Below are 110,714 nucleotides of genomic sequence, written 5' to 3' on the forward strand. Positions count from 1 at the left end.
GCCCGTTCCGCCGTGTCGATCATGAAGGGCGGGTTCGACACGATGAGGTCGAACGGGCCCTCGACGTCGCGCAGCAGGTCGCTGCGGCGGACGTCGACCCCGTCGGTCCCGGCGAGCCGGGCGTTGACGCGCGCCGCCCGCATGGCCGCCGGGTTGATGTCGACGAGCACCACCTCGGCGCCCGGCGCCCTCTTGGCGACGCAGATCCCCGCCGCGCCCGAGCCGCAGCCGATATCGACCGCGCGCCGCACCGGCCGCGACCGCGCCTCGAGATGCGCGATCACCGCCGCGGCGAAGCGCGCCGTGTCGGGCCCGAAGAACACCGCGTCGGCCGCGCTCGGGGGATACGCGGAATGGGCGAACAGCTCGCCGTCGAGGCTGGAGACGCGCAGCGTCGGCCGCAGCAGCGGGCCGTCCTCGAGCACGGCGCCGGCCGCCCGCATCAGGCGCAGGATCGGCTCCGGGACCAAGTCGGCGCGGAACGGCCGGCTCCAGCCGAACACGTCGCGCAGGCTGCGCGCCTCGGCGTGCCGCGGCCGGGCGTTGACGTGGGCGTGGGTGGCCGGAGTCACGGTGGTGAAGGTGTAGCCGGTCTCGCGCAGGGCGCGCGCCAGCGCCAGCACCGCCTCCTCGTCCTCGGGAAACGGAGCGGCCATCGGAACGGAACGCGTCATCGGTCGGCCCTCAGCTGTCCATCCGGCGCATCACGAAGGCGCCCGACGCGCGATCGGCGGCGACCTGCCGGACGTCCCCGGTCGAACAGCACCGCGAAGCTCCGGAACAGGCCCGGCTGCGCGCGGTACCCACAGAGGAAGGCGAGCAGGGCCAGGTAGATGCGGGCGTCGTCCAGGCCCGATGAAGTCCCGGAACCGCGCGGCGACGGGATGATGATCGTCATACGTGGGAAGCTGCATCGGAGCGTCGGTTCACACCACCGGTAGCGGGCGCGCGTGCACCCCCGCCCGAACGGCCGCGGTGTCGTCCCGACTCGAATGCCCGGAGAACCGGAAGCCGCAGGCATTGTTCCCTGCGCAATACGCACGGATCGGCCCCTGATCTATGTTAATCCCGGAGTTCAAACATCTTGTTTTGATTGAATACTCTCATGATGCCGATCGACACACGGAATGACCGATGATCGGGCCCACCGACATACGGGCACGGCGGGTCGCCGCGCGGGACCGCGGTGCGGCGGCGCGGCCACGCTCGCCGGGTCGCGATCGTCGCCGGAGGCGGCGTTAACCATCCGATTACCGGGCGATCCTAGCGCGATCGACTGAAACGGCGCCCCCGCGCCGGCCGGTCGCGCACGATGAACGCCGCATCATTCCTGTATTCCTGGTCCGCCGCCGCCGCGGCGCACCTCGATCTGTTCGGGTCGCTGGGCCTGATCCTGGGCTTTACTGCGGGGGTGATGCCGCGGCGCGCCTGGATCCTCGCGGCCTCGGCGGCCTGTGCCGCCTGCTTCGGCGCGCATTACCTGACGCTCGGGGCGCTCACCGGGACGGCGATGTGCGCCATCTCGGTGCTGCAGAGCCTCGTCTCTCTCCGCTGCGTCGGCGCGCCCGGCCGGGGCGGCTGGGTGCCGCCCGTCTTCGCCGCGAGCACCCTCGCGGCGGCGTGCCTGACGGCGGCCACGTGGAACGGCTGGCCGTCGGCCTGCGCGGCCGCGGGCTCGCTGCTCGCCACCGGCGCGCGGCTCCAGGCGGCGCCGCAGGCGATGCGCCAGCTCTTCCTCGGCGCCTCCCTGTGCTGGGCAGGGCACAATCTCCTGGTCGGCTCGGTCTTCGGACTGACCTGCGACGTGCTGACGATCCTCGGTCTCGCGATCGCGCTGCTGCGCGCCGCCCCGGTTCCGCCGATGGAGCCGGTCGCGCCCGACTGCGCGCGGGCGTGAGACGCCCCGGGCCTGCGGCGATGGATCCGGGAAACCCGCCGCGGCCCCGCCGTTGCACGGGAGCGGGCGCGTGACGTCCCGCGGCCGAGGAAGAGAGCGGGATTTGCCGGACGCGACCTATCCACCCCTCGACGTGCTCAAGCCGGTGGCCGAGGGCGTCTGGATCGTCGACAGCGGGCCGCTCCGCGCCCTCGGCATCCCCCTGCCCGTCCGGATGACCGTCGTCCGTCTCGGGGACGGATCGGTCTGGCTGCACTCCCCCACGCGCTACGACGCGGGCCTGCACCGCGCGATCGCCGCGCTCGGACCGATCCGCCACCTGGTCGCGCCCAACATCGCCCACTGGACCTTCCTGAAGGACTGGCAGACCCAGTGTCCGGAGGCCCTGACCTGGGCAGCCCCCAACCTCCGCGAGCGTCGCCAGGTCCGCCGCGCCGGCCTGCGCGTCGACCGGGTTCTGGAGGATGCGCCGCCGCCCGACTGGGCGGCGGACCTGCGTCAGGTCGTCGTGCCGGGCGGGTTCGGCTTCCGGGAAGTCGCGTTCTTCCACGGCGCGAGCCGCACGCTGATCCTGACCGACCTCGTCCTCAACCTGGAGCCCGCGAAGATGCCGGCGCTGCTGCGTCCGCTCCTGCGCCTCGCCCGCATGACGCCGCCGCACGGCGAGCCGCCGCCCTACCTGCGCCTCGTGATCAGGCTCCGGCGGCGCGACGCCGCGCGGGCGGCCGCGGATCTCGTCGGCCTGGCGCCGGAACGGGTCGTGTTCGCGCACGGACTCTGGTTCGCCGCGGACGGTGCGGCCCGGCTGCGACGCTCGCTCCGCTGGCTCGGGACGCCGTCCTGAGGATCACCCCGAGGATCACCCCGAGTTTCGCCGTCGCCGCCGTCAGGCCGCGGCGATCAGCTGCCGCATGATCCAGGCCCGGGCCGCCGGAAGGTCCGCGAACAGCGGCGGCCCGAGGGGATCGATCGGGCCGAACCCGGCTTCGAGGAACCACTTCCCGGCATCGGCCCCGTGCTGCGCCGAGAGACGGACCAGGATCGCGACCAGGAACCCGTCGGCGAAGACGAGCTGACTCTCGGCATCGTCGCTGCCGGTCGCGACCTGCACGGCCTGCAGGCTCAGGATCATGCGGCCATCGCCTTCACGACGCGAGCGGGTTGAGGGCATGCGACCGGAGGCGATCGTCGCACCGCGGCGGCGGCGCGGATCTCCGTGCCGGCACACTGATCAATCAGCCCTTCGCCCCGAAGTTCCGGCCTCGCGGCGGTCCGGAACACGGCCGGAACCGCCCGGTTGGCCAACCATGGACCGTTGGCCGCGCGGAGCAGGATCGCAGATGGATGACAGGCAGATGGCCCGCGGGCTGGCTTGGTTCGGGATCGGGCTCGGCCTCGCCGAGACCTTCGCGCCCCGGCGCGTCGCCGCCGCGACCGGCCTCGACGGCCACGAGGGCCTGATCCAGCTCTACGGCCTGCGCGAGATCGCCTCGGGCGCGGCGATCCTGGCTGCCGCCGAGCCGGAGCGGCATCTCGGCCTACGGGTGGGCGGGGATCTCCTCGATGCCGGCCTGCTGGCGGCCCGCGCCACGCCCTCGAACCCGCGGCGCAACCGCACCCTGGCCGCGGCCCTGGCGGTGGCGCCCGTCGTCATGCTGGATGCCGCCATCTGGCTGAGAGCGCGCGACAGGCGCGGCCCATCTCCGGGCGATCCCGGCCGGAGGTCCGGCGCGATCGCGCGATGACCGTTACAAGGGTGGCGACGGGGGTGGCGACGGAGCTGGCGACGGGGGTTTGGCGACGGGAGCGGTGCGCTCAGGGCTGTCCGGGCGCGTCCTTCGCCGGGTCTCCCCCAGAATCGTCCGCCTCGCCTTCCGCGGCGGGTTCGGTCCCCTCGATCGCGCGGGCGAGCTCGGTCAGCACCTCCTCCACCATCGGCGGCCAGGGGGCCCTCTCCTCATCCATCAGGCGGGCCGCGCCGACCAGCGCGGAGATCTGCGCCTCGTAGACCGGGCGGCCTACCAGCTGCGCGTAGCGCACGCGCGCCGCGAGCGCCGTGGCCAGGCGCTGAACCTCCGCGATCTTCGCGCTCGGCGCGCCGCTGCCGTCGCCGTTGCCCATCCGTCCACCCCCTCGGGATCCTCACCGATCCTCATAGGCCATGGCCGGGACACAGTCAGGACCGGCTACCAGGCTTCGAGAATCCGGCCGCCGACGAGCGCGACGACGACACCGACGAGCAGCGCCATGCCGATGTCCCGGAGCGGCGCGGTGATCAAGCCGGCCTCGGGAGCCGGCGGCGACACGTAGCGGGTCAGGCTCTCGGGCAGCGCCGGCGCCGGCGGCACGGGGGCCCTCCGCCGAAGGGCCAGGCGGATGCGGTGCATGGGCGTGATCCCCGGACGACCTCAGGCGGTCTCGACCTGGCGGGGCCCGGCGGCCGCCTGGGCCTTCCGCGCGGACGTCTTCGGCCGGACGAAATCGCCGAGGGGCTTGCAGGTCGGCAGGCCGATCACCTCGACCGACCGGGTCGCGGCCTGGGGCGCCGCATGGCGCGGAACGAGAACCTCCGTCCCGTCCGCACTCTCCGTCTGCCCTTCGCCGAGATCCGGCAGCTCGACGCGATGCCCGACCAGGTACGCCTCGATATCGATGAGGCGGTGGCGCAGCCGCCAGATATCGTTCTCGACGCCGTTGATCTGCACGAGGAGGTCGGAGACGGTGCCCTGACGCGCCGCGATCGCCGAGAGCACAGAGGCCCGCTCGTTCAGCAGCACGGCCTTGACGGTCGGGTTCATGACGTACGCCTCCGAATGTTACAGCACCACGATTCCCCAATTCGGAAGCGAAGACAGTTCTCAAAATGGCTTAGCCGTTACGCCCGAAGGTGAACGGCCGCATTCAGCCGCCGAACGACTCGCGCCGGGGTGCCGATCGCGCGCGGAGGCGGGAACTTCTCGCGCGCGCGTGCGTCAGTTTCGCACAGACCGACGCACGCAGTGCTGGGAGCTTCACATGCGCAGATCCGCGACTCTCGCCATGGCCGCCGCCCTGACCCTGGCCTCCGTCACCGCCTGGGCCGACCCGGTGAGCCAGACGGGCACCGGCGGCGGGCCCGCCACCACCGCCAAGGCGCCCCATACCGCCGCGACCGGCCAGACGGTGCCCAATCCCGGCGCCCTCGGCCCGAACGAGACCGGCAGCATCGAGCGCCGCGACGCCGTCGAGGAGCGCAACGACGCGATTACCCGCGGCATCTGCATCGGCTGCAACCGCTGATAGCGGCGGACCGACGGCTGCAGGGCGTCGGCAAGACCGCGCGCCTACGGCGTCCCGGCCATGACCGCGATTCATGGCCGGGGTGCGGTGGCCGCGGCCGGGGGTTGAAGCCCCGGCCGCCCTGGCCCAAATCAGCGCGCCTCACCGACCATGAACAGGAGTGAACACGTGGCAAACGAGTCTGTCGAACAGGCGGCAGAGAAGACCTATTTCGGCCTGACCCTCTCGCAGCACGCGGACCGGATCCGGAAGCTCGCGACGGAGCGGGGCCTGACCGGGGAGACGTTCGACCGCGTGACCGCGCAGGCCGTGGCGATGATCCCGACCATCAAGGTGACCGACGCCGCCCAGCGGTGAGCCGGGCCGGGCCGATCATCGCTCGGCCCGCAGTCCCTTGAGCATGCGCCGGGCGATGGTCCGCACGGCCTCATCGTCCCGCGCCTCGCCCTCGACCGTATCCCACAGGTGGACGAGGCTGCCCTCGAGTTCGTCCAGCAGCTCCGGGTTCTGCCGCGCCAGGAACCGCATCGTCCCGAACAGGAGATGCTCGGTCGCCATCTCGCGCCGGCGCGCCTCGGTGACGGGATCCGGGTGCGGCTTGGATGTCTGATCGCTCATGGCCGGCCAACGGCTCGCGCGGGCCGCGGTTCGCCGGGCCGTGCGCGGTGCGACGCCGCGGACGGCCCCGAGCCTCGACGACGCACGCGACCGGGAACAGCGCCGGACCGACACGGTTTTCCGGTCAGGAACGGGCGTCCGGAGAGGGCTGACGATGGCCGAGGCGGATCCGCGCAAACCCGGGGACGAGGCCCCGCCCGGCACGCCGGGCACCGGCGAGAACCTGTGCCGGACCTGCGGCGGCACCGGCAAGGTCGCCGACGCGCAGTGCTCCGATTGCCGGGGCAGCGGCACGGTGACGACCGGCATCGGCGGCGCCTGACGCCGTATCACCCGGCACGATCGGCGCGGAGACCGCGACGCGCTCAGCGCCGCAGCGCGCCGAGCCACGCGGTGAGCGGCTCCACGAACGCCGCCCAGGTCCGTGACCACACCGTGCCGGTGCGGGCGTCCGCCGGGCGCGCGCCGGACATCAGGGCCGCCACCAGGGCATCCTCGCGGGCCTTGCACTCGTCGAGGGCGTTGCGCTCGTCGCCGGCGCGGCTCTGCCCCGTCGGCTGATGCCCCGTGGCGTCCCGCAGGCAGCGGTGCCACGCGCGCTCCAGCTCGGCCGGATCGGTGGCTCCGGCGGCCGGCCCCGCAACCGCAGGTCCGGTGGTCAGGAGGAGCATCGCGGACAAGCTGAGCACCGGCATGCGCATGCTCGCTCTATGCCCGATTCGTGCCCCCGAGGGATAGAACGTAGCAGCAACAGTGGCCGCGGCTCGGCACGGCTGGGCTCGGCCGCCGGTCAGCCGGCCCGGCCGTGCCTGGCCACCCGGCAGCCGTGATCCATCAGGTACTCGGCACTGGCCTCAGGCTCCCGATAGGCGAGCAGGATCATCCCGCCCCGCGGATCCCCGGGATCAGCCTCCACCGCCGCGAAGCTCGCGTCGTGCAGGTGGCCCTGCCAGCCCGGCACGCGGGCCAGAGCGGCGAACGGGTTGAACGCCGCGACCGCGTCCGCCGGGACCCGCATGGCGAGGTAGGACACCTTCGCCAGCGGCACCGGGAACGGGGCCCAGCTGTCGCCGACGGCGTCGCCGTGGGCCTTCAGGGCCGCCGTGACGCTCCGGCGCATGCAGTCGAGGTGGATGTGCAGCTGATCCTGGCTGCGGCCGCCCACGGAATTCACCTCCAGGCCCACCGCGGAGGGCGGCAGGCGACCCTGCAGCGCGTCCGACACGTAGTGCCGGGCCGCGAGCGCCGCCCGCCAGTAGGCCGCTCCCCGCGGGCCCTGGAGCACGGGGGCCTCGATGCCCGAGACGCTGTCGGTTGGCATCACCACCGTGTGGGTGGGCTGGCCCGGCGCCCGCAGCACCGCCGTTCCCGGGCGCGCCGCGTCGCCGAGATCGACCGCGAGGCAGCGAAAGCTCCGGCCCGCGGCCTTCTTGGCGAGCACGCAGCCCTGCAGCGCCACCCAGAGCACGTCCCGCACCGGATTGGCCGCGATGGCGGCCGGCATCACCGAGAAGGCGAGAAGGGTCGCGACGACCAGAGTACCACGCATGATCAGATGTTCCGGTCCCCGGCCGTCGTTATGATACGTCGGGCGGCGCGCCATCGTTGTACGCGGCCGCCATCGCCGCGAGGTTACGTTTCCGCGATGCTGAGATCGAACGCGCAGTGGCACGGCCTGATACGGGTCGCGGCCTGGATCCTGGTGGCGCTGATCGCCGCGATCACGCTGGTGCCGATCGGATTCCGCCCGGTGGTCACGGCCAATCCCAGCTACGAGCGCGTCGCGGCCTATGCTCTGGCCGGGCTGCTCATGACGGTGGCCTACCCGCGGCACTGGCTCTGGATCCTGGCGGGCAGCGTCGTCCTGGCCGGCGGCCTGGAAGCCGGCCAGACCCTCACCGGGACCCGCCACGGCCGGTTCGACGACTTCCTGATCAAGGCCGCCGCCGGGCTCGTCGGCGCCCTGGCCGGCCGCCCGCTCGCGATCCTGGCCGACCGCGCCCTCGCCGGCGGCACCACGGCCGGCACCACCCTGGCCGGCCGCGATCTGAGCGACCGCACCTGCGGCTGAGCCGTGTCCGCCGTCGCGCCCATGCCGCCGGCGCATGGCCGCGGCGCCGGTCCGGTGCCGGACGACGGGCCGCGCGCGGAAACCGCCGAGCTTGACCCGCGTTGCTTTCAAGGGGCTCTCACGCGAGGTGCTGCATGTTCGGCGCGGCCAAGCTCACGGGACGGTTCTGGTTCCGCAAGACGTGGACGGGCAAGCTGGTCCTGCTCGTCGAGGAAGAGAGGCCGCGGTGGTTCAGCCGCACCGGCCTCACCAAGCTCCGCTGGCGCGACGCCCGCCTGCTCGATCTGGCCGAGGCGCCGATGCGCACCCTGATGACCCTTGAGCGCAGCTACCGCGCCGACTACGCGGCCGGGCCCGCGCGGGTCCTGCAGGCCGTCATCCCGCCCGGGACGCGGGGCGCGATCGCCACGCCGATCGGGACCGCGGCCAACGCCTGAGCGTCGCCGCGGCGCGAGGGCGCGGGCCGAGCATGGAGGGGCAGGGCTCGGCCCGCCTGTCGTTCGGCTTCTTACCCCCAAAGCCGGAGCGACCCTGTCAGTGACCACGGTCAGGGTTAACGCTTTGTGAAGAGCCCCGCCCGGTCCGGCCGGTCGGCTGCGGCCGAAGGCGCCCGAGGATCCGGCAGTCGGGGTGCCGGCGGGCGAAAGATCCGGCGCGAAATGCGCCACTGATCTATGTTGGTATTCGCCACTCCATTCGGTAGATAACAGGCATAATGGGTTATCTTCGTGCAGATAAGGACTTGACTGTCGAGAAGCGAATGCACGTTCATGGATCACTCACACGTGAGAGGCGCCCATGGAAGATAGCAATCCTGCACCGCATCAGGACCCGATCGATTTCGTCGAGCTGACCGCCGATATTGTTTCGGCTTATGTCGCCAACAACTCCGTTCCGGTTCCCGACCTCCCGTCGCTGCTGTCCGGCGTCCACGCCGCGCTGGCCGGTCTCGGGCACACGACGGTCACGTCGGAGCCCGAATTCAAGAAGGCGACGCCCGCGCAGATCAAGAAGTCGATCACGCCCGACGCCCTGATCAGCTTCATCGACGGCAAGCCGTACAAGACGCTCAAGCGGCATCTCACCGGCAACGGCATGACGATCGAGCAGTACCGGCAGCGCTACGGGCTGCCGCCGGACTACCCGACGACCGCGTCCAACTACTCGGCGATGCGCGCCGAGTTCGCCCGCAACGCCGGCCTCGGCCACAAGCGCCGCGGCCCGGCCGCCAAGCGGAGCGAGCCCGCGGAGACCGTCGCGGCGGAGGCCGGTGCCGGCACGAAGGCTCCCAAGGGCCGCAAGACCCGGAAGGCCGCCGCGGAGGCGTGAGGGCCCCGGCCGCGCGCACCGGCGCGCACTGCCGGCGCCCCGCGCGCCAGGACCTGAGATGACGGGACCGGGTACGGCCTCGCCGGACCCACCCGTCACCTCCCGGCCGGTCCCGGACCGGCGCGCGTCGGAACGACCCCTGCGGCCAGCCGTTGGGCCGGTTGAACGCCCGACCGCGCGACGGAGCCACGCTTGACCCGATCGATCCCCGCCCTCGTCCTCGCCGCCGCCACGCTGGCCGCCCTTCCGGCCGCGGCCCGGGCGCAGGATCGGCCCGGCCCCGGGGCGGCGCCACCGGCCGAGACCGCGCCGAAGCCGGCAGCCGACACGAAGGACCCGGGCAAGACCGCGACGGAGGCCGTCACGCATCCCTCCGCCGTGCCGCCGACGGAGGGCGCGGTCGGCACCGGCAAGCCCCCGGCCACGGGCGACGCCCCGACGACCGGCCGGTAGAGTCCGCCCCCCCCACCCCCAACCCTGTCCGCCCGCCGCCACCCCCGGCCGGCGGCCACATCCCCGTCGCGGCCGAGCCTCGTCCCGGCCGCGCATCGGCCCTGTCGGGCGAGGTGAGCCGGATCATGCGTCCAGACCGGGCCGTTCACGCCGGCCGCGCGCCCATCGTCCGCGCTCGAAACCCGGCACGTCCCTGGTGGCGCCTGCTGCGCCGGCACAGCACCGGCATCGCCGCGCCGGACCCGCGTCTCTGGGCCCTGACCCTGGCGATCGTCGTGGTCGACGCCGTCTGGATGGCGGCGTCCGGGATCGCCGCCGAGCCCCTCGGCTTCACCCTCGCCGGCCTCGCCGTCCTCGTCCTGCTGAGCGCCGCCGCCTGCCTGAGCACGGTGAAGTCCGACCCGCCCCTGCGCGGCATGGCCCTGGCGAGCGCGTTCCTCATCGCCTTCACGGTGCCAGTGGCGGTCCTGCACTTCCTCGCCGCCGGGATCGGGCTGCCCTTCGTCGATCCCGCGCTGGCCCGCATCGAGGCCGCCCTCGGCTTCGACTGGACCGGTCACGTGGCGTTCCTGGCGCGGCACCCGACGCTGTCGTGGTGGCTGGCGCTCGCCTACCATTCGAGCGGCCCGCAGGTCGGGCTCGTGGTGATCGCGCTGAGCGCGACCCGCCGCCTCGGCCGGCTCTGGACCTACATCCGGCTGTTTTCCGCGACGCTGCTGTGCGTGATCGTCCTCGCCGCCCTGCTGCCGGCCCTCGGCCCCTACGCCCACTACGCCCCGCGGGTCGTCCCGTCCGAGCCCCTGGAGACGGTCGGCGCGCTCTGGCACCTGGAGCCGGTGGCGCGGCTTCGGGCCGGCATCCTGCACACGCTGGCCCTCGGTGACCTGCGCGGCCTCGCGACCTTCCCGTCCTTCCACGTGTGCCTCGCGATCCTCACGGCCTGGGCGCTGGCGCCGATGCGGCTCCTCGGCCCCCTGGCCGTCCTGCTGAACGCCGCCGTGATCGTCGCGACCGTCGGGTCGGGCGGTCATTACCTTCCGGACGTGCTGGCGGGCGGTCTCCTGGCCCTCGCGGCCCTGGCCTGCCGCGCCCGGCGGCGCGGGTCGGCGGCCGATCCCGCCGCGCGCGATCCCACCACCCGGAGGATCGAGGCGCTCGAAGCGATCCGGCCCGCCGACGCCTGAGAACGGGTCGGGCCGCGAACATCCCCCCGCCCGGTGGATGGGCCAGGGAGCGGGGAAGGCGCGACGATGACCCGGACCCGGTGGACGATCCGCGGTTCCGTCGCCGCCGCGCGGCTCCGGTCGATGTCCGAGAGGCCCACGGGCGCCGACGGCACCGCCCGGATCCCGCGGCCCCGACGGCCCCGCTTGCCCCCCGACCCCGCGCTCCATAGATCCCGACGATGACGGCACTCCCCTTCGACAACAGCTACGCCCGCCTGCCGGAGCGCTTCTACGCCCGCCGGCCGCCGACGCCCGTGGCGGCGCCGCGCCTCGTCCGGCTGAACCGCGCGCTCGCCGAGGAGCTCGGCCTCGATCCGGACTGGCTCGCCGGCCCGGACGGCGTCGCGGCGCTCGCGGGGAACGCCGTCCCGGACGGCGCCGACCCGATCGCCGCGGCCTATGCCGGGCACCAGTTCGGCCAGTTCGTGCCCCAGCTCGGCGACGGCCGCGCGGTCCTGCTCGGCGAGGTCGTCGACCGGAACGGGCGCCGCCGCGACATCCAGCTGAAGGGCGCAGGCCCGACGCCGTTCTCCCGGCGGGGCGACGGGCGGGCGGCGCTCGGCCCGGTCCTGCGCGAGTACCTCGTCAGCGAGGCCATGGCGGCGCTCGGCATCCCGACCACCCGGGCCCTCGCCGCCGTGACGACCGGCGAGCCGGTGGTGCGCGAGACGCTCCTGCCGGGCGCGGTCCTCACGCGCGTGGCGGCGAGCCACATCCGGGTCGGCACCTTCCAGTTCTTCGCGGCGCGGGGCGACGTCGAGGGGCTGCGGGCGCTCGCCGACCACGTCGTCGCCCGGCACCATCCGGACGCGGCCGGGGCCGGCAATCCCTACCGGGCGCTGCTGGAGGGCGTCGTCGCGGCCCAGGCGGCCCTCGTCGCCCGCTGGTTGCACGTCGGCTTCGTCCACGGCGTGATGAACACCGACAACATGTCGGTCGCGGGCGAGACGATCGATTACGGGCCCTGCGCGTTCCTCGACGCCTACGATCCCCGGACGGTCTACAGCTCCATCGACCGCAACGGCCGCTACGCCTACGGCCAGCAGCCGCGGATCGCGCTCTGGAACCTGACCCGCCTCGCCGAGACCCTGCTGCCGCTCCTCGCCGAGGGCGAGGACGCCGCCGTCGCCGAGGCCGAGGCGGCGCTGGCCACCTTCGCGCCGCGCTTCGAGGCGGCCTATCACGGCGGCCTCGCCCGCAAGCTCGGCCTCGCCGAGACCCGCGACGGCGACGCCGAGCTGGCGGGCGACCTCCTCAAGGGCATGGCCGAGAACCAGGCCGACTTCACCCTGACGTTCCGCCGGCTCTGCGACGCGGCGGCGCGGCCTGAGGCCGACGCGGCCGTGCGCGACCTGTTCGTCGACCCGACGCGCTACGATGCCTGGGCGGCCGCGTGGCGCGCGCGGCTGGCGCAGGAGGCGCGCGACCCGGTCGAGACCGCCGCCGCGATGCGCCGGGAGAACCCGGCCTTCATCCCGCGCAACCACCGGGTCGAGGCGATGATCGAGGCCGCCGTGGAGCGGGACGACTTCGCGCCGTTCGCGACGCTCCTCGCCGTCCTGGCCCGCCCCTACGACGACCAGCCGGACCACGCCGCCTTCGCGGAGGCGCCCGCGGGCGGCGGCGTCGGCTACCGGACCTTCTGCGGCACCTGAGCCCGCGCGCCGCCGGTCAGGACCGCGGCCACGTGAAGATCTCGCGCAGCCCGCCCGCGTGGCGAAACCAGTGGACGCGGGTCGCTGGATTGAAACCGTGATCCTGGTACGAAGTGGCGATCACCGACACGAGAGTCTCGGCCGCCGAGCGGTCGTGAATGTCGTAGGCCAGAAGTTTGGGAGTACCGTCGGTCTCGCGGGTGAGATCGCGAACCAGAATCGAATACGACATATCCCCCCTCCTTTCGACACAAAGCATGTACTCAAGATTATATCGCCAAAGCCAGGATCGTTCGCGGAAGGATCGTGTAAAGGTTAAACAACGTTAACGGGAATGTGTTGATTTGATACGGCCCCGGTTGGACTCGCCGGGCGCGCAGGTCTTCGCGGGGGTCGCGCGGCCCGCGACGCCGAAGCGGTCCGGTGCGGGAGACGCGGCTGTCGACCGGGTTCGGGCACCGAATCACGCCGCGGCGCCGGCCCGAGAGCTGCTCCCGATCGTGTCGCAGCGGTCTGGACGGACGACGATTCCGGCGGAGTCAGTCGCGCCATGCCCCCTCTCCCGTGCGGCACAGGCTCGGCGCGCCTCCGCCTCAACTTGACCGGGACCGGCCCTAGATGTCGGAAGGCGGGCGCCCGACCGGACCGACGGGGCGCAGGGCAGAGCCGGAGGCCATGGTGAAGCGGATCCGGGCGGGGCTCGTCGCGGCAGGGCTCGCGCTGCTGACAGCCCAGTGCGCGCCCACGCCCGGCGCGCCGGCGGCCGGGATCGTCGTCGCCTCCAAGCTCGACACGGAGGGCGGGGTGCTCGGGAACATCATCCTGCAGGCGCTCCAGGCCCGGGGCCTGCCGACCGTCGACAAGATCCAGCTCGGCGCCACCGCGATCGTCCGCCAGGCCCTGATCGAGGGGCAGATCGACATCTATCCCGAATACACCGGCAACGCGGCGTTCTTCTTCGGGAAGGCCGATCTCCCGGTCTGGAAGGACCCGGAGGCGGCCTACCGCACGGCCCGGGACCTGGATCGCGCGGCCAACGACCTCGTCTGGCTGACGCCCGCCTCGGCCAACAACACCTGGGCGATCGCGGTGCGCAAGGAGATCGCGCGGGCCGCGGGCCTGAGGACCATGAGCGACTTCGGCCGCTACGTGGCGGGCGGCGGCGCGATCAAGCTCGCCGCCTCGTCGGAATTCGTGACCAGCCCGGGGGCGCTGCCGGCCTTCGGCCGGGCCTACGGCTTCAGCCTCCGGCCGGACCAGCTCGTCATCCTGGCCGGCGGCGACACGGCCGCGACGATCGCGGCGGCGGCGCGGGGCACCTCCGGCACGAACGCCGCCATGGTGTTCGGCACCGACGGCAGCATGGCGGTCGCGCGCCTCGTCATGCTGGACGACGACCAGGGCGTCCAGCCGGTCTACCAGCCGGCGCCGGTGGTCCGCGGCGCGGTCCTCAAGGCCCATCCGGAGATCGCCGCGGTGCTGGACCCGATCTTCCGCAAGCTCGATCTGGCCACGCTCCGGGATCTCAACGGCCGGGTCCAGATCGGCGGCGAGCCGGCCTCCGCGGTCGCGGCGGACTTCCTCCGGCGGAACGGGTTCGTGCGGTGAGCCGGCCGCGCGGACAGCGCGGCGCGACGCGCCCTCACCGGCGGAGCCGTCCGCCGCCCGCGGGATCCCGCGTCGACAAGCCGGGGCTCCGCCGGCAAGGATGCGCGGCGGGGCGCCCGAGAGCGTCGCGACGCCGGTGACCCGCCTCATGAGACCCGCCGCATTTCCGTCCAGCGTCGCGCCCCCGGGCGCCGCCGCAGCGTGAGGATGGGGGAATCCCTCGCGACCGGGCGGTTTCGCCCGGGCGTCGATCCGCTGGGCGCGGCCTTCGCGGCCGTCCTGGCACTGAGCCTGCTCGCCCTGCCGCTGATGACGACCCGGCCGAACCGGATCGCGGCCGGCACCGCGCTGACGGCGTGGTCGGCGCTCCCCCCCGGCGCGGCGCTCCTCCTCGGGGGCGTCGTCGCCCTCGCGCTGCCGCCGCTGGTCCTGCGGTCGGCGCCGATCCTGCGGCTGGCCGCCGCCGCCGCGGTCCTGCTGCTGCTCGGCCTCGCGGCCGGCTGGGCGGCCGATCACCTGACCGCGCCGGGCGACCGGTACGGCCGGGTCTCGCCAGACGCGGGCTGGTGGCTCGCCTTCGTCACGGCGGCCCTCGCGGCCGGCGACGGGCTGGCGCGGCTGCGGCCGGGACCGGTCCTGCGGATCGCCGCGCTCGCCCTGCTGGTCGCCGCGACGGGGCTCGCCCTGCGCACCGGCTTCTGGGACAACCTCTCGGTCCTGCGGGAATATGCCAGTCGCTCCGACACGTTCGGCCGGGAGCTGCGGACCCACGCCGCCCTCGCCCTCGCCTCGGTGGCGGCCGCCGCCCTGGTCGGGATCCCGGCGGCCGTGCTGGCCCGACCGGTCGCGCCCGCGCGGACGGGCCTGCTCACGGGCCTCAACGTCGTGCAGACCGTCCCGTCCATGGCGCTGTTCGGCATGCTGATCGCGCCCCTGGCCTGGATCGGCCGGGAGGTTCCGGGCGCGGCCGCCCTCGGCATCGCGGGGATCGGCGCCGCGCCGGCCTTCGTGGCGCTGTTCGCCTACGCGCTCCTGCCCATGGCCGCCGCGACCGTCGCGGGCCTCGACGCGGTGCCCCGGCCGGTGCGCGACGCCGCCCGGGGCGTCGGCATGACCGCGCGCCAGCGGCTGGTCCAGGTCGACCTGCCCCTCGCCCTGCCGGCGATCCTGACCGGGATCCGGATCGTCCTCGTCCAGAATATCGGCCTCGCGGTGATCGCGGGACTCGTGGGCGGCGGCGGCCTCGGCGTGTTCGTCTTCCAGGGCATCAGCCAGAACGCGGGCGACCTCGTCCTGCTCGGCGCGCTGCCGACCGTCGCCATGGCGACCGGCGCCGCGGTGCTGCTCGACGCCGTCATCGACCTGAGCCGCGGCCGCGCGGCGGAGCGGATCCCATGATCGACCTCGCCGGGGTGAGCCGCGTCTTCGAGGGGCGCACGGTGGTGGCGGACGTCACCCTGCGGGTCGAGGCCGGGGCGATCCTGACGGTGGTCGGCACCTCGGGATCGGGCAAGACCACCCTGCTGCGGATGATCAACCGCCTGATCGAGCCGAGCGCCGGGACGATCCGGATCGCGGGCCGGGACGTCCGGGAGGTGCCGCCGCACCTGCTGCGGCGCGGGATCGGCTACGCCATCCAGGGCCACGGGCTGTTCCCCCACCGCACGGTCGCGGAGAACATCGCGGTGGTGCCGAGGCTCGTCGGCTGGGACCGCCGGCGGATCGCCGCGCGGGTCGACGAGCTCCTCGGCCTGTTCAACCTCGATCCGGCGATCTACCGGGACCGCCTGCCGGCGGCGCTCTCCGGCGGCGAGCAGCAGCGGATCGGCGTCGCCCGCGCGCTCGCGGCCGAGCCGCCGATCCTGCTCATGGACGAGCCCTTCGGCGCCCTCGATCCGATCATCCGCGGGCGGGCGCAGGCGGATCTGCTGGCGATCCAGGCGCGCTACGGCACCACGATCGTGCTGGTGACCCACGACATGACCGAGGCCCTGCATCTCGGCGACCGGGTCGCCGTGATGGATGGCGGGCGCCTCGTGCAGGAGGCCGCGCCGGCGGACCTCGTCGGCGCGCCCGCCACCGCCTTCGTCGGCGCCCTCCTCGGCAGCGGCGACCGGGCCTTCCAGCTCATGGCCCTGCGCGCCGTGGACGATCTGATCGAGCCCGGCCCGGCGCCGGGCGCGCCCATCCCGGCCGGGACCACGGTGCGGGCCGCCCTCGCCGAGAGCCTGTGGTCCCGGCGCCCGGCGCTGCCGGTCAGCCGCGACGGCGTCGTCCTGGGCCGGGTGACGCGGGAGGCCCTCGAGGCGCAGGGCGCCCGGCCGTGATCCGCGCCCGGCAGATCGCCCGGGCCGGGCTCCTCGCCCTGCTCGGGGCGTTCCTGGTCGCTCCGGGGTGGTTCGCGCCCCTGTTCCGGCCCTTCGCCCCCGGCGACACGCCGCCGATCTACGCCCAGACGCCGCTGCTGACGCTCGCCGTCAACCACCTCCTGCTCGTCGCCACCGCGACCGTGACCGCGGCCGCGATCGCCCTCGGCCTCGCGGTCGCGGCCACGCGGCCGGCCGGCCGCGACGTGCTGCCCTTCGCCCGGTCGGTGGCCCGAATCGGGCAGACCTTCCCGCCCGTCGCGGTCCTGGCCCTTGCCGTGCCGATCCTCGGGTTCGGCGCGGTCCCGACCCTGATCGCCCTCGTCCTCTACGGGCTCCTGCCGATCTTCGAGACCGCGCTCACCGGGCTCGAGGATCTCGACCCGGCGCTGATGGAGGCCGCCCGCGGCATGGGCCTGACCGACCGGCAGCGACTCGTCCGCGTCGAGCTGCCCCTGGCGCTGCCCATGATCCTGTCGGGGATCCGCCTCGCCGCGATCATCGGGCTGGCGACGGCGACCATCGGCTCCACGGTCGCCGCCAGCACCCTCGGCGAGGTGATCATCTCAGGCCTGCTGACCGGCAACACCGCCTACGTCCTGCAGGGCGGCCTCGTCGTGTCCGCGCTGGCGCTCCTGATCGACGGCGGTTTCCGCCGACTCGAGCGCGGCGCGGCACGCCGGGCTGGATTTCCTTCCTAGAGGCGACTAGAAGGCCAGCGGGGCCGTACGCGCGGCCCTGGGGCGTGGAACCCCCTGTCTGATGGTCGGTGCCGACCACAACGGCACCCGTATCCTTGGCCACACGGTCGGGGAGCCTGCGGCGTATGTCCAGGCGTTCCGGCGCTAAAGGTCGTAGGGACCGTTCAGACACGGTTTTCCAACTCCCCGACTCGGGATGGTCGAAGGCTCGCTCGCGGGGGCGCACCGCGAGCCAGGGCCCGCCGGGAGGATGGGCCATGGGTTCCAGCGATCCCGAGACGCGCAGGCGGCAGCTCGACCGGCTGCGCGCGGCCTACGAGGCCCGCGCGGGCCGGCCGGACCTCACGGCCATCGGCAGCGGTGCGCGGCACTCGCGGGTGCTCCTGGGACGGATCCTCGTGGTGCTCGGCGGCCTGCCGGACGGGGCCGGACTGCCGGCGATCGGTCCGGGCGGGAACGGACGCGCCCAGACGTAGCCGCGCGGGTCGCGGCGCCGGACGGCCGGCGAGACGCGCGGCCGCGGCGGCCTGACCGGCACGGAGGCTGGCGCGAAACCGGATCGACGGATCCGGTGCGACGGGACAGGCGGGTCGACCGGCGATAAGACGCTGCCCATGACGTCGCCCATGACGCCCGCCGACCGGGACCGGTTCGAGAAGTGCCTCGCGCTCGCCGATCAGGGGGCCACGGCGGGCGAGCGCGCGGCCGCCCGGGCGGCCGCCGAGCGCATCGCCCGGGGTGCCGGGCTGACCCTCGCGGCGGCGGCCGAGGCGCTCCGGCGGAGCGGGCAGGCCTCCGCCGATCGGGCGGCCCGCCCGCCCCCGCCCCGGCGGTCCTATCCCTGGGCGCAACCCAAGGAACCGGTGACACCCGTCACGGTCGAGGAATTGCTGCGCCAGAAGGCCGAGACGGAGGCGTGGCGCAAGCGCAGCGCGGCCGCCGCCGACCGCCGCCGGAAGCGGGAGCGCGCCGACCAGGAGGCCTACGTGGCGGAGCAGCGCGCCCGGCAGGCGGAGCGCGACCGGGACTGGGCGCGCACTCGCGCGGATCCCCCGGGGGCGCCGGAGGACGGGACCTGAGCGCCGGTCGGCCGGCTCAGCGCTGATGCCGCGGCCGCGCGCTCCGGTGCGCCCGCGCCCTGCGGTGCCGCGGCGCGACCCGCGGCGCCGCCGGCGGCTCCGCGGCGGCGACCGGGGGCCCGGGCGCGACGCCGTCACGGGCGGCGACGATCCGGCGGGCTTCCTCGACGCTCATGTCGCAGGCGCTCGTCATGCCCTGCAGGGCGCCCAGGGCGCGGTTGTACTCGGGAAGGTTGATGCATCCGGGGACGCCCCACGCCCAGGCGGGGACCGGCGCGGAGCCCGCCACCGCCAGTGCGAGGGCGGCAAGAGCGTTCCTGAGCGACACGGATCCCTCTCCTCTTCACCGAGGCCCGGATCCCACCCCCTGAGGCAGCACGCCCCTCCGGGGGGCGGGTTCACGGACGCCCGATCAGGCCCCGCCGCACATGTGCTGAGAGTCGGGCAAAGTCCAGGAATCCAGCGTGCGCAGGTTGGTCGTCGTGTACATCTTGCCGCGATCGTCGCCCTTGGGGCAGCCCGTCGGCAGGAGTACGAGGCAGGTCATGACCCGGTCGCCGACCCGCGACCGCGCGACCGCTTCGACATACGCGTAGGAGACGCCGTAGACGCCGTTCTTGAGATCGACGCTCGTCCCGTCGCCGATCCCGTCGCCCTTCGGCTTCACGAGCGTGTCGCTGAACCGGGTCCCGATTCGCGCGATGGTGGTCGCCGCGCAGGTGCCGACCCGCGTCGGCACCTGCGCCTCGGCGGCGGACGCGAACCCGAGACCGGCGACCACGAGGGCGCCGGCCAGGATCGGTCCGGGGGCAGCCACCATCAGGCGGCTTCGAGGAGGAAGTTGGCCCGGCGGAACATCAATTCGCGCCGGTAGAAGTAGACGCCGCGGTGCCGCATCGCCGCGTGCGCCGCGTCCACGTCGAATCCGTACGGCCTGTCCCGGGTCGTATCGATGCAGCCGACATACATCCATCGGACGCCGTCGATGAGCGACGGGATGGGCTGGTCCTGTCGGACGGCGCAGAACTGCTCCCCGTCCGAGGCCGAGACGAAAATGTAGAAGGTCTTCCGCGCGCACATCCGAACCTCCATGGGACTCGGGGGTGTAACCGCAACGCCACGGTCAAGCTATAAACCGCCCCTGGAAGAATAGTCAAGCTTCTGCCACATTTTCGTCACGTGTGGGACAGACCGCCCCGGCCGCACGCCTCACAGGCAGCCGACCCGCCGCAGGGCGCCGATCAGCTTCCGGCCGACGCGGTAGCCGTTGAGGGATTCCGATCCGAGGATGCGGACGGTCTCGGCCGACGCGGTGCGATCGTACAGGAACACCTGGAAATCCGACCGTCCCTGCCCGACGGGGCCGCTGCTGACCTGGCCGCAGAACGCCACGGCGGACTCCGCCTCGGCGGGGATCGGTCGGATCTTGCGGAATCTCACGAGGCCCGCATCCGGGAAGGCCGCGGCGACCCGCGCCCGCATCTCGGCCTCCAGATCGTCGGCGCCCTGCCCGTGGGCGAACGGCGCCGCGAGCAGGCCTCCGAGGAGCGCCGCCAGCATCGCGCGTCCCCATCCCGTCCCAGGCACGGTGCGGGACTTCCGGACCCTCGACCTCGGAACGGACGGGCGGCGTGTGGCGGCCATGAAGGGACTTCGCGATGCGCTCGAAGCGTATTGGATCACGAAGATCTGCGAAGTGGAAGCGTCGGAACCGCGCCGGCGAATTGTCCGGCAGGCGCGACCCGAAAAATCCGACGGCGCTCTCCCAATCTCGGACAGGACCATGGCCATATCAGTGACCAACCGGACGGCGCGCGTCGCATCGAAATTCTGCATTCAAAATTCGTTACTTGCCAAGCATGTCATTCTGCATTGACAGACGATAATGTCCGAGTATTCCTGGTCTATAATAGGTGTCGGCAGGGTCGAAGAAGGGGTCGATCGCTTTGCGCAAGAACCAGGACCAGCTCGAGCCGACCATCAGCGACGTGGCCCTGCGCGTCGTGACCGCCTATCTGTCGAACAACGCGCTGCCGCACACCAGCATACCGCCGCTCCTGCTCACCGTGCACGGCGCGCTCTCCGCGCTCACCGACCGGCCCGCGGTCGTCGAGGCGCCGCCCGAGCAGCCCGACGCCGCTCAGATCCGCGGCTCGGTCCGCCAGGACGGCATCGTCAGCTTCATCGACGGCCGGTCGTACAAGACCATGAAGCGGCATCTCACGGCGCACGGGCTGACGCCGGAACTCTACCGCGCGCGCTACGGGCTGCCGGACGATTACCCGATGACCGCGCCGGGCTACGCCGAGCGCCGGTCAGAGATCGCCAAGGCGATCCGGCTCGGCAGCAAGGCCGCCTGATCGACGCAGCCCGTCCGCCGAGCCCCCGTGAACCGATGGCCCGCACGGACGTAGATGCGCGGGGCGGGGCGGCGCGCGCGTGCCGGCACTGCGGGTTGGCCCGTCCGGCAACGCGATCGGGTGAGAGGGATCTGGCCATGAAGGGTCTGTCTGGCTGCGTCGCCCTCCTTCTCCTCGGCATCGGACCGGCCTCGGCGCAGACCGTCCTGGCCCCGTCCGGAGACTCGGCCGTGACGCAGCCCGGTGGGACGGCGGGGCGGGCCGCGCGACGCAACATCCAGGAGGCCTACCGCAACGGCGACGTGGTCGGCCATCGACATGCGCCAGCCGCCCCCGCGCCCCGGCCGGACCGGCCCCGCCGCACGAGCCCGCGCTTCTAGAGACCCCGCTCCTCGCGCGAGCGCCGTGCTGCGCGCCGGCCTTCGGCGCCCGGGCGCCGGCGGAGACGGCGCTCGCCGCCCGCGGGCCACGGCCTGAAATCGTTCTGTAATCCGAGCCGGTCACGGTCCGCGCGCAGGTCGACCGCAGATCGCGGTCGCGGCGGGTCGCGCTGGACCGGATCGCCCCGGCGGCCCGGCCCCGGCAACGACGACAGGTGCTCGATGCTTCGGACTGCGATCGCCTTGACGCTTCTGCTGGCCGGAGCCCCGGCCTGGGCCGGACCGCGCTGGCAGGACCTGCCGCCGACCCCCGCGCCGGTCGCCGGCACGGTCTCCGGTCGCGCCGCTGTCAACGGCATTCGGCTGTATTACGCCACGATCGGCAACGGTCCGCCGGTCGTCCTGCTGCACGGCGGCCTGTCGAACTCCGATTACTGGGGCCACCAGGTCGCGGCGCTCGCCGCCCGCCGCACGGTCATCCTCGTGGACAGCCGCGGGCACGGCCGCAGCACCCGGGACGATCGGCCATTCGGCTACGACCTGATGACCGACGACGTGGTCGGGCTGCTCGACGTGCTGAAGATCCCGCGCGCCGACATCGTCGGGTGGAGCGACGGCGCGATCCTCGGTCTCGACATGGCGATGCGCCATCCCGACCGCGTCGGCAAGGTGTTCGCGTTCGGCGCCAACGCCGACCCGTCGGGCCTGATCGAGGGTGTGGAGACGAACCCGACCTTCGCCGCCTTCATCGACCGGGCCGGCAAGGAGTACGAGGCCCTCTCGCCGACCCCGAAGGACTACGCCGCCTTCGTCGACGCGGTCGGCCGGATGTGGGGCGGGCAGCCGCGCTGGACCGAAGCCGATCTGAAGCGGATCCGCGCGCCGGTCCTCATCGCGGACGGCGACCACGACGAGGGTATCAAGCGCGCGCACACCGAGTACCTCGCTGCCACGATTCCCGGGGCTGGGCTGCTGATCCTGCCCAATGCCAGCCACTTCGCGTTCCTCCAGGATCCGGCGCTCTTCAACGCGGCGCTCCTCGGCTTCCTGGACGGGCCTTGAGGGTCCTGGGCGGCCCCCTGACGCGCGCGACTCACCGGGCCGACAGCCAGCCTTGCTGACCCTAACCCAGTCGGCCTCTGCGCCTGGACGTACGGATCGCGGACGCGCGGCGCGGGCCGCTTCGGGAACGGCGGCGCGACGAGGACGCCGACCCGACCCGTCAGGCGATCGCGAGATGGAGGAACTGGTTGAAGTCGCTCGGCACGTAGGTCCCGAACGCGGGGCCGTTCACGAAGCCCCGACGCCGATAGAGTTCGAGCGCGGGCGCGAATGCGGGTCCGCATCCGGTCTCGAGGCTGAGGCGTCGCGCGCCGCGGGCGGCGGCGGCCGCGATGATGGTGTCGAGGATCGCCGCGCCGGCTCCCAGGCGGAGGAAGTCGGGGTGCGTCCGCATGGACTTCACCTCCGCGGTGCCGTCCGTCGCCATCCTGAGCGCCCCGACGCTCGCCACCCGCCCGCCGCGGCGCGCCGTCCAGACGGTCACGTCCGGTGCTTGCAGGCCTGACAGGTCGAGAGCGAACACGCTGCCCGGCGGCGAGGATGCGTGCATGCCGGCAAGATGGAGCGCCAGCAGCGCCCGTGTCTGCGTATCGGACAGGTCGTCTCGCGCGATCTCGAACATCGTGCCCCGGCCATCCGCCCCGACATCCCCCGCGCAGGATGTCCTCCCGATCGACGATCAGCAAGGCGCGGAACGGCGGTGCGGCCCCCGCGCCGAGGCTCCCGGCGGAGGGCGGATCGACAGCTCCGCAAGACCCGCGGACCGCCGACCTCCCTGCGACCCGCAACCATGGCGCGCATGGTGCATTTGTGAACGCCGTCACGTTCCCCGGTGGGGAACACGCTGCCGTGGCGGTGCGTCACCGGTTGCGGGCACGCTCCGGCCGGAGAGGACTCACACGCTTGATCGACGCCGGAAGCCAGACCGCGAGTGCCTCCGATGCCGCCGCATCGGTCGCCGGGTCGATCGCGGCCGTCACGCGGCGGCTCGATTCCCTTCCGATGACGCGGCTTCACGCGGCGGCGCTCGCCGTCTGCACGCTGGGCCTGTTCACCGACATCGCCGAGGTCGCCCTGAGCAACGCCCTGGCGGCCATCTTCCTCGCGCCGCCCCACAACATGCCGCGGGGCAGCCTCTCGCTGCTCCTCGCCTCCGTGTTCGCCGGCGGGGCGGTGGGCGCACCCGTCTTCGGGATGCTGGGGGATCGCCTCGGCCGCAGGCGCGCGCTCCAGGCCTCCCTCGCGCTGATGGCCGCCGGATCGCTGGCGGCCGCCGCGAGCCAGGGGCTCACGGCGCTGACGATCGCCCGGACGGCCTCGGGGTTCGCGATCGGCGGGTTCCCGCCCCTGGTCGCCACCTACCTCGCCGAGGTGACGCCCGCGCGCCGACGCGGCGCGACGCTGCTGGTCTGCGCCGGACTCGGGCTCCTCGGAGGCCTGGCCGCGATCGGCCTGGTCCAGATGATGGCACCGGCCGCGCCGCTCGGGATCGAGCCGTGGCGCTGGGCGCTGATCCTCGGGGGCGCCCTGGCGGCGCTCGGCGGCGTCCTGTTCGCGCGGCTGCCGGAATCACCGCGGTGGCTCGCCTCGGTCGGGCGCTCCGCCGAGGCCGACGCCGCCTGCCGCCGGTTCGAGCGCGCGGCCGGCCGGAGCCGGGTCGCCGCCCCCGCCGACCCGGACACGGACCCGCCCGCGACCGGGCCCGCGGGGTTCCGGGGCCTGTTCGCCGAGACGCGCCAGCTGCGCCGGACGGCCCTGTTCGTCGGCCTCTACACCCTCGCCCCCCTGGCGACGATCGCCTTCCCGCTGCTCAGCGCCGTCGTGATGGTGGAGAAGGGCTTCAAGGTCGATCAATCCCTCGTCTTCGCCGCACTGTCGATGCTCGGCCCGCCCCTGGGTACCCTGCTGACCGCGCTGGCGATCGACCGGCTCGAGCGGCGCGCCGTCCTGACGGCCCTGGCGGCGGCGATGGCGGCCCTCGGCACGGCCTTCGCCGCGAGCGGCACGTTCCTGACCCTGGTCTTGGTCGGCATCGCCTTCAACACCGCGGCGGCGACCTACGGCAGCATCCTCGCCGTCTACGCGACGGAGCTGCTCCCGACGCCGCTGCGGGCCTCGGCCATGACCTGCGCCTGGGCCGGCGGCCGGGTCGCGGCCGCGCTGGCGCCGATCATCCTCCTGCCGATCCTCTCGGCCTACGGGCCGCACGCGATGTTCGCGGTGATCACGCTCGTCCTCGCGGCGAGCGCGGCCCTGCTCCTCGCCGGACCGCGCGGCCTGTCCGGGCAGGCCCTTGCTTAGGGAAACCCGGAGACGCGGGTCTCCGACCCGCGGCGCCGCGCCGGATGGCGTCGGTTGCCAATCCGGCAAGATTCACACGATAAAGTTGCGCAGGCAGCCGGACGGAACCGCCGGGCACGCCGGGGGTGTCACACGTGTCTAGCCCGGTGCTCGTCCCGAGCCTCGTCGAGACGACCAGCCACGTCGACCCCAAGCAGGCCTTCGAGTTCTGGCGCTGCACGGCCCTGGCCGGATTCGGCGACATCGGCCGGCGGCACCCCCGGGAGCGGTTCGCGGCCAAGCGCCTGAGCGTGGCCTCGGCCGGCTGGGCGCTGACCCACACGGTGAGCAGCCCGGTCGCGGTGGAGTTCCGCTCCCGCCACGTCGACCGGAACGCCCGCAGGATGGTGGTGATCGGCCTCGCGCTCGACGGCGTCGGCTACCAGGAGCAGAACGGCCGCGGGGCCCAGCTGACCCCCGGCGACATCAGCTTCCTGACGCGGAACCGGCCCTTCGTGGCCGGCACTCAGAGCGCCTACGGCGAGATCCGCCTCGCCGTCCCGCGCAAGATGTTCGAGGCTTTCGTCGGCGACGCCGACGCCTTCGCGGGCCGCAGCCTCGGCCCGCTCCCGGCCGGGGCGGAGGTCCGGGCGCGGCTGCGCGGGGTGGCCGGCTCGGTCGCCTGGATGTCCGCCGACGAGGCGCAGGCGGCCGTCGAGGGCGTGCTCCACCTCCTCGGCCACCTCGTCGACGGCGCGGCCCGGCGCGGCGATCCGGAGGCGGTCTCGCAGGCGGCCGTCGTCTCGCTCGCCCGCGCCCACATCGCGCGGCGGATGCACGATCCCGACCTGAACCCGCAGGACATCCAGCGCGCGCTCGGTCTCTCCCGGACCAGTCTGTACCGCGCCTTCGCGGAGACCGGCGGCATCGCGGCGGCGATCCGCGACGCGCGCCTCGACCTCGCGCGCCGGCGCCTCGAGGCCCGCCGCGACGACAAGATGCGGATCGCCTCGATCGCCTACGCGTGCGGCTTCACCGACGTGCCGACCTTCAACCGCGGCTTCCGCAAGCGCTTCGGCCTGGCCCCGGGCGACCTCCGGCCCGCGCTCCCCTAGGCGAAGCGCGTCGGGCGCGTCAGCCCGCGGCGGCGAGATCCGCCCGGTCGCGGACCTGGGCGGGGAAATCGAACACCGCGTCCGCGTGGGCGATCGTCGCCGGGCGATGGGCGACGATGACCCGCGTCATCCGCAGGTCGCGCAGGGCCTGGGCGATCACCGCCTCGGTGGCCTCGTCGAGGTGGCTCGTGGCCTCGTCGAGGAACAGGATCTCGGGCCGCCGGTAGAGGGCGCGCGCCAGCACGATGCGCTGCTTCTGGCCGCCCGACAGGGTCGAGCCCATGTCGCCGACGAGGCTCTCGAAGCCCATGGGCATGCGGCGGATGTCGTCCAGGATCGCCGCCCGGGCGGCGCACTCGGCGATCCAGCCCGCGTCCGGATGCTCGTCGAAGGCCGCGATGTTCTCGGCGATCGAGCCGGCGAACAGGCCGTCGCTCTGCATCACGCCGGCGATCCGGCGCCGGTAGGACCCGGCGGCGGTGCGGATGTCCTGGCCGTCGGCGGTGACGATCCCCTCGCTGGGCGGCGTCAGCCCCATCATCACCTTCATGAGCGAGGTCTTGCCGCATCCCGAGGGACCGGTGATCGCGAAGCACGCGCCGGCCCGGACGGACAGCGAGACGCCGCGGAAGATCCAGGGCTCGTCGGCCCCGTAGCGCAGCGCCAGGCCCGCGCCGGCGAGCGTTCCGGCCTTCAGGGCGACGACCGGGGGCGCCCCCGGCTGCGCCCCGGCGGCGAGATCCTGCTCCTCCGGCTCGCACAGCACGATGTCGGCGAGCCGGTCGGTCTGCACGTCGAGCATGCGCAGCTTGAACCACGCGTCGATCAGGCTGCCGATCCGGGTGGCGAACTGGTCGCGATAGGCCAGGAACGCCACCAGCATGCCGAGCGACAGGGACCCGCCGATGACCGCGCGGGCGCCGAGCACCAGCAGGATCAGCCGGTCGAGGCCGAACAGGAACTCGTTCGCGCGGCCGAACACGAGGTCGAGGCGCTGCAGCCGCAGCCGGGCGTTCAGGGCCGTGACGAAGTGGTTCATCCAGGCGCCGCCGCGCCGCTCGCGCAGGTCGAGGAGCTTGACGCTCGCCATGCCGCGGACCGTCTCGATGAAGTGCGTCTGCTGGCGGGCCTCGGCCACGAGGGCCTCCTCGCTCCCCTCCCGGTACGCGCCGTAGGCGAAGACCCGCAGGACCGCGTTGAGCGCCGTCGAGGCCAGCACCACGGCGACCAGCCAGCCGCCGTAGACCGTCAGCATCACCAGCATGCCGACCGCCATGAGCCCGTCGAGCATGGCCTGGACGAGATCGGTCGTCAGGCCCTTCTGGATGGTGGCGAGGGAGCCGAACCGCGAGATCACGTCGCCGACATGGCGCTTCTCGAAGTAGTCGAGGGGCAGCCGCGACAGGTGGTCGAACAGGCCGGCCGACCACTGGTAGTTCAGCCGGGTTCCGGCCAGCATGATCGCCCAGGTGCGGGCGATGCTGAGGCCGAGCTGGAGCAGCAGCAGCAGCGCGAGGCCGATCGCCACCACGAGGAGCAGGTCGTGGTCGGCGTTCACGATCACCTCGTCGATGACGACCTGCGAGGCGATGGGCATCAGGAGGGCGACGAGCTCGATCCCGAGGGAGAGGGCCAGGACCTGGGCCAGGGCGGCGCGGATGCCGGCCATGTTGCGGAACAGGTCGCGCAGCCGCAGGCCCGGGGCGGCCCGCTCCCGCCGGAAGCCCGGATTGGGCACCGCCTCCAGGGCGACGCCGGTGAATTCCCGCGAGGCCTCCGCGAGGCTGATCCGCCGCCGGCCGCGGCCCGGATCGTTGATGACGAGGCCGCCGCGCTCGACCCGGGTCAGCACCACGAAGTGGTTGAGGCCCCAGTGCAGGATGCAGGGCAGCCGGAGCCGGGGCAGATCCGTCAGCTCGACCCGCAGGGCGCGGGCGGTCAGGCCCTGCGCGCCGCAGAGGTCGATCAGGTTGCGCAGGGTCATGCCCTTGAGGGACAGGGGATGGCGCCGCCGCAGCGTCGCGAGGTCGATCTGGCGCCCGTGATAGGCCAGGACCATGGCGAGGCAGGCCATGCCGCACTCCGCGGCCTCGGCCTGAAGGACGACCGGCACCCGGCGGCGGAGCCCGAAATCCAGCCGGGCGGCGAGGGACGGCGCCGTCACGGGGCGGCCTTCCGGACCGGCAGGGCGTCGAGGCCGCCGCGCGTGACGAGGGCGAGGCTCTCCCGGACATGCGTCACGGGATCGAGCAGCCAGCGGTAGAGCGACCGCTTCTCCAGGGCGATGTCGGCCTCGACGCGCATGCCCGCCTCGAGGCTGCGCCGCTCGCCGTAGGCCAGCACGGTGTCGGAATCGGGCCGGACCACGATGCGGTAGAGGTCGGTCCCCTCCCCCCGGGCGGCGGCGCGCCGCGCGAAGTCGGGCGCGTCGTCGCTGCCCAGCGGCGCCCGCGTGACCTCGGTGACGACGCCGCGGTGCAGGCCGAAGCGCTGGAACGGGAAGGCGGCGTAGCGCAGCATCACGGGCGCGCCGGCCTCGGCGAAGCCGATGGCCGACGAATCGACGAACAGGTTGGCCTGGAGGCGCCCGGCGCTCGGCAGCAGGGTCAGGAGCGTCGCCCCGGCCGCCACGGTCTGGCCGACCTGCGCGCGGATCGACGTCAGGGTCCCGGCCTCCGGCGCCCGGACCTCGATGGCGCGGCGCGCCTCGCTCTCGGCCTTCTGCTGCGCCAGCTGGGCGGCGGTCCGGTCGAGGTCGGCGAGGTCGCGGGCCAACCGGTCGTCGTAGGCGGCGAGCTGGGACTTCGTGTCGGCGAGCTTGCCGTCGATCTGGAGGCGGCTCTGCTGGAACTGGGCGAGCTGCGCGCTCGCCTGCATGTAGAGGTAGTTCTGGCTCTGGAAGTCGGCGGCGCGGGCGTAGCCGCGCGCCACGGCGTCCGCGAGTTCCTCGACCCGCGCCCGGAGCGGCGGAACCAGCTTGTCCTGCAGGTCGATCTGCTTGGCGAGCTGGGCCGACTGCTCGCTCAGATTCGCCACCTGCTCGCGCAGCGCCTGCCGCTCCGTGCCGGCCAGATCGGCCCGGGCGGTCCGCTGCCGCTCCACGCTCTGGCGCTGCCGTTCCAGCTCGGCGATCACGCGCTCCTGCGTCGGGCCGCTCGCCGACACGGCGTCGAGGTCGATCGTGTACAGGAGTTGCCCGCGCGCGACCTTGTCGCCCTCACGGACGCCGGTCGAGCCGACGCGCCCCGCCACCGGGCTGGCGAGGCTGATCAGCCCGATATCGGGCGCGAGCAGGCCGACGGCGTGGATGCGGCGCGTGTAGGTGCCCTGCCAGGCATACAGGCCGACCGCCGCCACCATGATCACGCAGGCCACGGCCACGATGCGGACTGGCAGAGGCTGGATGATCTGCGCCTCGCCCAGCCACGCGTTGCGTCGCGCCTCGATAACCTCAAGTCGAAAGAGCGGACTTGGCACCCGGAGAAAGCAACCTTCCTGAAGGAGACAGCCGTATTCGAGGGCAATGCTCAGCGCATCTGCCACCTTACTCGGTCGCATCACGGGAGTTTCATGTCAACACTTGCCGACACGGCGAATTTTGAATAATCCTGCCCGCGTCAGAACGTCGCGCCTGCGTTTAAAAGCGCCTGTTTTTCAATGGTTTATTCCAATTCGCCGTCGAGCTTACTTTGCAGCGCAACAGGACGTCAGTTTTTGCATCATCGCGTGCTGCGTTGCGAAAACTCGACGGCGTGAGACGCGGTGAGACGCGCCGCTTCGCAGCGCAGGCGGCCGCAGTGCCGACAGCGTCTGGAGCACGGCCCGGGAAAGACAAGGCCTGTCAGTTTTTGCGCATTGGCCGGGCTCGATCGTCCGCGAGCATTATCGGCTGGCCATGACCGATTGACACGAAGCACATCTCTGTAATCCTAAAGGCAGGCGCCGACGTCCAAGGCGCCTAGACGCTACGATCAGGCAATAGATCGAAGCAAATAACCTTCTACCTGAATCTCAATCTGGAGAACGATCATGCAGGACAGCATCGATACCGTCCGCGAGCTGAGCGCCGCCGAGCTGGACCAGGTCGGCGGTGGCCTCGGGGTCGGCCTCACTGTCGGCCTTGGGGTCGACGCGAGCCAGGAGCTCGGTGCGGTCTCGGGGGTCGTGGGCCAGGTCGGCGGTCTGGTGAGCGGCCTGGTGGGCAGCGTGCTCGGCGCGGTCGGCGGTGTCGTCGGCGGCGTGACCGGCTCCCTGCGCTGACGGTCTGACACCGGGAGGGCGGCCGCGGGGCCGCCCTCCTCCGTCGCGGGGCGTGACCGCGACGACACCAGAATCACGGGCCCGCATGGACAGAACAGCCGAGAGTTCAGGCGAGAGTTCGGCCGAGACGTTCGCCTACGCCACCAGCGGCAGCGCCGGGCATCTCTCCGGCCGCCCCGAGCTGACCTGCTACGCGCCGAGCGACCGCGGCCTCCCGGAGGTCACCTTCATCGATTTCCGCTTCCCCACCGGCGGGTGGAGCACGCACGCGGTCACGGGCCTCGAGGTCGCCGCCAGCACGCAGCCCGCGGGGGCGCACCACGCGGTCGATTACGAGATCGCGGCCCGGCTGACCGAGCGCGAAGGCCTGCTGGTCCGGCGTCCCGGCCTGAACGGCACGACCCGTTGGGCGGGCCCGTATGCCGGCCGTGTCCTCTCCTTCTCGGCAGCCGCCGTCGAGCGGCTGGCCGAGGCGCCGATCGGCAAGATCGCCTTCGCGGCGGACGGGCGCGATCTCCGCGCCTGCCGCAGCACCTGGCACATCCTCGACGCGCTGGCTTGCGCGCACCGGGACGACCCGTCGCCCGACGCGCTGCTGATCGAGAGCCTCCACCTGGCGATCCTGCGCTCGGTCGTCGCCGCGCGCGCTCCGGGCCGGTCGGCGGCGCCCGACCTCTCGGCGTCGCAGGCCGGGCGGGCCTGCGCGTATATCCGGGAGCACCTGGACCGGGAGATCACCGTCTCCGCCCTGGCCGGCGTCGTCGGACTCAGCGAGGGCTACTTCATCCGGGCCTTCCGCCGGACCACCGGGGTCACGCCCTACCAGTACATCATGCGCGAGCGCGTCGGCCGGGCCGAGGCCCTGATCCGCTCCGGCGCGGGATCGATGGCGGAGGTCGCCGCGCGATCGGGCTTCACGAGCGCGAGCGCCATGAGCCGCACGTTCCGGAAGCTCGTCGGGCGCTCGCCGACCGGGCGCACGGCCGGCCGGCGCGCCTGAGGCGCTACCCGGCGGCCCGCCCCGCTCCCCCGCGGAACAGGTCCTCCATCTCGCGCCGGACGCGGATCGCCTCCTGATCTGCGTCGAAGGCGACGTCGCTCCAGCGCACGGCCCGGCCCGCGGGCACGTCGTTCTTCAGGACCATGTTGTGGGCGAGGCCGATCGGCAGGGCGTCCTGCGCCAGGGAATCCGCCGCCGGCATCAGCTTGCCGTAGACGGTGAACCCGCCCTCGCCGTCGAGCCGCTCCCCGGCCCGCAGCACGCGCTTGGCCGTCGCGGCGACGTCGCCGCGCCAGTCGCCCGTCGCCCCCGTGGCCTCGCCGCGGACCGCGATGGAGGCGACCGAGATGCCGAGCTCGAGCCCGATCAGGTGATAGGGCTTGTAGGTCGCGGCGAACCGGCCGCTCGAATCGGTCTTGAGGCCATATTGCGCGAAGCAGTCGCGCACGTAGGCGCTCGGCGCCTCGAACACCGCGTAGACGCCCCAGCGCAGGTCCCGGAAGACCGGCCGCCCGTCCCGCTCCACCGACGAGACCACCTCGACGGTGCCGCGCTCGGTGAGGAGGCCGCCATCCGCCGCGGGCTTCAGGATGCCCGGCAGGTCGTCGACGCCGCAGGGCGGGAAGGCGAGGCCGTCGCGCGGCGGGGTGAGCCCGCAGGCATTGGCCACCGCGGCCATCTCCAGCGCCGACTTGGTGCCGTCGAGGAAGGAGTTGAACATCTGCGGGTTGAAGTCGCCGCCCGCGACCTGGCTCTCGCTGAAGCCGTAATGGCCCCAGACCGTGTCGGGCGTGGAGGCGTGGTAGGCCGGGAGGTACTTGGTGCCCTTGCCGGCGCAGATCACCTCCAGCCCGATGGTGCGGGCCCAGTCGACCAGCTCCGCGATGAGCGCCGGCTGGTCGCCCGAGGCCATGGAGTAGATCACCCCGGCCTCGGCCGCCCGGCGCGCCAGCAGCGGCCCGGCCAGCACGTCGGCCTCGACGTTGACCATGACGATGTGCTTGCCGTGCGCGAAGGCCTTCAGCGCGTGGCGGATGCCGGCGGCCGGGCTGCCGGTGGCGTCGATGACGATGTCCACGAACGGGCTCGCGATCATCGCGTCGGCATCCTCGGTCACGAGGGTCGTGCCGCCGCGCGCGGCCTCCTCCAGCCCCCGCGCGGCGAACCGCGAATCGTCCCAGCCGACCCGGCGCAGCGATTCGCGCGCCCGGTCGGGCGACAGGTCGGCCACCGCGACGAGGTGGATGCCGGGCGTGCGCGGCGCCTGCGACAGGTACATCGATCCGAACTTGCCGGCCCCGATCAGCCCGACCCGGACGGGCCGGCCCTCGTCGGCGCGCCGCTGCAGCTTGGCGGAAAGGGACATGGGGCGTTCTCTCCCTGGGTGGCGCGCGGTCGGGACCGGACCCCGCCGCGCTCGCCGCGTCGTTGGACGGGGACCTAGCGCGGTTCCCGATGCCGTTGAGGCCCACCGAATAAAAAGACGGGGGGTCTGTTCGGGCGACGCGCCGCCCCCTTCTCCCGTGCGGGAGCGGGGCGGGGTGAGGGATCGGGTCTCTCCGCCTCGGGCCGCCTCGGGCCGCCTCAGGCCGCCTCGGCCCGGCTCTGCGCCTCCACGTCGAGGAGCCAGTGCCGGAAGGCCCGGATCTTCTCCAGGGCCCCGTCGCGCTCGCGGTAGCAGATGAAGTGGAGGTCGCGGGTCAGGCTCGCGACCCGATCGCCGCCGAGGCGCACCAGCTGCCCGGCGGCGAGCTCGTCCCGGGCGAACCGCAGGGTCTCCAGCGCCACGCCGAGCCCCTGAACGGCCGCCGAGATCACCAGCGAGCCCCGGTCGAAAGCCGCTCCGGCTGCCCCGGTCGGCAAGGGCAGGCCGTTATGGGCGAACCAGTCCGGCCAGCGGACGGGGCTGAAGGACGAGTCGAGCCGGGTGAAGGGCCCGATCGATCCGGCCGCGTCCGGCTGCGCGGCCCGGGCGACCTCCGGCGCGCAGAGGGCGGCGATCTCCTCCGGGCCGAGGGATTCGACGGTCAGGCCGGGCCCGTGCGGCGGCCGGCCGTAGGCAATCAGGATGTCGATCTCCTCGTGCCGCCCGAGATCCACCGGGTCGGCGCTGGTGGAGAGGCGGATGGCGATGCCGGGATGCGCCTCCACGAAGGCGGGGAGCCGCGGCCCGAGCCACTTCGCCGCGAAGCTCGGCGTGCAGTGCACGGCCAGCGACGCGGGCGACGGCGGGCTGAGGTCGGCGCAGACCGCCTCGATCGCGTCGAAGGCGCTCGAGAGCCCGGCCAGCAGGCGCTGGCCGTCGGCGGTGAGGAGCGCCTGGCGGTTCGCCCTCCGGAACAGGGCGCGCCCGAACCAGCGCTCCAGCGCCCGGATCTGGTGACTCACCGCCGAGGGCGTGAGGTGCAGCTCCGCGCTGGCGCGGGCGAAGCTGCCGAGGCGCGCGGCCGCCTCGAAGGCCCGCAGGGCGGAGAAGCTCGGGATCCGGCGCATACGCAATCCGTGAATTTAATTCATGGAAAGCGTGAAAAATCGTCGTTTGTCAACGCGCGGATCCGGCAGGATAGTGCCGGCCACGACGCGATCGGCGGGCCGGTCCGTACCCCGACGAAAGGAGACGCCATGCTCGACGATCACGCCCACGAGGCGGCCGTCGCCCTCGACCTGCCGAACGACGATGCCGGCCGCAAGCGGACCTCGATCTACCAGCCCGAGCAGGCCGGCCTGATCTTCCCGGAGATCCCGGACTTCGCCAACCACGCCGAGGAGCGGGACTACCGCAAGAAGCACCTCGTGGCCGCCTGCCGCGCCTTCGCGATGCACGGCTTCGACTACGGCTTCGCCGGCCACCTGACGATCCGCGACCCGGAGCGTCCGGAGCTGTACTGGACCAACCCGATGTGCGTGCACTTCTCGCAGGTGCGGATGTCGAACCTGATCCTGGCCGACCACAAGGGCCGGGTGGTCGAGGGGCGCCACGCCATCAACCGCGCGGGCTTCGTCCTCCACGCCGCCGTGCACGAGGAGTACCCGGAGGTCATGGCGATGTGCCACGCGCACACCACCTACGGCACCGCGTGGTGCGCCACCGGCCGACCGCTGGAGATGATCAGCCAGGACGCGGCGGCCTTCTACAACAGCCACGCCGTGATCGGCGCCTCGGCAGGCGCCGTGGCGGTGGAGAAGGAGAGCGGCCTGTCGGTCGCCCAGCAGATCGGCCGCAACCGCGGCGTGCTGCACCAGAACCACGGCCTGCTGACCTGCTCGCAGCACAGCATCGACGACGCGGCCTTCTGGTTCATCGCCCTGGAGCGGGCCTGCCAGCAACAGCTCCTGGTCGAGGCCTCCGGCATCAAGCCGCAGCTCCTCTCGGAGAAGACCGCCCGCTACAGCCGCGAGCACGTCGGCAGCGACTACATCGGCTGGCTGCACTTCCAGACGCTGTACAACCACATCGCCGAGACCCAGCCCGACATGTTCGCCTGAGGCCGGCGGCCGCGCCGCGCGGGGGGCCGCGACAGATCGAGGGCCGGCCGCGAAGCCGGCCCTCCCGCTATGGGCGGTCCGCCGGGCGCCGCTGCCCCTCGTACCGGGCCCGCGGCCGGATCAGCGTCCCCTGGCGGCCCTGCTCCATGGCGTGCGCCGCCCAGCCCAGGCTCCGGCCGAGCAGGAAGATCGTGAACGGCGCGCTCCGCGGCAGGCCCGCCGTCCGGACGAGCGCCGTCAGCGCGAAGTCGATGTTCGGCCGCGCCCCCGTCGCCTCCGCGGCGCAGTCCCGGACGGCGTCCAGCAGGGGGTCGGCGGGCAGGACCGCGCCCAGGGCCGCGGCGCGGACGTCGCCGTCCGGGTAGAGCGGGTGGCCGAAGCCCGGCAGCGCGCCGCTCCGATCCAGGCAGGCGCGCACGGCCTCCCGGGGGTTCGTCGCGGCGGCCTCGTCGACGAGCCGCAGCACCGCGGCGGAAGCGCCGCCGTGGCGCGGTCCCGACAGGGCGCTCAACCCGGCCATGAGGCAGGCCGCGATCGGCGCGCCGGTGGAGGCGGCGACGCGGGTCGCGAAGGTCGAGGCGTTCAGCTCGTGATCGGCCAGCAGCACCAGCGCCTGACGGACCCGGTCGGCGGTCGCGGCGTCGAGGGACCAGAGCCGCGCCAAGCCCTGATGCAGGGGCGCCCAGCCTTCGGGGATGCCGCAGGACGCGGCGAGATGCGCGACGGCGCGGCGCGCGTCGCGGCACAGGCGGTGGTGGCCGCGGCCCAGCGCGGCTTCGGCCTCCTGCAGAAGCCCGGCCAGCGCCAGGAACGGCGTCGCGGCCGCGTCGGCCGGAACCTCGAACAGCGTCGCCTCCGGGCTGTCCCACAGGAGGTCGGCGGTCGCCTCCAGGCTCGCGTCGCGGGCGAACGCCACGGCGTCGCGGCCGCGGTAGATCAGGCTGCCCCGGTGGACGGTGCTGATCGCGGTGACGACCGACGGCTCGCCCCAGGCCATGGCCCCCGCGGCGATCGCCGCGCTGGTGCGGCTCCGGCCGCGCCGGTCGGCGAGCGTCGCGACGTCGGCGGCCCGGTACTGGCTGTGGCGCCGGCCCGGCGCCCGCCGCGCCTCGATCAGCCCGCGGCTGACGTAGGCGTAGAGCGTCTGGGCCCGGATCCCGAGGGCGTCGAGGGCTTCGGCGCGGTCCAGCCATTCCGTCATGTTGATCAGATGTATCAAGATTGATCGATCCGTCGATGGCCGGCAGCCTGCGCGAACCGATCGAGGGCCGCGACCATGCGCGAACGACACGCCGACCACGACGCCCTGGCGCCGATCCTCGCGGAGGCGCTGGCCGCCCTGGCGCTGCCGCCCGAGGCCCGGGACCGGCTGGCGGTGACCGGCACCGGGAGCCTGCCCTCCTGCTTCCCGGTCACCGCGCTGGCGACGGCGTCGATCGGCGCCGCCGGCCTCGCCGTCTCCGAACTCCTCGGCCTGTCCGGCCCCGCGCCCGCCGTCACGGTCGACCGGCACCTGGCCTCAGCGTGGTTCGGCACCTCCGTGCGGCCGCAGGGCTGGACGCTGCCGGCCGCCTGGGACCCGATCGCCGGCGACTACCGGGCGGCGGATGGCTGGATCCGGCTGCACACCAACGCGCCCCATCACCGCGCCGCCGCCCTCGCAATCCTCGACTGCCCGGGCGAGCGGGAGGCGGTCACGGCCGCCGTGGCCCGCACGGCGGCCGAGGACCTGGAAGGGGCGATCCTGCGCGCCGGCGGCTGCGCCGCGGCGATGCGCGGTCCGGACGATTGGGAAGGCCTGGACCAGGGCCGGGCGGTCCGGGCCGAGCCCCTCGTGGCGGTCGCGGAACGGCCCGTCCAGCACCGGTCGCCGTGGCGCCCGGACCCGGCCCGTCCCCTCGCGGGGATCCGGGTCCTCGACCTGACCCGCATCCTGGCCGGGCCGGTGGCCACGCGCGTCCTGGCCGGCCTCGGGGCCGACGTCCTGCGGATCGACCCGCCCGGCTGGGACGAACCGTCCCTGGCGCCCGACGTCACCCTGGGCAAGGTCTGCACGCGCCTCGACCTCCGGCAGGTCGACGACCGCCGGCACTTCGAGACCCTGCTCGCCGAGGCCGACATCCTCGTGCACGGGTACCGCCCGGACGCCCTGGAGCGGCTCGGCTACGGCGCGGCGCGGCGCCGGGCACTCAACCCGGACCTGATCGACGTCGCGCTCTGCGCCTACGGCTGGACCGGACCCTGGGCCGGACGGCGCGGCTTCGACAGCCTCGTCCAGATGGCGACGGGCATCGCGGCGGCCGGGCAGCGGTGGAAACAGGCCGACCGGCCGGTGCCGCTGCCCGTCCAGGCGCTCGACCACGCCACCGGCTACCTGATGGCGGCGGCGGCCGTGCGAGGCCTGATCGCCCGGCAGCGTGACGGGCACGCCGTCACCGCGCGGCTCTCTCTGGCCCGGACCGCGCGCCTGCTCACGGACCATCCCGGCAGCGCGCCGGGGCCCGCCTTCGGCGGATATCGGGACGCGGATTACGCCCCGGAGATCGAGGACACGGCGTGGGGACCTGCCCTCCGGCTGCACGCGCCCGTGCGGATCGAGGGCGCGCCGCTGCGGTGGGATCGCCCGGCCTGCGATCTCGGCACGACGGAGGCCGCACAAGTCAGACATTTCGGCAGCGCGCGCTTGTCCGGCTCGAAAGACGCTCCGGGGAGCAGAAGCGCTATAAATTGACCAATCGCGGGAATGTTTTTGCAGCCTCCGCGCGGCGGAACGCTTGACACCGATCTATGTTATCTGGCAATTCGCATTCATGATCTGTAATGCGTTTTGTCGGCGTTTTTAATACTAGGCTTAAGTGAAGATTTAATAGTCAGCTTTCTTAAAATCTGCACATATCGACCCAAGACCGAAAATAATACCACCGTTTACGTCAAAGCGCACCCGGTTCGCCGAACCCGTCTCGCACTGTGCCAGACGGTCCGACACCGAGAAGGATGACGATGAACGAGTCTGCCCCGGGCCACCCCATCCTGCGCGACGTTCCGATCGGCATCGCCGCCACCGGGATGCGGCACGAGACGGACTCGATGGGCGGGATCGACGTGCCGGCGGACCGCTACTGGGGCGCGCAGACGCAGCGCTCGCTCCAGCACTTCTCGATCGGCGATGATCGCATGCCCAAGCGGGTCTACCACGCCTACGGCTACGTCAAGAAGGCCGCCGCCCTGGTCAACGCCGCCGCCGGCCGCCTGGAGGACTGGCGCGCGCAGGCCATCGTCCAGGCCGCCGACGAGACGATCGCGGGCAAGCTCGACGCGCACTATCCGCTCTACGTCTGGCAGACCGGCTCCGGCACCCAGTCCAACATGAACGTCAACGAGGTGCTGTCGAACCGCGCGATCCAGCTCCTCGGCGGTGTGCTCGGCTCCAAGAGCCCGGTCCACCCGAACGACCACGTCAACATGGGCCAGTCGTCGAACGACACCTTCCCGACCGCGATGCACGTCGCCACGGTGCTCGAACTCGACGAGGTCCTGCTCCCCAAGGCGCGGGCGCTGGCCGACGCGATCGACGCCAAGGCGCGGGCCTGGATGGACGTGGTCAAGACCGGCCGGACCCACCTGCAGGACGCGACGCCGCTCACGGTCGGCCAGGAATGGTCGGGCTACGTGGCGCAGATGCGCGACGCGCTGGCGCTCGTCGAGGCGTCGCGCGCCGGGCTGTACAAGCTGGCGGCCGGCGGCACCGCGGTCGGCACCGGCCTCAACGCCCCGGAAGGGTTCAGCGCGGAGATCGCCGCCAAGATCGCCGATCTCACCGGCAAGCCGTTCGTCACGGCGCCCAACAAGTTCGCCGCGCAGGGGTCGCTGGACGCCATGGTCGCCGCCATGGCGGCGGTGCGCGGGCTCGCAGTCGCACTGATGAAAATCGCCAACGACATGCGCTGGCTCGCCTCGGGGCCCCGCTGCGGCCTCGGCGAACTGCTGCTGCCCGCCAACGAGCCGGGCTCCTCGATCATGCCCGGCAAGGTCAACCCGACCCAGTGCGAGGCCCTGGTGATGGTCTGCATCCAGGTGATCGGCGAGGACAACGCGGTCGCCTTCGCGGGCTCGCAGGGCAACTTCGAGCTCAACGCGATGCGCCCGATCATCATCAACAACACGCTGCATTCGATCCGCGTGCTGGGCGACGCCTGCGAGAAGTTCCGGACCTACTCGGTCGCGGGCACCGAACTCAACCGGACGCGGATCGACGAGACCGTGAACCAGTCGCTGATGCTGGTCACGGCCCTGTCGCCGGTGATCGGCTACGACCTCGCCTCGAAGATCGCCCACCGCGCCAACGACGAGGGCACGACCCTGCGCGCGGCCGCCCTGGCCGAGGGCGTCCCGGCCGAGCGCTTCGACGCGGTGTGCGATCCCAGGACGATGATCGGCCACGGGCTGGCCGGCGCCTGAAGCGCGCCGGGACCGTCCGTCCGCCCCCCTTCAGCTGAGCGAGACACCATGAGCACGAAGGTCGCCGATCTGTTCGTCCGGGCGCTGGCGCAGGCCGGCGTGAAGCGCATCTACGGCGTGGTCGGTGACAGCCTCAACGGCCTGACCGAGGCCCTGCGCCAGGACGGCTCGATCGCCTGGATCCACACGCGCCACGAGGAGAGCGCCGCATTCGCAGCCGGCGCCGAGGCGCACCTGACCGGCGAGCTCGCGGTCTGCGCCGGATCCTGCGGGCCGGGCAACCTGCACCTGATCAACGGCCTGTTCGACGCGCACCGCTCCCGCGTGCCCGTGCTGGCCATCGCGGCCCAGATCCCCTCGGCGGAGATCGGCCGGGGCTACTTCCAGGAGACGCACCCGCAGAACCTGTTCCAGGAATGCAGCCACTACTGCGAGCTGGTCTCCTCGCCGGCCCAGCTGCCCGGCGTGATCGAGACCGCGATGCGCGTCGCCATCGCCGAGCGCGGGGTCGCCGTCGTGGTGATCCCCGGCGATGTCGGCCTCATGGCCATGCCGGGGAACGCGCCCGAACTCTCCGCCGCCCTGGTGCCGCCCCCGCCCGTGGTGCGCCCGCGCGAGGCGGACCTCGACGCGCTCGCCGGGATGCTCAACGCGGCCGGGCGCGTGACCCTGTTCTGCGGCCGCGGCTGCGCCGGCGCCCACGCGGAGCTGCTGCAACTCGCCGAGGCGCTGAAGGCGCCTGTCGTCCACGCGCTCGGCGGCAAGGAGCACGTCGAGTGGGACAATCCCTACGACGTCGGCATGACCGGCCTGATCGGTTTCTCGTCGGGCTACCGGGCGATGCTCGACTGCGACACCCTGCTGCTGCTCGGCACCGGCTTCCCCTACCGCCAGTTCTACCCGGACGACGCCAAGGTCGCGCAAGTCGACCTGCGGGCCGGGAGCCTCGGGCGCCACTGCCGGATCGATCTCGGCCTGATCGGCGACGTCGGGGAGACGATCGCGGCGCTGCTCCCGAAGCTGCAGGCCAAGACCGACCGGGCGCATCTCGACGACAGCCTCGCCCATTACCGCAAGGCCCGCGCCGGGCTCGACGCGCTGGCGGTCGGCAAGCCCGGCGGCAAGATCCACCCGCAATACGTCGCCCGGACGCTCAGCGAGGCGGCCTCCGAGGACGCGGTCTTCACCTTCGACGTCGGCACGCCGACGATCTGGGCGGCGCGCTACCTCGCCATGAACGGCAAGCGCCGGCTGATCGGCTCGCTGAACCACGGCTCGATGGCCAACGCCCTGCCGCAGGCGATCGGCGCGCAGGCGGCCTATCCCGGGCGGCAGATCATCTCGTTCTCCGGCGACGGCGGCTTCGCCATGCTGATGGGCGACCTGCTGACCCTCAACCAGCACAAGCTGCCGGTGAAGATCGTGGTGCTGAACAACGGCACGCTGGGCTTCGTCGAGATGGAGATGAAGGCGGCGGGCTTCCTCGAGACCGGCGTCGAGCTGGTGAACCCGGACTTCGCCGCGATGGCGAGCGGGGCCGGCATCTTCGCCCGGCGCGTCGAGGATCCGGCCGCGCTGCCGGACGCGATGGCCGCGATGCTCGCCCATGACGGCCCGGCGCTGCTCGACGTCGTGTCGGCCCGCCAGGAGCTGTCGATGCCGCCGAAGGTCGGCCTCGAGCAGGTGACGGGCTTCGGGATGTGGCTCGCCCGAGCCGTCATCGACGGGCGCGGCACCGAGATCATCGACCTCGCCAAGACCAACCTCTGGCGCTGAGGCGCCCTTCCGAAGCCGGAGCTCTGCCCGATGATCCGCTGCGTACGCATCTGGACCGGTGACGACGACAATTCCTACTTCGAGGAAGGCGTCATCGACCTGCCCCACGGCGAGCGCGGCGACATCCTCAGCGGCACGACCGACGTGGTCTCGATCTCCTTCCGCGAGACCCAGGCCGGCGGGACCTACGCGTGGCACGCGGCGCCGACCCGGCAGTTCGTCATCACCCTGCGCGGCACCCTCGACTTCCAGACGAGGGCCGGCGCGCACTTCACGATCCGCCCCGGCGACATCCTCATCGCCGAGGACACGGCCGGCTCCGGCCATTCCTGGCGCCTCGTCGACGACGAGCCCTGGTGCCGGGCCTACGTGATCCTCGCCCCCGGCGCCGAGGCCCGGCTCCCCTTCGTCCCGAACAAGACCGCCTGAGGAGGGGCCCGATGGCCGCCATGAGCTTCGACGACGCTCCCGACGTGGTGCTGATCGGCGCCGGGATCATGAGCGCGACCTTCGGCACGATGCTGAAGGAGCTGGAGCCGTCGCTCAGGATCGCGATGTTCGAGACGCTGCACGACTGCGCGCAGGAGAGTTCGGAGGGCTGGAACAACGCCGGCACCGGCCACGCGGCCAATTGCGAGCTGAACTACACCCCCCAGCGCCCCGACGGCAGCGTCGACATCGCCAAGGCCCTGGAGGTGAACACCGAGTTCGACATCTCGCGCCAGCTCTGGGCGCATCTGGTGAGGAAGGGCGCGATCCCGGACCCCCGCGCCTTCATCCATCCCTGCCCGCACATGAGCTTCGTCTGGGGGGCCGAGAACGTCGCCTTCCTCAAGGCGCGCTACGCCGCGATGTCGGCCCACCACTGCTACCACGGCATGGAGTACAGCGAGGACCCGCAGGTCATCGCCGGCTGGGCGCCGCTGATCATCGAGGGCCGCGATCCCGGCGAGCCGATCGCCGCCACCCGGATCGTCACCGGGACGGACGTCGATTACGGCGCCCTGACGCACCTGCTGGTGAAGCAGCTCGCGGCGCAGCCCGGCTTCGCCGTCCACTACAACCGCAAGGTCGTCGCCCTCGACCGGGTCGACGATGGCCGCTGGGCCGTGACCGTCGAGGACACCTACGACGCCACGCGCCGGACCGTGACGGCCAAGTTCGTGTTCATCGGCGCGGGCGGCGGCTCGCTGCCGCTGCTGCAGGCCTCGAAGATCCCGGAGGGGCGCGGCTACGGCGGCTTCCCGGTCTCGGGCATCTGGCTGCGCTGCGACGTCGACGCGGTCAGCGTGCGCCACCACGCCAAGGTCTACGGCAAGGCCGCCTCCGGCTCGCCGCCGATGTCGGTGCCCCACCTCGACACCCGCATCATCGGCGGCAAGCGCTCGCTGCTGTTCGGGCCCTACGCGGGCTTCTCGTCGCGCTTCCTGAAGCACGGGTCGCTCACCGACCTGTTCACCGCGCTGACACCGCACAACATCGTGCCGCTGCTGGACGTCGCCAAGGACAACGTCGCGCTCACCGAGTACCTCGTGGGCCAGGTGCTCCAGAGCTCCGACCACCAGTTCGCGACCCTCAAGGACTTCTTCCCCAAGGCGCTGAAGCAGGACTGGACCTCGGCGGTGGCCGGCCAGCGGGTGCAGACGATCAAGCCGACCGGCAAGGCGAACCCGCTGGAGGAAGGCTACCTCGAATTCGGCACGGAGCTGGTGGCCGCGGCCGACAACTCGATCTGCGCGCTGCTCGGCGCCTCGCCCGGCGCCTCGACGGCGGCCTTCATCGCGGTCGAGGTCCTGGAGAAGTGCTTCGCCGACCGGCTGACGCCGGAGGGCTGGCTGCCCCGCCTCAAGGCCGTGATCCCGACCTACGGCATCGACCTCAAGCGGGACGCCGAGGCCTGCCGGCGCAGCCGGGCCGAGACGGCGCCGGTCCTGAGGATCGACGACGTCTGACAGTTCCGCGAGGCGCGGTTCCCCGCGCCCCGCCGGCGGACATCTGAGGGTGCGGCGCGCCCGGCCCGCGGCGGCGGACCGGCGAGCTTCGGCCGGAGAGAGGAACGATGGACATCTCCGCCCTGATGCTCTCGCGCATCCAGTTCGCCTTCACGGTGTCGTTCCACATCATCTTCCCGGCCTTCACGGTCGGGCTGGCGGCCTGGCTCGCCTTCCTGCAGGCGCGGGCGATGATCTCGCGCGAGCCGGTCTACGACCGCCTGTTCGCCTTCTGGCTCAAGATCTTCGCCGTCGCCTTCGGGCTCGGCGTCGTCTCCGGCATCGTCATGGCGTTCCAGTTCGGCACCAACTGGAGCGAGCTCGCCCGCCGCACCGGCCCGATCCAGGGGCCGCTCCTCGGCTACGAGAGCTTCACGGCCTTCGCGCTCGAGGCCTCGTTCTTCGGGGTGCTGATGTTCGGCCGCAGGCGGGTGCCGCGCTGGTTCTACCTGTTCGCCTGCCTGATGGTCTGCCTCGGCACCAGCCTGTCGTCGTTCTGGATCCTCGTGAACAATTCGTGGATGCAGTACCCGACCGGCTTCGCCCAGCGCCCGGACGGCGTGTTCGTGCCGACGGACTGGTGGGCGATCATCTTCAACGGGGTCGTCTGGGTCCGCTTCCCCCACATGGTCCTGGCCGCCTACGTCACCACCAGCTTCTGCGTGGCCGCGACGGGGGCGTGGTACATGCTGCGCGGCAGCGACCGGATCGAGGCCCGCGCCATGATCCGGATGGGGCTCGGCCTCGCCGCGATCCTGGTGCCGCTGCAGCTGTTCTTCGGCCACCTCACCGGCGACTACGTCGTCAAGCACCAGCCCTCGAAGATCGCCGCGATCGAGGGCCACTGGGAGAGCCAGGCACCGGCCGGCGAGATCCTGTTCGCGTGGCCCGACGAGGCGCAGGAGAAGAACCACTTCGTCATCGCGCTGCCCGCCCCGATCGGCAGCCTGATCGACGACGGCACCCTCACCGGCAAGGTGATCGGCATCAAGGACATCCCCAAGGCCGACCGGCCGCCGGTGCTGATCCCGTTCTTCGCCTTCCGCATCATGGTCGGCTGCGGGCTGCTGATGCTGGCGCTGGCCTGGGGCGGGATGGCCTTCTACGCCACCGGGCGGCTGGAGCGGGCGCGCTGGCTGCAATGGGCGATCTTCCTGTCGTTCCCGCTGGGCTTCGTGGCGACGCTGACCGGATGGTTCACCGCCGAGGTCGGGCGCCAGCCCTGGACGGTCTACGGCCAGCTGCGCACCGCCGACGCGGCGACGCCGTTCCTGGCCGCGCCGCAGGTTGCGACCTCGCTCGCCGTGTTCGGCGCGGTCTACGCGCTGATCTTCGCGGCCGGCACCGTCTACATCTACCGCATGCTCAAGGCCGGCATCCTGCCGACCCCGGCCGGTTCGGGAAGCGCCGCCAACCCCAAGCGGCCGCTCGCCGTGCCGGGCGACAGTCCCGGCACCCCCAGCAGCAATCCTGCGGAGTGAGCGGCCGTGATCGAATTCTGGGCCGCCGCCCTCGCCCTCACCTTGATGCTCTACGTGCTGCTCGACGGGTTCGACCTCGGCGTCGGCATGCTGTTCGGGATCGCCCCGGACGAGACGGCGCGCCGGCACATGATGCAGGCGATCGCCCCGGTCTGGGACGGCAACGAGACCTGGCTGGTGCTCGCCGCCACGATCCTGTTCGGCGCCTTCCCGACGGTCTACGCGCTGCTGCTCTCGGCCTTCTACCTGCCGCTCCTCCTGATGCTCGCGGCCCTGATCCTGCGCGGCGTCGCCTTCGAGTTCCGCTACAAGTCCCGGCGGCTGCGGCGGGTCTGGGACGCGGGCTTCGTCGGCGGCTCCTACTGCGCGGCCTTCGTGCAGGGCGTGACGGTCGGGGCGCTCGTGCAGGAGCTGCCGGTGCAGGGCGGGCTCTACGCCGGCGGGGCGTTCACGTGGCTCACGCCGTTCTCGCTGCTCTGCGGGCTCGGCCTGTGCCTCGGCTACGCGCTGCTCGGCGCCGCGTGGCTGTGCGGCAAGACCGAGTCCGACGTGCGCGACCTCGGCTTCCGGCTGCTGCCGCGGCTCCTGCTGGGCGTCCTGGTCTTCCTCGGCGCGGCCTTCGCGTACGCGCTGGCGATGAACCTGCGGGTGCTGCACCGCTGGGTCGAGCGGCCCGAGATGCTGGTCCTGCCGCTCGTGGGGGCCGCGGCCTGCGCCGGGCTCCTCTACGCGGCGCGGCGCCGGATCGATGCCCTGCCCTTCCCGCTAGTGGCGCTGATCTTCGCCGCCGCCTTCGCGACGCTCGCCGCCTCGTTCCTGCCCTACATGGTGCCGTTCAGCGTGACGGTGACCGAGGCGGCGGCGCCGGAGGCGAGCCTGTCCTTCATGTTCTGGGGCGCAGGCATCGTGGTCCTGCCGATCACCCTGATCTACACCCTGGTGGTCTACCGGGTGTTCAAGGGGAAGGTCGACATCGCCGAGCACTATGACTGAGCCTGCAGCCGGGTTCCCGGACCCGCCCCGGCCGGCGAGGCCGCGCGATGGTCGGTGAGGTCGCGCTCTCCGAGGACGCGCCGGGCCTCCTGCAGCGCCTCGCGGCGTGGTGGCCGCGCGAGGCGGCCGAGGCCGTGCGCATCGCGCTCACCGCCATCGCGGCGATCTGGCTCGCCATGTGGCTCGAGCTGGCGCTGCCGCACTGGGCCGGCTGGACGGTCATCTCGGTGACGCTCGCCACCCGGGCGGCCTCCCTGCGCAAGAGCCTGTGGCGCGCCGGCAGCACGCTGGTGGGCGTCACCGTCGCGATGGTGCTGGTGGCCAATTTCGCCCAGGCGACCCTGGCCTTCGACCTCGCGCTGGCCCTGTGGATGGGCCTGCTCACCGCGGCCTCCAGCGTCGAGAGCGGCCAGCGCGCCTACGGCTTCGCCTCGATGGGCTTCACCGTGCCGATCATCGCGCTGGCCGACGTGCAGAACCCGGAGGCCGTGTTCCAGATCGGCGTCGACCGCTGCTCGACGATCCTGCTCGGGATCGGCTGCGCCTACGCGTCGAACGTGTTCGTGGCGCCGGGCGTCCCCGCCGTCAGCCGCGCCCTGGCGGGGCGGCTCGAGGCGGCCGCGGAGGCCTGCGACGCCTGGATGGCCGCCCTGCGGCGGGGCGAGCGGCCCGGCCCGATGCCGATCGCCGCGGTCATGACCCTGGGCGAGGAGGTCACCGACACCTTCACCGAGCAGCCCTCCCTGCGCTCCGGCGGCCGCGGCATCCGCAACGCCGCCCCCCGGTTGCGGCGGGTGCTCGCCGCGGGCCTGCTGCGGGCGCTGCTGCCGGACCGGCCGGGATCGCGCTCGACCGACCTGATCGGGGCCGGCGGGGCGATCGCCGTCCGGCAGGTCGGGCGCGTCCGGGTCTCGGCGCGGCTCCTGCGGGCCGGCGGGCGCGTGGGCCGGCGGCGCGTCCCGTTCCGCCCGCACCTGCTCCTGTGGAACGACCTGGACTGGGACGGCTGGCACGCCTTCGACAACGCCCTGCGCACCGCCGCCGCCGTCCTGCTCGTCAACGGCTTCTGGTACGTCACCGGCTGGTCGCACGGGGCCGGCGCCGCGACCTGGGCGAGCCTCGTCTGCGTCCTGCTCGCCGCCCATGCCGACCCGCGGGCGGAATCCCGCGCCTTCCTGGTCGGCGCGCTGCTGGCCGGCGTGGTCGGGCTCACCGTCCGCTACACGCTGCTGACGACCACCGGGAGCTTCGCGCTGCTGGCGGCGGTGCTGCTGCCAGTGGCGATGCTGGCGGTGGTCGGCCGCGCCGACAAGCGCGCGATCTACGGGATCGGCTTCGGGTTCTTCGTCTTCGGCGTGCTCGATCCCAAGAACCCGATGACCTACGACCTCGCCGACTCGCTCAACACCGTGCTGGCCGAGCTGCTCGGCATGGCGGTGGCGGCGATCGCGTTCGCCGCCCTGCCGCCGCCGGTGAGCGCCGCGACCCTGCGCCTGCGGGCCCGACGCCGGCTGGTCCGGTCGGTGCGGGGCGCGGCCCTCGACCCGGCGCTCCTGCTGCCGCCGCTCGACCGCTACCTCGCCCGGGGCTTCGGCCGGCTCGCCCTCATCGGCGCGGACGACGCGGCGGCCCGGAGCGGCGAGCGCCTGCTCGTCATCGGGCTCCTGCTGCTCGCCCTGCGGGAGACGGACGATCGGGAGGGCCGCCGCGTCGGCCGGGCGGTCTGGGCGCGGCTCGCCGCGTCCCGTCCGGCGGGGCCGGAGACGGCGCCGGATCCCTTGCGCGCGCTCGCCGACCGGGCGACCCTGCCCCTCCAGGCGGAGCGCATCGGGGCGCTGGCCGCCCTCGTGTCGGATCTCGACCGCGCGGGCTGGCCGAACCTCGATCCGGGAGGGCGGGCGTGATCGGCGTGGTCGGATTGCGGGCGGTCGACGTGCTGGGGCTCTTCGTCGAGCCCGCGGTGATCTGCCTGCTCGCCGCCCTGGTAATCACCTGGGCCCTGCGCTGGATCCTGGACTGGATCGGCATCAACCACCTTGTCTGGAACCGCGCCCTGTTCGACTTCAGCCTCCTGACCGCCGTGACGGCGCTGCTGATCCTGTCCCTGCGCGTCCAGGGCCCGTGAGATGGCCCTGAAACCGCGACCGTCGCTGCGCGACTGGCAGCCGCCGCCCGCCTACAACGTCGCTGCCACCCTGCTGGCGCTGGCGGCGGCCGTGGGCCTCGCCTACCTCGCCTTCCTCTACTACGCCTACACGCCCTGGACCCGGGACGGGCGCGTGCGCGTCTACACCGTGCAGGTGGCGCCCGAGGTCTCCGGCACGGTGGTGGCGGTCCGGGTCCGCGACAACCAGTTCGTCCGCAAGGGCGACGTGCTGTTCACGATCGATCCCGGCACGTTCAGGAACGCCGTGACCCAGGCCGAGGGCGCCCTCGCCAGTGCCCGGGCGCGGGCCGGGTACCTCGCGGGGATCGCGCAGCGCACCGCCGACCTCGACGACCTCGCCACCACGCCGCAGCAGAAGCAGACGACCAGCGGCCAGGCGCAGGCCGCCCAGGCCGACGTGGTCCAGGCGGAGGGCGCGCTGGCGCAGGCGCGGCTCAACCTGGAGCGCACAACCCTGCGGGCGACCGTGAACGGCTGGGTCACCAACCTGCTGCTGCAGGAGGGCGGGTTCGCCGCCACGGGACAGCCGGCGCTGACGCTGGTCAACGGCGACAGCTTCTGGATCGAGGGCTATTTCGAGGAGACGCAGCTCCCGCGCATCGGCGCGGGCGACGCCGCGCGCGTGTCGCTGATGGCGTGGCCGGACCGTCCGATCCGGGGGCGCGTCACCGGCCTCGGCCGCGGGATCAGCGTCGCCGACGCCGCCCCGGGCGTCCAGGGGCTGCCGACGGTCAACCCGATCTTCACCTGGGTCCGGCTGGCGCAGCGGGTGCCGATCCGGATCGACCTCGACGACGTGCCCTGCCCGATCGTGCTGGCGGCCGGGATGACGGCGAACGTCGCGATCCTGGCGGAGAAGGCCGGGTCGCCGGACGCCCTGCCGCCCGACCGGCGCACGGGCGCGGCCGCCGGCCAGCGCTGCGACGGGGCGCCGGTCGTCGAGTCGCGGCGCTGACGGCCCGCGCCGGCCGGGAAAACCGGGCGGCGCGGCGCGTTGATCCGGCAGGCGCGCCGCCGCGCGGCGGCCGCGATCGCGACGAGGACCCGATGGACTACAGGCAGTTCGGACGCTCCGGCCTCACCGTGCCGGTGCTCAGCTTCGGCACCGGCACCTTCGGCGGTACGAACGAATTCTTCCAGCGCTGGGGGCAGACGGACGTCGCCGAGGCGACCCGCATGGTCGATCTCTGCCTCGACTCCGGTGTCAACTTCTTCGACACGGCCGACATCTACTCGGGCGGCGCCTCGGAGGAGATCCTGGGCCAGGCCCTGAAGGGCAAGCGCGACCGGGCGCTGATCTCCACCAAGGCGACCTTCCGGTTCAACGACGAGCTGAACCAGGTCGGCTCCTCGCGCTACCACCTGGTCCGCGCCTGCGAGGCCAGCCTGAAGCGGCTCGGCACCGACCATATCGACGTCTACTTCATGCACGGCTTCGACGCCCTCACCCCCGTGGACGAGACGCTGCGGGCGCTCGACGACCTCACCCGCGCGGGCAAGATCGGCTATATCGGCGCCTCCAACTTCTCGGGCTGGCAGCTGATGAAGGCGCTCGCGACCTCCGAGCGCCACGGGCTCGCCCGCTACGTCGCCTACCAGGGCTACTACGCGCTGATCGGCCGGCACTACGAGTGGGAGCTGATGCCGCTCGGCCTCGACCAGGGCGTCGGCCTGATGGTCTGGAGCCCGCTGGGCTGGGGCCGTCTCACCGGCAAGATCCGCCGCGGACAGGCCAACCAGAGCGGCCGCATCGCCGCCGGCGGCGCCGAGGGCGGGCCGCCGGTCTCCGACGACTACCTGTTCGGCGTGGTCGACGCCCTCGACGCCGTGGCGGCCGAGACCGGCAAGACGGTGGCGCAGGTGGCGCTCAACTGGCTGCTGACCCGGCCGACCGTCTGCAACATCGTGGTCGGCGCCCGCAACGAGGAGCAGTTGAAGCAGAACCTCGGCGCCCTCGGCTGGACCCTGACGGCCGAGCAGGTCGCCCGGCTCGACGCGGCGAGCCAGGAGACCCCGATCTACCCGTACTGGCACCAGCGCGGCTTCGACGAGCGCAACCCCAAGCCGACACCCTGGTAGGCCGTCGCCCCGGCCGGGACGATCGGGCGATTTTTCGGAAACGATGCGTTTCGATCGTTTCTGTTCCAACCCGGCCGCTCCCGGTCCAGGATGCCTGCAGATGGGGGGCCGATCCCCGCGCGGAGGAGCAAGGCGATGAGCTGGCACAGTGCCGATGACCCGATCCCGGGCGACCATTTCAGCTGCGACGCGATCCAGACCCTGATCGTGCCCCGCTCGCGCGATCTCGGCTCCTTCGCGGTGCGCCGGGCGCTGCCCTCGACCGAGTGCCGGATGGTCGGCCCCTTCATCTTCTTCGACCAGATGGGCCCCTCGGAATTCCTCCTCGGGCAGGGCATGGACGTGCGGCCGCACCCGCATATCGGCCTCTCCACCGTCACCTACCTGTTCGACGGCGAGATCATGCACCGCGACAGCCTCGGCACGGAGCTGCCGATCCGGCCGGGCGAGCTGAACTGGATGACCGCCGGCCGCGGCATCACGCACTCGGAACGCACCGCCCCGACGCTGCGTCAGACCGGCTCCCGCCTGTTCGGCATCCAGAGCTGGGTCGCGCTGACGGACCGGGACGAGGAGAACGCCCCCGCCTTCGAGCATTACGACGCCGCCGCGCTGCCGGTCCTCACCGGCGAGGGCAAGACCGTCCGGCTGATCGCCGGCGAGGCCTTCGGCGCGCGCTCGCCGGTCCGGACCTCGAGCCCGATGGTCTACGCCGACGTGGCCCTCGAGGCCGGCGCCGTCCTGCCCCTCGATCCGACCTACGACGAGCGGGCAATCTACACTGTCGCGGGCGCCATCGAGATCGCCGGCGACGGCTTCGGCCCCGGCCAGCTGCTGGTGTTCCGCCCCGGCGACCGCATCAGCGTGCGCGCCACGGAATCGGCCCGGTTCATGGTGCTGGGCGGCGAGCCAATGGACGGCCCGCGCCACCTGTGGTGGAACTTCGTCTCGTCCCGGCCCGAGCGGATCGCGCAGGCCAAGGAGGATTGGCGCCAGGGTCGGTTCGACACCGTGCCGAACGACGCCGAGTTCATCCCGCTGCCGGAGGACCCGCAGCCCGTCCGCTACCCGTGAGACGGCCCGCGATCCGGCGGTCCCGCGCGCGACGTCGCGCGGGTATCGCCGCGGCAGCGCAACCCTAGCGCGAACATTAAGGAGTTGTTAACCATTTTCCGTCGGTGTGAGGCAGACGCCGATGCCTCACCGAAGGCTTGCGCTGCACCCTGTCGGCAGGACGCGTGATGGAACAGACGAAGCACCCCAAGGCCGAGGCGCTGGACCAGATCGATGCCGTCGCGCGCGACGCCCGCGAGCCGACGACCCGGATCCGCACCGGCAACCTCGTCCTGCTCGCCGCGGACGAGCGCGTCTCGGCGCAGGGGCGCAACCAGAACCCGTCGCCGGTCGAGCGGTGGCCCGACCTGCTGGAGCGGGTGCAGGGCGCGGCGCGCTACATCCGGGACGTCGAGGATCGGGCACAGGAGCAGGAGACGCACGTCCAGGACCTGCTGCGGCAGGTGCGCGCCGACATGGACGCGGCCCGCGCCCAGGTGCTTGCGGCCGAGCGGGAGACCCACGAGGTCCACGCGCAGGCGATCAAGCTGATCCAGGCCGCCGAGGACCGGGCCGCGGCCGCCGAGGAGCGGGCCGCGGCGGCGGAGCAGATGCTCCAGCGCATCGCCGAGACGATCGACGCGGAATTCGTGATGCAGCCGGGCGGACAGGTGACCGGCCAGGCGGGCAGCACACAGGACGCCCGCGCCCGGACCTCCGCGACGCGGGCGGCTTCGTGACCGGCGCGGGCCCGGCGGGATCGCCACGGCGATGAACGCGACGTTCTGGGCCCAGCTCGACGCCCGCATCGCGCGCGAGCGCGGAGAACCGACGGAGCCGGCTCCGGGGATCGCCGACGGCCCGCGCACAGCCGACGCGCCGAGCCCGGCGGCGCGTTCCGAAGCGTCCCCCGAACCCGATCCGGAGACGCCGTCGCGGCCGGTGGCGGACTGGAGCCAGATCCTCGACACCCTGTCGGCTGCGACCGTCGCGAAGCAGGCGCAGGATCAGCGCCTGCACCAGCAATCGACCGCCTGCGAGACGCTGGCCGCGGATCTGGAGGCCGCCCAGCAGGAGATCCGGACCCTGCGGGCGCTCCTGGAGGAAGCGCGGGCGCAGGCGGCGCGGCAGGTCCTCGAACGCGAGGCGGAAGCCGACCGGCGCGTCCGGGAGGCCCAGGCGCGGGCCGAGGCCGCGACCCTGCGGGCGGCGGCGGCCGAGGACTGGCTCAAACGGATCGAGCAGGCGAGCCGGGATCTGCTGCCCGACGGACGGCACGCGGCCGCCTGAGGCCGGGAGCGCCAGCCACGAATCAGCCACGGCCTGCCGAGGCGGGTCGGCTCAGGCGGCGCGCTCGCCCGGCACGCCGAGGCCGATGGAGCGCGCCAGCGCGGACCGGCGCTCGGCATATTCCTGCGCGACCATCGGATAGTCGGCCGGCAGACCGTAGCGCTCGCGGTAGCTCTGCGGGTGCAGGCCGTGGGCCGTGAGATGGCGCTTGAGCGTCTTGTAGCGGCGCCCGTCGATGAAGCTCACGATGCCGTCGGGCCGGATCGAGCTGCGGATCTGCGCGGCGGTAGGCCGGTCGCGCAGCGCGTCCGTGTCCCCCGCCGCCTCGATCGACGCCGCCCCGTTGGTGGCCAGCGCGGTGATGGCGTCGTGACACTGCGCGATCAGGGTCGGGAGGTCGGCGGTCGGAACCCGATTGTTCGATACGTAGGCAGCGACGAGCCCTGCCGTCAGCACGATATTGGATTGGGGGCTGACGAGGGTCGAATCGGACACGTTATGGGCTCCTGACAAGGTCGAGAACCCTCATAAGTTGGTCCGCGCCGTTGCGCTTGCCTGAAAGCGTGCTACCGTTTTCCCGAGCGCGCGCGGCGAAGCATGAATACAAGAATTTACGATGAGGACTTTGTTCTCGACGGCGGATTTCAAGCCGAAAGACAGTTTCCGCCTCTGGCGTGAGACGATCTTCGAGCGGATCGTGCCGGTCGAACTTACGCCTGCCGTGGCGCACGCTTTCACCGGCACGCTGGAGGCCGCGGAGGTCGGGCCGCTGCTGATCACGCGCGTGACGCAGAGCGCCGTCACCACCGTCGCGACCCCGGACACGATCCGCCGGCACGGCAAGTACGAGACCCTGAACGTCGCCATCACGCTCAAGGGCCGCGTGTTCAGCGCGCAGGACGACCGCACCGCGATCCAGAATCCCGGCGACATCGTCGTGATGGACCGTCGGCCGGCGACGATGGCCTCCGACGTCGACACGCAGACGCTGTTCGTCGAGCTGCCGCGCGCGGCCCTGGAGCGCGCCCTCGGCTCGACGCGCCGGTTCACGTGCCTCACGATCGGCGCGGATCAAGTCGGCACGTCGATGGTGACGGCCTTTTTCCAGGAACTGGTCCGCAACGCGGAGCGCCTGACGCCGGACATGTCGAACCGCATGGCGTCGGTCGGCGTCGATCTCATCGTCGCGAGCATCGCGGAACGCCTCGCGCACGAGACCCCCAAGAACATCCAGGGCGTCCTGATCTTCCAGCGCGCGCTGGCCCACATCGAGGCCCATCTCGGCGACCTGAACCTCGACCCCGCCCGGCTCGCGGCGGCCGTCGGCGTGTCGCTGCGCCACCTCCAGGCCCTGTTCCGCGAGCAGGACCGCAACATCGCCGACTGGATCTGGCGGCGGCGGCTGGAGACCGCCGCGCAGCGTCTCGCCGATCCCGGCTTCGCCCATCTGGCCGTCGGTGAGCTGGCCTACAGCTGTGGCTTCTGCACCCAGAGCCATTTCAGCCGCCGCTTCAAGGACAGCTACGGGATCTCGCCGAGCGAGTACCGGTGGCGCAACCGCGGCGCGGACCAGCTCGCCGGCTGACGTCCGGCTACTGCAGGACGGCGCCCGCGGTGTTCGCGCGGATCCATCCCGGAGCGAGGATGTCGCCGCCCTCGGTGATGATCCAGGGATTGGCATCCTCGGCATCGATCGCCGCGACCGCGGCGGCGAGGGCGGCCCGCAGCGTCGGGAAACTGTGCGACACGGCCACCCGGGCCGGCGCGTAGCCCGGCCAGAGGGTCAGTTCGGCGGGTCGGTCGAGATCGGTCGGCAGCATGGGTCGTGCGGGGCTGGAAGGACACGCCGCCTGGGCCGCGGGCGTGCGGGGAAGCGGACGGAGAGCTGGCGCGCTCAGGCGGCCTTCGGCTTCGGCCGGGGCACGCGCACCTCGACCATCTGGCCGGTCATCGGGTTGAGGATCAGCATGTCAGCACGTCTCCGGTGGACCTGCCCGTAGAACGCCCGCCGATCGCGCCCGGATCGGGGCGGTCGGCGCAATTGTGCGGTTTGGGTAAACCGATCGTTCACCGTGAGGGCGCCGTTCATCCGCGCCGTCTCCGCCTCAGATTACAACCGGGCGTCGTGTGGTCGGAGGCCGGCACACCTACCGTTTTAGGCGTAGGATCCGACGCGCGTCGTCGCGATGGCCGAGCCGCGGGCATACAAAAGCCCGCCACGGCAGGACCGGGCGGGCGGAGTGGCGGCATAGGGTCGGGAGGTTCGCCGTGGCGGCGACCTGCCATCCCGCCCATGACGGCCGCATGACAGCGGTATGCCAGCGCGATGAAAGCGGCAGGCCAGCCCCACGAATACCGCGCGACCGTCGCGCGACAGGCGGCCGATCCGGTCAGACCCGCTCCGGCTCCGCCAGCAGGATGGCGGCGCGGATGGCGGCCCGGCGCAGCCCGGCATCGGCCCAGGGCTGATCGATCAGCGTCCGGGCGAAGGGATGCGAGGCCACCGCGGCCGCGGGGTCGATGCGGAAGCCGTCCCCGAACGCCACCGAACCGGGCGTGGGATCGGCCAGATAGGCGTCGACGACGGCCGAGACGTCGTCATCGACGATATCCAGGGTCATGAACAGGTCGAGAGTCATGGGGCGCTTCGCCATGGCGGCGCTATAGCCGCGCCACCGCGACAGGATCACGACTCCCGCGCCGTCTCCGCGCCGCGATCAGAACGCGGCCGGAACGATCATCGCGGCGGGGACCGGGCCGCGCACGTAGTCCGCGTGCCGCAGGCGCTCGGGCAAGTGGACCGCCGGGTGCTCCACGCTGCCATAGGGGATCTGGTCGAGCAGGTGGCTGATACAGTTCAGGCGGGCCCGTCGCTTGTCGACCGCCTCGACCACCCACCAGGGCGCCTCGGGGATATGGGTCCGCGCCAGCATGTCCTCCTTGGCCCGGGTGTAGTCCTCCCAGCGGCGCCGCGACTCGACGTCCATTGGCGACAGCTTCCACTGCTTGAGCGGATCGTGGATCCGCATCCGGAAGCGGAATTCCTGCTCGGCATCGGTGATCGAGAACCAGTATTTTACCAGGACGATGCCGGAGCGCACCAGCATGCGCTCGAATTCGGGGACCGACCGGAAGAACTCCTCGACCTCCGCCTCGGTGCAGAAGCCCATGACCCGCTCGACGCCGGCGCGGTTGTACCAGGAGCGGTCGAACAGCACGATCTCGCCGCCGGCGGGCAGATGGGAGACGTAGCGCTGGAAATACCATTGCGTCCGCTCGCGCTCGCTCGGGGCAGGCAAGGCGGCGACGCGGCAGACGCGGGGATTGAGGCGCTGGGTGATCCGCTTGATCACGCCGCCCTTGCCGGCCGAGTCGCGGCCCTCGAACAGCACGACCACGCGCAGTTTCCGGTCCTGCACCCAGTCCTGGAGCCGGACCAGCTCGTGCTGCAGCCGGAGCAGCGCGCGGAAATAGACCTTGCGGTCGAGATGATCGGGCGGCGCGCCGCCGAGCTCGGCCGCGAGCCGGTCGAGGCGATCCTCCTCGAGCCCGAGTTCCAGCTCCTCGTCGTAGCTGTCGGCGAGGTCACGCCGGATCGCCTCCAGGGTGGCATCCGAGGTGGCATCCGAGGTGGCATTCAAGGTGGCATCCGGGGCAGAGCTGTCGTCGGGCCGCATCGCCGGTTCTCCTGCGCGTCGCGGGGCCGACCTAGAGCAGCGTTCCGTGACACGCCTGAGAAAGCGCCGCGCCCGCGGCGGCCGATCCCATGTCGCGCCCGTGATCGTTCCGTCATACGGTTCCGCCACCGATCGGGGCGACCGGAGATGCGTCATGGCTGGAGAAGCGAAGAGGGCCGGGCCGAAGCGCCGGCAGGACGACCCCGATCCGGCGCGCGCCGAGGGCGAGAAGGTCGGCGCGCGCATCGATGCCGCCTTCGAGAAGCTCGCCGGGAAGCTGCGCGCCCGCGCCGACAGGGCCCGCGCCAAGCTCGACGCGGCGACGAAGGCCGAGAAGCGGGCGGTGCTGCTGCGCCGCTACGAACTCTACGCGGACGCGGCGGCCTATCTCGAGGAGCGGCTCGTCGATCGCGGGGGGCGATCCGCGTGATCTCCATCGACCCGGCCGGGCGCGGCGCCGCCCGACGCAGCTGACGGCGAGGATCCCATGTTCGACGCGACCAAGATGCTCGCCGACGCCCTCGGCGAGCACCTGGCCCTGACCTACCAGCGGACCTTCGGCAGCCGGGAGCCGCGCTACGCCGAGATCATCGAGGCCGCGGCGCGCCTGACGATCGAGCGGATCGTCGGGAGCGACGCCCTCTACCACGACGGCGACCACACGGCCCTCGTCACCCTGGTCGCCCAGGACATCCTCCGCGGCCGCTTCCTGCAGCAGGGCATCACGCCCGAGGACTGGCTGCACATGATCCTGGCCGCCCTCTACCACGACATCGGCTACGTGCGCGGCGTCTGCGCCGGAGACCGGCTGCAGGCCTTCGTCATCGACGCGCAGGGCACGACCGTCAGCCTGCCCCGGGGCGCCTCTGACGCGGCGCTGGCACCCTACCACGTGGAGCGCTCGAAGCTGGCCGTGCAGGAGCGCTTCGGCACGCACGATCTCGTCGACGCGTCCCGGGTCATCCGGGCGATCGAGCTGACCCGCTTCCCGGTCCCCGAGGACGATTCCCATCGCGAGACCGGGACCGAGGCCGGCCTGCTGCGGGCGGCCGACCTGATCGGTCAGCTCGGCGACCCGCTCTACCCGCGCAAATTGAACGCCCTGTTCCACGAATTCGCCGAGATCGGCGTCAACGCGGAACTCGGCTACGACAGCCCGGCCGACCTCGCGGAGCGCTACCCGTCGTTCTTCTGGGGCAAGATCGAGCCCGTGATCGGAGACGCGATCCGGTTCCTCGACCTCACGGTCGAGGGGCGGGGCTGGGTCGCGAACCTCTACGCCCACGTCTTCGCCATCGAGCACGACCGCCGGCGCATGGGCCCGCATCCCGGGCCGGGCCCTCTCTGAGGCGGCGCGGCGGCCTCAGGCGGCCGCGACGAGCCTGGTCACGGCCCGGACCAGCTCCGCCGCCACGAAGGGCTTCTCCAGGATGGGCCGGCTCGCCTCGGCCGGGGCGCCGGTGACCCGCACGTCGCCGGTGGCGAACAGGTACGGCACGCCGAGGACGCCGAGACGCTCGGCGACCGGATAGACGCTGTTCCCGTCGCCCAGATTCACGTCGAGCACCGCGGCGTCGGGCGTCTGCTCGGCGATCAGGTCCAGGGCGAGATCCGCGCGCGGGACCGGGCCGATCACCTCGGCCCCGGCGCTGTGCAACCAGCGCTTGACCTCGCTGGCGATGAAATACTCGTCCTCGACGACGAGGACGCGGCACCCGGACAGGGGCGGAACAGCCTCGGGCACGATCCCCTCCCATCGGCGCACGACGATCTGAGAATAACCGCGCGACACGACCGGAGGTTCGCGCCGTTCGCATGATCCGCCACGCACCCCGACGGCGCGGGACCGCGCCGGCCCGCGCGGCGGGTCGATCAGCCCCCTGGCCGAGCCGGGGCGTCGGGCGGGGCGTCGGGCGGGAAGAAGCGGTTGGCCGGCCGCGCGAGGCCGAGATGGTCGCGCAGCGTCGTCCCGGCGTAGTCCCGGCGGAACAGCCCGCGCCGCTGCAGCTCCGGCACCAGCCGGTCGACCACGTCGTCGAGACCCTCGGGCACGAACGGGAACATCACGTTGAAGCCGTCGCAGGCGCGGGTCTCCAGCCACTCCTCCATCCGGTCGGCCACCTGCGCGGGCGTGCCGACCATCTGCAGGCCGCCGTAGCCGCCGACCTTGCGGGCGAGTTCCCGCACGGTCGCGCCGGTGCGCCGGGCGTAGTCGACGATCTGGGCCTGCCCGCTCTTGCTGGCGTTGCTCTCGGGGAGTTCCGGGAGCGGCGCGTCGAGGGCGAAGCCCGTCGCGTCGACGCCGAGGCGGACCGAGAGGTTGGCGAGGCCGCTGTCGGGATGGACGAGGTCGTCGAGACGCGCCTTCTTGGCCTGCGCATCGTCCTCCGTCTCGCCCAGGACGATGAAGCAGCCGGGCAGGATCTTGAGCTGGTCCGGGTCGCGCCCCGCCGCCGGCATCCGGCCCTTCACGTCGGCGTAGAAGGCCCGCGCCGCCTCCACGGTCGAGGCCGCGCCGAACACCATCTCGGCGGTCTCGGCGGCGATCTGCTTGCCGGCCTCGGAGGCGCCGGCCTGGACGATCACCGGCCAGCCCTGCACCGGCCGGGCGACGTTGAGCGGGCCCTTCACCTTCAGGAAGTCGCCGCGGTGGTCGAGGACGCGCATCTTCGCCGGGTCGACGAACAGGCCGCTCGCCGGATCCATCGTGAAGGCGTCGTCGGCGAAGGAATCCCACAGGCCGGTCACCACGTCGAAGAACTCGCGCGCCCGGGCGTAGCGGGTGGCGTGCTCCAGATGCGCGTCGCGGCCGAAGTTCAGGGCCTCGTCCGGGTTGCCGGAGGTGACGAGGTTCCAGCCGGCCCGCCCCTTCGAGATGTGGTCGAGCGAGGCGAACTTGCGGGCGACGTGGTAGGGCTCGTTGTAGGTTGTCGACGCGGTGGCGATCAGGCCGATCCGATCGGTGAGCACGGCGAGCGCCGGCAGCAGGGTCAGCGGGTCGAACGACGTCACGGTGGCCGAGCGGCGGAGCGCCGCCACCGGCATGTTCATCACCGCGAGGTGGTCGGCCATGAAGAACGCGTCGAACTTCGCGGCCTCCAGCCGCCGGGCGAAGTGCGCCAGGTGCTCGAAGTTGAAGTTCGCGTCCGGATAGCCGCCCGGATAGCGCCACCACGCGGTGTGGATGCCGACCGGGCGCATGAAGGCGCCGAGATGCAGCTGGCGGTCCCGGCTCATCGCTGCCGTCTCCGGTCTCTCACGGATGCTTGTGGATCGGGTCGACCCAGTACACTGTCTCGGGCGCCTCGGCGGCCTCGACGTCGGGCAGGTTGACCACCACCGCCTCGTTGTCGGAGCGCACCAGCACGCAGTGCAGCGGCTCGTCGGTCGAGGCGTTGATCTCTTGGTGCGGCACGAAGGGCGGCACGAAGATGAAGTCGCCCGGCCCGGCCTCGGCGACGTATTCGAGCCTGTCGCCCCAGCGCATCCGGGCGCGGCCCGAGACCACGTAGATCACGCTCTCCAGTTCGCCGTGGTGGTGCACGCCGGTCTTGGCGTCGGGCTGGATCGCCACCGTGCCGGCCCAGATCTTCTGGGCGCCGACCCGGGCGGCGTTGATCGCGGCCTGCCGGTACATGCCGGGCGTCTGCGCGGTGTTGGCGTCGAGCCGGTCGCCGGGGATTACCCGCACGCCGTCGTGCTTCCAGCGCTCGGACGCCCCGTGGTCGTGGGCGTGATCGTGGGCGTGGCTGTGGCCGTGGTCGTCGCCGTGGTCGTGCATGTCGGGTCCTCCCGCGCCATCATTGCACGGCGGCGTCGGTTTGGGAGACGCTCGTGTCGAGGATCGCCTCGGCCCGCGGCGCGCGGGCCTTCGGGATCAGCCCGGCGCGGACGTAGAGATCGATGTTGCGCTGCTCGTCGGCGATCACGGACGCGTCGATCGGGACGGCCCGGTAGCCGGCGCGGCCGAACCAGCGCAGCGGCACCGCCTCCGGCAAGCCGATGAGCTTCGACCAGACGGACGCGTAGGGCGCCGGATCCTTCAGGGCCCATTCCCGGGCGCGGGCGAGGCGCGCGCCGAAATCGGCGAGCAGCGCCCGCTTGGTCCGGATCGCGTCGTCGCTCGCCACCGCGAAGGTCAGGCCCGGGGTGATGCCGTTGCCGTCGCGGATCACCCGGACGAGGCCGGCGAGCTCCGCCGTGGAGGTGTAGGGCTCCCAGGTCGCCCAGGCGTCGACCGCCCCGGAGGCCAGGGCGATCTTGGCGTCGGCCGGCGGCAGGAAGCTGAAGGTCACGCTGTCGGCGGGCAGGCCCGCCTCCTCCAGCGCCGCCAGGACCACCTGATGGCCGATCGAGCCGCGGTTCGTCGCGACGCGCCTGCCCTTGAGGTCCGCCACGGTGCGGAGGGGTGACTCCTTCAGGACCAGGATCGCCAGCCCGTCCTGCCGGTTGCGGAAGGCCAGGAACGCCTTCACCGGCACCCCGGCGGCCGCCGCGAAGGTGAAGGGCGCGTCGCCGACGCCGCCCGCGTCGATCGCGCCGGCGTTCAGCGCCTCGAGCAGGGGCGCGGCCGCCGGGAACTCGCTCCAGTCGAGCCGGTAGGGCAGCCCGTCGAGCACGCCGGCCGCCTCCATCAGCGCGCGGGCGTTGCCGCGCTGGTCGCCGACCCGCAGCACGTCCTGCGCGTGCGCCGGCCGGACCGCCAGGAGCGCCAGCAGGGCGAGGATGACGGCGCGCATCAGGCGGCCTCGGCGGCGCCGCGGCGCCCGAGGGCGGCCCGGACGGCGGGCAGCAGCGACCGGCCGTACTGGAGCGCGTCCTCCAGCGGGTCGAAGCCGCGGATCAGGAAGGTCCGCACGCCCAGGTCGTGATAGTCGAGCAGGGCGTCGGCGACCTGCTCGGGGGTGCCGACCAGGGCGGTCGAGTTGCCCGCCGCCCCGGTCTCGGCCGCGATGGCGGTGAACAGGCGCTTGTCGTGGCGCGGCCCCGCGGCCGCGGCCGCGAGGAGCCGCCGGGAGCCCTCGTTCTGCGGCGTCGCCGCCGGGCCGAGGCCCTTGGCGGCCCGGACGGCCCGGGTCCGGGCCAGGATGTCCTCGGCGCGCTCCCAGGCCCGCGCCTCGGTCTCGGCGAGGATCGGCCGGACCGACAGGCTGAAGCGCGGCGCCCGCCCGTGGGCCGCGGCCGCCGCCCGCACCCGGCCGATCAACTCGGCGACCTGCGCGTGGGTCTCGCCCCAGAGGGCGTAGGTGTCGGCGTGGCGGCCGGCCACCGCCAGCGCCGCCGGCGAGGCGCCGCCGAAATAGACCGGGATCGCGTTGACCGGCTTCACCTCGGAGAAGCCGCGCTCCACCCGGTAGTGATCGCCCGCGTAGTCGAACGGCTCCGCGGCGGTCCAGCTCTGCCGGACGATGTCGAGGAACTCCCGGGTGCGGGCGTAGCGCGCGTCCTTGGTGAGGTGGTCGCCGTCCTGGGCGAGTTCCCGGTCGTCGCCGCCGCTGATCACGTGGATCGCGACCCGGCCGCCGGTGAGCTGGTCGAGGGTCGCGAATTGCCGCGCCGCCACGGTGGGCGCCGTGAATCCGGTGCGGTGGGCGATCATCAGTCCCAGCCGCTCGGTCACGGCGGCGACCTGCCCGGCGAGCAGGAGCGCGTCCGGCGTGGTCGCGTGGAAGGCCACCAGCACCCGGTCGAACCCGCCCCATTCGTGCGCCTGCGCCAGGAGCTTCAGGTAGTCGCGGTCGATGGACGGCCCCGCCGCCGGGTGGATCTCGGAGGTGTGGCGGGGGGCGACGAAGCCGATGAACTCGACGGCATCGGGGGGAAGCAGGCTCATGGTGCGATCTCCGGGTCGAGGGCGGGTTCAGGCGCCGAGGGCGGCCCTGCCGGCGGCGGCGCGGACGGCGTCCCCCTGCGGCCAGTGGATGCGCGCGCACAGGACGTCGCGCAGGTGCCGCTCCAGCGGGTTCGCCCGGGACAGGCCGGCGTTGCCCGACAGCTCCGCGGCGCGCTGGACCGCCGCGACGGCGTTCTCCGTGGCGGTGAGCTTCACGAAGCCGGACTCGCGCGGCGGCGGAGGATGTCCCGCATCGACCTCGGCGGCGAGCCCGGCGACGAGGCGCGCGTTGACGGCGAGCAGCCGCTCGTTCTCGCCGACCGCCTCGTGGAAGCGCGGCAGGCTCGCCAGCGGCGCCCCGAGGCTGCCGGGCCGGCGCGCCCGCAGGAAGCCGGTGAACCAGTCCTGCGCCGCCCGGGCCACGCCGTCGTAGAGGGCGGCGAGCAGGGTGCAGCTCCAGGCTTGCTGCCAGGGATCGGGCCCCGACCAGCCGCCCGGCGGCCGCAGGTCGACGGCGTGGTCCCCGGGGATCGGCACGTCCGTGAAGTGGACGTCGTGGCTGCCGGAGGCGCGCAGGCCGAGATGGTCCCAGGTCTCGGCGATGCGGATGCCCGGCGCGTCGAACGGCACCAGGACGGTGCCGGTGCGCGGCTCCGCCTCGTCGGTGCGGACGAAGACGAGGCCGTAGGCGAGCCCCGGCGCCCCAGTCGCGTAGATCTTGTGCCCGGAGATCCGCCAGCCCGCGCCGTCGCGGCGGGCGACCGTGGCCGGCAGGCCGCCCCGCGAGGGCGTCCCGAGTTCGGGCTCGACCCGCAGGGCGTTGATCAGCGCCCCCCGCGCCACCGCCGCCGCGCCGACCGCGTCGGCGAGCGCGCGCGGCCACGGGGTGTCGGGCCGGTGGATCAGCCCGTGCTGGAGGTACTGCATCGCCACGACCAGGGCGGTCGCCGGGTCGGCGGCGCCGAGCGCGCGCACCAGAGCGGCGGCCCGCGCGAGACCCGCGCCGCCACCGCCGAGACGCCGCGGCACGGTGACGGCCAGGAGCCCGGCCTCCCGGAGCGCCGCGAGGGAGTCGTGCGGGAAGGTCCCCGCGCGGTCGTGGTCGGCCGCGCGGGCGGCGAGCCGTCCGGCGAGGCTGCTGACGATGTCGGGGGGCAGGACGGCGACAGTCATGGGGTGTTCGGCGACGTGATCGGCGGGCGGCCGCGCGGCACCATCCCGGGAGCCGCGATGGTCCGCCCGGACCCGGGTCGCGTCAACGGAATGCCGTTCCGAACATTCATGGATCGGAAGGAGGATGTTGCCGCGTCGTCGGACGGTGAAGAAGAACGTGTTTCCGCCCCCCCGGGGGCAGGAATCGATCGTTCTCCCGGTCGTCGTTCGGGATCCCGCCATCGAGAGACAGACGAGCGACGCTTCTCGCCGATGAGCCGGGGCGCCTGAGCGCCGTGCGACGGCGCCGATCCGTGAATGATCTTACCCGATCGCGCGAAAATAGAGGAAACGCTTTCGTTGACTCGGTCCTGCAGCGATCGAATACTCGGTACCCTGATCCCTCGACGGATCATTCCCGAAGACGAGGACGCCAGATCCGCCCGGTCGCGCCACCGGTGCGGTGACGCGCGCCGTTCCCGCCGCGCGGTCGCGCGGCCCGGAGACCCGAGATGACCGAAGCGCCCTCCCGACCGGGCAGCCCCTCCTCCGATCCCTCGCCCTCCCGGCGGCGCCTGCTGCAGGTCGGCGCCGCGGCCGCCGCCCTGCCGCTCGGCCTCGGCATGGGCACCGGCCGCGCCTGGGCACCCGGACCGAGGGCGCCGTTCGACCCCGGCCCGCTCTGCCGACCCGCCGCCGCGGAGGCGCCCGCGGGCCCGCTCCGGACGGTCAAGCTGGCCTGGAACGCCACGGCCATCTGCACGGCGGCCGCGCCGCTCGCCAAGGAGCAGGGGATCTTCGCCCGGCACGGCCTCGACGTGGAGTTCGTCAATTTCGGCGGCTCGACCGAGGCCCTGCTGGAGGCGATCGCCACGGGCAAGGCCGATGCCGGGATCGGCATGGCCCTGCGCTGGCTCAAGCCCCTGGAGCAGGGCTTCGACGTGAAGATCACCGCGGGGCTGCACGGCGGCTGCCTGCGGCTGCTCAGCGCCAAGTCCTCCGGCATCGCCGACATCGCCGGGCTGAAGGGCAAGACCATCGCGATCAGCGATCAGGCGAGCCCGGCCAAGAACTTCTTCGGCCTGCTGCTCGCCAAGGCGGGGATCGATCCGGAGAGCGGGGTGGAGTGGCGGCAGTACCCGGCCGACCTGCTGAATCTCGCGGTGGAGAAGGGCGAGGCGCAGGCGCTGGCCGATTCCGACCCGCGGACCTGGATCTGGCTGAAGGACCCGCGCTTCACCGAGGTCGCCACCAACCTGTCGGGCGAGTTCGCCACCCGCACCTGCTGCGTCGTCGCCGCCCGCGGCAGCCTGATCCGGAACGACCGCGCGGTGGCGCGCGCGCTGACCCGGGCGATCCTAGAGGGCGGCCACGCCGTCCACCGGGATCCCGAGGCCGCCGCCCGGGCCTTCTCCGGCTACGGCGGCAAGGGCTCGATCGCGGATCTCGCCGCGATGCTGCGCAGCCAGCAGCACGGCGACAGCCCGGTCGGCGGCGATCTCAAGCAGCAGCTCGCGCTCTACGGGGACGAGCTGAAGCAGGTGAACGTCCTGCGGCGGTCCACCGACACGGCGAAGTTCGCCGAGCGGATCTACGCCGACGTGCTGAGCTGAGGCGCGCCATGTCCGGAAGCATCACCGCCGGCGTCGCCCCGCGGGCCGCCGCCCCGTCCCGAAGGCTGCCGCGGCCGCCCTGGCGGATCGTCCTCGCGGGGGGCGCCTGGCTCGCCCTGGCCGGCGTGACCCTCGGCCTGCCCGAGGCGGACGACCTGCCCGAGACCGCGGCCTTCGCGTCCGGCGCGGCGGCGCTCGGCCTCGCCCTCCTGACGCTCGCGCCCCTGGCGACCCGCCTCGGCCCTCTCGGGTCGCGGCTACGGTACTGGAGCCCCTGGCTCACGGTGCTGGCGGTGGCGCTGCTGGTCTGGGAGGCGGTCACGGCGAAGTTCGCCCTGCTGCCGATGCCGTTCTTCCCGTCGCCCCAGGCAATCCTAGAGGTCTTCCTCGACGACTGGCCGAAGCTCGGCGGCAGCATCCTCAACTCCCTGATCCTGCTCTCCGGCGGCTACGCCATCGGGGCGGCGACCGGCTTCGTCCTGGGCGTCGCCATCGGCACCTTCCGGGCGGTGGGCTACTGGGCCCACCCGGTGCTGCGCTTCGTCGGGCCGCTGCCGGCCACGGCGTGGCTGCCCCTCGCCTTCTTCGTCTTCCCGTCCTCGTGGTCGGCCAGCACCTTCCTGGTGGCGCTGGCGACCGGCTTCCCGGTCACGGTGCTGACCTGGTCGGGGGTGGCGGGCGTCAACAAGGCCTATTTCGACGTGGCGCGGACGCTCGGCGCCTCGCGCGGCTTCCTGATCCTGCGCGTGGCGATCCCGGCGGCGCTGCCGCACGTCTTCGTCGGGCTGTTCATGGGGCTCGGCGGCTCCTTCGCGGTGCTGGTCGTCGCCGAGATGCTCGGCGTGAAGTCTGGCCTCGGCTGGTACCTCCAGTGGGCGCAGGGCTGGGCCGCCTACGCCAACATGTACGCGGCGCTGATCGTGATGGCGCTGATGTGCTCCTCCCTGATCACGCTGCTGTTCCGCCTGCGCGACCGCCTGCTCGCGTGGCAGAAGGGGCTGGTGCAATGGTAGCCGCCGCGACCCTCGAACGCCCCGCCGCCCAGAGCGCCGGGGCCCGCCTGGCGGTCGAGGCCGTCAGCCACGCCTTCGCGATCCGCGGGGCGCCGCTGCCGGTCCTCGACCGGGTGAGCCTCGACGTGGAGCCCGGCGGCTTCGTGGCGCTGCTCGGCCCCTCGGGCTGCGGCAAGTCCACCCTGCTGCGGCTCGTCGCCGGCCTGGAGCCGCCCGACCAGGGCGCGATCCGGGTCGACGGCGACCTCGTCGAGGGGCCGGACCCGTCCCGGCTCCTCGTCTTCCAGGACCCGACGCTCTATCCGTGGCGGACCGTGCGCGGCAACGTCGCCCTGGGGCTGGAGGCCCGCGGCGTCGGGCGGTCGCGGGCGGCCCTCGTCGACCAGGCGCTGGGGCTCGTCGGCCTCACGGGCTTCGCCGACGTCTACCCGCACCAGCTCTCCGGCGGCATGGCGCAGCGGGCGGCCCTCGCCCGGGCGCTCGTCAACGCGCCGCGGCTGCTGCTCCTCGACGAGCCGCTGGGCAAGCTCGACGCCCTGACGCGGCTCGCCATGCAGGCCGAGATCCTGCGGCTCTGGCAGGAGAAGCGCTTCACCGCGCTCCTCGTCACCCACGACGTCGAGGAGGCGCTGGTGCTGGCCGAGCGCGTGATCGTGCTCTCCGACCGCCCGGCCGCGATCCGGGCCGAGCTGCCCGTCGCGGCGCCCTATCCGCGCCACCGCGACGATGCCGAGATCGTGCGGCTGCGCCGGGAGATCCTGGGGATCCTCGGCCAGCCGACCTGACGGGTCGCCTCCGGCGCCTCAGACCCGCGCGGCCGACGGGGTCGCCCCGACGGTCGCCGCCCGCGGCTGGTGCCGGCCGATCCAGAAGACCAGGGCGCAGCCGACGCCGGTGAGCGCGCAGAGCGGCAGCAGGGCGACGGGAAAGCTGCCGGTCTGCTCGCGCAGCACGCCGATCAGCGAGGTGATCGCCCCGGTGCCGAGATGCGCCAGGGTGTTGATCGCCGCGATGCCGGCGGCCGTCTGGGCCGGCGGCAGCGTCTCCGTGGCGAGGGCGAAGAACGGGCCCTTGATCGCGTAGTTGCCGAGCAGGACCAGCGAGAGCAGGACCAGCGTCATCCAGAGCGAGCCCGTCAGGAGCGTCAGGGCGAAGCTCACCGAGGTCAGCGCCAGCGGCAGGGCCGTGCTCCAGATCCGCTCGCCGCTGCGGTCCGCCCGCAGGCCCCAGACGATCATGAAGACCGAGGCGATGCCGAACGGGATCATGTTCAGCAGGCCGGTCTGCAGGTTGCTGAGGCCGAACCCCTTGAGGATCTGCGGCATCCACAGCGACAGCGTGTTGCTGGTGGCCGAGCTGCCCGCGTAGATCACGGCGAGCAGCCAGACCTGCCGGCTCGCGAGCACCGCCCAGACCGCCGCGAGGCCGTGAGCGTGGTGCCCGGCGCTCGCCTCGGCGGCGCGCCGCTCGGTCTCCAGCCGGTCCGTCAGCCAGCCGCGCTCCGCCGGGCTCAGGAAGGTCGCCTCGGCCGGCCGGCTCGGCAGCAGCGCGAGGGCGGCGACGCCGAGCAGGACGGCCGGGACCGCCTCCATGATCAGCAGCCACTGCCAGCCGCGCAGGGACGCGGCGCCGTCGAGGGTGAGCAGCGCCGCCGAGAGCGGCGAGCCGAAGAAGCTGGAGAGCGGGATCGCGACCATGAACATCGCCACGATCCGCGCCCGGTAGGCCTTGGGGAACCAGTAGGTCAGGTACAGGATCACGCCGGGGAAGAACCCGGCCTCGGCCGCGCCGAGCAGGAAGCGGGCGGTGGCGAAGCTCAGCGGACCTGTGACGAAGGCCGAGCCGATGCCGACGAGCCCCCAGGTGATCATGATCCGCGCGATCCAGATCCGCGCGCCGACGCGCTCCATGGCGAGGTTGCTCGGCACCTCGAACAGGACGTAGGCGACGAAGAACAGGCCGCCGCCCAGGCCGAAGGCCGCGGCGGAGAGGCCGAGATCGTGGTTCATGGTCAGCGCCGCGAAGCCGACATTCACCCGGTCGACGTAGGCGATGAAGTAGCAGAGCACGAGGAAGGGGATCAGGCGCAGGCCGACCTTCCGCATCGTTCGGCTCTCGAAGGCGGCCGCGTCCGCCGCGTGTGGCGTGGTCGGTGTTGCCATGGTCCTGTCCTCGCTGGAATTCGGGCGGGGCCGCCTCGGCCTAGCGGTCGAAGCGGAAGAGTTCGGCGGGCGTCTCGGCCAGGACGATCCGGCGCTCGGCCGGGTCCGGCACCCAGGCGTCGAGATCGCGCCGGGCCTCGGCGGGGCTGGCCTGGGTCTCGAACTGCGTGTGCGGCCAGTCGCTGCCCCAGAGCAGGCGCCGCGCCCCGAAGGCGCCGCGCAGGCGCTCGGCGGCCTGCACCGCCGTCTGCCGGCCGGCCTCGCCGCTGCCGATGCGGTAGGCGCCCGAGAGCTTGACCCAGACGCGGCCGCCGCGGCCGAAGCCGAGCAGGTCGGCGAAGCCCGGATCGGCGATGCCGAGGGCGGGGTCGATCCGGCCGAAATGATCGACCACCACGGGGACGCCCGCCGCGACCAGCGGCGGCAGCAGCCGCGCGAGGCGCCGCGCCTCGGCCTGGACCTCGATCTGCCAGCCGAGATCCGCGACGCGCGCGAGGTGGGCGCGCCAGACCGGGCCGGCGAAATCCGGGTCCGGCCGGCCGATCAGGTTGAGGCGCAGGCCGACGACGCCCTGCCCGGCGAGGTCGCGCAGGGTCGCGGTCTCGGCCTCCGGGGCCAGCACGGCGATGCCGCGCAGCCGCTCCGGCGCGGAGCGCAGGGCCGAGACCATGTAGCCGTTGTCGGTGCCGAGGAAGCTCGGCTGGATCAGCACGCCGCGGGCCATGCCGTTCCGGTCCAGCATGGCGCGGTAATCGGCGATGCTCGCGTCGTAGTCGGGGGCGTAGCGCCGGTCGCCCGTGAGGGTGAGGGAGCGGGTGAAGACGTGGGCGTGGGTGTCCACCGCAGCGACGCCGTCGTCGGCGGTCCCGGCCGCGCGGCCGCGGGCGGGAAGCGCGAGCGTGACGCTGCCCGCGAGCAGGGTGCGGCAGAAGAGGCGCCGGTTCATCGGATCATCTCACGGTCTGGGGGATCAGCGCGCCGCCGGGCTGCCGATCCGGCAGGAGCGCGACGGCGAGGAGGACGAGCCCGTAGGCGCCGAGGGCCGACAGGCCGATCGCCGGGCCGAGGCCGCAGATCTCGCTGAGCAGGCCGACGCCGAGGGGCAGCAGGCCGGAGGCGAGGCGGCCGGCGTTGTAGCAGAAGCCCATCCCGGTCCCGCGCAGCCCGTCCGGGAAGAGCTCGCTGAACAGCGCCGCGAGACTCGCGGGGATGCCGGCCGTGCAGAAGCCGAGGGGCGCCCCGAGGAGGAGCAGGCCCGTGCCGCCGACCGGCAGCAGCAGGTAGAGGACGACCAGCGCCATGCAGCCGGCGGCGTAGAGCGCCACGGTGCGGCGGCGGCCGAGCCGGTCCACGAGGCCGCCGGCGACGAGGCATCCCAGACCGAAGGCCGCGATGATGATGGCGAGGTAGAGCCCGGTGCCGAGGACCGAGGCGCCGCGCTCGACGCTCAGGTAGGTGGGCAGCCAGGTGAACAGGGCGTGGAAGCCCCCGTGGGCGCCGAGGCCGAGCAGCGTCGCGAGCACCGTGATCCGGCGCAGGCCGGGCGCGAAGATCGCGAGCGATCCGGCCCGTGACGGCGCCGGCCCTGCCACGGACCGGACCGGCTCGGGGACGGAGCGGCGGAGGCAGAGCAGGAGGAGTGCCGGCGCGAGGCCGCAGGCGAACAGGGCTCGCCAAGCGGTCTCCTGATCCAGCACCGAGAACGCCGTCGTGGACAGGAGCACGGCCGCGCCCCAGCCGAGCGCCCAGCCGCCCTGGACGGCACCCAGCGCCCGGCCGCGGTGCTCGGGCCGGATCGCCTCCGCCATCAGCGCGGCGCCGGCCGCCCACTCCGCGCCGAAGCCGATCCCCTGCAGCGCCTTCAGGGTCAGCAGTTGCGTGAAGCTCTGCGCGAAGGCCGCCAGGAAGGTCGCGACCGCGAACCACAGCACCGTGATCTGGAGGGCCCGGACGCGGCCGATCCGATCCGCCGCGAGGCCGCCGAGCCAGCCGCCGATCGCCGCCGCCACGAGCGTGACCGCGCCGATCAGGCCGGCCTCCGAGCGGCTCAGGCCGAAGCTCGCGACCAGCGCGGGAATGGCGAGGCTGAACATCTGCACGTCCAGGGCGTCGAGCGACCACCCGCCCAGACAGGCCCAGAAGGTGCGACGCTCGGCCGGACCGACTTCTCGGTACCAGCGGAACACGGGCTTTCCTCCGTCCTCTGAAGAGGACTAGTCATTTATATGAATAGATGAGCACGCGTGGGCCGGCGCGTCAAGGCGCCCGCCTTTCAGCGGATGTCGACGTGATACCGGAAGTCCCGGGCGGCGCCGCGCGTCACCCGCCACTCAATCGGGCGGGCATCGAAGCCGTAGGCGAGGCGCTCGATGACGACGACCGGGTCTCCGTCGGCGATCGCGAGGCGCCCCGCGTCGGTCGCGTCGGCGATGCCGACGGTCAGGGTCTCCTCGGCGCGGGCGACGATCTCGCCGCAGAGACGCTCGTAGGCGGGGTAGAGGAGGTCGCCGATCTGCGTCAGCGGGGCTTCGAGGAGCGGCGCGAACCGCGCGGCCGGCAGCCAGATCGTCTCGGACAGGATCGGGCGGCCCTGGAGGTGGCGTGTCCGGATCAGCCGGATCGCGTCGCCGCGCGCGCCCAGGCCGAGGGCCTCGCGGACGGTCGCGGGGGCCGGACAGGCCTCGCGCGACAGGATCCGGCCCTCCGGCACCGCCTGGGTGCCGTCCGGGCCGAGATGCCGGAAGAACCGGAACAGGGACCGGTCGAAGCGCGGCCGCCGAACGAAAGTGCCGCGGCCCTGCTGCCGCTCGACGAGGCCGTCGGCGACGAGGACGTCGATCGCCTTGCGCACGGTGCCGATGGCGACGCGGTGGGTCGCCGCCAGTTCCGCCTCCGTGGGGATCGGCTCGCCCGACCGCCAGACGTTGCGGGCGATCTGGAAGGCGATCTCGTCCCGCAGGCGCTGGTAGAGCGGCAAGCGGAGATCGGGCTGGGGTGCGGTCACGACGGTCATGTGTATGACTGTATGACTATCGCCGGCAGGCGCCAATGGGCGACGGAGTGGTGCCGGCGCGCGCCGATCCCGTGGTCCACAGCGTCGCAGTACAGGACCCATTCGCCGAGCCGCGGGTTTCCGCCGGGATTTCCCGGGATCATGGTCCAGCGAGGCGCGGATGGTCGAATATCGTACGTCTCGAGAGACCCGTCAGGGTCGGCGCGGCAGGCCGGTTCTGGTCGTGCTCCTCGTCAGTGTGGGGTTGATGGTCGCCGCCCTGGCCGGCCTGATGATCTGGCAGGGTGAGACCGCGCCGCCCGACTACGCCAGCCAGAGTCAGGCCGCCGCCCGCAAGGTCGTCACCGGCTCCGAGAGCGGATCAATCAGCGCCCCGCCGGCCGGGACGCGATCCACGCCCTGACCGACGTCGACCGACGTCGACCGGCGCCGGCCGTTTCGATCGGTCCGCGCGGGGACAGGACCTCCCCCCGCGAGACGACCATCATGACGGTCGGCCCACAGCTCCAAGACGAAGGGCAATGCCCGGGCGCGGGCCGTTGTCGACGTCGAGTCGATGCCGGCTCTCCGCGACGGCGGCGACAGGGCAGATCGCGACAACGTCATCGCGGTCTCTGCGGGAGCCTCCACCGCAAGCCCGGCAAGACTTCGACGCCCCGCGCTTGATCCAGCCGGAGACCGCCTCATTTCGTCACGAGTCTCGAGCGCGACGGGAATCGCCTGAGGGTTCGGACCGCCTGCACCGCCCACCGCCTTCGACGTCCGGGCCCCGCGCGCCCGGCCGTCGTGCAACACCAAGGGGGACCACCCGATGAGCGAGACGATCGACAAGACGGACACGACGTCGTTTCACATGGCAGGCCAGTGTCCGTTCGGCGGCGACCGGATCGGCGGCGCCCACGGCAACCGGCCGACGCTGGAGAACTGGTATCCCCACCGCCTGCGGGTGGAAGTGCTCCACCAGAACGGGCTGGCGGCCGATCCCCTGGGCCCGGATTTCGACTACGCGGCCGAGTTCGCCAAGATCGACTTCGACGCGCTCAAGCGCGACATCAAGCAGTTCCTGACCTCGTCGGTGGATTGGTGGCCGTCCGACTACGGCAATTACGGCCCGCAGATGATCCGCATGGCCTGGCACTCGGCCGGCACCTACCGGATCGCCGACGGGCGCGGCGGCGCCGGCACCGGCATGCAGCGCTTCGCCCCGATCTCGAGCTGGTGGGACAACGGCAACACCGACAAGTCGCGGCGCCTCCTGCAGCCGATCAAGCACAAGTACAGCAACGCCCTGTCGTGGGCCGACCTCATGGTGCTCACCGGCAACTGCGCCCTCGAGATCATGGGCCTGCCGACCTACGGCTTCGCCGCCGGCCGCCTCGACGCCTGGGAGGCGGACGACGCGACCTACTGGGGACCGGAGGTCGTCGAGATGGGCTCGGTCTCGAGCTTCGACGACATGGTCAACCGCGACAAGCGCTGGCGGGGCAAGAACGGCGACGCAGACTACGACCTCGAGAACCCGCTGGCCGCCTCGCACCAGGCGCTGATCTACGTGAACCCGGAGGGCCCCTACGCCAGCGGCGATCCGCTGGCCTCCGCGCGCGACATCCGGATCACCTTCACCCGCATGGCGATGAACGACGAGGAGACCGTGGCGCTGATCGCGGGCGGCCACGCCTTCGGCAAGAGCCACGGCATGGTGCCGGCCAAGGAGATCGGGCCGCCGCCCGAGATGGCGCCGATGGAGGCGATGGGGCTGGGCTGGCACAACCCGAAGGGCACCGGCTCCGGCAAGGACACGATGACCAACGGCATCGAGGGCAGCTGGACCCCGGATCCGACGAAGTGGGACAACGCCTACCTGGAGAACCTCTTCAAGTTCGAGTGGGAGCAGACCAAGAGCCCGGCGGGCGCCCTGCAGTGGACGCCGAAGGATCCCGCCGCGCCGAGGACGCCGGACGCCCACGTCTCCGGCCAGATGCACCCGCTGATGATGATGACGTCCGACATCGCCCTGAAGGTCGATCCCGACTACCGCAAGGTCTGCGAGAAGTTCCTCAACGACTTCGACGCCTTCACCCAGGCCTTCTCCAAGGCGTGGTACAAGCTCACCCACCGCGACATGGGTCCGAAGCACCGCTACCTCGGCCCGGAAGTCGTGATCGAGGACGGGCTCCTGTGGCAGGACCCGCTGCCCGAGCGGGACTACGACCTCGTCGGCGAGGCGGAGATCGCCGCGCTGAAGCAGGCGATCTCCGGCACGGGCCTGTCGGTCTCGGATCTCGCCTTCACGGCCTTCTCGGCGGCCTCGACCTACCGCGACAGCGACAAGCGCGGCGGGGCCAACGGTGGCCGCCTCGCCCTCGCGCCGCAGAAGGACTGGGCCGTCAACCGGCGGGCCGCGCCCGTGGTCGAGGCCCTGCGCGGCGTGATGGCGACCTTCAACGGCGGCCGCAGCGACGGCAAGAAGATCTCGCTGGCGGACCTGATCGTGCTGGGCGGCTGCGTCGCCGTGGAGAAGGCGGCCCGCGATGCCGGGGTCGAGACGCCGGTCCCGTTCACGCCGGGCCGGGTGGACACGACCCAGGCGCTCACGGACCTCGAGATGTTCGAGTGGCTCAAGCCGGTGGTGGACGGGTTCCGCAACTACGTCGACGACGGCTTCGGGCAGATGACGCGCAGCGTCTCGCCGGAGGAGATGTTCCTCGACAAGGCCAACCTGCTGACGCTGACGGCCCCGGAATGGTCCGTCCTGACCGGCGGCCTGCGCGCGCTCAACGCCAACCACGACGGGTCGAGCCGGGGCGTCCTGACCGACCGGGTCGGGGCGCTGACGACCGACTTCTTCCGCAACCTGACCGACGTCGATCTGGTCTGGGAGAAGGCGGATGCGGAGGGGATGACCTTCGCGCTCAAGGACCGCGCGAGCGGGCAGACGAAGTTCGAGGCGACCCGCAGCGACCTCGTCTTCGGCTCGAACGCGCAGCTCCGGTCCATCGCCGACGCCTACGCGGGCAGCGACGGCCAGCGGCGCTTCGTGGCGGACTTCGTCAAGGCCTGGGACAAGGTCATGATGCTCGACCGCTTCGACGTGAAGGGTCACCGGCGTTACGGGCCGATGGCGGCCTGACGCCCGCCATCGGGATCGCCCGCGCCTCCGGCGCGGGCGATCTCTCAGGGTGCGCGCCGCGTCACGGCCTGAGGCTGTGCGCCCCCAGCGCAGCCCAGTAGGCGGCGCCGACCGGCAGGGCCTCGTCGTTGAAATCGTAGCCCGGATTGTGGAGCGGCAGGCTCTTGCGCGTCCCGTCGGTCCCGATCCACGCGTAGGCGCCGGGGCAGGCCTCCAGCATGTAGGCGAAATCCTCCGACGCCATGGAGGGGCCGACCTCGCCCCGGCGCGCGGTGATGTCCGGGACGGCCCCGGCCGCCTCCAGGGCGGTGCCGACGGCGTCGGCGGTGTTGACGGTGGCGGGGTAGCCGAACCGGTAGTCCACCTCCGCGCGGGCGCCGTGCGTGGCGGCCGTCCCGCCCGCGAGCGCCTCGACGAGTTCGGCCACGCGCTTGCGCACGGCCTCGTCCAGGCAGCGGACCGTGCCGCGGATGACCGCGCGCTCGGGGATGACGTTGTAGGCGTCGCCGCCGTGAATCTGCGTGACGCTGAGCACGACCGGGTCCGTGGGGGCGATCCGGCGGCTCACGATGGTCTGCAGGGCCAGGACGATCTCAGAGGCGATCACCAGCGTGTCGGTGCCGCGCTCCGGCATGGCCGCGTGGGTACCGAACCCGGTGACCGCGATCTCGAACGTGTCGAGGGAGGCCATGATGGCGCCGACCCGGGTCGCGAAGGTCCCCAGCGGCAAACCCGGCCAGTTGTGCAGGCCGTAGACGGAATCGCACGGGAACAGCCGGAACAGGCCGTCCTCGACCATGGCGCGCCCGCCGCCCTCGCACTCCTCCGCCGGCTGGAAGATGAAGTGGACCGTCCCGGACAGGTCGGTGCGCGACGCGAGGTGCCGGGCCGCGCCGAGCAGCATCGCCACGTGGCCGTCATGGCCGCAGGCATGCATCACGCCGGGCGTCCGGGAGGCGTGAGCAGCGCCCGTCGCCTCCTGGATCGGCAGGGCGTCCATGTCGGCGCGCAGGCCGATGGTCGGGCCGTCGCCCCGGCTCAGGGTCCCGACCACGCCGGTGCGCCCGAGCCCGGTCTTCACCGACAGGCCGCAGGCGGCCAGTTCCCGGGCGACGAGATCCGCCGTGCGGACCTCCTGGAAGGCCAGTTCGGGATGGGCGTGCAGGTCGCGCCGCCACGCGACCATCCGCTCCACGGTCTCCGCCTCGATGCGCATGCGATCTCTCTCAGATACGGGAGGCTGCCGAAGCGCCTCGATCCCCCGCCCGGACCCTACGCCGATCGGCGCGGCGGTTCACCCCAGCGGCGGGTGCATGAAGAACTGCGCGATGAGGGCCGCGCCGAGGAAGGTCCCGGCATTGGCCATGAACGAGACCACGACGATCCGCCAGCCGAGACGGCGGAAGGCGGGCACGTCCTTGGCGACCGAGAGCCCCGCGAAGGTCAGGATCGGCGTGGCGAGCGCCAGGAAGTTGAGCTTGCCGGTCAGGGCGGCGATCTCGGCGGCGTAGGGCGTCCCGGGATAGGTCAGCGCCATGCCGATGATCGACACCCAGAGGACGGCGGGCAGGCGCCGGCCGAGGAGCAGGTAGAGGCCCCAGCCGGCGAGCACGGTGCCGATGATGATCGCCATCCCGGCCACGACGCTCGCGTCGGGGACGATTCCGTAGGTCAGCCAGTTGCCGATGAGCCCGTAGGCACCGATCAGGATCCAGGCGAGAACGGTCTCGCCGAGGCCGATCCGCACCTCCTCGTGGGCCGGCTGATGGGCCGGCGCGGCAGCCTGAGGGTCGGCTTCGGCCGGGCGGGCGGCGTCCGGCCGGTTGCGGCCGAGGATCGGCTCCAGCTTGCCGTAGGCCCAGATCGTGAAGGGCAGCGACAGGAACAGGGTGAAGTACGTGCCGATCGTGGTGGTCACGAGGTTGCTGGCGGCCGCGAAGGTGGCGACGTCCTTGGCGACCTCGGGCGTCTGCTGGGCCGCGATCGCCCCCGAGGCCGCGGCCATCATGCTGCCGGAGCCGACCCCGGCCCCCATCGCCAGCGCCAGCGGGTTGAAGATGCCGAGGCTGGTGATCAACCCGGCCAGCAGGGCGATGAACACCGCGCCGAACACCGTGCCGGTCAGGTACTCGGCCAGCACGCCGCGTCCCTCCGGCGAGTCCATGCCGTAGCGCTCGCCGATGATGGCGAGGCTGGGCTCGCGGCCGACCGAGAAGGTCGCGCCGATCGCCTCGCGCTTGATCCCGAGCAGGAGCGCCACCGGCAGGCCGAATACCATCGTGCCGAAGAAGTGGCCGAATTCCTGGAAGGCCAGGGCCCAGCCCGAGGCGAGGATCTTCGGCAGCGACCCGCCGACGAGCAGGCCGAGCTTGGCGATGAAGATCAGGAGCGCCGGCTGCAGGTAGGCGCCGGCCGCGTTCTGCAGGGCGCCCGACAGCCGCAGCGGCGCGGGCAGGCGCGGGCTCATCAGCCCCAGCGCGCCGCCCAGCAGCAGGGCCCAGAGCAGCGGGAGCAGCACGATCTTGCCGGCGCCCACCGGGATGCTGACGTTGCCGATCGCCTCCGCGATGACGACGATGACGAGGGCGAGCAGGAACAGCGTCAGCTTACCCCCGCCCGAGACGGGCGGCGCGACCGGCCGCGTGTTCGTCGCAAACAGTTCCCCCGCCATCGTCATCCTCCTTGGCCCCCCTCGGGGCTGCCCGTTGCTCCGCCTGCCGGTCTTGATCGCCGGCTTGGCGTTAGATCGTCTCGGTCATTGCGCCCGTGGCGTCGGGCTCAGCCCACGTAGCCGAAGGTGACGGCCGGCGCGGCGGCGGTCTCGACCCAGACGCTCTTGGTCTGGGTGTAGGCCATCAGCGCCTCGCGGCCGGAGGAGCGGCCGAAACCCGAGCGGCCGAAGCCGCCGAACGGCGAGGCCACGTTGATGGTCTTGTAGCCGTTCACCCAGACGGTGCCGGCCCGAAGCGCCGCCGCGACCCGGTGGCCGCGCCCGCCGTCGCCGGTCCAGACCGCGCCGGCGAGGCCGTAGGGCGTGCCGTTGGCCAGCGCGATCGCCTCGTCCTCGCCGTCGAACGGCAGGACCGCCAGGACCGGGCCGAACACCTCCTCCCGGGCGATCGCCGCGTCCGGCGCGACGCCGTCCACGATGGTCGGGCCGTAGTAGAAGCCGCCCGTGTCGCGTAAGGCGGCGGGGCAGGCCCCGCCGGTCGCGATCGTGGCGCCCGCCCCCGCGGCGGCCTCGACCATGTCGGCGATCTTGTCCCGCTGGCGCCGATTGTTGATCGGGCCGATCTGCGTCTCCGGGTCGGTCGGCGCGCCCACCGGGATGCGCGCGGCGGCGCGGGACAGGCGCTCGACGAAGGACGCGTGGATCGAGCGGTGCACGAGGAGCCGGGAGCCCGCCACGCAGCTCTGGCCGGCGCCGCCGAAGATCGCGGCCTGCGCGCCGATCAGCGCCCGGTCGAGGTCGGCGTCGGCGAACACGATGTTGGCCGACTTGCCGCCGAGCTCCAGCACGCTCGGCACGATGGCGCGGGCCGCCGCGGCGGCGATCTGCGCGCCCGCCTCGGCCGAGCCGACGAACACGACGAGCCGCGTCTCGGGATGGGCGACCGCGGCGGCGCCGGTGGTCGGGCCGGCGCCCGCCAGCACCGAGACGAGGCCGCGCGGCATCCCCTCGGCGCGGTCGCAGAGCAGGCCCAGCGCCAGCGAGGTTAGCGGCGTCAGCTCGGAGGGCTTCAGCACCACGGCGTTGCCGGCGCAGATCGCCGGCGCGATCTGCCAGCCCGCCGTGAAGATCGGCGCGTTCCAGGGGGTGATCTGCACCACGGTGCCGAAGGGCTCGTGGCGGGTGTAGTTCAGGTGCGAGGTCGGGACCGGGATGACGTCGCCGTGCAGCTTGTCGCACCAGCCGGCGTAGTACTCGAACATCTCGGCGACCTTGGCGACCTCGCCGCGGGTGTCGCGGATCGGCTTGCCGGCCGAGAGGGTCTCCAGCTCGGCGAGCGCGCCGGCATGCTGCCGGACCAGGGCGGCCACGGCCCACATCGCCCGGCCGCGGGCGGCGGCGGTCATCCCCCACCACACGCGCTGGGCGTCGCGGGCCGCCGCCATGGCGGCCTCGACGACCGACGGGCCGGCATCGGCGAAGGTCGCGAGCACGCCGCCGTCGGCGGGGTTGGTGAGATCGAGGGCGGCGCCGGTCCCGGCGAGGATCTCGCCGGCCACGACGCTGCCGATGCGGCCGCCCGGCAGCAGGTCGGCCAGGAGGGCGGCGACCCGGTCGGCGGCGGGCGAGTGCGGCGTGCCGGACATCAGTGGGCTCCCTTGGGATCGCGGTAATCGGCCATGCGGGTGAAGTCGGCCGTGTCGGGGATGGCGGGTTGCGTCGCCTGCCAGATCCGCTTCACCTCGGCGGAGAGCGGCAGGTCGATCCCGCATTCGGCGGCGAGTTCGAGGGCGAGGCGCACGTCCTTGCGCATCAGGCCGGCCGAGAAGCCGCTGTCGAAGGTGCCGGACTGGACCCAGCGCGGGACCATGACCTCGCTGATCGCGCTGCGGCCGGTGGCGGTGTTGACGACCTTGACGGCCTCCTCGGCCGAGAGGCCCGCCGCCTCGGAGAGGCGCAGGGCCTCGCCGGTGGTCACGAGATGGGCCGCGACCAGCAGGTTGTTGACGAGCTTGACGATGTTGCCGGCGCCCGACGGCCCGACATGCGGCGCGCGGGCCGACATCGCCTCCAGGACCGGCCGGGCCAGCTCGTAATCCGCCTCGGCGCCGCCGATCATCATGGTCAGGGTGCCCTCGGCGGCGCCGGACGGGCCGCCGCTCACGGGGGCGTCGAGGAGCGCGTGACCGGCCGCGGCGAGGCGCTCGGCGAGGCGCCGGGTCGTGCCGGGATCCGAGGTCGAGGTGTCGATCACCACCACCTTCCGGTCGGTCCGGGACAGGAGCCCGCCCTCCGCGGTGACCACCGCCTCCACGTCCCGCGCCAGCGGCAGCGAGAACACCAGGGCGTCGGCCCGGCCGAGCACGTCGTTGAGGGCGTCGAGGACGGTGACGCCGGCCGCCTCGGCGGCGGGACGCCGGGCCGGACTGAGGTCGTAGCCCAGGACCGCGAAGCCCTTGCGGGCCAGGGTCGCGGCCATGCCCAGACCCATGTTGCCGAGCCCGACGACGCCTACCGTTGCGATGGTCATGCCGATCCGTCCTCACGAAGCGGCACGATAGTTCCGGCAAACGAGCGTTGCGACAACAACCGATTTCTGCACGAAGCGTGCGGAAATTCCGCACGCTCGCGTCACGCCGGTGGCGGCCGGAACGCCACCATGTGGTCGGCCAGCCAGCCGAGCAGCCGCGCCGCGCCCTCCGGCAGGCGCCGCCCCGCGCGGATGACGAGGTGGGCGCTCGCCTCCGACAGGATGGCGTCGCGCAGGGGAACCGCCGCGAGGACACCGTCGCGCAGCTCGGCCGCGACCACGAAGCGGGGCAGGAACGCGACGCCCATGGCGGCCATCACGAAGCGGCGGTGCAGCTCGAAAGACGCCGTCTCCAGCCGCGGCACCAGCCGGAATCCGCCGTCGGCCTCGACGCGGCCGATCAGTTGCCGGACCCCGTGGTCGGGGGGCAGGAGGGCGGCGGGTTCGGTGGCGAAGCTGCGCAGCGGGACCGGCGCCGCCCCGTCGGCGAGGGGATGCCCCATCGGCAGGACGGCGAGGAGCGGCTGCCGGGCGGAGACGATCCCGCGGACATCCGGGTGCGCGGGCGGGTTGTAGACGAGGCCGATATCCGCGTCCCCCCGGGCGATCGCCGCGAGGATCCCGTCGGTCGTGCCGATCTCGACCTGATAGGCGATGCCCGGATGGTCCTGGGCGAAGCCGGCCAGGGCGTTGTCGAGGAGGTCGATCAGGAAGCCGGCGCCGCAGCGCAGGCTGACCGTGCCCCGCTGCACCCCGCGCAGGCGCTTCAGCTGGTCCTCCAGCAGGGCCGCCTCGTCGGCCTGCCGCTGCGCGTGCTCGGCGACGAGGCGGCCGGCCTCGGTGGGGACCACGCCCCGGGGCAGGCGCTCGAGCAGGGTCTCGCCGACCTGCGCCTCCAGCTCGATGATCTGCCGGCTCACCGCCGAGGCGGCGACGTTCAGGACATCGGCGGCCGCCCGGACCGAGCCCGCGCGCACGACGGCCAGCAGGTAGCGCAGCGCGCGGTCGTTCACGGCGGCGGGTCCCCGGCGGCCGCGCCGCGCCGGTCGACCGCGACGGCGCCCCGCGCCACGACCAGCACGGGCTCCTGGCGCTCCACGATCACCTGCGGCACGCCGCCGGCCGCGAAGGCGATCAGGTCGGCCCGCGCGCCGGGCGCCACCGCGCCCGGACCGAGGCCCAGCACCCGCGCCGGGACGGCGGTGATCGGCGCCAGCAACGCCGCGAGGTCCGCGTCGGTGCGCAGGTCGAACCGGTAGGCGGCGAGCTGGGCGCGGGCGACCATGCCGGTCACCGTGGCGGGGTTCCAGCAGTCACGGACGTTGTCGGTGCCGAGGCAGACCGGGACGCCGAGCGCGCGCAGCCGCGGGATCGGCGGGCATCGGGCCCCGCCCGGCACGCTGCTGAGGATCGCGACGCCGGCCCGGTTCAGGGCCTCGGCGATCCGGCCGAGTTCCAGGTCGTCGGCCTCCGCGAGGGCGAAGGCGTGGCTGATCGTGACCTGCCCGCCGAGCCCGGCCGCCGCTGTCCGGGCCGCGATCGCCGCGATCGTGGCGAGTCCGGCCGCGCCGCCCTCGTGGAGATGGATGTCGATGCCCCGCCCGTGCCGCTCGGCCAGGGCGAAGACGATGTCCAGGTGACCGTCGCGGTCTCCGTCGATGCCGACGGGGTCGAGGCCGCCGACGAGGTCCGCGCCCATCCGCAGGGCCGCGTCCAGGTCGTCGGCGACCGGCGGGCAGCCCAGGATCCCGCTCTGCGGGAAGGCGACGATCTGGATCTGCAGGCGGTCGGCCCAGCGCGCCCGCAGGTCGAGGATCTGGGCGAGGTGGTCGAGCCGCGTGACGTCGTCGACGTCGACATGGGTCCGCAGGCTCGTCGTGCCGCCGCAGAGCAGGCGTTCGAGCAGCGCCTCGGCGCCCTGCTCGGCGAGCGGGATCCGCGTGGCGCGGCGGAACGCCTTCTCGTCGTCGATGATCGCGCGGACGGACCCCGCCGCCGCGTGCGGGCGCCACGGCAGGCCGAGCAGGCACTTGTCGAGGTGGACGTGCCCGTCCGACAGGCCCGGCAGCACCAGGGCGCCGCCGAGATCGATCGTGCGGCCGGCGGGCGGGAGCGGCGCGCCGGGATCCCGCAGCGCCGCCACGCGGTCGCCCCGGATGTCGATCGTCGCCCGGCTTCCCTCGGCGAGCGCGGCGTCGTGGAGGCGCAGGTCGCAGGAGGCGTCCCAGCGCGGTTCGGTGCTCGGCGTCATGGCGGGGCTTCCTTCAGAGCGGCCGGCCGGCGGCCACGACGGTCCGGATCGCGAAGCTCGATTGCAGCCGGGCGACCCCCGGCAGCCGCGACAGCACATCCTTGTGCAGCCGCTCGTAGTCGGCCGCGTCGATCACCTTGAGCTTCACGAGGTAATCGGCCGTCCCGGTCATCAGATAGCAATCCTGCACCTCGGGACAGCGCCGGACGGCCGCCTCGAACCGGTTGAGATAGTCCTCGGTCTGGCGGTCCAGGGTGAACTGCGTGAGGACCACGAGGCCCGGCCCGTCGACCGCGCCGCCGATCAGCGCGGTGTAGCCCCGGATGATTCCGGATTCCTCCAGCAGCCGCACGCGGCGATGGCAGGCGGACGCCGACAGGCCGACCGCCGCGGCGAGATCCGCGTTGCTGATCCGGCCGTCGCCGCGCAGGGCCTGAATGATGCGGCGGTCGATCGCGTCCACGCGCGCCTCGCAGGATCTTCGAACTGGCCGCAGATATTTCCACGGCCAAGCTCGAAACTCAAATCTCTTCGACAGGATGCACGCTCGTTCGACGATCCTTCGTGTAGCCTTTTGGCACTGCATCCGAGCGCCGCTCCGAGGGCCGCCATGAGCATGATCGACCGCGAGCTCCGGCCCGATGCGGGCCCGGCCGGGACGGCCTCCGCACTCCTCACGATCGATCTCGCGGCCATCGCGGAGAATTACCGCCTGCTCGCCGCGCGAGCCGGGACGGCCGCCTGCGCGGCCGTCGTCAAGGCGGACGCCTACGGCCTCGGCGCCGACCGGGTCGCGCCGGTCCTGGCCGCCGCGGGCTGCCGGCACTTCTTCGTTGCCCAGGTCGGCGAGGGCGTCGCCCTCCGGTCCATCCTCGGGCCCGGGGCGGCGATCGCCGTGCTCAACGGCGCCGCCCCGGGCAGCGAGGCGACCTGCGCGGACCACGACCTCGTGCCCGTCCTCAACGACCTGTCCCAGCTCGGCGGCTGGCAGGGCCTGGCCCGGCGGCGCGCGCGGCGCCTGCCGGCGATCCTCCAGATCGACACCGGCATGGCCCGCTTCGGCTTCGCGCCGGAGGAGGTCGGCGCGCTGCTCGACGACCCGGACGCGCTTGAGGGCCTCGACCTGCGGCTGGTGATGAGCCACCTCGCCTGCGCGGGCGAGCCCGACAGCCCGGTCAACGCGGCGCAGCTCTCCGCCTTCCAGGCGGTCCGCCGGTGCCTGCCTGCCGTGCCGGCGAGCCTCGCGGCCTCGTCGGGGATCTTCCTCGGTCCGGACTTCCACTTCGACCTCGTGCGCCCCGGCGCCGCCCTCTACGGGATCGCCCCGCAGGACGGCGTGGCGAACCCGATGCGGCCGGTGATCGGGCTGCGGGCGCGTGTGATGCAGACGCGCGGCGTCCCGGCGGGGACGCCGGTCGGCTACGGGCACGCGGCCACCGTCGCCCGGGACAGCCGCCTCGCCACGGTCGCGATCGGCTACGCGGACGGGTTCTTCCGCAGCACGGCGGGCGGCGCGGCGTGGTTCGGCGGTGTCCGGCTGCCCGTGGTCGGGCGCGTCTCGATGGACAGCCTCGTCCTCGACGTCACCGACGTGGCGCCCGGCACCCTCGGGCCGGGGGCGCTCGTCGACATCGTCGGGCCGGAGCGCGACGTCGACGCCGTCGCCGCGGCGGCCGGCACGATCGGCTACGAGGTCCTGACCAGCCTCGGCCACCGCTTCCACCGCATCTATCTCGGAGCCTGAGGCCCGCCATGCACGTCCTTATCCTCGGCGGCGGCGTCGTCGGCGTCACCTCGGCCTACTACCTCGCCCGGGCCGGCCATCAGGTCACCGTGCTGGAGCGCCAGCCGGGCTCCGGCCTGGAGACCAGCTTCGCCAATGCCGGGCAGGTCTCGCCCGGCTACTCGGCCCCCTGGGCGGCGCCCGGGATCCCCGTGAAGGCGCTCAAGTGGCTGATGATGCGGCACCGCCCCCTGGTGCTGTGGCCGCGGCTCGAGCCCCGCCTCTACGCGTGGCTCACGCGCATGCTCGCGAACTGCACCGAGGAGGCCTACCAGCGGAACAAGGGCCGCATGGTCCGGCTCGCCGAGTACAGCCGCGACGCGCTGCGCGACCTGCGCACCGAGACCGGTATCGCCTACGACCACCGGGAGAAGGGCACGCTCCAGCTCTTCCGGACGCAGAAGCAGCTCGACCATGTCGGCGACGACACCCGCGTCCTCGACGCCTACGGCGTGCCCTACACGGTGCTGGACCCGGCCGGCTGCGTCAGTGCCGAGCCGGCGCTCGCCGCCGTGCGCGACGTCTTCGTCGGCGGCCTGCGGCTGCCGGGCGACGAGACCGGCGACGCGCACCTGTTCACGCAGCGCCTCGCCGCGATCTGCGAGGGCCTCGGCGTCACCTTCCGCTACCGCACGGCGATCGCGCGCCTGCATCACGCCGGGGACCGGGTGACGGCGGTCGAGACCGCCGACGGCGACCTCCTGCGGGCGGATGCCTACGTGGCGGCGCTGGGCAGCTACACGCCGGCCCTGCTGCGCCCCCTCGGGATCGCCCTGCCGGTCTACCCGGTGAAGGGCTACTCGCTCACGCTCCCCATCACCGATCCGGCGGCCGCGCCGGTCTCGACGGTGATGGACGAGACCTACAAGGTCGCGATCACCCGGCTCGGCGACCGCATCCGCGTCGGCGGCACCGCCGAGCTCGCCGGGTTCAGCAGCGCCCTGCGCCTGCCGCGCCGCGAGACCCTCGCGCGCTCGGTGCAGGACCTGTTCCCGGCCGGCGGCGACCTCGACCGAGCCGCGTTCTGGACCGGCCTGCGGCCGATGACGCCGGACGGCACGCCGATCGTCGGGGGCACGCGGGTCGGGAACCTGTTCACCAACACCGGTCACGGCACGCTGGGCTGGACGATGGCCTGCGGATCGGGCCGCCTGCTCGCCGACCTCGTGTCCGGACGGGCGCCGGAGATCGCGAGCGACGATCTGGCCCTCGACCGCTACGCCGCGTGAGCCGGCCGGATCGGCCCTGACCGGTCCGACTCCCTGTCGCCCGGTCACTGAACCGCCGTCGCGCTGCGCAGCGCGTGCCGTGGCGCACCAGCACAACTCTGCCCGGTATCGCACCGAACGCGATCCGACCGTGCGTTGAGCAAGACTCCGGGAATCGTCGCGAGTCGCCGTCACCACCGGGCACAATCATTCATTATTCACCGAGATACGACCACCGGTTGATTACATGACGTTCATGACGTGCGGATTCGCATAATCGTCGGATGACTTCCGACAGGCCCAGGCAACCCTTCGCACCGAGTCGAGTTTAGGATCTGAACGAACGATCCGGGTGCGCAGATGAGTTTCATCGTCGTACAGGGCCAGGAAGATCACGAGCAGGCCGATGCCGTTCTTCGGGGCGTCGCCGACGGGCTGGCCCGCCTGTTCCGCGTGCCCGAGCATCCGCCCGGTGTTCAGCACCTGCTGGATTCCGGGACGCAGGAACAGGGTCCCCACCCTGAACAGATCACGCAGCGCAGCGCGCGGCGCGGCGGAAGCAAGAAGCTTCCTCGAGGCCGGTCGGTGAAGACGGGTACCGGCCGGACGCGGCGCGCAGCGGACCAGCCGTCCAGCCGCACGCGAGGGCGCAGGGCGAAGGCCGAGGCGCAGCCCGGGCAACGCGACCAGTCCTGAACCCGGCGCCCGCCCCGGCCTCAGCGCGCCGCGGGCAGGCCGAAGCGCCGGATCTCCAGGTGCATCTGCTCCAGCGGCAGGATCTTGGCGGCCGCACCGCGGTCGATCGCCTCCTTGGGCATCCCGAACACGACGCAGCTCGCCTCGTCCTGGGCGACCGTCTGCGCCCCGGCGCGACGCATCTCCAGCAGGCCGTTGGCGCCGTCGTCGCCCATGCCGGTCAGCAGGATGCCGAGCGCGTTCGCGGCCGCGGCCCGGGCGGCCGACCGGAATAGGACGTCGACCGACGGGCGGTGGCGCGCGACGAGGGGACCGTCCTTCACCGACACCGCGTAGCTGCCGCCCCGGCGCTCGACCATGAGGTGCCGCCCGCCCGGGGCGATCAGGGCGCGGCCGCGCACCACGGGATCGCCGTCCTCCGCCTCCTTGACGGCGATCGCGCAGAGGCCGTTCAGCCGCTTGGCGAACGCCGCCGTGAAATGCTCCGGCATGTGCTGCACGATGACGAGACCGGGGGACTCGGCGGGCAGCACCTCGAGCACGTCGCGCAGCGCCTCCGTGCCGCCCGTCGACGCGCCGATGCAGACGATCCGGTCGGTCCCGGCCACGACGCGCCCGGGCACGGGCGGCGGCAGGACGACGTCGGCCGAGAGCTTCGCCTCCACCAGCGGCCGGGACGGCCGGCTCCCGCGCAGCTTGGCCCGGGCGGCGGCCCGGACCGCGTCGCAGACCCGGACCGTGGATTCGAGCAGGAACTGGCGGGTGTCGACGCGCGGTTTCGGCAGCACGTCGACGGCGCCCGCCTCCAGCACCTCGAACAGGATCCGGGACCCAGCCTCGGTCAGGGTCGAGCAGACGATCACCGGGAGCGGCTTCTGCGCCATGATCTTGCGCAGGAACGTCAGGCCGTCCATGCGCGGCATCTCGAGATCGAGGATGATGACGTCCGGGATCTCCTCCTGGATGCGGCGCGCCGCGATGAACGGATCGGCGGCGGTGCCCAGGATCTCGATGTCGGGCGCCGTCCCCAGGATGCTGCACAGCGTCTGGCGGACGGAGGCCGAGTCGTCGACGATCAGGACGCGGATCGGTCTGGACGCGCTCACCGGCCGGAATCCCGCAGCTTGCCGAAGACGGTCGAGGAGATCTGGTCAAGGCCGGCCACGCCGACGCCCGCCATGGATTCGGAATGGCCGACGATCAGGTAGCCGCCGGGGCGCAGGTGCCCGGCCAGGCGCGCGACCACCGCCTTCTGGGTCGGCTTGTCGAAGTAGATCAGCACGTTGCGGCAGAAGATGAGGTCGACGTCCCGGTCGATCGGGTAGGTCTCGTCCATCAGGTTGAGCCGCTGGAACCGCACCCGGGCGCGCAGCTCCGGCACGATCCGCCCCTCGCGCCGGGCCGGATCGCGCGCGACCATCACGTAGCGGCGGCGCAGGTCCGCCGGCACGGCGTCGAGCATCTCGGCCGGGTAGATCGCCGTCCGGGCACGGTCGAGCACCTCCGAGGAGATGTCGGTCCCGAGGATGGCGTAGCGGAACCGGTCGGCGGCCATGTCGTGCAGGACCATCGCCAGCGTGTAGGCCTCGGCACCGGTCGAGGCCGCCGCGCTCCAGACCTTGAGCAGCGGCCGGTCGCCCCGCGCCGCCAGCCGCGGCACGATCGTCTCGCGCAGCAGGTCGAAATGCGCGGGTTCGCGGAAGAAGTCGGTCTTGTTCGTCGTCACGCAGTCGACGAGGTGCGGGAACTCGTCCGCGAGGTGGCCGGCCTCGAACAGGTGGCGGCCGTAGGCCTCCAGGGTCGGGAGATCGAGGGCGCGCATGCGCTTGCGCAGCCGCCCCTCGACCATGGTGCGCTTGGCCGGCGGGAGCTGGATGCCGGCATGCTGCTGGACGAGGTCGGCGACCGAGCGGAAGTGCCGGTCGCTCAGGTGACCCGGATCGGCCTCCATGGTGGCGGATCCCTCAGGCGGCCTGCGGGGTCGCGACCAGGGCCGGGCCGTCGCCGTCCATGAGCGCGACGAGGTCGAACACCACCACGAAGGCCTCGCCCCGGCGGCCGATCCCCGCGATGTAGCGGGCGTTCCAGCGCCCGCCGACCTCGGGCGCCGCCTCCATCTCGGCCCGGTCGAGCTCGGTCACCTCGATCACCCGGTCGGCCACGAACCCGACCCGCAGCGCCCGGCCGGGCATCGGCACGTTGAGCAGGATGATCCGGGTGGCCGGCGTGCGCGCCACCGGCGGCAGGCCGAGCTTGGTCCGCAGGTCCACCACCGGGTAGCTCTGCCCGCGCACGTCGATCATGCCGAGCAGGAAGGCCGGCGCCTGCGGCAGCGCGGCCGGGACCCGGTAGTCGAGGATCTCGTGGACGTGCTCGACGTCGATCCCGAAGGTCTCGGCCCCGAGGCCGAGGGTCAGGTACTGCCACACACTGGACATGCAGGATCTCCGGCTGGAGCGCGGCGCGCGGCGGCGGCTCGCGACGACGGCTGACGACGGCGGCGGGATCCGCGCGGGCACGAGCACCGCGCGGATCCGGGCCTCGGGCGAGGTGTCAGGCGACCCGGGTGAAGGCGGCGTCCTGCGCGTCGCCCTCGCCCATGTCGAGGGCGAAGCCGCCGCCCCCGGCCGGGCCGCGCGCGCCCGCCCGCTTCGGGCTCGGGGAGCGGATCGCCGCCGAGGGCGTGCCCATCCGCGCCGCGGTCGCGCGCAGCCGCGTCACCGCCTGGTCGACACCGGCCACCGGCGCGGCCGCCTCGGTGATGCGGAAGTAGGCGATCGTCGCCTGCAGCTTCTCGGCCTGGGTGGCCAGCTCCTCGGAGGTGGCCGAGACCTGCTCGGAGGCGCTGGCGTTCTGCTGGGTCACCTTGTCGAGCTGCTGGATCGCCTGGTTGATCTGGCCCGAGCCGACATCCTGCTCGCGGCAGGCGGCGGTGATCTCCTCGACCAGGCTGGCGGTCTTCTTGATGTCGGGCACGAGCTTGCCGAGCATGTCGCCGGCCTGCTGGGCGGCCTTGACGGTGTCGGACGAGAGCGTGCCGATCTCGGCCGCGGCCGCCTGGCTGCGCTCGGCGAGCTTGCGCACCTCGCTGGCGACCACCGCGAACCCGCGACCGTGCTCACCGGCCCGGGCCGCCTCCACGGCGGCGTTGAGCGCCAGCAGGTCGGTCTGGCGGGCGATCTCCTGCACGATGGTGATCTTCTGGGCGATGGTCTGCATGGCCTCGACGGCGCGGCCGACGGCGATGCCGCTCGCCTCGGCATCCTGGGCCGATTGCCGGGCGATCGTCTCGGTCTGGCTGGCGTTCTCGGCGTTCTGCTTCACGTTGGCGGCCATCTCCTCCATGGAGGCCGAGGCTTCCTCGGTCGACGAGGCCTGCTCGGTCGAACCCTGCGACAGCTGCTCGGCCGAGGCCGAGAGTTCCTGGGACCCCGCCGAGACATTGCCGGCCGCCGCGGTCGCCTCGGCCACGACGGTGCGCAGCTTCGACAGCATGGTCTGCAGGGCGAGGCCCATCGTGTCCTTGTCGGAGAGCGGCCGGGCCTCCACGGTGAGGTCGCCCTGGGCGATCGCGTTGGCGAGCGCCGCGGTCGCGTTCAGGTTCTCGGTCATGCGGCCCATGGCGCCGACGAGGTCGCCGAGCTCGTCGTTGGTCGTGACCGTCGCGGTCTGGCTCAGGTCGCCCATCGAGACCGCGTCGGCCAGCGAGACGGCACGGCCGAGGCCGCGGGAGATCGAGAGAGCGAGCCAGGTCGCGATGCCGAGGCCCATGAGGAGCGCGGCCGCCGCCACGCTCAGCAGGATCGTCTGACCCTGTGCGGATTCCGCGGTGGCCTGGGCCGCGGCGTCGTCCATGAACCGTTTCTGCCGATCCGCCAGCGCCTCGAACGCGTTGATCGCCGTCGTGCTCACCGTCGCGTACTCGCCCGAGGCGACTTCGGCCGCCTTCACCGAGCTGCCGATCTCGACGAGGGCGATCGCCCGCTGGAAGGAGGACGCCCAGGTCCCGAACCGCTCGCGGACGGCCGTCACGGCGATTCCCGCCGCCTGGGCCGCCGCCGCGAGCTCGTCCACCGACCGGTTGATCTCCTCGCGCGACTGCTTGGCGAGGGCCACGCGCTGCTGGAGCGCCTCGACGCTCGTCGTCCCGGTGGCCGAGGTCAGCTGCCCCCAGGCCCGCTCGACCCGGCTCTTGAACACCGCGGCGACCCGGGCGAGCCGCTCTCCGGCGGGGCTCTGGGCGTCGGTCGCCGTGTTGATCAGGGCGTCGAGGTCCGTGCGCAGGGCGGCCAGCGCCGGGCGACCCGCCGCATTGATCTCGGCCCAGGTCTTCCCGTTGGAATTGTCGCGGGTCAGCTCCAGAGCCCGGTTCCCCAGCGCGTTCTGCTTCTCGTACTTGGCCGACAGGTCCTCGTAGAGCCTCCTGCCCTCGTCGGTCATGAGCAGGGTCTTCACCTTGGCCAGGGACGCCATGGCGTCACCGTGGTTGGTCGCCGAGCGCTTGGCGAACTCCGTCATCTGCGTCTCGTCCGGGCTGATCAGGGCTCCGCGGACGTTGAACGCGCTGCGGATGGCGTGCGCCTTGCCCTCGAGGACCTGCTTCTGGATCTCGGCGCGGCTCAGGACGTACTTCATCGTCGCGTCGGCGGCCGTGAGCCTCTGGTAGCCGACCCCGCTGGCCGTCCCCAGGAGAACGAGGATCGCGCCGAAGCCGACCCCGAGCTTGGCCTTGATCGAGAAACGCATCGCCCTTTACCCCTACGCAAACACGAGCTTCTGACGGGACTTCGGAAAGACTTCGGAAAGACTTCGGAAAGACTTCGGAAAGACTTCAGTCGAGGATCTGCTCGAGCTCGGGGACGATGATGAATTCGTCTCCCGCCTTGACGATCGAGCGGATGTACTCCGGGCGCCAGGTTGTGCCGACGGGCGGCACCGCCTCGCACTGCGCCGGATCCACCTCCGTGACCGCGAACACCTTGTCGGCCACCAGCGCGACGACCACGGGGTCGCCCGCCACCGCCACCTCCAGGACGAGGAAGCGCGTGTCCGGGCTCGCCGACGCCGCCGGCATCCCGAACCGCTCGCGGATGTCGGCCAGAGGCACGACGTTGCCGCGCACGTTCACGATCCGATCGATATGCGGGCGCGCCCCCGCCACCCGCGTCGCCGGGATCGGATCGATGATCTCGCGCACCATCCCGGCCTCCAGCGCGAAGCTCTCCGAGCCGATCCGGAACATCACCACCTGCTGGCCGCCCTGCCGACCGTCCCGCTGGCCGCCGTCGGCGGCCGCCTGCGGGCCGGGCTCGACGACTCCGCGCGCCACGCCGCCGCTCATCACGCCACCTCCTGGTACTCGCGCACGCCCTCGGCGCGCCCGCCGCTCACGAGGCGGCCGACATCGATGATCAGCGCGGCCGTGCCGTCACCCAGGATCGTCGCCCCGGAGAAGGTCGCCACGTCCGCGTGCAGCTTCGACAGCGACTTGATGACGGTCTGGTGGTTGCCGATGATCTGGTCCGCCACCAGGCCGACCCGCGCCTCACCGGCGGCCACCACGATCACCTTCTGGTGCAGGTCCGGCTCGCCCGCGGCCCCGAACAGGCTGCGCAGCCGCAGGAACGGCACCAGCGCGCCGCGGATGTTGAGGAAGTCCCGCCCGCGGCCGCCGCGCTCGCTGGCGGGCAGCTCGACGCATTCCTCCACCGCGGCCAGCGGGATGACGTAGCGTCCCTCCCCCACCCGGATCAGCAGCCCCTCGATGATCGCCAGCGTCAGCGGCAGGCGCAGCGCCACGCAGGTGCCGCCGCCCGGCTCGGTCGCGATGTCGATCGTGCCGCGCAGGCTCTCGATCGTCTTCTTGACGACGTCCATGCCGACCCCGCGCCCCGACAGGGCCGAGATCTCCTGCGCGGTCGAGAAGCCCGGCGCGAACAGGAACTGGTAGATCTGCTGGTCGGTGAGCACCGCGCCCGGCGCGCACAGGCCCTTCTCCTCGGCCTTGGCGCGGATGCGGGCCGCGTCGAGCCCGGCGCCGTCGTCGCGCACGCTCACCAGCACCTGCGCGCCGACATGCTCGGCGGTGAGCGTGATCCGCCCGGTGGCGGCCTTGCCGCCGGCCGCGCGGCGCTCGGGCGCCTCGATGCCGTGGTCGATCGCGTTGCGGATCAGGTGGACGAGCGGGTCGGCCAGGCGCTCGATCACGGTCTTGTCGAGCTCGGTCTCCTCGCCGGCAGTGACGAACTCGACCGGCTTGCCGAGATCGCGCGAGAGGTCGTGGACGAGGCGGCGGAAGCGGCCGAACAGGGCGCCGATGGCGACCATGCGGATGCTCATCGTGGTGTCGCGCAGCCGCGCGGACAGGCGCTCGATCTCCTCGGCGATGGCCTTGAGGCCGGGATCGGCATGCAGGCCGGCGAGCTGGCTGAGCCGCGCCTGGGCGATGACCAGCTCGCCGACCCGGTCCATCAGCTCGTCGAGCCGCTCCGCCTCGACCCGGACGCTGCTGGCCGGCCGCTCCTCGGCCCGCCGGGCCGGGACGCGCTCGGCGGCCCGGGCCGCGGGCTCGACCGCCCCCGGTCCGGCCGGTCCGGTCTCGCCGGACGCGCGGGCGGCGAGATCGGCAGCCGGAACCGCGCCGGACGGCGGCCCGGACGGCGGCCCCGACGGCGGCCCCGACGGCGGCGGTGCGGCCTCGGCCGGCTCGGGCGCGGCGTCCGGTGGCGCGGCCGAGACCGGGACGAGCGTCAGGGTCATCTCGTCCCGGACGAACAGGAAGACGTCCTCGATCACCTCGCGGGGCACGGCCGCGCGCAGCGTGACGTCCCAGCCGATGGCGAGGCTCTCGGGGTCGAGGGCCGGCAGCTCGGGCAGCGCGTCGAGGCGCGGCACGATCGTGCAGGCGCCGAGGTCGCGCAGCTCGTCGAGGAGCGCCAGGGGATTGGTCCCGTTGCGGAGGATCTCGGGCGCGAACGCGATGCCGATCTGCCAGCCGCCCTCCCCCGCCGCAGCCGGCTCGGCGGCCGGCTCCGGGAGGAGCGCGGACGGGGCGGCCGGGCGGGACGCGGCGCCGAGCAGCTGCTCGAGTTCGGCCAGGATGGCCTCGCCGATGATCGGGGCGCTCGCCTCGGGCTCCTCGATGAGGCCGCGGATGAAGTCCTTGGCCGAGAGGGAGACGTTGACGAGGTCGCGGCCGACCGGGACCTCGCAGCGCCGGACGCGGTCGAAGGCGGTCTCGAAATCGTGGGTGAAGGCGGCGACCTGCTCGAAGCCGAACATGGCGCCCGAGCCCTTGATGGTGTGCAGGGCCCGGAAGGCCGTATCGATCAGGGCCCGGTCCTCGGGCCGGTCGCCGAGGTCGAGCAGCGTCGTCTCCAGGCGGGCGAGCAGCTCGGCGGCCTCGGCGCGGAAGATCTCCGCGGGATCGAGAGCAGTCATGGGACGAACGGACCCCCGGACACAGAACGCAGATACAGAACCAACCGCCCGATCCCGAGCGCGGACGGACGCGCCGATACCGGAGACCGGCCGCGTCCTTCGCGATCAGGCAGTCGAACAGACTGTCCCGGCGCGCGGCGACCGCGCGGTGACGGGACACGACGCGAAGCCGCCGCCTGACTTCCTGGGTTGTATATAATCGGACCAGAAATTTTCGGTTAACGAACAGATTTGAGTCCTGAACGGGAAGTATATCCACATCGGGTTCGAAGAGCTTGATTATCGGATACTGCGATCGTGTGACACGCGGATCACAGGATCTCGGGCGCGCGGTGCGGCACGGCTCCGGCCATCACGGCGCGTCGACGCGCGTCGACGAACATCGATGGACTCAGTCGGACGTGGACGGACGCGGACGGGCGTGGACGAACATCGACGCCCACCGGCGCGCAGCCGCCCGGATGCGGGCCGCGGCAGGTCCCTGCGGGCGGCGCGCGGATTGCGGTGGGACTGGAGCCGGGAACGGGGCCGGTCGCGGCCGGTCCGGCGCGGGAAGGCCCGGCCGCGGCGCGACCGCCGACCGGGCCCGCACGGGCTGCCCTCGGCGCGCGCCGGCGCGGCGGGCGCGCTCAGAACAGGTCGATGCCGTCCAGATCGTCGGCGGCGTCGGCGGCCGGCGTCTCGGAGGCCGGAGCCCCCCCGAGCAGGCGCTCGGTCAGGCGCGCGCGAACCTCCCCCAGGGTGCAGCCGGCGATCGCCGCCGCGATCCAGGCCGGATCGGCCGCGGCATCCGGCGCCGCGACGCGGTCCGCGCTGTGGTCGGCGAGCCGCCCGAGCTCCGCGCCGGCCGAGCGCAGCAGGCCCTCGACGTTCTGGATGCGCTGCTTGGCCCGGTCCTGGAACTGCATCGCCACGATCGCCGCCGACACGTCCTGCGTGATGGCCTGCGTGGTCTCGGCGGTCTGCTGCAGGATGCCCGCGACCTGCGCGTTCTGCTCGACCAGCGCCCGCATCACCATGCGGACGCGCGTCTCGGCGGTCCGGCTCTCCTCGGACATGTCGATCGCCGCGATGTCGCCCAGCAGGGCATGGCTGCCGCGCAGGCCGGCCGCCATGGTGCCGATCTGCTGCTTGATCACGTCCGACAGGGCGTTGATCGTCGTGGCGAGGCCGCGCACCTCGTCGGCGACCACCGCGAAGGCCGCGCCGCTGGCGCCGGCCCGGGCCGCCTCGATCTTGGCGTTCAGGGCGAGGAGGTTGGTCTGGCGGTTGATCCGCTCGATCTGCGCGACGCTCCCCTCGACCGACGACAGGCCCTCGAGCACCCCGGCCAGAACCTGCGCGAGGGTCGACCCGCGGGACGACATCAGGGTGATCCGCTCGATCAGGGCGGTGAGCGTCTCGCCGAGGCCGGCGGCGACGTCGCCGAGCTGCAGGGTCCGGTCGTCGATCCGAACGGTCTGGACCGAGGCGACGAGCCCCCGGACGATCTCCGACTGCTCGCAGGTCGTGGCGGCGATGCTCTGGAAGCGGTTGGACAGGCCGTGGACGTTGGCCTCCACGTCGGTGGAGACGATCCCGAGCTCGGCGACGAGGGCGTCGAGCAGCGTCCGCTGCTGCGCCGAGAGGCCGAGCCAGGCCTGGAGCAGGTCGGCCGCCTGCGCGGCGGGCGCCGGCTCGGCCACGATCGCGGCGGGCGGCGGCGCGGGCTCGCTGGACGACGCGGCCGCCTCCGGGAGCGGGGTGGCCGGGATCGCCGCGCCCGATCCGCGCCGGTCATCGAGCCCCACCTCGGACCCCACCTCGGGCCGCATCTCGGGCCGGCGGAACCGGGCCGGGACCTGCCTGAGGATGTCGTGGGCGACTTGGAAGGCCATCGGCGGGCGGGTCTCTCGGCGTCGTCCGACGCGCGCGGGTCATGCAACAATCCCACGGTCGGCACCCGACCGAGGCTAAGGATCGCCGTTGAAGAAAGCGTTATCGCCCGGCCGATGGCCGCAGCGGCCGGCAGAGATCACAGTATTAGCCAATCAACACTGTCCCGGGCCGGGCAGACCTCCGTCCTGTGCTGCGTCTGCGGCCGCGTCGGCCGTCCGCGATTGGCCGAACCTTCAGGAAGAATTTACCCGCCGCGGTGTTGACTCGGGCGCGGCGGCGCGTCGCCCCGCACATCCGTCGTCGAGGTCACGAACCCGCATGTCCGAGGCTCCCGTCCTCACGCTCGGTCCCGACTGCACCATCCGGACCGTCCGGGCGCTGCAGGACACGCTGGCGGCGGCGCTCGCCGGCGGGGCGCGCCTCACCCTCGACTGCGCGGCGGTCGAGCGCGCGGACGTCACCTTCGTCCAGATCGTGCTCGCGGCCGACCGGACGGCGCGGGGTCGGGCCGCCGGGATCGCGCTGGTCAACGTCCCCCCGGCGGTCGAGAGCGCGTTCCGGCGCGCCGCGATCGAACACCCCAGCGCGCCGCTCCTCTAGGCGCGCGTCAGGCACAAGAACGGAATCCGTGTCATGGCCACTGTCCTCGCCGTCGACGATTCGCCCAGCATCCGGCAGATGATCAAGGTGGTGCTCGGCCCGGCCGGCCACACGGTGATCGAGGCCGGCGACGGCGCCGAAGGCCTCGCGAAGGCCAGGAGCGAGAGCGTCAACCTCGTCATCACCGATCTCAACATGCCGGTGATGAACGGGCTGGAGATGATCAAGCAGCTGCGGACGCTGCCGAGCTGCACCGGCGTGCCGATCCTCTTCCTGAGCACGGAATCCGACGAGGCGATCAAGCAGCAGGCGAAGGCGGCCGGGGCGACCGGCTGGATCACCAAGCCGTTCAAGCCCGAGCAGCTGCTCGCCGTCGTGGGCAAGCTCGTCCGCGCCTGAGGCCGCGCCTGAGGCCGCCTTCATCGGGCCCGACACCGGGCCCGTCATGTCCCCGACCGCGCCGATCCGGCGGGCTCATTTCAGGTGGTAGGCCACCCCGGCGATCAGCGCCTTCTCCTCGGTGTTGAGCGTGCGCCGCGGGTCGCCCCCGAACTTGTTGTGCCAGTACTGGAACCCGGCGAAGACCTCGACCCGGTTGGGCGTGCCGGCGACGAGCTGCCCGACATCGAGCACGAGGTTGGTCTGGGAGACGAATTCCAGCTGGGTGTCGTTCTCGTTGAATCGACCGTAGCGCCCCTTGGGCAGCACGATCGTGTTGAAGCCGGCGAGCGACAGCGGCAGCCCGGTGAACGGCAGCGGGATCGTGTAGGTGATCTCGAATTCCGGCGTCATCTTGAACTCGACGCTGCGGAAGTGCGCGTAGTCGAAGCCCGGCACCGGCCCGTATCCGGCGAAGCCGTTGCGGGAGAACTCCTTGTAGCCCTGGACCTTCAGGTTCACGAACCCGGCCGGCACGTCGAAGGCGAAGCTCAGCCCGAAGGTCCCGGCGCGCTTCTCGGAATCGAAGGTCGTGTCCTTGGTGTTGACGTCGGCCCCGAACGACAGGCCGACATCCTTCACGAGGCCGGGGATGGCCAGGGCCTGCGTGTCGAAGACCTTGTTGAGGCTCAGGACGCCCCGGTAGATCAGGTAGAACTCGGTGGCGCCGACGCCCTCGAACCGGCCAACCTGATTGCCGGCCGGATCCTGGGATCCGGACCGGAGGATGTCGAGGGAGAGCAGGTTGGTGCCGTAGGCCCACGCGTTGGCGTGGAACAGGTTGATGACGGTCTTGGGGACCTCGCGCCCCACGAACTGGCCGTCGGGACGCTGGACCCGGAGGCCGGGCTCCGCCGAGGGTCCCTGGAAGCGGTAGCTCACCACAGTGTCGGAGAAGTTGAAGAAGGACGGCGGCGGCGCCGCCATCACGGTGGCGGCCGCGACGGCAACGGCGGCCTCCTGGCGCCGCGCGCGGGCCGCGGCCGCGACGGGCGTCCCGTCGGCCGCACCCGTCCCCGACGTGGCCGAGGAACTGGCCGCGGCCGTGGCCGGAGCGGGCGCAGGCTCGGCGCGGGCGGGCCCGGCCAGACCGACCCCGCAGGCCAGGATCAGCAGGCCGGCCGCCGGGCGCGGGCTCGCCCGGGACACCGACCGGAGCATCGCGCGCCCTGTCCCCGCGCCCGGCCCCTGCCCGCGACGGCGCCGCGCGGGCCGCGACCGCCCGGGCGCGCCGCCGGTCAAAACAGCTTCCAGAACACGAGGATCATGAGCCCGTAGGCGGCGATCAGCAGCGCGGCGCCCTGCAGGTTGACCCGGGTCCGCCGCGCCGGATCCGGCGTCAGCCACCAGCCCAGCCGCTTGGCCGTCCAGGGCACCATCAGCGAGGTGAGCAGGACGCTGAACACGTTGCCGATGAACAGGGCGACCGGGAAATCCACCTTCAGCATGCCGGCCAGGATCGGCGCGCCGACCAGGACGCCCCACAGGAACACGGTCGGGTAGAGGGTCAGCACGACGATCATGTTCATCTTCCACGCCGCGGGCGCGCCCTCTCCGGGCGGCGCGACGTTGCGGAACCACTGCTCGAAGCCGCTCTGCACCGTCCGCGTGTGGAATTCCGCGGTCATCGGCGCCGCCTCGGCGACCAGGGCCCGCCGCTCGGGCGAGTCCATCCAGGTGCGCAGGTTCGCCTCGCTGTCGAAGCGCAGGATCGCGACGTAGTCCTCCTGCACCCCCGGCACGGCCGGCTCGAACCGGTAGCCCTGCATGCCGGGCGCCCGCGACTGCGCGGCCGCGATCTTCTGCTCCCACCGGAGGTAGGCGGCCTCCATGCCGGGCTTCACGCGGGTGCTGATCACCGCGCTGACCGGCGAGGTCCGGGCCGCGCCGGCGTCGTCCTTGACGATGTGGACGTCGTCGCGGCCGACGAGCATCGGCGTGGCGCCCTGGATGCGGGCCTGCCGCTCGGGGGAGGCCATCCAGGTCTTGGCCTGCTCCAGGCTGTGGAACCGCTGCACGATCACCCAGTCCACCTGCAGCGGCGGGCGCGGCGGGATCAGCTGCTGCTCGATGAAGCCCGGGAAGGCCGCGACGACGGCGCTGGTGTCGACCTGCCAGCGGGCGAAGGCGTCCGCGCTCTCCGGCCGGATGGTCGTCTGCGTCACGATGCTGACGGACGATGTGGCACCGCTCATGAACCGACGCGCTTCCGTTGCACGGCTGCCTGCACTCGCGCGTTGGCTTCGCCCGGCCCCCGGCGCCGCGCCCGGTCACCGCCCGGCGGGTCCGGGGCGGTGCCGAGAGGCGCCACCTCCGGCGACCCGGACGGCCGGTCCGTGGACCGCGGCACCGAGGCGGCGGCGGACCCGCAGGGATCTGCCGCGCCGCGGAACACGAGGATAAACAACCGAAAATTGATCTTGCATCGAGCGCCCGCCACTCCATTGGCAGCACTGCTCTGCATGCCTGTATCAGCGGGCAATCTACGACCGGAGTCAAGACCTCAGCGCGGAGGTCGAATATTTTAATTGTAAATACAGCACGTTCTCTACGGCGATCGTCTTTTAAGCGGAAACGCTTGCACGATATTTATCTTCCGCGCGCGCGGCCCGGAATGCCGGACTTTTTCGGCGCCCGCTCCGCCCGAGCCCCGCCGAGCTGGGACGGAGCGACAATGAAAAAACGGGGCGGAGACGATCGTCGCCGGGCGCGGCGGAGGGTGTGGCGCCAGGTGTGGCGCAGGGTCGGGGCGCAGGGTCGGGGTGCCCTGCCATGACGGGACGGATTATTTCTTGTCCGTCCGTCTCAGGCGGGGCGCCGCCGTCCCGATCAGGAGCCGCCGCCGTGACCGCGACGCGCCATATGTGCTGCTCGGATCGAGCCGGAGAGCCTGATCGATCATCTCTTCACGGTCGTTTTATTGCATTTCCCTATATTTACAATTCGACTGCCGACGATCGCGGGCCGGCGTTGACGCGGCACTTCCGCCCCTGTCTATTCTGTCGCCAAGCCGCGGGTAGCCGCTCGTTACTGGCTGACGAACATGCGTTCGCAGGACGCACGGTTTCAGCGGAACGTCCCGATCCGCGCGCGGCCCCGTCGCCGATCCTGCCCGCGCGGCTCGACGGCGGTCGCGCTCCGTGACACCCCGCACCGCTCGGCCGGACCGCGCGGCGACATCGCTCAACCCGAAGCCAATGCCGGTCGGCCGACCCGGAGTTGTTAAGCACGCCGCGCGAAGTCTAGTGCGGTCCGACACAACAATCGGGACCGCCCCTCGATTAAGAAATCTCCGCGGTTCATAGTCCCGACCAACCGACCCGTTTCGCGACGACAGAGGTTCCAATGTCTGACAACCACGAAAAGTTCATGGCCCGGGCGATCGCCCTGTCGGAGAAGACGTCGCTGGTCGACAGTGCCGGCGGCGTGTTCGGCTGCGTGATCGTCCAGGACGGCGAGATCATCGCCGAGGGTGCCAATCGCGTCGTCGCCGAGAACGACCCGACCTGGCACGGCGAGATCGAGGCGATCCGGAAGGCCTGCAAGGCGCAGGGCAGCTTCAAGCTCCGGAACGCGACGCTCTACACCAGCGCCGAACCCTGCCCGATGTGCATGGCGGCCGCCTACTGGGCCGGCGTCAAGAACGTCTACTACGCGGCGCAGGTCGAGGACGCGCTGGAATACGGCGGCTTCGACGACAGCATGATCTACGCCGAGCTCAAGAAGGAGGTCGGCGAGCGCTCCATCCCGACCCAGCAGATCATGCGCGCGGAGGCCGTCGAGGTCTGGAAGAAGTACGCCCAGAAGGCGGACCGCGTCCCCTACTGAGGGCCGGATCGCGAGACCGGCCGTCCTGCTCCGCCCGCTCAGGCCGCGTCGCCCGAGCGGGCCTCCACGCCCGCGCAGTGCCCAGTCATGAATGCTGAGACCTTGAGGACGGCCTGCAAGGGCCCGGTCATCGACGCGGGCGACCCGCAGTTCCGGGAGGCGCTTCACGGGAACCTGTGGAACAGGTTGATCCCCGACCGGGCGCCGCAGATGATCGTCAGGGCCGCCGACGAGGACGACATCGTCGCCACCGTGAAGTTCGCCCGCGCGCACGGCCTCAAGGTCGTCGTCCGCGGCGGAGGCCACAACTGGTGCCAGCCGACCCTGCGCAACGGCGGGATCCTGATCGACCTCGGGAGCCTCGACAGGATCCTGGCGATCGATGTCGCGCAGCGCCGGGCGGTCATCCAGCCGATCGTCAGCAACCGCGACATCCAGAAGGCGCTCAACGCCCACGGACTCGCCTTCCCGACCGGCCACTGCCCCCAGGTCAAGGCGAGCGGCTACTTCCTCGGCGGCGGCATGGCCTGGAACCCCACGGTCTGGGGCTACGGCACCGAGAGCCTCGAGGCGATCGAGCTCGTCACCGCCCAGGGCGAGCGGATCCGGGCCAGCGAGACCGAGAACCCGGACTTCTTCTGGGCCGCGCGCGGCGCCGGCCCGGGCTTCTTCGGGATCGTCACGAAGTATTTCCTCAAGCTCCACGCGCTGCCGAAGGCCATTCACGGGAGCGAGTATTTCTATCGCCTCGAGGATGCGCCGGCCGTCGGCACGTGGCTCGGCGAGGCGGCGCCCACGATCGCGCCGAGCGTCGAGCTGACCCAGTTCCTCGTGAAGGCGCCGCCCGCGCTGGCCGAGGCGGCGGCGGACCGGAACGGCTGGGTCTGCATGGTCACCGCCACCGCCTTCGAGGACACCCCGGAGGCGGCCCGGCGCGCGCTGGCGCCGCTCGATGACGCACCGGTCGCGCCCCTGTCGAGCGCGCGGGTGACGCCCCTCGACTTCGAGCAACTGTTCGACGCGTCCGGCGCGCTCTTCCCGGAGGGCGTGCGATCCCGGGTCGAGGCCACCTTCTCCAATCACAGCCCCGGCGCGGTGATGGCGGCCATCCTGCCCCTGTGGCAGCGGGCGCCTTCGGCGACCTCGGTGTTCCTGTCGACGATCTTCTGCGGACCCGACGTCCCGGGGCCGCAGCGGAACATGGCCCGCTCCATGACCTCGAAGGTTTATGGCGGCCCCTGGACCATGTGGCACGAGGCGGACGACGATCAGGCCAACGCCGCCTGGCATCGGGCGGTGATCGCCGCGCTGAAGCCGCTCAACATCGGCTACTACATCGGCGAGACCAACACGGTCGAGCAGCCCGAGATCGTCGCCCAGGCGTTCACGCCCGAGAAGTGGCAGAGGCTGTGCGCGCTGCGCGACGAGCACGATCCGGACCGCGTGTTCTTCGACTATTTCGACGGTCTGCGCTGAGCCGCGGCGCGGTCACGTCGGCGTGTCGGTCGCGTCCCAGGGCGTGTCGCGGTCGTTCTGGAATCCGGTCAGCCAGTTCAGCGCGACGTGGCGCTCCGCCACGACGTCGCCGTTGAGCCCCGCGGGGGCTGTCCCCTTCTGCCGCGCCTGCCGGACGACCCAGTGCGCCCGCCACGCGCGGTCCAGCGCCTCCAGGATCTCGCCGGGCGGCCGCAGCCGCGCGGCGTCGGCCGCGCCCGCGTCCCGGGCGAGCGGCGCGACCGCCCGCCAGAGCGCGTCGACGTCGACCGTGGCGTCGCTGTCGGCGATCCGGGCCGCGCGCACGCCGAGCGCCCACAGCAGGGTGTTCGCGGCCTCGTAGCGCCAGGACGCCGCCGCGGCGTCCTTCGGGTCCGCCGCCTCGATCTGGGCGCGCTCGGCCGGCGACAGGGCCGCGAAGCCGATCGGATTCAGCGTCCTCTGCCCCGGCTCGCGCAGCGTCGTGCCGGCGCCGAAGGCCTGCCCCCAGGCCGCGATGTAGAGCAGGGCCAGAGCCCGCCGGAGCACCTCCGCCGGCGGTCGCAGCGCGAGTTCCGCCTCGCCGAGCGCGGGGGGCATGCCGGCGGGCGGCTTCGGGTCCAGATCCTCCAGGCGCTCCAGGGTCCGGGCGCGGCGCGCGACGGCGTCGGGCGGGTAGGGCAGACGCGCGGCCGGATCCGTCTCGCCCGCGGCCGACAGGAGGAGCGCCATGTCGGGCGCCCGCACGGAGCCGTCGGGCAGGAAGAGGACGGCGTTCGCCGCGAGCGCCCAGGCTTCCACGCGGGGTAGGTCGGACGCGGCGACCGCGAAGCTGACGTGGTTGCGGACGCGCTGCAGGTGGCGCCAGAGATGGTAGCGGTGGGCGGTCATCTGCCCGTCGCCCCGTCCCATGACGTAGCCGATGAACCCGTCGAGATGCGGCTGCAATTCGGGGTCGGACAGGTCCCGCCGGCCGTTCAGCGCGTGGTCGAAGGAGAGCGCGGGCAGGTCGCGCACGGTCGCGTAGGCGTTGACGAGAAGCGGTTCGTCCGGCGCCGCCTCCGCCGGTGCCGCATCGGCGCGTCCGAACAGCCGCTTCAGCAGATTCATGGTCTCTCCCTTCCGGTCTTCCCGCGGAGCGGCGCCTCCGAGGCTGGCATCCAAACCGGGCCCGGTCGCGCCGGGCGCGAGCGCGGAAGCGCCCAGAGTGGGGCGGGCGCACCGGCCGGGCAAGGCGCGCCGCGCCCGGAGCCCTCGGAGGCCGGACCGCAGCATTCGGTTGACGTGGCCGTTCGGCCGGTTAGAAAACCGGCCGTCGAATCGGTTATCGATCCGGTTGCGCCCAATCTTTGTCGCTCGGAAGCTGTAGCTCGACCGCATCTATAGCCTCCTGGACCGAGACTGTTCGCTGCGCCGGCTCGATACCGGGACGCCGACCCGACCGCAATCCTGCCGCGCCCGCCTTGCCGCGCCCGCGTCTCGCCATCAGGAGCCGACCATCGCCGAAGCAGCGCCCCCGCGCGACCGCTCGCGACCGCGCGCCCTCGCCGGGCTCCTGGCAGCGACCGTGCTGCTGCCGCTCGCGATCCTGCTGATCGGGCTCTGGCAGGGCCAGCGCGGCCTCGACGACTGGCGGGCCTTCGCGGCCGAGCGCGACCGCCTCGGCGCGGTCGTGGCGGATCTGGAGGCGCGGGCTCCGCGTGACGGGCGCCCCGATTTCAGCCTGCAGTTCCGGCACGACGGCCGCCTCTACGGCGGCCCCTACGCCGCGGTGAAGGCCCGCGAGATCCGCGACCACGCGGGGACCCTCGCCGCCGTGATGGACTGGCGGCGCAGGCTGCCGGCGGTCGCGGTCGCGGGCGGCGGAATCGCGGCGGCGCTCTCCGTGCTCGTTCTGCTCGTCGGCGGCCTGCTCGGGCAGCTGGGACGCGGGTCGCGCGACGCCCTGGTCCGCGGCTTCTCGCTGGTGCGGCGGCTGCTTCCGCCCGCCCTCGCCGCCCAGATCGTGGCGGCGACCGCCGGCCTCGTGGCGGTGGTCCTGTTCGAGGCCGGGCTGCTCGTCGACGGCGGCCTCAGCGGCGGCGGCGTGAAGCTCCTGGCGATCGCGGCCGGCGCGGTCGGCGCCACGATCCTCGCCGCGTGCGGCGCCCTGATCGGCCTGCGCCGGGCCCTCGTCGCCTTCGCGCCCGAGCCGCTGCCGATCCTCGGGCGGCGGATCGCGCCGGCCGAGGCGCCGGGTCTCTGGCGCCTCGTCGAGGCGCTCGCCGACCGGATGGGCGCGCTGAAGCCCGAGGCCCTGGTCGTCGGCCTCACCGAGGGCTTCTTCGTCAGCGCCGGCCCGGCCGTGCTCGAGCCCGGCGGCGCGCGGCTCGACGGCCGGATCCTCTACGTGCCCCTGCCCTATCTCGCCCTGCTGCGCGTCGACGAGACGGCGGCGATCCTCGGGCACGAACTCGCCCACTACGCCGGCGGCGACACCGCCTACAGCCAGCGCTTCCTGCCGATCTACGCGGGCGTCGGGCGCTCCCTCGACGCGATGGCCGAGCGCGAGCGCGGCGCGCTCGGCGTGCTCGGGCCGTCGATCCGCCTCGGCCTGTTCGTGATGGAGCAGTTCCACCTCGCCGTGCGCCACTGGAGCCGGGTGCGCGAGTTCGCGGCCGACGCGGCCGGCGCCGCCGTGACCTCCCCCGACGCCTCGGCCCGGGCGCTCCTGCGCTACGGCGCCGCGCGCCCGCGCGTCGTCGAGACCCTGGACGCGGCGACCGACGCGCCGGAGACGGCCGCCGCCGACCTCGTGGCGGCGGCGTTCGACGGCGCGATCGCGCGCGGCCTCGAGGATCCCGCGGCGCGCCTCGAGGACGAGCAGGCGCACCCGACCGACACCCACCCGCCGACCCGCGACCGCGTCGCGGCCCTCGGGCTGGCGATGGACGCCGACTTGCTCGCCGCGGCCGGAACCGCGCCGCCGGCCCGGGCCCGCGACCAGCTCGCCGCCTACTTCGCCGACCCCGACGGCCTGTGCCGGGCCGCGACGCGGGACTTCCTCGGCGCGGTCCGCGCGCGGGAGGCCGCCGCCCGCGCGCATCTGGAGGCGACCGCCGCGGAGATCGGAACCGAGGAACGGGTGCTGCGCGCCAGCCACCGCGCCCGCGGCCTCACGCTGGCCGCCAGCGCCGGCCTCTTCGCCGCCGCCGCGCTCGCGCTCGTGCTGCTCCGCGTCCCGGGGCTGTCGCCCTACGAGGCCCGGATCGTGTCGGCCGTGGCCCTGGCCCTCGCGGCCGCCTTCGGCGCGGCGGGCGCCTTCGTCCTGTCGCGCGGCGAGCCGATCACCCTGATCCTGAGCCCTGCGGGGCTGACGGCGCCCGGTCTCGACAGGGTGATCCCCTGGGAGGCCGTCGCCGATCTCGACATGTCGCTGAGCCGCGGCGGCATCGTCACCCGCCTGCTGCTGCCGCCGGGCGCGGACTGGCCGGAGCGGGCCCCGGGGCGACACCCCGTGAAGCTCGACCCGAAGCGCCGCATCGTGACGCTCACGGTCGGACTGCCGCGCCGGATGAAGCCGCAGGATTTCGCCGACCTGATCGCCCGCTACCAGGCCGCGCTCCAAGCCCGCCGCGCCCTGGCCGAGCGCGCCGCGAGCGCGACCGTCGCCGCCGGCACCCCCTCTCCCGAAGCCCTGCCTGCTTGAGGATCGCATGGGATCGCCCGCCAAGCCCGAGACCGCCGAGACCCTGCGCCTGCCGCCCGACCGCACGAGCTGGACCGTCATCCTGGGCGTGCTGTTCGGCTTCGTGCTGTTCGGCGGCCTCCTGGCAGCCAGCGCCATCTACACGGCGCCCGTTCTGATCTCGGACTGGCAGGTCCGCGAGGCTGCCCGGCCCGTCCCGAACGCCCGCGTGAGTGACGGCAAGTGCAGCACCAAGCTCGTCTTCCACATCTGCGACGCGACGCTCTCGCTGCGGACGCCCCAGGGCAGCGTGACCCGCCGGGTGAACTACGTGTTCACCGGCCTGCACACGGGCGACTACACGATCGGCGTGATGGCCGACCCGGCGCATCCCGAGTCCGTCACCACCGATCTCGGCCTCGACCGGCTGTGGAACCGGGCGATCACCCTCCTGGCGATCGACGGGGTGATCCTGGCCGGCCTCGTCGGTGCGCTGATCTCGATCCTCCGCAACGGGCGCGCGGCGTTCCGGTCCGCCGCCTGACCGGCCCCGCGCCGGGATCTCGGCCGCGCAGGGCCGTCCGCGCCACGGGACACGCCCGAACCGGCGGACCGGTGCCGTACCGGTTGCCGGTCCGGCGATCCGGTACGTGTGCGTCATTGCGCCGGCGCGGACGGTCGGTCAGACCGCGCTCCCTCGATCTTCTCGGGAGAACCGGATGAGCAGCACCCGCAAGACGGCGCTTCGTGGCGCGCTCCTCGGCCTCGCCCTCGCAGGCCCGGCGCTGGCCGACGACACGCCGACTACGGCGGGCGCGGTCGACCGGCTCAAGGGCCTCGCCAACGAGGCGGTCGGCGGCGCCAAGCGCGGCGTCGGCAACCTGACGGACGACGAGGCGCTGAAGGCCGAGGGGCGCGACCAGAAGCTCCGGGGCCAGGCCCAGCAGGAGCGCGGCAAGGCCAAGGACGCCGTCGAGAACGCCCTCGACAAGTAGGCGGGTGGGGCCCCGGCCGCGGCGCGGCCGGGGCCCGCCGCACCGATCGAAACGGTCTCGCCGGTCGGCATGACGGACACCATCAGCGCCTCGGCCTGTCCCGGAGCCGGAGCCACTGGCCGCGCCGGGCGCGACGGATAGCGCCAGACTGGCGCCGGCGCCCGCGGCCCGAGCGATCGTACAGTTGCCCTGCGTACTCGCTCAATCGACCTATTACGCGGGAAAGCTCTCATTATTTTAACAAACGTTCCAAATTTTCATTCTATCTTACTCACTTGGCAGACATCACAGCAATCATACGGCCGCTCTGCCGGACGCCACCGCTTTAGGTAGTGCGCCGTGGTTGATAACGATTTTTGTTGCAACAACTTAACCGCGACATATGCTATCGATACAGGATAGGCGACCGAATCGGGCCGGTCTTTAATATCGAACCTGTATTGCTGCAGGGCACGGCAACCGTGCGGGGCCGCCAGAACAAGGATCGACCGGACCGTCCGGTCGACGCGACGCGCGGGTGTGCCGATCATGATGTTTGCTGTCCCCGCCTTGCTGTTGGAGCTGGCGTTGACGACGCCGGTCTCGGACAAGATGCCGGTCTTCGACGTTCACGGCAGCTGTCGGGCGGCGACGACGGCGATGACCCTCGATCCCGTTCGGCAGAAGCTCTGCCTCCAGGACGAGGGGTCGGCCCGTGCCGAGGTGGCGAAGAAGTGGTCCAGCTTCCCGGCGGTCGACCGGACGCGCTGCGCGGCGGAGGCCCAGCTCGACGGCCTGCCCAGCTACGTCGATCTGCTGGAGTGCCTGACCCTCGCCCGGGAAGCCAAGGCTGAGGACGATCAGTAGTGCGCGTCAGGACCGAGACCGAAGACCGTCCCGTAACGCTCTCAGGCTGAGGGTCGACCGTGCCGATCGTGCTGCAGCTTCCCGGATCCCTCCGTCTCCTCGCCCTGGCGGCCATCGCGGGACTCGCCGCCGGTTGCCGCGATGCGAACCAGTACGTTTCCCCACCGCCGCCGACGGTCTCGGTCGCGCAACCGCTCGTGCGCACGGTCACGCGCTACTTCGAACTCACCGGCAACACCAAGGCGTTCGCGGCCGTCGAGCTCGAGGCACGGGTCCAGGGCTTCCTAGAGGCGATCACCTACAAGGACGGCGCCGTCGTGAAGAAGGGCACGCCGCTCTTCTCCATCCAGCGCAACACCTACGAGGCGCAGCTCAAGCAGGCGCAGGGCGCCCTGGCGGCGCAGCAGGCCGCCCTGGCGAATGCCCAGTCCGAGTATCAGCGCCAGTCCACGCTGGGCCGGCAGGAATTCGCCTCGCAGGCGCGCGTCGAGGACGCGAAGACCAAGCAGGACCAAGCCAGCGCCGCCGTCATGGAGGCGCAGGCCAACCTCGACATCGCCGCCATCAATCTCGGCTACACGCAGGTCTCCGCGCCATTCGACGGCGTGGTCACCAACCACCTCGCGGATGTCGGGGCGCTCGTCGGCATCAGCGGACCGACCAAGCTGGCGCAGCTCGTGCGCATCGATCCGCTCTACGTCTACTTCAACATCAGCGAGCAGCAGGTGCTGCTGGTCAAGGAGCATCTGCTCGCGACGCATCGGACGCTGGGCGACCTGTCCAAGATCCCGGTGGAGATCGGGCTGCAGACCGAGACCGGCTATCCGCATACCGGCAAGCTCGACTACCTCGCGCCGCAGGTTGACCCATCCACCGGCACGCTGATGGCCCGGGCGCTCATCGAGAACGGCGACCACGCGCTCCTCCCAGGCCTGTTCGTGCGGGTCCGGGTGCCGGTCGGGCGTCAGGACAAGGCCCTGCTGGTGCGCGTCGACGCCATCGGGACGAACCAGCAGGGCAGCTACGTGCTCACGGTCGGCGCCGACGACACGGTCTCGCAGCGGGTGGTGACGCTCGGGCCCCGGGACGGGCGCTACCGGGTGATCGAGACCGGGCTCGCACCCGGCGACTGGGTCGTCACGGACGGCATCCAGCGGGCAATCCCCGGGGCGAAGGTCGCGCCCCAGAAGGTGGCGGTGGCCGAAGCCTTGCCCGACCCGGCGCCACTCCCGCGGTGAGCCGTCGTCCGGAAGTCCCGGCGCTGCCGACGACGCCGACACGCCCGACGATCGGACAGTGATCTCCGCCACCCCGCGTCCCGCCCTGGCGGCGGGCCGCCCCTGAGACGCCGGCACCGAGGGCCAACGGCATGATCTCGCGCTTCTTCATCGAGCGGCCGGTCCTGGCCAACGTGCTGGCCCTGGTCATGGTGCTGATCGGCGCGGTGTCGCTCTTCAACCTGCCGGTGTCGCAGTATCCCAACGTCGTGCCGCCGACGGTCCAGGTCACCACCCGCTACCCGGGTGCGAGCGCCCGCACGGTGGTCGACACGGTGGCGCTCCCGATCGAGCAGCAGGTCAACGGCGTCGAGGGCATGCTCTACATGCAGTCGACCAGCGCGAGCGACGGCACCTACACCCTCACGGTCACCTTCGCGATCGGGACGGACGGCGATCAGGCCCAGGTGCTGGTGCAGAACCGGGTCGCGATCGCGATGTCGTCGCTGCCGCAGGCGGTCCAGGTCCAGGGCGTCACGACCCAGAAGAAGTCCACCGCGGTCCTGCAATTCGTCACGCTGTCGGCCAGCGACGGGAAATTCGACAGCCTGTTCCTGTCGAATTACGGCGTCATCAACGTGCAGAACGAGCTGGCCCGGCTGCCCGGCGTCGGCAACGTCACGGTCTTCGGCGCCGGCCAGTACGCGATGCGGATCTGGCTGGATCCCGATCTGGTGCAGGCCCGGGGCCTCACCCCCGACGCCATCATCAACATCGTGCAGCAGCAGAGCCAGGAGGTCACCGCGGGCGCCGTGGGGATGCCGCCGGTCCCGGCAGGCCAGGACTTCCAGTACACGCTCAACGTCAACGGGCGGCTCAACAACGCCCCGGACTTCGAGAACATCGTCGTCAAGGCGGACGCGCAGGACGGCGGCCGCATCACCCGCCTGCGCGACGTCGGCCGCGTCGAGCTCGGCGCGCAGACCTACAGCCAGTCGTTCACGCTGAACGGGCAGCCCGCCGCCGGCATCGGCATCTACCAGCTGCCCGAGGCGAACGCGCTGACGGTGGCGAACGCGGTCCGCACCCGGATGGCCGAACTCGCGAAGACCTTCCCGTCGGGCCTCGTCTACGCCATCCCGTTCGACACGACGGAGTTCGTGCAGGCCTCGATCCACGAGGTCTACATGACGCTGTTCGAGGCGGCCGTCCTGGTCCTGATCGTCATCCTGGTCTTCGTCCAGGACTGGCGCGCCATGCTGGTGCCGGCGACGACGGTGCCGGTGACGATCATCGGCGCCTTCGCCGCCATGGCGGCGATGGGCTTCAGCGTGAACCTCTCGACGCTGTTCGCGATCGTGCTGGCCATCGGCATCGTGGTGGACGACGCCATCGTGATCGTCGAGGGGGTCTCCCACCACATCGACGAGGGCCTCTCGCCCCGGGCGGCGGCCGAGAAGGCGATGGAGGAGCTGTTCGGCCCGATCATCGGCATCACCCTGGTGCTCATGTCGGTGTTCGTGCCCGCCGCGTTCCTGCCCGGCCTGACCGGGCAGCTCTACAAGCAGTTCGCCCTGGTGATCGCCGCCACCGCGCTGATCAGCGCGATCAATGCCGCCACCCTGAAGCCGACCCAGTGCGCCCTGTGGCTGCGCAAGCCGGTGCCGCCGGAGCAGCGGAACGTGTTCTACCGCGGCTTCAACCGCGTCTACGGGGTCCTCGAGGGCTGGTACGCCCGGCTGATCGCCACCATGGTCCGGCGCAGCGGCCTCATGGTCGCCGTGGCGCTCCTGCTGATCGGGCTCGCCGGATGGGGGCTGACCCGCCTGCCGACCGCCTTCTTGCCCACCGAGGATCAGGGCTACGTCCTGATCGGCGCACAGCTGCCGGACGGGGCCTCGAAGGAGCGCACCGACGCGGTGATGCAGCGGATCAGCGCCCAGGCGAAGGCGACGCCGGGCGTCGACAACGTCCTCTCGATCAGCGGGATCTCGGTCCTCGATTCCAGCGCCAGCCTGCCCAATGCCGGCGTCGCCTACGTGGTTCTCAAGAACTGGGATGTCCGGGCCAAGGAGAAGGGCCAGGATCTGCGCAGCCTCTACGAGCGCTTCAACACGGTGCTGGCGGGCGTCGAGGACGCCGACACCTTCGTGCTGATCCCGCCGCCGATCCAGGGCATCGGCAACGCCAGCGGCTTCACCATGCAGATCGAGCTGCGCAACGGCGACTTCGACTACCCCCTGCTGGAGAGCCTCGCCCGGACGGTCGTCGCCGACGGGAACTCGCAATCCGGGCTGCGGAAGCTCAACACCTCGTTCCGGGCCGGCGTGCCGCAGATCGCGATCGCGGTGGACCGGGTCAAGGCCGAGGCCCTCGGCGTGACGGTCGGGCAGGTCTTCTCGACGCTGTCGAGCTACGTCGGGTCGTCCTACGTCACGCAGTTCAACAAGTTCGGCCGGACCTTCCAGGTCTACGTGCAGGCCGCACCCGATTACCGGCTCCGCCCCGAGGACGTCGAGAACCTGAAGGTGCGCGCCGGCAACGGCGTGATGGTGCCCCTCGGCACCGTCGTGGAGATCAAGACGGTGCAGGGGCCGTCCCTGATCAGCCTGTACAACCTCTACCCGACGGCGACGATCGTGGGCGGGGCGGCGCCGGGCTTCAGCTCCGGGCAGGCGCTGGACCTGATGCAGCAGATCGCCGCCAAGGTGCTGCCGCCGGGCACGGGCTACGACTGGACGGCGATGTCGTACCAGGAGAAGGCGGTCGGCGCGCAGATCTACCTCGTGTTCGCCCTCGCCATCCTCCTCGTCTACTTGGTCCTGGCCGGCCAGTACGAGAGCTGGATCCTGCCGCTGGCGGTCCTGCTCGGCGTGCCGCTGGCGCTGCTGGGCACGGTCGGGGCGCTGCTGCTGCTCGGCGTCGCCAACAACCTCTACACGCAGATCGGCCTGATCCTGCTGATCGCGCTGGCGAGCAAGAACGCCATCCTGATCGTCGAGGTCGCCCGCGAGAAGCGGCAGGCCGGACTCGACATCGCGGCCGCCGCCGTGGAGGCGGCGCGGCTGCGCTTCCGCCCGATCCTGATGACCTCGTTCGCCTTCATCCTCGGCGTGCTGCCCCTCGTCACCGCCTCCGGGGCCGGCGCCGCGGCGCGCAAGTCGATCGGCATCACGGTGTTCAGCGGCATGCTCGCCTCGACCTGCCTGGCGGTCCTGTTCGTGCCGTCCTTCTACGTGATCCTGCAGCGGATCGAGGAGCGCCGCGCGCGCCGGGGGCAGCCCGGGCCCGTCGCGTCCCCGCCCCCGGCCGGGACAACCCCCGAGACCGGACCGGCGTGAGCCGGAGCGCGGACGCGGCGCGGTTCCGCTCCGCGCCCAGCGGTTCACGCCCCGCGCCGCCGTCACCGCGCGACGCCGTTCCCTCCGACGCGCGGCGCCGGATCTGCGACCGGACTTCCGGAGACCACGCGTCCGGCATGCTCGACCGTTGACGGCCTTACATCGCCCACCCTATTAGATATAGCATTAGCTATAATGATGGGTCAGGGCTATGACGCACACCGGCGCTCCGCGTCGCCTCTCGGCTCCAGGATCGGTCCTGTGCGGCCTCGCCGCGGCGCTCGGGTTGGCCGCGGCGCTCTGGGTGGCCGCAGCGCTCGGGCCGGCACTGGCCCAGTCCCTGCCCACCGCCGCCGAGAACCTGACGCCGGGCGACCTCGACAGCGAGCATCTGTTCGGCTTCACCGAGGGGAGCGACCTCGGCGTTCCCGGGGAGGCGGAGCTGGAATGGGAGACGAGCGGGCGACTCGGCCGGCGCGTCGCCCGCTTCCTGACCGTGGACAGTTCCCTGGCCCTGAAGGTGCCGCTGACCAACGATTTCCGCCTGGCCCCGGGCGTCACCTTCAACGCCTACGACATCGGCGCGCCGGGCACCCCGGCCCGGACCACGGGCGGCTTCAACGGCGGCTTCCTCGAGACCCGGGTGCGCCTGATGGATCGCCGGACGGCCCCCTTCGGCCTGACCCTCAACATCGTGCCGGGCTACGGAACCGTCGACAGCGGGACGGGCGTGCCGGCGCGCAGCT

General features: G+C 72.6%; 115 protein-coding genes (2 of these 115 cut by a window edge). 63 read left to right on the plus strand and 52 right to left on the minus strand.

Annotated features, from left to right (window positions below):
- Both BM314_RS08820 and BM314_RS30955 read right to left on the minus strand, forming a co-directional pair.
- Positions 1 to 674, minus strand: the 5' portion of a protein-coding gene (locus BM314_RS08820; protein WP_091977885.1) for a methyltransferase. The gene continues 301 nt to the left of window position 1, outside the view; only the first 674 of its 975 coding nucleotides appear in the window; its start codon is at positions 672 to 674; the stop codon falls past the left edge of the window.
- Positions 671 to 898 carry a hypothetical protein gene (locus tag BM314_RS30955; protein ID WP_244539893.1) on the minus strand — a complete coding sequence of 76 codons (228 nt, stop codon included), beginning with the start codon at positions 896 to 898 and terminating at the stop codon, positions 671 to 673. The genes BM314_RS08820 and BM314_RS30955 overlap by 4 nt, the downstream gene beginning before the upstream one ends.
- Positions 899 to 1,312: 414 nt before the next feature.
- Between BM314_RS30955 and BM314_RS08830 the strand changes: the two genes are divergently transcribed.
- Both BM314_RS08830 and BM314_RS08835 read left to right on the plus strand, forming a co-directional pair.
- Positions 1,313 to 1,897, plus strand: a complete 585-nt coding sequence (locus BM314_RS08830; protein WP_091977886.1) for a YgjV family protein — start codon at positions 1,313 to 1,315, stop codon at positions 1,895 to 1,897.
- Between the two features lie 103 nt (positions 1,898 to 2,000).
- Positions 2,001 to 2,741, plus strand: coding sequence for a DUF4336 domain-containing protein (locus tag BM314_RS08835; RefSeq protein ID WP_091977887.1), 741 nt, complete (start codon positions 2,001 to 2,003; stop codon positions 2,739 to 2,741).
- A 42-nt stretch (positions 2,742 to 2,783) separates the two neighbouring features.
- Here BM314_RS08835 and BM314_RS08840 read toward each other — a convergent pair whose 3' ends face one another.
- Positions 2,784 to 3,029 (minus strand): hypothetical protein, encoded by a 246-nt coding sequence (locus tag BM314_RS08840; protein WP_091676084.1) that lies wholly within the window; start codon positions 3,027 to 3,029, stop codon positions 2,784 to 2,786.
- A gap of 208 nt (positions 3,030 to 3,237) precedes the next feature.
- Here BM314_RS08840 and BM314_RS08845 point away from each other — a divergent pair, with 208 nt between their 5' ends.
- Positions 3,238 to 3,642: a hypothetical protein gene (locus BM314_RS08845; protein ID WP_020090977.1), complete on the plus strand. Its 405-nt coding sequence runs from the start codon at positions 3,238 to 3,240 to the stop codon at positions 3,640 to 3,642.
- 70 nt (positions 3,643 to 3,712) lie between these two features.
- Here the strand turns inward: BM314_RS08845 and BM314_RS08850 are convergent, their stop codons facing one another.
- From BM314_RS08850 to BM314_RS08860, 3 genes are all read right to left on the minus strand, one after another.
- On the minus strand, positions 3,713 to 4,018 hold the full coding sequence (locus BM314_RS08850) for a hypothetical protein (protein WP_091676078.1): 306 nt from the start codon (positions 4,016 to 4,018) through the stop codon (positions 3,713 to 3,715).
- 65 nt (positions 4,019 to 4,083) lie between these two features.
- The gene (locus tag BM314_RS08855; RefSeq protein ID WP_020090979.1) at positions 4,084 to 4,284 is read right to left on the minus strand and encodes a hypothetical protein; all 201 of its coding nucleotides are present in this window, start codon (positions 4,282 to 4,284) and stop codon (positions 4,084 to 4,086) included.
- Positions 4,285 to 4,305: 21 nt separating this feature from the next.
- The gene (locus tag BM314_RS08860; protein ID WP_020090980.1) at positions 4,306 to 4,695 is read right to left on the minus strand and encodes a hypothetical protein; all 390 of its coding nucleotides are present in this window, start codon (positions 4,693 to 4,695) and stop codon (positions 4,306 to 4,308) included.
- 217 nt (positions 4,696 to 4,912) lie between these two features.
- On the opposite strand from BM314_RS08860, the gene BM314_RS08865 reads away from it, so the two are divergent.
- Both BM314_RS08865 and BM314_RS08870 read left to right on the plus strand, forming a co-directional pair.
- On the plus strand, positions 4,913 to 5,176 hold the full coding sequence (locus BM314_RS08865; RefSeq protein ID WP_026604594.1) for a hypothetical protein: 264 nt from the start codon (positions 4,913 to 4,915) through the stop codon (positions 5,174 to 5,176).
- Positions 5,177 to 5,344: 168 nt separating this feature from the next.
- Positions 5,345 to 5,533, plus strand: coding sequence for a hypothetical protein (locus BM314_RS08870; protein ID WP_020090982.1), 189 nt, complete (start codon positions 5,345 to 5,347; stop codon positions 5,531 to 5,533).
- A gap of 15 nt (positions 5,534 to 5,548) precedes the next feature.
- On the opposite strand, the gene BM314_RS08875 is transcribed toward BM314_RS08870, so the two are convergent.
- Positions 5,549 to 5,794, minus strand: a complete 246-nt coding sequence (locus tag BM314_RS08875; protein ID WP_170868072.1) for a hypothetical protein — start codon at positions 5,792 to 5,794, stop codon at positions 5,549 to 5,551.
- Positions 5,795 to 5,948: 154 nt separating this feature from the next.
- Between BM314_RS08875 and BM314_RS30545 the strand changes: the two genes are divergently transcribed.
- A complete protein-coding gene (locus tag BM314_RS30545; protein ID WP_020090984.1) occupies positions 5,949 to 6,116 on the plus strand; it encodes a hypothetical protein in 168 nt (55 codons plus the stop codon).
- Between the two features lie 43 nt (positions 6,117 to 6,159).
- Here BM314_RS30545 and BM314_RS08880 read toward each other — a convergent pair whose 3' ends face one another.
- Positions 6,160 to 6,489, minus strand: coding sequence for a hypothetical protein (locus BM314_RS08880; protein ID WP_244491794.1), 330 nt, complete (start codon positions 6,487 to 6,489; stop codon positions 6,160 to 6,162).
- 95 nt (positions 6,490 to 6,584) lie between these two features.
- Positions 6,585 to 7,343 (minus strand): CDP-diacylglycerol diphosphatase, encoded by a 759-nt coding sequence (locus BM314_RS08885; RefSeq protein ID WP_091977966.1) that lies wholly within the window; start codon positions 7,341 to 7,343, stop codon positions 6,585 to 6,587.
- A gap of 96 nt (positions 7,344 to 7,439) precedes the next feature.
- On the opposite strand from BM314_RS08885, the gene BM314_RS08890 reads away from it, so the two are divergent.
- The 6 genes from BM314_RS08890 (at position 7,440) to BM314_RS08915 (ending at position 12,528) form a co-directional block, all read left to right on the plus strand.
- Entirely contained in the window at positions 7,440 to 7,865 is a 426-nt protein-coding gene (locus tag BM314_RS08890; protein WP_091977888.1) for a hypothetical protein, read from the plus strand.
- A 134-nt stretch (positions 7,866 to 7,999) separates the two neighbouring features.
- Positions 8,000 to 8,302, plus strand: coding sequence for a hypothetical protein (locus BM314_RS08895; protein WP_020090988.1), 303 nt, complete (start codon positions 8,000 to 8,002; stop codon positions 8,300 to 8,302).
- Between the two features lie 361 nt (positions 8,303 to 8,663).
- On the plus strand, positions 8,664 to 9,194 hold the full coding sequence (locus BM314_RS08900) for a Ros/MucR family transcriptional regulator (RefSeq protein WP_091977889.1): 531 nt from the start codon (positions 8,664 to 8,666) through the stop codon (positions 9,192 to 9,194).
- A gap of 192 nt (positions 9,195 to 9,386) precedes the next feature.
- Positions 9,387 to 9,647, plus strand: coding sequence for a hypothetical protein (locus tag BM314_RS08905; RefSeq protein ID WP_020090990.1), 261 nt, complete (start codon positions 9,387 to 9,389; stop codon positions 9,645 to 9,647).
- 125 nt (positions 9,648 to 9,772) lie between these two features.
- Positions 9,773 to 10,831: a phosphatase PAP2 family protein gene (locus BM314_RS08910; protein WP_091977890.1), complete on the plus strand. Its 1,059-nt coding sequence runs from the start codon at positions 9,773 to 9,775 to the stop codon at positions 10,829 to 10,831.
- Positions 10,832 to 11,052: 221 nt separating this feature from the next.
- The gene (locus tag BM314_RS08915; RefSeq protein ID WP_091977891.1) at positions 11,053 to 12,528 is read left to right on the plus strand and encodes a protein adenylyltransferase SelO; all 1,476 of its coding nucleotides are present in this window, start codon (positions 11,053 to 11,055) and stop codon (positions 12,526 to 12,528) included.
- A gap of 16 nt (positions 12,529 to 12,544) precedes the next feature.
- Here the strand turns inward: BM314_RS08915 and BM314_RS08920 are convergent, their stop codons facing one another.
- The gene (locus BM314_RS08920) at positions 12,545 to 12,760 is read right to left on the minus strand and encodes a hypothetical protein (RefSeq protein ID WP_056522883.1); all 216 of its coding nucleotides are present in this window, start codon (positions 12,758 to 12,760) and stop codon (positions 12,545 to 12,547) included.
- Positions 12,761 to 13,203: 443 nt separating this feature from the next.
- Between BM314_RS08920 and BM314_RS08925 the strand changes: the two genes are divergently transcribed.
- The 6 genes from BM314_RS08925 (at position 13,204) to BM314_RS08950 (ending at position 18,282) form a co-directional block, all read left to right on the plus strand.
- Positions 13,204 to 14,136: a glycine betaine ABC transporter substrate-binding protein OsmF gene (locus BM314_RS08925; RefSeq protein ID WP_091977892.1), complete on the plus strand. Its 933-nt coding sequence runs from the start codon at positions 13,204 to 13,206 to the stop codon at positions 14,134 to 14,136.
- A 207-nt stretch (positions 14,137 to 14,343) separates the two neighbouring features.
- Positions 14,344 to 15,534 carry an ABC transporter permease gene (locus BM314_RS08930; protein WP_091977893.1) on the plus strand — a complete coding sequence of 397 codons (1,191 nt, stop codon included), beginning with the start codon at positions 14,344 to 14,346 and terminating at the stop codon, positions 15,532 to 15,534.
- The gene (locus tag BM314_RS08935; protein WP_091977894.1) at positions 15,531 to 16,463 is read left to right on the plus strand and encodes an ABC transporter ATP-binding protein; all 933 of its coding nucleotides are present in this window, start codon (positions 15,531 to 15,533) and stop codon (positions 16,461 to 16,463) included. The genes BM314_RS08930 and BM314_RS08935 overlap by 4 nt, the downstream gene beginning before the upstream one ends.
- A complete protein-coding gene (locus BM314_RS08940; protein ID WP_170868073.1) occupies positions 16,460 to 17,203 on the plus strand; it encodes an ABC transporter permease in 744 nt (247 codons plus the stop codon). Before BM314_RS08935 ends, BM314_RS08940 begins: the two co-directional genes overlap by 4 nt.
- 257 nt (positions 17,204 to 17,460) lie before the next feature.
- Positions 17,461 to 17,679, plus strand: coding sequence for a hypothetical protein (locus BM314_RS08945; protein WP_020090998.1), 219 nt, complete (start codon positions 17,461 to 17,463; stop codon positions 17,677 to 17,679).
- A 138-nt stretch (positions 17,680 to 17,817) separates the two neighbouring features.
- The gene (locus BM314_RS08950) at positions 17,818 to 18,282 is read left to right on the plus strand and encodes a hypothetical protein (protein ID WP_020090999.1); all 465 of its coding nucleotides are present in this window, start codon (positions 17,818 to 17,820) and stop codon (positions 18,280 to 18,282) included.
- A 16-nt stretch (positions 18,283 to 18,298) separates the two neighbouring features.
- Here BM314_RS08950 and BM314_RS08955 read toward each other — a convergent pair whose 3' ends face one another.
- From BM314_RS08955 to BM314_RS08970, 4 genes are all read right to left on the minus strand, one after another.
- Entirely contained in the window at positions 18,299 to 18,610 is a 312-nt protein-coding gene (locus BM314_RS08955) for a hypothetical protein (protein ID WP_091977895.1), read from the minus strand.
- Positions 18,611 to 18,694: 84 nt separating this feature from the next.
- Complete coding sequence (locus BM314_RS08960; RefSeq protein ID WP_091977896.1) at positions 18,695 to 19,102, minus strand: hypothetical protein; 408 nt, start codon at positions 19,100 to 19,102, stop codon at positions 18,695 to 18,697.
- Positions 19,102 to 19,362, minus strand: a complete 261-nt coding sequence (locus BM314_RS08965) for a hypothetical protein (protein ID WP_091977897.1) — start codon at positions 19,360 to 19,362, stop codon at positions 19,102 to 19,104. The genes BM314_RS08960 and BM314_RS08965 overlap by 1 nt, the downstream gene beginning before the upstream one ends.
- A gap of 129 nt (positions 19,363 to 19,491) precedes the next feature.
- Complete coding sequence (locus BM314_RS08970; RefSeq protein WP_056522867.1) at positions 19,492 to 19,842, minus strand: hypothetical protein; 351 nt, start codon at positions 19,840 to 19,842, stop codon at positions 19,492 to 19,494.
- A 73-nt stretch (positions 19,843 to 19,915) separates the two neighbouring features.
- On the opposite strand from BM314_RS08970, the gene BM314_RS30130 reads away from it, so the two are divergent.
- The 4 genes from BM314_RS30130 to BM314_RS08985 all read left to right on the plus strand — a co-directional run bounded on the left by BM314_RS30130 (position 19,916) and on the right by BM314_RS08985 (position 22,084).
- Positions 19,916 to 20,158: a hypothetical protein gene (locus BM314_RS30130; RefSeq protein ID WP_139237818.1), complete on the plus strand. Its 243-nt coding sequence runs from the start codon at positions 19,916 to 19,918 to the stop codon at positions 20,156 to 20,158.
- Between the two features lie 70 nt (positions 20,159 to 20,228).
- Positions 20,229 to 20,642 (plus strand): Ros/MucR family transcriptional regulator, encoded by a 414-nt coding sequence (locus tag BM314_RS08975; protein ID WP_020091004.1) that lies wholly within the window; start codon positions 20,229 to 20,231, stop codon positions 20,640 to 20,642.
- Positions 20,643 to 20,779: 137 nt separating this feature from the next.
- Entirely contained in the window at positions 20,780 to 21,022 is a 243-nt protein-coding gene (locus BM314_RS08980) for a hypothetical protein (RefSeq protein WP_091676038.1), read from the plus strand.
- Positions 21,023 to 21,244: 222 nt separating this feature from the next.
- The gene (locus BM314_RS08985; RefSeq protein ID WP_091977898.1) at positions 21,245 to 22,084 is read left to right on the plus strand and encodes an alpha/beta fold hydrolase; all 840 of its coding nucleotides are present in this window, start codon (positions 21,245 to 21,247) and stop codon (positions 22,082 to 22,084) included.
- 160 nt (positions 22,085 to 22,244) lie between these two features.
- On the opposite strand, the gene BM314_RS08990 is transcribed toward BM314_RS08985, so the two are convergent.
- Entirely contained in the window at positions 22,245 to 22,706 is a 462-nt protein-coding gene (locus tag BM314_RS08990) for a GNAT family N-acetyltransferase (RefSeq protein ID WP_091676032.1), read from the minus strand.
- A 380-nt stretch (positions 22,707 to 23,086) separates the two neighbouring features.
- Between BM314_RS08990 and BM314_RS08995 the strand changes: the two genes are divergently transcribed.
- Both BM314_RS08995 and BM314_RS09000 read left to right on the plus strand, forming a co-directional pair.
- Complete coding sequence (locus BM314_RS08995) at positions 23,087 to 24,385, plus strand: MFS transporter (RefSeq protein WP_244539894.1); 1,299 nt, start codon at positions 23,087 to 23,089, stop codon at positions 24,383 to 24,385.
- A gap of 134 nt (positions 24,386 to 24,519) precedes the next feature.
- Positions 24,520 to 25,479, plus strand: a complete 960-nt coding sequence (locus BM314_RS09000; protein WP_091926407.1) for a helix-turn-helix domain-containing protein — start codon at positions 24,520 to 24,522, stop codon at positions 25,477 to 25,479.
- Positions 25,480 to 25,498: 19 nt separating this feature from the next.
- Here BM314_RS09000 and BM314_RS09005 read toward each other — a convergent pair whose 3' ends face one another.
- A complete protein-coding gene (locus BM314_RS09005) occupies positions 25,499 to 27,643 on the minus strand; it encodes a peptidase domain-containing ABC transporter (RefSeq protein ID WP_091977900.1) in 2,145 nt (714 codons plus the stop codon).
- Entirely contained in the window at positions 27,640 to 28,956 is a 1,317-nt protein-coding gene (locus BM314_RS09010) for an HlyD family secretion protein (RefSeq protein WP_091977901.1), read from the minus strand. The genes BM314_RS09005 and BM314_RS09010 overlap by 4 nt, the downstream gene beginning before the upstream one ends.
- 552 nt (positions 28,957 to 29,508) lie before the next feature.
- Here BM314_RS09010 and BM314_RS09015 point away from each other — a divergent pair.
- Both BM314_RS09015 and BM314_RS09020 read left to right on the plus strand, forming a co-directional pair.
- Positions 29,509 to 29,739 (plus strand): hypothetical protein, encoded by a 231-nt coding sequence (locus BM314_RS09015; protein WP_012321783.1) that lies wholly within the window; start codon positions 29,509 to 29,511, stop codon positions 29,737 to 29,739.
- 85 nt (positions 29,740 to 29,824) lie between these two features.
- On the plus strand, positions 29,825 to 30,739 hold the full coding sequence (locus tag BM314_RS09020; RefSeq protein WP_091977902.1) for an AraC family transcriptional regulator: 915 nt from the start codon (positions 29,825 to 29,827) through the stop codon (positions 30,737 to 30,739).
- Between the two features lie 4 nt (positions 30,740 to 30,743).
- On the opposite strand, the gene BM314_RS09025 is transcribed toward BM314_RS09020, so the two are convergent.
- On the minus strand, positions 30,744 to 32,105 hold the full coding sequence (locus BM314_RS09025; RefSeq protein WP_091977903.1) for an NAD(P)H-dependent oxidoreductase: 1,362 nt from the start codon (positions 32,103 to 32,105) through the stop codon (positions 30,744 to 30,746).
- Positions 32,106 to 32,323: 218 nt separating this feature from the next.
- Positions 32,324 to 33,232, minus strand: a complete 909-nt coding sequence (locus BM314_RS09030; RefSeq protein WP_091926403.1) for a LysR substrate-binding domain-containing protein — start codon at positions 33,230 to 33,232, stop codon at positions 32,324 to 32,326.
- 129 nt (positions 33,233 to 33,361) lie between these two features.
- Here BM314_RS09030 and BM314_RS09035 point away from each other — a divergent pair, with 129 nt between their 5' ends.
- The gene (locus tag BM314_RS09035) at positions 33,362 to 34,225 is read left to right on the plus strand and encodes a class II aldolase/adducin family protein (RefSeq protein ID WP_091977904.1); all 864 of its coding nucleotides are present in this window, start codon (positions 33,362 to 33,364) and stop codon (positions 34,223 to 34,225) included.
- A gap of 67 nt (positions 34,226 to 34,292) precedes the next feature.
- Here the strand turns inward: BM314_RS09035 and BM314_RS09040 are convergent, their stop codons facing one another.
- The gene (locus BM314_RS09040) at positions 34,293 to 35,426 is read right to left on the minus strand and encodes a citrate synthase (protein WP_091977905.1); all 1,134 of its coding nucleotides are present in this window, start codon (positions 35,424 to 35,426) and stop codon (positions 34,293 to 34,295) included.
- A 75-nt stretch (positions 35,427 to 35,501) separates the two neighbouring features.
- Between BM314_RS09040 and BM314_RS09045 the strand changes: the two genes are divergently transcribed.
- The 14 genes from BM314_RS09045 (at position 35,502) to BM314_RS09110 (ending at position 51,513) form a co-directional block, all read left to right on the plus strand.
- Entirely contained in the window at positions 35,502 to 36,956 is a 1,455-nt protein-coding gene (locus tag BM314_RS09045) for a CoA transferase (RefSeq protein ID WP_091977906.1), read from the plus strand.
- Positions 36,957 to 37,219: 263 nt separating this feature from the next.
- The gene (gene fumC, locus BM314_RS09050; protein ID WP_091977907.1) at positions 37,220 to 38,683 is read left to right on the plus strand and encodes a class II fumarate hydratase; all 1,464 of its coding nucleotides are present in this window, start codon (positions 37,220 to 37,222) and stop codon (positions 38,681 to 38,683) included.
- Positions 38,684 to 38,731: 48 nt separating this feature from the next.
- Positions 38,732 to 40,459 carry a ubiquinone-dependent pyruvate dehydrogenase gene (gene poxB / locus BM314_RS09055; protein ID WP_091676006.1) on the plus strand — a complete coding sequence of 576 codons (1,728 nt, stop codon included), beginning with the start codon at positions 38,732 to 38,734 and terminating at the stop codon, positions 40,457 to 40,459.
- 30 nt (positions 40,460 to 40,489) lie between these two features.
- The gene (locus BM314_RS09060) at positions 40,490 to 40,888 is read left to right on the plus strand and encodes a cupin domain-containing protein (protein ID WP_020091020.1); all 399 of its coding nucleotides are present in this window, start codon (positions 40,490 to 40,492) and stop codon (positions 40,886 to 40,888) included.
- An 11-nt stretch (positions 40,889 to 40,899) separates the two neighbouring features.
- Positions 40,900 to 42,411, plus strand: a complete 1,512-nt coding sequence (gene mqo, locus BM314_RS09065) for a malate dehydrogenase (quinone) (protein WP_091977908.1) — start codon at positions 40,900 to 40,902, stop codon at positions 42,409 to 42,411.
- Positions 42,412 to 42,518: 107 nt separating this feature from the next.
- Entirely contained in the window at positions 42,519 to 43,931 is a 1,413-nt protein-coding gene (locus tag BM314_RS09070) for a cytochrome ubiquinol oxidase subunit I (RefSeq protein WP_091977909.1), read from the plus strand.
- Positions 43,932 to 43,937: 6 nt separating this feature from the next.
- Entirely contained in the window at positions 43,938 to 44,924 is a 987-nt protein-coding gene (gene cydB, locus BM314_RS09075) for a cytochrome d ubiquinol oxidase subunit II (protein ID WP_091675999.1), read from the plus strand.
- A gap of 47 nt (positions 44,925 to 44,971) precedes the next feature.
- Positions 44,972 to 46,828 carry an FUSC family protein gene (locus BM314_RS09080; RefSeq protein WP_091977910.1) on the plus strand — a complete coding sequence of 619 codons (1,857 nt, stop codon included), beginning with the start codon at positions 44,972 to 44,974 and terminating at the stop codon, positions 46,826 to 46,828.
- Positions 46,825 to 47,049, plus strand: a complete 225-nt coding sequence (locus BM314_RS09085) for a DUF1656 domain-containing protein (protein ID WP_020091025.1) — start codon at positions 46,825 to 46,827, stop codon at positions 47,047 to 47,049. The genes BM314_RS09080 and BM314_RS09085 overlap by 4 nt, the downstream gene beginning before the upstream one ends.
- 1 nt (position 47,050) lies before the next feature.
- A complete protein-coding gene (locus BM314_RS09090) occupies positions 47,051 to 48,046 on the plus strand; it encodes an HlyD family secretion protein (RefSeq protein ID WP_056522821.1) in 996 nt (331 codons plus the stop codon).
- Between the two features lie 92 nt (positions 48,047 to 48,138).
- Positions 48,139 to 49,170, plus strand: coding sequence for an aldo/keto reductase (locus tag BM314_RS09095; RefSeq protein WP_056522820.1), 1,032 nt, complete (start codon positions 48,139 to 48,141; stop codon positions 49,168 to 49,170).
- Positions 49,171 to 49,305: 135 nt separating this feature from the next.
- On the plus strand, positions 49,306 to 50,244 hold the full coding sequence (locus BM314_RS09100) for a pirin family protein (RefSeq protein WP_020091028.1): 939 nt from the start codon (positions 49,306 to 49,308) through the stop codon (positions 50,242 to 50,244).
- A 167-nt stretch (positions 50,245 to 50,411) separates the two neighbouring features.
- Positions 50,412 to 50,963, plus strand: a complete 552-nt coding sequence (locus BM314_RS09105) for a hypothetical protein (RefSeq protein ID WP_091977911.1) — start codon at positions 50,412 to 50,414, stop codon at positions 50,961 to 50,963.
- Positions 50,964 to 50,994: 31 nt separating this feature from the next.
- Positions 50,995 to 51,513 carry a hypothetical protein gene (locus tag BM314_RS09110; protein ID WP_091977912.1) on the plus strand — a complete coding sequence of 173 codons (519 nt, stop codon included), beginning with the start codon at positions 50,995 to 50,997 and terminating at the stop codon, positions 51,511 to 51,513.
- A 51-nt stretch (positions 51,514 to 51,564) separates the two neighbouring features.
- On the opposite strand, the gene BM314_RS09115 is transcribed toward BM314_RS09110, so the two are convergent.
- Positions 51,565 to 52,008: a Ros/MucR family transcriptional regulator gene (locus BM314_RS09115; RefSeq protein WP_091977913.1), complete on the minus strand. Its 444-nt coding sequence runs from the start codon at positions 52,006 to 52,008 to the stop codon at positions 51,565 to 51,567.
- Positions 52,009 to 52,129: 121 nt separating this feature from the next.
- Between BM314_RS09115 and BM314_RS09120 the strand changes: the two genes are divergently transcribed.
- The gene (locus BM314_RS09120; protein ID WP_091977914.1) at positions 52,130 to 53,098 is read left to right on the plus strand and encodes a helix-turn-helix domain-containing protein; all 969 of its coding nucleotides are present in this window, start codon (positions 52,130 to 52,132) and stop codon (positions 53,096 to 53,098) included.
- Positions 53,099 to 53,105: 7 nt separating this feature from the next.
- Here BM314_RS09120 and BM314_RS09125 read toward each other — a convergent pair whose 3' ends face one another.
- The 4 genes from BM314_RS09125 to ppk2 all read right to left on the minus strand — a co-directional run bounded on the left by BM314_RS09125 (position 53,106) and on the right by ppk2 (position 55,190).
- Complete coding sequence (locus BM314_RS09125) at positions 53,106 to 53,333, minus strand: hypothetical protein (RefSeq protein WP_020091033.1); 228 nt, start codon at positions 53,331 to 53,333, stop codon at positions 53,106 to 53,108.
- Between the two features lie 74 nt (positions 53,334 to 53,407).
- Entirely contained in the window at positions 53,408 to 53,602 is a 195-nt protein-coding gene (locus BM314_RS30135) for a hypothetical protein (RefSeq protein ID WP_139237819.1), read from the minus strand.
- A gap of 301 nt (positions 53,603 to 53,903) precedes the next feature.
- Positions 53,904 to 54,152, minus strand: coding sequence for a hypothetical protein (locus BM314_RS09130; RefSeq protein WP_139237820.1), 249 nt, complete (start codon positions 54,150 to 54,152; stop codon positions 53,904 to 53,906).
- A 78-nt stretch (positions 54,153 to 54,230) separates the two neighbouring features.
- Complete coding sequence (gene ppk2 / locus BM314_RS09135; RefSeq protein ID WP_244539895.1) at positions 54,231 to 55,190, minus strand: polyphosphate kinase 2; 960 nt, start codon at positions 55,188 to 55,190, stop codon at positions 54,231 to 54,233.
- A 154-nt stretch (positions 55,191 to 55,344) separates the two neighbouring features.
- Here ppk2 and BM314_RS09140 point away from each other — a divergent pair, with 154 nt between their 5' ends.
- Together BM314_RS09140 and BM314_RS09145 are read left to right on the plus strand one after the other, a co-directional pair.
- Positions 55,345 to 55,620, plus strand: a complete 276-nt coding sequence (locus tag BM314_RS09140) for a hypothetical protein (RefSeq protein WP_091927737.1) — start codon at positions 55,345 to 55,347, stop codon at positions 55,618 to 55,620.
- A 57-nt stretch (positions 55,621 to 55,677) separates the two neighbouring features.
- Positions 55,678 to 56,538: a hypothetical protein gene (locus tag BM314_RS09145; protein WP_020091038.1), complete on the plus strand. Its 861-nt coding sequence runs from the start codon at positions 55,678 to 55,680 to the stop codon at positions 56,536 to 56,538.
- Positions 56,539 to 56,553: 15 nt separating this feature from the next.
- On the opposite strand, the gene BM314_RS09150 is transcribed toward BM314_RS09145, so the two are convergent.
- The 6 genes from BM314_RS09150 to BM314_RS09175 form a co-directional block, all read right to left on the minus strand.
- On the minus strand, positions 56,554 to 56,934 hold the full coding sequence (locus BM314_RS09150) for a response regulator (protein WP_091977969.1): 381 nt from the start codon (positions 56,932 to 56,934) through the stop codon (positions 56,554 to 56,556).
- A gap of 128 nt (positions 56,935 to 57,062) precedes the next feature.
- Entirely contained in the window at positions 57,063 to 58,427 is a 1,365-nt protein-coding gene (locus BM314_RS09155) for an LLM class flavin-dependent oxidoreductase (protein WP_091977916.1), read from the minus strand.
- 19 nt (positions 58,428 to 58,446) lie between these two features.
- Positions 58,447 to 58,971: a cupin domain-containing protein gene (locus tag BM314_RS09160; protein WP_091977917.1), complete on the minus strand. Its 525-nt coding sequence runs from the start codon at positions 58,969 to 58,971 to the stop codon at positions 58,447 to 58,449.
- A gap of 19 nt (positions 58,972 to 58,990) precedes the next feature.
- Positions 58,991 to 59,929: an ABC transporter substrate-binding protein gene (locus BM314_RS09165; RefSeq protein WP_091977918.1), complete on the minus strand. Its 939-nt coding sequence runs from the start codon at positions 59,927 to 59,929 to the stop codon at positions 58,991 to 58,993.
- Positions 59,929 to 61,023: an LLM class flavin-dependent oxidoreductase gene (locus BM314_RS09170; protein ID WP_091977919.1), complete on the minus strand. Its 1,095-nt coding sequence runs from the start codon at positions 61,021 to 61,023 to the stop codon at positions 59,929 to 59,931. Before BM314_RS09170 ends, BM314_RS09165 begins: the two co-directional genes overlap by 1 nt.
- 27 nt (positions 61,024 to 61,050) lie before the next feature.
- Positions 61,051 to 62,196 (minus strand): acyl-CoA dehydrogenase family protein, encoded by a 1,146-nt coding sequence (locus BM314_RS09175; protein ID WP_091977920.1) that lies wholly within the window; start codon positions 62,194 to 62,196, stop codon positions 61,051 to 61,053.
- Between the two features lie 491 nt (positions 62,197 to 62,687).
- Here BM314_RS09175 and BM314_RS09180 point away from each other — a divergent pair, with 491 nt between their 5' ends.
- The 3 genes from BM314_RS09180 to BM314_RS09190 are packed head-to-tail and all read left to right on the plus strand — an operon-like array spanning position 62,688 to position 65,586.
- On the plus strand, positions 62,688 to 63,788 hold the full coding sequence (locus tag BM314_RS09180; protein WP_091675966.1) for an ABC transporter substrate-binding protein: 1,101 nt from the start codon (positions 62,688 to 62,690) through the stop codon (positions 63,786 to 63,788).
- Between the two features lie 8 nt (positions 63,789 to 63,796).
- A complete protein-coding gene (locus BM314_RS09185; protein WP_091977921.1) occupies positions 63,797 to 64,801 on the plus strand; it encodes an ABC transporter permease in 1,005 nt (334 codons plus the stop codon).
- Complete coding sequence (locus BM314_RS09190) at positions 64,795 to 65,586, plus strand: ABC transporter ATP-binding protein (protein ID WP_056522794.1); 792 nt, start codon at positions 64,795 to 64,797, stop codon at positions 65,584 to 65,586. The genes BM314_RS09185 and BM314_RS09190 overlap by 7 nt, the downstream gene beginning before the upstream one ends.
- Positions 65,587 to 65,604: 18 nt before the next feature.
- Here the strand turns inward: BM314_RS09190 and BM314_RS09195 are convergent, their stop codons facing one another.
- The 4 genes from BM314_RS09195 to BM314_RS09210 all read right to left on the minus strand — a co-directional run bounded on the left by BM314_RS09195 (position 65,605) and on the right by BM314_RS09210 (position 69,976).
- Entirely contained in the window at positions 65,605 to 66,963 is a 1,359-nt protein-coding gene (locus BM314_RS09195; protein ID WP_091977922.1) for an MFS transporter, read from the minus strand.
- Between the two features lie 40 nt (positions 66,964 to 67,003).
- Entirely contained in the window at positions 67,004 to 67,909 is a 906-nt protein-coding gene (locus BM314_RS09200) for an amidohydrolase family protein (protein WP_091977923.1), read from the minus strand.
- Between the two features lie 4 nt (positions 67,910 to 67,913).
- Positions 67,914 to 69,149, minus strand: a complete 1,236-nt coding sequence (locus tag BM314_RS09205; RefSeq protein WP_091977924.1) for an MFS transporter — start codon at positions 69,147 to 69,149, stop codon at positions 67,914 to 67,916.
- 86 nt (positions 69,150 to 69,235) lie between these two features.
- A complete protein-coding gene (locus BM314_RS09210; protein ID WP_091977925.1) occupies positions 69,236 to 69,976 on the minus strand; it encodes a GntR family transcriptional regulator in 741 nt (246 codons plus the stop codon).
- Positions 69,977 to 70,199: 223 nt separating this feature from the next.
- On the opposite strand from BM314_RS09210, the gene BM314_RS09215 reads away from it, so the two are divergent.
- Complete coding sequence (locus tag BM314_RS09215; protein ID WP_234081819.1) at positions 70,200 to 70,379, plus strand: hypothetical protein; 180 nt, start codon at positions 70,200 to 70,202, stop codon at positions 70,377 to 70,379.
- Between the two features lie 408 nt (positions 70,380 to 70,787).
- On the plus strand, positions 70,788 to 73,106 hold the full coding sequence (katG, locus tag BM314_RS09220) for a catalase/peroxidase HPI (RefSeq protein WP_091977927.1): 2,319 nt from the start codon (positions 70,788 to 70,790) through the stop codon (positions 73,104 to 73,106).
- A gap of 61 nt (positions 73,107 to 73,167) precedes the next feature.
- On the opposite strand, the gene BM314_RS09225 is transcribed toward katG, so the two are convergent.
- From BM314_RS09225 to BM314_RS09255, 7 genes are all read right to left on the minus strand, one after another.
- Positions 73,168 to 74,322 carry a M20 aminoacylase family protein gene (locus tag BM314_RS09225; protein ID WP_091977928.1) on the minus strand — a complete coding sequence of 385 codons (1,155 nt, stop codon included), beginning with the start codon at positions 74,320 to 74,322 and terminating at the stop codon, positions 73,168 to 73,170.
- A 78-nt stretch (positions 74,323 to 74,400) separates the two neighbouring features.
- Positions 74,401 to 75,777 (minus strand): DUF3100 domain-containing protein, encoded by a 1,377-nt coding sequence (locus BM314_RS09230; protein WP_244539896.1) that lies wholly within the window; start codon positions 75,775 to 75,777, stop codon positions 74,401 to 74,403.
- 107 nt (positions 75,778 to 75,884) lie between these two features.
- Complete coding sequence (locus BM314_RS09235; RefSeq protein ID WP_091977930.1) at positions 75,885 to 77,423, minus strand: aldehyde dehydrogenase family protein; 1,539 nt, start codon at positions 77,421 to 77,423, stop codon at positions 75,885 to 75,887.
- Positions 77,423 to 78,307, minus strand: coding sequence for an NAD(P)-dependent oxidoreductase (locus tag BM314_RS09240; RefSeq protein WP_091977931.1), 885 nt, complete (start codon positions 78,305 to 78,307; stop codon positions 77,423 to 77,425). Before BM314_RS09240 ends, BM314_RS09235 begins: the two co-directional genes overlap by 1 nt.
- 101 nt (positions 78,308 to 78,408) lie before the next feature.
- On the minus strand, positions 78,409 to 79,320 hold the full coding sequence (locus BM314_RS09245; RefSeq protein ID WP_091977932.1) for a LysR family transcriptional regulator: 912 nt from the start codon (positions 79,318 to 79,320) through the stop codon (positions 78,409 to 78,411).
- Positions 79,317 to 80,558: an amidohydrolase gene (locus BM314_RS09250; RefSeq protein ID WP_091977933.1), complete on the minus strand. Its 1,242-nt coding sequence runs from the start codon at positions 80,556 to 80,558 to the stop codon at positions 79,317 to 79,319. Before BM314_RS09250 ends, BM314_RS09245 begins: the two co-directional genes overlap by 4 nt.
- Before the next feature lie 13 nt (positions 80,559 to 80,571).
- The gene (locus BM314_RS09255) at positions 80,572 to 81,021 is read right to left on the minus strand and encodes an Lrp/AsnC family transcriptional regulator (RefSeq protein WP_020091060.1); all 450 of its coding nucleotides are present in this window, start codon (positions 81,019 to 81,021) and stop codon (positions 80,572 to 80,574) included.
- A gap of 147 nt (positions 81,022 to 81,168) precedes the next feature.
- On the opposite strand from BM314_RS09255, the gene alr reads away from it, so the two are divergent.
- The 3 genes from alr to BM314_RS30140 all read left to right on the plus strand — a co-directional run bounded on the left by alr (position 81,169) and on the right by BM314_RS30140 (position 84,245).
- A complete protein-coding gene (gene alr, locus BM314_RS09260) occupies positions 81,169 to 82,302 on the plus strand; it encodes an alanine racemase (protein ID WP_091977934.1) in 1,134 nt (377 codons plus the stop codon).
- A gap of 8 nt (positions 82,303 to 82,310) precedes the next feature.
- Positions 82,311 to 83,570, plus strand: a complete 1,260-nt coding sequence (locus BM314_RS09265; RefSeq protein ID WP_091977935.1) for a D-amino acid dehydrogenase — start codon at positions 82,311 to 82,313, stop codon at positions 83,568 to 83,570.
- Between the two features lie 339 nt (positions 83,571 to 83,909).
- On the plus strand, positions 83,910 to 84,245 hold the full coding sequence (locus tag BM314_RS30140; protein ID WP_139237821.1) for a hypothetical protein: 336 nt from the start codon (positions 83,910 to 83,912) through the stop codon (positions 84,243 to 84,245).
- Between the two features lie 20 nt (positions 84,246 to 84,265).
- On the opposite strand, the gene BM314_RS09275 is transcribed toward BM314_RS30140, so the two are convergent.
- From BM314_RS09275 to BM314_RS09305, 7 genes are all read right to left on the minus strand, one after another.
- Positions 84,266 to 85,351, minus strand: coding sequence for a protein-glutamate methylesterase/protein-glutamine glutaminase (locus tag BM314_RS09275; protein ID WP_020091064.1), 1,086 nt, complete (start codon positions 85,349 to 85,351; stop codon positions 84,266 to 84,268).
- Positions 85,348 to 86,196 (minus strand): CheR family methyltransferase, encoded by an 849-nt coding sequence (locus tag BM314_RS09280; protein WP_056529863.1) that lies wholly within the window; start codon positions 86,194 to 86,196, stop codon positions 85,348 to 85,350. The genes BM314_RS09275 and BM314_RS09280 overlap by 4 nt, the downstream gene beginning before the upstream one ends.
- Before the next feature lie 13 nt (positions 86,197 to 86,209).
- Positions 86,210 to 86,683: a chemotaxis protein CheW gene (locus BM314_RS09285; RefSeq protein WP_026604606.1), complete on the minus strand. Its 474-nt coding sequence runs from the start codon at positions 86,681 to 86,683 to the stop codon at positions 86,210 to 86,212.
- Positions 86,684 to 86,798: 115 nt separating this feature from the next.
- Complete coding sequence (locus tag BM314_RS09290; RefSeq protein ID WP_091977937.1) at positions 86,799 to 88,991, minus strand: HAMP domain-containing methyl-accepting chemotaxis protein; 2,193 nt, start codon at positions 88,989 to 88,991, stop codon at positions 86,799 to 86,801.
- Between the two features lie 85 nt (positions 88,992 to 89,076).
- Positions 89,077 to 89,586 (minus strand): chemotaxis protein CheW, encoded by a 510-nt coding sequence (locus BM314_RS09295; RefSeq protein WP_091675922.1) that lies wholly within the window; start codon positions 89,584 to 89,586, stop codon positions 89,077 to 89,079.
- Positions 89,586 to 91,685: a chemotaxis protein CheA gene (locus BM314_RS09300; RefSeq protein WP_091977938.1), complete on the minus strand. Its 2,100-nt coding sequence runs from the start codon at positions 91,683 to 91,685 to the stop codon at positions 89,586 to 89,588. The genes BM314_RS09295 and BM314_RS09300 overlap by 1 nt, the downstream gene beginning before the upstream one ends.
- Before the next feature lie 629 nt (positions 91,686 to 92,314).
- The gene (locus tag BM314_RS09305) at positions 92,315 to 93,562 is read right to left on the minus strand and encodes a methyl-accepting chemotaxis protein (protein WP_091977939.1); all 1,248 of its coding nucleotides are present in this window, start codon (positions 93,560 to 93,562) and stop codon (positions 92,315 to 92,317) included.
- A gap of 319 nt (positions 93,563 to 93,881) precedes the next feature.
- Here BM314_RS09305 and BM314_RS09310 point away from each other — a divergent pair, with 319 nt between their 5' ends.
- Both BM314_RS09310 and BM314_RS09315 read left to right on the plus strand, forming a co-directional pair.
- The gene (locus BM314_RS09310; protein ID WP_020091071.1) at positions 93,882 to 94,163 is read left to right on the plus strand and encodes an STAS domain-containing protein; all 282 of its coding nucleotides are present in this window, start codon (positions 93,882 to 93,884) and stop codon (positions 94,161 to 94,163) included.
- Between the two features lie 33 nt (positions 94,164 to 94,196).
- A complete protein-coding gene (locus tag BM314_RS09315) occupies positions 94,197 to 94,562 on the plus strand; it encodes a response regulator (protein WP_020091072.1) in 366 nt (121 codons plus the stop codon).
- A 75-nt stretch (positions 94,563 to 94,637) separates the two neighbouring features.
- Here the strand turns inward: BM314_RS09315 and BM314_RS09320 are convergent, their stop codons facing one another.
- Both BM314_RS09320 and BM314_RS09325 read right to left on the minus strand, forming a co-directional pair.
- The gene (locus BM314_RS09320; RefSeq protein WP_091977940.1) at positions 94,638 to 95,762 is read right to left on the minus strand and encodes a hypothetical protein; all 1,125 of its coding nucleotides are present in this window, start codon (positions 95,760 to 95,762) and stop codon (positions 94,638 to 94,640) included.
- A 77-nt stretch (positions 95,763 to 95,839) separates the two neighbouring features.
- A complete protein-coding gene (locus BM314_RS09325) occupies positions 95,840 to 96,796 on the minus strand; it encodes a putative antibiotic biosynthesis monooxygenase (RefSeq protein ID WP_091675915.1) in 957 nt (318 codons plus the stop codon).
- Positions 96,797 to 97,946: 1,150 nt separating this feature from the next.
- Between BM314_RS09325 and BM314_RS09330 the strand changes: the two genes are divergently transcribed.
- Both BM314_RS09330 and BM314_RS09335 read left to right on the plus strand, forming a co-directional pair.
- A complete protein-coding gene (locus BM314_RS09330; protein ID WP_091675912.1) occupies positions 97,947 to 98,429 on the plus strand; it encodes a nucleoside deaminase in 483 nt (160 codons plus the stop codon).
- A gap of 87 nt (positions 98,430 to 98,516) precedes the next feature.
- Positions 98,517 to 99,905 (plus strand): FAD-binding oxidoreductase, encoded by a 1,389-nt coding sequence (locus BM314_RS09335; RefSeq protein ID WP_056529842.1) that lies wholly within the window; start codon positions 98,517 to 98,519, stop codon positions 99,903 to 99,905.
- Between the two features lie 12 nt (positions 99,906 to 99,917).
- On the opposite strand, the gene BM314_RS09340 is transcribed toward BM314_RS09335, so the two are convergent.
- The gene (locus BM314_RS09340; protein WP_091977941.1) at positions 99,918 to 101,012 is read right to left on the minus strand and encodes a DUF4272 domain-containing protein; all 1,095 of its coding nucleotides are present in this window, start codon (positions 101,010 to 101,012) and stop codon (positions 99,918 to 99,920) included.
- 457 nt (positions 101,013 to 101,469) lie between these two features.
- On the opposite strand from BM314_RS09340, the gene BM314_RS09345 reads away from it, so the two are divergent.
- The 7 genes from BM314_RS09345 to BM314_RS09375 all read left to right on the plus strand — a co-directional run.
- Positions 101,470 to 103,590, plus strand: a complete 2,121-nt coding sequence (locus BM314_RS09345; protein ID WP_091977942.1) for a M48 family metalloprotease — start codon at positions 101,470 to 101,472, stop codon at positions 103,588 to 103,590.
- A 7-nt stretch (positions 103,591 to 103,597) separates the two neighbouring features.
- On the plus strand, positions 103,598 to 104,113 hold the full coding sequence (locus BM314_RS09350; protein WP_091977943.1) for a hypothetical protein: 516 nt from the start codon (positions 103,598 to 103,600) through the stop codon (positions 104,111 to 104,113).
- A gap of 175 nt (positions 104,114 to 104,288) precedes the next feature.
- On the plus strand, positions 104,289 to 104,564 hold the full coding sequence (locus BM314_RS09355; protein ID WP_020091080.1) for a CsbD family protein: 276 nt from the start codon (positions 104,289 to 104,291) through the stop codon (positions 104,562 to 104,564).
- Positions 104,565 to 105,131: 567 nt separating this feature from the next.
- Complete coding sequence (locus BM314_RS09360) at positions 105,132 to 105,410, plus strand: hypothetical protein (protein ID WP_234081793.1); 279 nt, start codon at positions 105,132 to 105,134, stop codon at positions 105,408 to 105,410.
- Positions 105,411 to 105,514: 104 nt separating this feature from the next.
- Positions 105,515 to 106,648, plus strand: a complete 1,134-nt coding sequence (locus BM314_RS09365) for an efflux RND transporter periplasmic adaptor subunit (RefSeq protein ID WP_091977970.1) — start codon at positions 105,515 to 105,517, stop codon at positions 106,646 to 106,648.
- A gap of 131 nt (positions 106,649 to 106,779) precedes the next feature.
- Complete coding sequence (locus tag BM314_RS09370) at positions 106,780 to 109,968, plus strand: efflux RND transporter permease subunit (RefSeq protein WP_091977944.1); 3,189 nt, start codon at positions 106,780 to 106,782, stop codon at positions 109,966 to 109,968.
- Between the two features lie 211 nt (positions 109,969 to 110,179).
- On the plus strand, positions 110,180 to 110,714 hold the 5' portion of the coding sequence (locus BM314_RS09375) for a hypothetical protein (protein ID WP_091977945.1). The gene runs 413 nt beyond the window's last position; the window shows 535 of its 948 coding nt (coding positions 1-535); it begins with the start codon at positions 110,180 to 110,182; its stop codon lies beyond the right edge, outside the window.

It is taken from the genome of Methylobacterium sp. 13MFTsu3.1M2 (genome assembly GCF_900112625.1).
In the GTDB taxonomy this organism is placed as follows: domain Bacteria; phylum Pseudomonadota; class Alphaproteobacteria; order Rhizobiales; family Beijerinckiaceae; genus Methylobacterium.

Coding starts and splice junctions, on each gene's coding strand:
- BM314_RS09190 (WP_056522794.1), top strand. CDS start 64,795: ATGGTAGCCGCCGCGACCCTCGAACGCCCCGCCGCCCAGAGCGCCGGG.
- BM314_RS09145 (WP_020091038.1), top strand. CDS start 55,678: ATGTTCGACGCGACCAAGATGCTCGCCGACGCCCTCGGCGAGCACCTG.
- BM314_RS09035 (WP_091977904.1), top strand. CDS start 33,362: ATGCTCGACGATCACGCCCACGAGGCGGCCGTCGCCCTCGACCTGCCG.
- BM314_RS30135 (WP_139237819.1), bottom strand. CDS start 53,602: ATGAACGGCGCCCTCACGGTGAACGATCGGTTTACCCAAACCGCACAA.
- BM314_RS30140 (WP_139237821.1), top strand. CDS start 83,910: ATGAGTTTCATCGTCGTACAGGGCCAGGAAGATCACGAGCAGGCCGAT.
- BM314_RS09160 (WP_091977917.1), bottom strand. CDS start 58,971: ATGCACGACCACGGCGACGACCACGGCCACAGCCACGCCCACGATCAC.
- BM314_RS08980 (WP_091676038.1), top strand. CDS start 20,780: ATGAAGGGTCTGTCTGGCTGCGTCGCCCTCCTTCTCCTCGGCATCGGA.
- BM314_RS09060 (WP_020091020.1), top strand. CDS start 40,490: ATGATCCGCTGCGTACGCATCTGGACCGGTGACGACGACAATTCCTAC.
- BM314_RS09155 (WP_091977916.1), bottom strand. CDS start 58,427: ATGAGCCGGGACCGCCAGCTGCATCTCGGCGCCTTCATGCGCCCGGTC.
- BM314_RS09110 (WP_091977912.1), top strand. CDS start 50,995: ATGAACGCGACGTTCTGGGCCCAGCTCGACGCCCGCATCGCGCGCGAG.
- BM314_RS09185 (WP_091977921.1), top strand. CDS start 63,797: ATGTCCGGAAGCATCACCGCCGGCGTCGCCCCGCGGGCCGCCGCCCCG.
- BM314_RS08950 (WP_020090999.1), top strand. CDS start 17,818: ATGACGTCGCCCATGACGCCCGCCGACCGGGACCGGTTCGAGAAGTGC.
- BM314_RS09350 (WP_091977943.1), top strand. CDS start 103,598: ATGGGATCGCCCGCCAAGCCCGAGACCGCCGAGACCCTGCGCCTGCCG.
- BM314_RS09305 (WP_091977939.1), bottom strand. CDS start 93,562: ATGGCCTTCCAAGTCGCCCACGACATCCTCAGGCAGGTCCCGGCCCGG.
- BM314_RS08915 (WP_091977891.1), top strand. CDS start 11,053: ATGACGGCACTCCCCTTCGACAACAGCTACGCCCGCCTGCCGGAGCGC.
- BM314_RS30545 (WP_020090984.1), top strand. CDS start 5,949: ATGGCCGAGGCGGATCCGCGCAAACCCGGGGACGAGGCCCCGCCCGGC.
- BM314_RS08875 (WP_170868072.1), bottom strand. CDS start 5,794: ATGAGCGATCAGACATCCAAGCCGCACCCGGATCCCGTCACCGAGGCG.
- BM314_RS08945 (WP_020090998.1), top strand. CDS start 17,461: ATGGGTTCCAGCGATCCCGAGACGCGCAGGCGGCAGCTCGACCGGCTG.
- BM314_RS08840 (WP_091676084.1), bottom strand. CDS start 3,029: ATGATCCTGAGCCTGCAGGCCGTGCAGGTCGCGACCGGCAGCGACGAT.
- BM314_RS09180 (WP_091675966.1), top strand. CDS start 62,688: ATGACCGAAGCGCCCTCCCGACCGGGCAGCCCCTCCTCCGATCCCTCG.
- BM314_RS09080 (WP_091977910.1), top strand. CDS start 44,972: ATGGTCGGTGAGGTCGCGCTCTCCGAGGACGCGCCGGGCCTCCTGCAG.
- BM314_RS08930 (WP_091977893.1), top strand. CDS start 14,344: ATGGGGGAATCCCTCGCGACCGGGCGGTTTCGCCCGGGCGTCGATCCG.
- fumC (WP_091977907.1), top strand. CDS start 37,220: ATGACGATGAACGAGTCTGCCCCGGGCCACCCCATCCTGCGCGACGTT.
- BM314_RS08885 (WP_091977966.1), bottom strand. CDS start 7,343: ATGCGTGGTACTCTGGTCGTCGCGACCCTTCTCGCCTTCTCGGTGATG.
- BM314_RS09320 (WP_091977940.1), bottom strand. CDS start 95,762: ATGCTCCGGTCGGTGTCCCGGGCGAGCCCGCGCCCGGCGGCCGGCCTG.
- BM314_RS09100 (WP_020091028.1), top strand. CDS start 49,306: ATGAGCTGGCACAGTGCCGATGACCCGATCCCGGGCGACCATTTCAGC.
- BM314_RS09140 (WP_091927737.1), top strand. CDS start 55,345: ATGGCTGGAGAAGCGAAGAGGGCCGGGCCGAAGCGCCGGCAGGACGAC.
- BM314_RS08890 (WP_091977888.1), top strand. CDS start 7,440: ATGCTGAGATCGAACGCGCAGTGGCACGGCCTGATACGGGTCGCGGCC.
- BM314_RS09195 (WP_091977922.1), bottom strand. CDS start 66,963: ATGGCAACACCGACCACGCCACACGCGGCGGACGCGGCCGCCTTCGAG.
- BM314_RS08990 (WP_091676032.1), bottom strand. CDS start 22,706: ATGTTCGAGATCGCGCGAGACGACCTGTCCGATACGCAGACACGGGCG.
- BM314_RS09165 (WP_091977918.1), bottom strand. CDS start 59,929: ATGCGCGCCGTCATCCTCGCCCTGCTGGCGCTCCTGGCGGTCCGGCCG.
- BM314_RS09045 (WP_091977906.1), top strand. CDS start 35,502: ATGCGCGAACGACACGCCGACCACGACGCCCTGGCGCCGATCCTCGCG.
- BM314_RS08925 (WP_091977892.1), top strand. CDS start 13,204: ATGGTGAAGCGGATCCGGGCGGGGCTCGTCGCGGCAGGGCTCGCGCTG.
- BM314_RS09290 (WP_091977937.1), bottom strand. CDS start 88,991: ATGCGTTTCTCGATCAAGGCCAAGCTCGGGGTCGGCTTCGGCGCGATC.
- BM314_RS09310 (WP_020091071.1), top strand. CDS start 93,882: ATGTCCGAGGCTCCCGTCCTCACGCTCGGTCCCGACTGCACCATCCGG.
- BM314_RS09025 (WP_091977903.1), bottom strand. CDS start 32,105: ATGTCCCTTTCCGCCAAGCTGCAGCGGCGCGCCGACGAGGGCCGGCCC.
- BM314_RS09040 (WP_091977905.1), bottom strand. CDS start 35,426: ATGACGGAATGGCTGGACCGCGCCGAAGCCCTCGACGCCCTCGGGATC.
- BM314_RS09235 (WP_091977930.1), bottom strand. CDS start 77,423: ATGTCCGGCACGCCGCACTCGCCCGCCGCCGACCGGGTCGCCGCCCTC.
- ppk2 (WP_244539895.1), bottom strand. CDS start 55,190: ATGCGGCCCGACGACAGCTCTGCCCCGGATGCCACCTTGAATGCCACC.
- BM314_RS09200 (WP_091977923.1), bottom strand. CDS start 67,909: ATGAACCGGCGCCTCTTCTGCCGCACCCTGCTCGCGGGCAGCGTCACG.
- BM314_RS08830 (WP_091977886.1), top strand. CDS start 1,313: ATGAACGCCGCATCATTCCTGTATTCCTGGTCCGCCGCCGCCGCGGCG.
- BM314_RS09210 (WP_091977925.1), bottom strand. CDS start 69,976: ATGACCGTCGTGACCGCACCCCAGCCCGATCTCCGCTTGCCGCTCTAC.
- BM314_RS09105 (WP_091977911.1), top strand. CDS start 50,412: ATGGAACAGACGAAGCACCCCAAGGCCGAGGCGCTGGACCAGATCGAT.
- BM314_RS09120 (WP_091977914.1), top strand. CDS start 52,130: ATGAGGACTTTGTTCTCGACGGCGGATTTCAAGCCGAAAGACAGTTTC.
- BM314_RS09015 (WP_012321783.1), top strand. CDS start 29,509: ATGCAGGACAGCATCGATACCGTCCGCGAGCTGAGCGCCGCCGAGCTG.
- BM314_RS09090 (WP_056522821.1), top strand. CDS start 47,051: ATGGCCCTGAAACCGCGACCGTCGCTGCGCGACTGGCAGCCGCCGCCC.
- BM314_RS08995 (WP_244539894.1), top strand. CDS start 23,087: ATGACGCGGCTTCACGCGGCGGCGCTCGCCGTCTGCACGCTGGGCCTG.
- poxB (WP_091676006.1), top strand. CDS start 38,732: ATGAGCACGAAGGTCGCCGATCTGTTCGTCCGGGCGCTGGCGCAGGCC.
- BM314_RS09300 (WP_091977938.1), bottom strand. CDS start 91,685: ATGACTGCTCTCGATCCCGCGGAGATCTTCCGCGCCGAGGCCGCCGAG.
- katG (WP_091977927.1), top strand. CDS start 70,788: ATGAGCGAGACGATCGACAAGACGGACACGACGTCGTTTCACATGGCA.
- BM314_RS09020 (WP_091977902.1), top strand. CDS start 29,825: ATGGACAGAACAGCCGAGAGTTCAGGCGAGAGTTCGGCCGAGACGTTC.
- BM314_RS09230 (WP_244539896.1), bottom strand. CDS start 75,777: ATGGCGGGGGAACTGTTTGCGACGAACACGCGGCCGGTCGCGCCGCCC.
- BM314_RS09095 (WP_056522820.1), top strand. CDS start 48,139: ATGGACTACAGGCAGTTCGGACGCTCCGGCCTCACCGTGCCGGTGCTC.
- BM314_RS08860 (WP_020090980.1), bottom strand. CDS start 4,695: ATGAACCCGACCGTCAAGGCCGTGCTGCTGAACGAGCGGGCCTCTGTG.
- BM314_RS08900 (WP_091977889.1), top strand. CDS start 8,664: ATGGAAGATAGCAATCCTGCACCGCATCAGGACCCGATCGATTTCGTC.
- BM314_RS09295 (WP_091675922.1), bottom strand. CDS start 89,586: ATGAGCGGCGGCGTGGCGCGCGGAGTCGTCGAGCCCGGCCCGCAGGCG.
- BM314_RS09030 (WP_091926403.1), bottom strand. CDS start 33,232: ATGCGCCGGATCCCGAGCTTCTCCGCCCTGCGGGCCTTCGAGGCGGCC.
- BM314_RS09355 (WP_020091080.1), top strand. CDS start 104,289: ATGAGCAGCACCCGCAAGACGGCGCTTCGTGGCGCGCTCCTCGGCCTC.
- BM314_RS08985 (WP_091977898.1), top strand. CDS start 21,245: ATGCTTCGGACTGCGATCGCCTTGACGCTTCTGCTGGCCGGAGCCCCG.
- BM314_RS09175 (WP_091977920.1), bottom strand. CDS start 62,196: ATGACTGTCGCCGTCCTGCCCCCCGACATCGTCAGCAGCCTCGCCGGA.
- BM314_RS09340 (WP_091977941.1), bottom strand. CDS start 101,012: ATGAATCTGCTGAAGCGGCTGTTCGGACGCGCCGATGCGGCACCGGCG.
- BM314_RS08865 (WP_026604594.1), top strand. CDS start 4,913: ATGCGCAGATCCGCGACTCTCGCCATGGCCGCCGCCCTGACCCTGGCC.
- BM314_RS09250 (WP_091977933.1), bottom strand. CDS start 80,558: ATGACGCCGAGCACCGAACCGCGCTGGGACGCCTCCTGCGACCTGCGC.
- mqo (WP_091977908.1), top strand. CDS start 40,900: ATGGCCGCCATGAGCTTCGACGACGCTCCCGACGTGGTGCTGATCGGC.
- BM314_RS08880 (WP_244491794.1), bottom strand. CDS start 6,489: ATGCCGGTGCTCAGCTTGTCCGCGATGCTCCTCCTGACCACCGGACCT.
- BM314_RS09170 (WP_091977919.1), bottom strand. CDS start 61,023: ATGAGCCTGCTTCCCCCCGATGCCGTCGAGTTCATCGGCTTCGTCGCC.
- BM314_RS09265 (WP_091977935.1), top strand. CDS start 82,311: ATGCACGTCCTTATCCTCGGCGGCGGCGTCGTCGGCGTCACCTCGGCC.
- BM314_RS09125 (WP_020091033.1), bottom strand. CDS start 53,333: ATGCTGCCGACCGATCTCGACCGACCCGCCGAACTGACCCTCTGGCCG.
- BM314_RS08970 (WP_056522867.1), bottom strand. CDS start 19,842: ATGCTGGCGGCGCTCCTCGGAGGCCTGCTCGCGGCGCCGTTCGCCCAC.
- BM314_RS08845 (WP_020090977.1), top strand. CDS start 3,238: ATGGATGACAGGCAGATGGCCCGCGGGCTGGCTTGGTTCGGGATCGGG.
- BM314_RS08910 (WP_091977890.1), top strand. CDS start 9,773: ATGCGTCCAGACCGGGCCGTTCACGCCGGCCGCGCGCCCATCGTCCGC.
- alr (WP_091977934.1), top strand. CDS start 81,169: ATGAGCATGATCGACCGCGAGCTCCGGCCCGATGCGGGCCCGGCCGGG.
- BM314_RS08855 (WP_020090979.1), bottom strand. CDS start 4,284: ATGCACCGCATCCGCCTGGCCCTTCGGCGGAGGGCCCCCGTGCCGCCG.
- BM314_RS08895 (WP_020090988.1), top strand. CDS start 8,000: ATGTTCGGCGCGGCCAAGCTCACGGGACGGTTCTGGTTCCGCAAGACG.
- BM314_RS08850 (WP_091676078.1), bottom strand. CDS start 4,018: ATGGGCAACGGCGACGGCAGCGGCGCGCCGAGCGCGAAGATCGCGGAG.
- BM314_RS08965 (WP_091977897.1), bottom strand. CDS start 19,362: ATGTGCGCGCGGAAGACCTTCTACATTTTCGTCTCGGCCTCGGACGGG.
- BM314_RS08935 (WP_091977894.1), top strand. CDS start 15,531: ATGATCGACCTCGCCGGGGTGAGCCGCGTCTTCGAGGGGCGCACGGTG.
- BM314_RS09315 (WP_020091072.1), top strand. CDS start 94,197: ATGGCCACTGTCCTCGCCGTCGACGATTCGCCCAGCATCCGGCAGATG.
- BM314_RS09330 (WP_091675912.1), top strand. CDS start 97,947: ATGTCTGACAACCACGAAAAGTTCATGGCCCGGGCGATCGCCCTGTCG.
- BM314_RS09240 (WP_091977931.1), bottom strand. CDS start 78,307: ATGACCATCGCAACGGTAGGCGTCGTCGGGCTCGGCAACATGGGTCTG.
- BM314_RS09285 (WP_026604606.1), bottom strand. CDS start 86,683: ATGTCCAGTGTGTGGCAGTACCTGACCCTCGGCCTCGGGGCCGAGACC.
- BM314_RS09225 (WP_091977928.1), bottom strand. CDS start 74,322: ATGCGCATCGAGGCGGAGACCGTGGAGCGGATGGTCGCGTGGCGGCGC.
- BM314_RS30955 (WP_244539893.1), bottom strand. CDS start 898: ATGACGATCATCATCCCGTCGCCGCGCGGTTCCGGGACTTCATCGGGC.
- BM314_RS09370 (WP_091977944.1), top strand. CDS start 106,780: ATGATCTCGCGCTTCTTCATCGAGCGGCCGGTCCTGGCCAACGTGCTG.
- BM314_RS09335 (WP_056529842.1), top strand. CDS start 98,517: ATGAATGCTGAGACCTTGAGGACGGCCTGCAAGGGCCCGGTCATCGAC.
- BM314_RS08960 (WP_091977896.1), bottom strand. CDS start 19,102: ATGGTGGCTGCCCCCGGACCGATCCTGGCCGGCGCCCTCGTGGTCGCC.
- BM314_RS09325 (WP_091675915.1), bottom strand. CDS start 96,796: ATGAGCGGTGCCACATCGTCCGTCAGCATCGTGACGCAGACGACCATC.
- BM314_RS09070 (WP_091977909.1), top strand. CDS start 42,519: ATGGACATCTCCGCCCTGATGCTCTCGCGCATCCAGTTCGCCTTCACG.
- BM314_RS08920 (WP_056522883.1), bottom strand. CDS start 12,760: ATGTCGTATTCGATTCTGGTTCGCGATCTCACCCGCGAGACCGACGGT.
- BM314_RS09280 (WP_056529863.1), bottom strand. CDS start 86,196: ATGGAGGCCGATCCGGGTCACCTGAGCGACCGGCACTTCCGCTCGGTC.
- BM314_RS09130 (WP_139237820.1), bottom strand. CDS start 54,152: ATGACTCTCGACCTGTTCATGACCCTGGATATCGTCGATGACGACGTC.